General features: G+C 63.3%; 103 protein-coding genes, 1 tRNA gene and 2 pseudogenes (2 of these 106 cut by a window edge). 45 read left to right on the top strand and 61 right to left on the bottom strand.

Going from position 1 to position 114,542, the window contains the following annotated elements:
- Together P5703_RS19235 and P5703_RS19230 are read left to right on the top strand one after the other, a co-directional pair.
- Positions 1-6, top strand: partial view of a thermonuclease family protein gene (locus P5703_RS19235; protein ID WP_279641945.1) — the 3' portion only. The gene continues 789 nt to the left of window position 1, outside the view; only the last 6 of its 795 coding nucleotides appear in the window; its start codon lies beyond the left edge, outside the window; it ends in the stop codon at positions 4-6.
- A 141-nt stretch (positions 7-147) separates the two neighbouring features.
- Complete coding sequence (locus P5703_RS19230) at positions 148-1,416, top strand: malic enzyme-like NAD(P)-binding protein (protein WP_011911783.1); 1,269 nt, start codon at positions 148-150, stop codon at positions 1,414-1,416.
- Between the two features lie 65 nt (positions 1,417-1,481).
- On the opposite strand, the gene P5703_RS19225 is transcribed toward P5703_RS19230, so the two are convergent.
- Positions 1,482-3,905: a penicillin-binding protein 1A gene (locus tag P5703_RS19225; RefSeq protein WP_285589097.1), complete on the bottom strand. Its 2,424-nt coding sequence runs from the start codon at positions 3,903-3,905 to the stop codon at positions 1,482-1,484.
- 179 nt (positions 3,906-4,084) lie between these two features.
- On the opposite strand from P5703_RS19225, the gene P5703_RS19220 reads away from it, so the two are divergent.
- From P5703_RS19220 to hemE, 11 genes are all read left to right on the top strand, one after another.
- Positions 4,085-5,149: a pilus assembly protein PilM gene (locus P5703_RS19220; protein ID WP_013981650.1), complete on the top strand. Its 1,065-nt coding sequence runs from the start codon at positions 4,085-4,087 to the stop codon at positions 5,147-5,149.
- Positions 5,149-5,721 carry a type 4a pilus biogenesis protein PilN gene (gene pilN / locus P5703_RS19215; RefSeq protein WP_014595705.1) on the top strand — a complete coding sequence of 191 codons (573 nt, stop codon included), beginning with the start codon at positions 5,149-5,151 and terminating at the stop codon, positions 5,719-5,721. The genes P5703_RS19220 and pilN overlap by 1 nt, the downstream gene beginning before the upstream one ends.
- The gene (gene pilO / locus P5703_RS19210; RefSeq protein ID WP_017244292.1) at positions 5,718-6,344 is read left to right on the top strand and encodes a type 4a pilus biogenesis protein PilO; all 627 of its coding nucleotides are present in this window, start codon (positions 5,718-5,720) and stop codon (positions 6,342-6,344) included. Before pilN ends, pilO begins: the two co-directional genes overlap by 4 nt.
- Entirely contained in the window at positions 6,341-6,868 is a 528-nt protein-coding gene (gene pilP, locus P5703_RS19205) for a type 4a pilus biogenesis lipoprotein PilP (protein ID WP_013981653.1), read from the top strand. Before pilO ends, pilP begins: the two co-directional genes overlap by 4 nt.
- 53 nt (positions 6,869-6,921) lie before the next feature.
- On the top strand, positions 6,922-9,021 hold the full coding sequence (locus tag P5703_RS19200; protein WP_285589092.1) for a type IV pilus secretin PilQ: 2,100 nt from the start codon (positions 6,922-6,924) through the stop codon (positions 9,019-9,021).
- Between the two features lie 6 nt (positions 9,022-9,027).
- Entirely contained in the window at positions 9,028-9,573 is a 546-nt protein-coding gene (gene aroK / locus P5703_RS19195) for a shikimate kinase AroK (protein ID WP_041755271.1), read from the top strand.
- A gap of 23 nt (positions 9,574-9,596) precedes the next feature.
- Positions 9,597-10,700 carry a 3-dehydroquinate synthase gene (gene aroB / locus P5703_RS19190; protein WP_011911792.1) on the top strand — a complete coding sequence of 368 codons (1,104 nt, stop codon included), beginning with the start codon at positions 9,597-9,599 and terminating at the stop codon, positions 10,698-10,700.
- Positions 10,701-10,710: 10 nt separating this feature from the next.
- Positions 10,711-12,288, top strand: a complete 1,578-nt coding sequence (locus tag P5703_RS19185; protein ID WP_125884011.1) for an AAA family ATPase — start codon at positions 10,711-10,713, stop codon at positions 12,286-12,288.
- Between the two features lie 173 nt (positions 12,289-12,461).
- Positions 12,462-16,910, top strand: coding sequence for a glutamate synthase large subunit (gene gltB, locus P5703_RS19180; protein ID WP_049340785.1), 4,449 nt, complete (start codon positions 12,462-12,464; stop codon positions 16,908-16,910).
- Positions 16,911-17,017: 107 nt separating this feature from the next.
- The gene (locus P5703_RS19175; protein ID WP_020307768.1) at positions 17,018-18,436 is read left to right on the top strand and encodes a glutamate synthase small subunit GltD family protein; all 1,419 of its coding nucleotides are present in this window, start codon (positions 17,018-17,020) and stop codon (positions 18,434-18,436) included.
- 139 nt (positions 18,437-18,575) lie between these two features.
- On the top strand, positions 18,576-19,640 hold the full coding sequence (gene hemE, locus P5703_RS19170) for a uroporphyrinogen decarboxylase (protein WP_013981660.1): 1,065 nt from the start codon (positions 18,576-18,578) through the stop codon (positions 19,638-19,640).
- Between the two features lie 58 nt (positions 19,641-19,698).
- Here the strand turns inward: hemE and P5703_RS19165 are convergent, their stop codons facing one another.
- On the bottom strand, positions 19,699-20,925 hold the full coding sequence (locus P5703_RS19165; protein ID WP_049326262.1) for an MFS transporter: 1,227 nt from the start codon (positions 20,923-20,925) through the stop codon (positions 19,699-19,701).
- 229 nt (positions 20,926-21,154) lie between these two features.
- On the opposite strand from P5703_RS19165, the gene P5703_RS19160 reads away from it, so the two are divergent.
- Positions 21,155-22,054, top strand: a complete 900-nt coding sequence (locus P5703_RS19160) for a LysR family transcriptional regulator (protein ID WP_011911798.1) — start codon at positions 21,155-21,157, stop codon at positions 22,052-22,054.
- An 8-nt stretch (positions 22,055-22,062) separates the two neighbouring features.
- Here P5703_RS19160 and P5703_RS19155 read toward each other — a convergent pair whose 3' ends face one another.
- The 7 genes from P5703_RS19155 to P5703_RS23975 form a co-directional block, all read right to left on the bottom strand.
- On the bottom strand, positions 22,063-22,353 hold the full coding sequence (locus P5703_RS19155) for a hypothetical protein (protein ID WP_011911799.1): 291 nt from the start codon (positions 22,351-22,353) through the stop codon (positions 22,063-22,065).
- A gap of 77 nt (positions 22,354-22,430) precedes the next feature.
- A complete protein-coding gene (gene trxC / locus P5703_RS19150) occupies positions 22,431-22,868 on the bottom strand; it encodes a thioredoxin TrxC (RefSeq protein ID WP_011911800.1) in 438 nt (145 codons plus the stop codon).
- Positions 22,869-22,936: 68 nt separating this feature from the next.
- Positions 22,937-24,214, bottom strand: a complete 1,278-nt coding sequence (locus tag P5703_RS19145; RefSeq protein WP_011911801.1) for a bifunctional O-acetylhomoserine aminocarboxypropyltransferase/cysteine synthase — start codon at positions 24,212-24,214, stop codon at positions 22,937-22,939.
- A 92-nt stretch (positions 24,215-24,306) separates the two neighbouring features.
- Complete coding sequence (locus P5703_RS19140; protein WP_285589085.1) at positions 24,307-26,097, bottom strand: SLC13 family permease; 1,791 nt, start codon at positions 26,095-26,097, stop codon at positions 24,307-24,309.
- 465 nt (positions 26,098-26,562) lie between these two features.
- Positions 26,563-27,717: an acyl-CoA dehydrogenase family protein gene (locus P5703_RS19135; protein WP_003295597.1), complete on the bottom strand. Its 1,155-nt coding sequence runs from the start codon at positions 27,715-27,717 to the stop codon at positions 26,563-26,565.
- Positions 27,718-27,781: 64 nt separating this feature from the next.
- A complete protein-coding gene (locus tag P5703_RS19130) occupies positions 27,782-28,630 on the bottom strand; it encodes an IclR family transcriptional regulator (RefSeq protein WP_003295599.1) in 849 nt (282 codons plus the stop codon).
- Positions 28,631-28,697: 67 nt separating this feature from the next.
- A complete protein-coding gene (locus P5703_RS23975; RefSeq protein WP_352230424.1) occupies positions 28,698-28,892 on the bottom strand; it encodes a hypothetical protein in 195 nt (64 codons plus the stop codon).
- Between P5703_RS23975 and P5703_RS19125 the strand changes: the two genes are divergently transcribed.
- The 9 genes from P5703_RS19125 (at position 28,880) to P5703_RS19085 (ending at position 38,609) form a co-directional block, all read left to right on the top strand.
- Entirely contained in the window at positions 28,880-29,665 is a 786-nt protein-coding gene (locus P5703_RS19125; RefSeq protein ID WP_200588824.1) for an enoyl-CoA hydratase, read from the top strand. The two genes, P5703_RS23975 and P5703_RS19125, sit on opposite strands and share 13 nt — an antisense overlap.
- A gap of 2 nt (positions 29,666-29,667) precedes the next feature.
- Entirely contained in the window at positions 29,668-31,197 is a 1,530-nt protein-coding gene (locus P5703_RS19120; RefSeq protein ID WP_200588823.1) for a 3-hydroxyacyl-CoA dehydrogenase, read from the top strand.
- Between the two features lie 23 nt (positions 31,198-31,220).
- A complete protein-coding gene (locus tag P5703_RS19115) occupies positions 31,221-32,423 on the top strand; it encodes a 3-oxoadipyl-CoA thiolase (protein WP_200588822.1) in 1,203 nt (400 codons plus the stop codon).
- 71 nt (positions 32,424-32,494) lie between these two features.
- On the top strand, positions 32,495-33,727 hold the full coding sequence (locus P5703_RS19110) for a CaiB/BaiF CoA transferase family protein (protein ID WP_200588821.1): 1,233 nt from the start codon (positions 32,495-32,497) through the stop codon (positions 33,725-33,727).
- A 105-nt stretch (positions 33,728-33,832) separates the two neighbouring features.
- On the top strand, positions 33,833-34,819 hold the full coding sequence (locus P5703_RS19105; protein ID WP_108241426.1) for a Bug family tripartite tricarboxylate transporter substrate binding protein: 987 nt from the start codon (positions 33,833-33,835) through the stop codon (positions 34,817-34,819).
- Between the two features lie 59 nt (positions 34,820-34,878).
- A complete protein-coding gene (locus P5703_RS19100) occupies positions 34,879-35,391 on the top strand; it encodes a tripartite tricarboxylate transporter TctB family protein (protein ID WP_200588820.1) in 513 nt (170 codons plus the stop codon).
- Between the two features lie 23 nt (positions 35,392-35,414).
- Positions 35,415-36,890 (top strand): tripartite tricarboxylate transporter permease, encoded by a 1,476-nt coding sequence (locus tag P5703_RS19095; protein ID WP_003295612.1) that lies wholly within the window; start codon positions 35,415-35,417, stop codon positions 36,888-36,890.
- A gap of 39 nt (positions 36,891-36,929) precedes the next feature.
- A complete protein-coding gene (locus P5703_RS19090) occupies positions 36,930-37,679 on the top strand; it encodes an electron transfer flavoprotein subunit beta/FixA family protein (RefSeq protein ID WP_200588819.1) in 750 nt (249 codons plus the stop codon).
- On the top strand, positions 37,680-38,609 hold the full coding sequence (locus tag P5703_RS19085; RefSeq protein WP_200588818.1) for an electron transfer flavoprotein subunit alpha/FixB family protein: 930 nt from the start codon (positions 37,680-37,682) through the stop codon (positions 38,607-38,609).
- Positions 38,610-39,030: 421 nt separating this feature from the next.
- Here P5703_RS19085 and P5703_RS19080 read toward each other — a convergent pair whose 3' ends face one another.
- The 13 genes and pseudogenes from P5703_RS19080 to rpsU form a co-directional block, all read right to left on the bottom strand.
- Complete coding sequence (locus tag P5703_RS19080; protein ID WP_200588817.1) at positions 39,031-39,306, bottom strand: hypothetical protein; 276 nt, start codon at positions 39,304-39,306, stop codon at positions 39,031-39,033.
- A 234-nt stretch (positions 39,307-39,540) separates the two neighbouring features.
- On the bottom strand, positions 39,541-39,885 hold the full coding sequence (locus P5703_RS19075; RefSeq protein ID WP_200588816.1) for a hypothetical protein: 345 nt from the start codon (positions 39,883-39,885) through the stop codon (positions 39,541-39,543).
- A 35-nt stretch (positions 39,886-39,920) separates the two neighbouring features.
- Positions 39,921-41,315 carry a restriction endonuclease subunit S gene (locus P5703_RS19070; RefSeq protein ID WP_200588815.1) on the bottom strand — a complete coding sequence of 465 codons (1,395 nt, stop codon included), beginning with the start codon at positions 41,313-41,315 and terminating at the stop codon, positions 39,921-39,923.
- Complete coding sequence (locus P5703_RS19065; protein ID WP_200588814.1) at positions 41,308-42,855, bottom strand: class I SAM-dependent DNA methyltransferase; 1,548 nt, start codon at positions 42,853-42,855, stop codon at positions 41,308-41,310. The genes P5703_RS19070 and P5703_RS19065 overlap by 8 nt, the downstream gene beginning before the upstream one ends.
- 73 nt (positions 42,856-42,928) lie before the next feature.
- Positions 42,929-43,927, bottom strand: a complete 999-nt coding sequence (locus tag P5703_RS19060) for an Abi family protein (protein ID WP_108241434.1) — start codon at positions 43,925-43,927, stop codon at positions 42,929-42,931.
- A 241-nt stretch (positions 43,928-44,168) separates the two neighbouring features.
- On the bottom strand, positions 44,169-47,645 hold the full coding sequence (hsdR, locus tag P5703_RS19055) for a type I restriction-modification system endonuclease (protein ID WP_200588813.1): 3,477 nt from the start codon (positions 47,643-47,645) through the stop codon (positions 44,169-44,171).
- A gap of 201 nt (positions 47,646-47,846) precedes the next feature.
- A pseudogene (locus P5703_RS19050) lies at positions 47,847-48,123 on the bottom strand (site-specific integrase); the annotation flags it as partial.
- A gap of 127 nt (positions 48,124-48,250) precedes the next feature.
- Positions 48,251-48,327, bottom strand: a tRNA-Ile gene (locus P5703_RS19045).
- Positions 48,328-48,386: 59 nt separating this feature from the next.
- Positions 48,387-48,683 carry a N(2)-fixation sustaining protein CowN gene (gene cowN, locus P5703_RS19040; protein ID WP_108241436.1) on the bottom strand — a complete coding sequence of 99 codons (297 nt, stop codon included), beginning with the start codon at positions 48,681-48,683 and terminating at the stop codon, positions 48,387-48,389.
- Positions 48,684-48,760: 77 nt separating this feature from the next.
- Positions 48,761-49,414, bottom strand: a complete 654-nt coding sequence (locus P5703_RS19035; protein WP_200588796.1) for a Crp/Fnr family transcriptional regulator — start codon at positions 49,412-49,414, stop codon at positions 48,761-48,763.
- 102 nt (positions 49,415-49,516) lie between these two features.
- Entirely contained in the window at positions 49,517-51,370 is a 1,854-nt protein-coding gene (gene rpoD / locus P5703_RS19030; RefSeq protein ID WP_014595737.1) for an RNA polymerase sigma factor RpoD, read from the bottom strand.
- A 67-nt stretch (positions 51,371-51,437) separates the two neighbouring features.
- Complete coding sequence (gene dnaG, locus P5703_RS19025) at positions 51,438-53,390, bottom strand: DNA primase (protein ID WP_014595738.1); 1,953 nt, start codon at positions 53,388-53,390, stop codon at positions 51,438-51,440.
- 133 nt (positions 53,391-53,523) lie between these two features.
- Positions 53,524-53,739, bottom strand: a complete 216-nt coding sequence (rpsU, locus tag P5703_RS19020; RefSeq protein ID WP_003290642.1) for a 30S ribosomal protein S21 — start codon at positions 53,737-53,739, stop codon at positions 53,524-53,526.
- Between the two features lie 195 nt (positions 53,740-53,934).
- Here rpsU and tsaD point away from each other — a divergent pair, with 195 nt between their 5' ends.
- On the top strand, positions 53,935-54,960 hold the full coding sequence (gene tsaD, locus P5703_RS19015; RefSeq protein ID WP_014595739.1) for a tRNA (adenosine(37)-N6)-threonylcarbamoyltransferase complex transferase subunit TsaD: 1,026 nt from the start codon (positions 53,935-53,937) through the stop codon (positions 54,958-54,960).
- 11 nt (positions 54,961-54,971) lie between these two features.
- Here tsaD and plsY read toward each other — a convergent pair whose 3' ends face one another.
- A complete protein-coding gene (gene plsY / locus P5703_RS19010; protein WP_285588994.1) occupies positions 54,972-55,541 on the bottom strand; it encodes a glycerol-3-phosphate 1-O-acyltransferase PlsY in 570 nt (189 codons plus the stop codon).
- Positions 55,542-55,616: 75 nt separating this feature from the next.
- Here plsY and folB point away from each other — a divergent pair, with 75 nt between their 5' ends.
- Positions 55,617-55,970, top strand: a complete 354-nt coding sequence (folB, locus tag P5703_RS19005) for a dihydroneopterin aldolase (protein WP_013981670.1) — start codon at positions 55,617-55,619, stop codon at positions 55,968-55,970.
- Positions 55,961-56,503, top strand: coding sequence for a 2-amino-4-hydroxy-6-hydroxymethyldihydropteridine diphosphokinase (gene folK, locus P5703_RS19000; protein ID WP_125881820.1), 543 nt, complete (start codon positions 55,961-55,963; stop codon positions 56,501-56,503). The genes folB and folK overlap by 10 nt, the downstream gene beginning before the upstream one ends.
- Here the strand turns inward: folK and P5703_RS18995 are convergent, their stop codons facing one another.
- From P5703_RS18995 to P5703_RS18945, 11 genes are all read right to left on the bottom strand, one after another.
- Entirely contained in the window at positions 56,504-57,679 is a 1,176-nt protein-coding gene (locus P5703_RS18995; protein WP_279645645.1) for a multifunctional CCA addition/repair protein, read from the bottom strand.
- 95 nt (positions 57,680-57,774) lie between these two features.
- Complete coding sequence (locus P5703_RS18990) at positions 57,775-59,322, bottom strand: SpoVR family protein (RefSeq protein ID WP_017244307.1); 1,548 nt, start codon at positions 59,320-59,322, stop codon at positions 57,775-57,777.
- A gap of 10 nt (positions 59,323-59,332) precedes the next feature.
- Positions 59,333-60,604 carry a YeaH/YhbH family protein gene (locus tag P5703_RS18985; RefSeq protein WP_011911933.1) on the bottom strand — a complete coding sequence of 424 codons (1,272 nt, stop codon included), beginning with the start codon at positions 60,602-60,604 and terminating at the stop codon, positions 59,333-59,335.
- An 82-nt stretch (positions 60,605-60,686) separates the two neighbouring features.
- On the bottom strand, positions 60,687-62,609 hold the full coding sequence (locus P5703_RS18980) for a PrkA family serine protein kinase (protein WP_013981674.1): 1,923 nt from the start codon (positions 62,607-62,609) through the stop codon (positions 60,687-60,689).
- 271 nt (positions 62,610-62,880) lie between these two features.
- On the bottom strand, positions 62,881-63,210 hold the full coding sequence (gene glpE / locus P5703_RS18975) for a thiosulfate sulfurtransferase GlpE (RefSeq protein WP_011911935.1): 330 nt from the start codon (positions 63,208-63,210) through the stop codon (positions 62,881-62,883).
- Positions 63,207-64,034, bottom strand: coding sequence for a symmetrical bis(5'-nucleosyl)-tetraphosphatase (locus tag P5703_RS18970; protein WP_011911936.1), 828 nt, complete (start codon positions 64,032-64,034; stop codon positions 63,207-63,209). The genes glpE and P5703_RS18970 overlap by 4 nt, the downstream gene beginning before the upstream one ends.
- A complete protein-coding gene (gene apaG / locus P5703_RS18965; RefSeq protein ID WP_285588974.1) occupies positions 64,031-64,414 on the bottom strand; it encodes a Co2+/Mg2+ efflux facilitator ApaG/CorD in 384 nt (127 codons plus the stop codon). Before apaG ends, P5703_RS18970 begins: the two co-directional genes overlap by 4 nt.
- A 27-nt stretch (positions 64,415-64,441) precedes the next feature.
- Positions 64,442-65,236 carry a 16S rRNA (adenine(1518)-N(6)/adenine(1519)-N(6))-dimethyltransferase RsmA gene (gene rsmA, locus P5703_RS18960; protein WP_279645073.1) on the bottom strand — a complete coding sequence of 265 codons (795 nt, stop codon included), beginning with the start codon at positions 65,234-65,236 and terminating at the stop codon, positions 64,442-64,444.
- Positions 65,237-65,369: 133 nt separating this feature from the next.
- Entirely contained in the window at positions 65,370-66,359 is a 990-nt protein-coding gene (gene pdxA / locus P5703_RS18955) for a 4-hydroxythreonine-4-phosphate dehydrogenase PdxA (RefSeq protein WP_049325896.1), read from the bottom strand.
- Positions 66,360-66,468: 109 nt separating this feature from the next.
- Positions 66,469-67,776, bottom strand: coding sequence for a peptidylprolyl isomerase (locus P5703_RS18950; RefSeq protein ID WP_026012444.1), 1,308 nt, complete (start codon positions 67,774-67,776; stop codon positions 66,469-66,471).
- Positions 67,757-70,528 carry an LPS-assembly protein LptD gene (locus P5703_RS18945; protein ID WP_279641808.1) on the bottom strand — a complete coding sequence of 924 codons (2,772 nt, stop codon included), beginning with the start codon at positions 70,526-70,528 and terminating at the stop codon, positions 67,757-67,759. Before P5703_RS18945 ends, P5703_RS18950 begins: the two co-directional genes overlap by 20 nt.
- Before the next feature lie 129 nt (positions 70,529-70,657).
- On the opposite strand from P5703_RS18945, the gene P5703_RS18940 reads away from it, so the two are divergent.
- Genes P5703_RS18940 through P5703_RS18930 form a run of 3 tightly spaced genes read left to right on the top strand, consistent with a single transcriptional unit; the run spans position 70,658 to position 73,114 of the window.
- Positions 70,658-71,677, top strand: coding sequence for an aminoglycoside phosphotransferase family protein (locus P5703_RS18940; protein ID WP_285590233.1), 1,020 nt, complete (start codon positions 70,658-70,660; stop codon positions 71,675-71,677).
- Complete coding sequence (gene murU, locus P5703_RS18935) at positions 71,674-72,345, top strand: N-acetylmuramate alpha-1-phosphate uridylyltransferase MurU (RefSeq protein WP_181119259.1); 672 nt, start codon at positions 71,674-71,676, stop codon at positions 72,343-72,345. Before P5703_RS18940 ends, murU begins: the two co-directional genes overlap by 4 nt.
- A 1-nt stretch (position 72,346) precedes the next feature.
- The gene (locus P5703_RS18930) at positions 72,347-73,114 is read left to right on the top strand and encodes a TerB family tellurite resistance protein (RefSeq protein WP_011911944.1); all 768 of its coding nucleotides are present in this window, start codon (positions 72,347-72,349) and stop codon (positions 73,112-73,114) included.
- 5 nt (positions 73,115-73,119) lie between these two features.
- On the opposite strand, the gene P5703_RS18925 is transcribed toward P5703_RS18930, so the two are convergent.
- A complete protein-coding gene (locus P5703_RS18925; protein ID WP_014595752.1) occupies positions 73,120-74,127 on the bottom strand; it encodes an alpha/beta hydrolase family protein in 1,008 nt (335 codons plus the stop codon).
- A 95-nt stretch (positions 74,128-74,222) separates the two neighbouring features.
- On the opposite strand from P5703_RS18925, the pseudogene P5703_RS23970 reads away from it, so the two are divergent.
- The 12 genes and pseudogenes from P5703_RS23970 (at position 74,223) to P5703_RS18860 (ending at position 89,325) form a co-directional block, all read left to right on the top strand.
- A pseudogene (locus P5703_RS23970) lies at positions 74,223-76,641 on the top strand (PAS domain-containing sensor histidine kinase).
- Positions 76,638-77,267, top strand: a complete 630-nt coding sequence (locus P5703_RS18910; protein ID WP_011911947.1) for a response regulator — start codon at positions 76,638-76,640, stop codon at positions 77,265-77,267. Before P5703_RS23970 ends, P5703_RS18910 begins: the two are co-directional and overlap by 4 nt.
- 148 nt (positions 77,268-77,415) lie before the next feature.
- The gene (locus P5703_RS18905) at positions 77,416-78,525 is read left to right on the top strand and encodes an ABC transporter ATP-binding protein (protein ID WP_011911948.1); all 1,110 of its coding nucleotides are present in this window, start codon (positions 77,416-77,418) and stop codon (positions 78,523-78,525) included.
- Between the two features lie 47 nt (positions 78,526-78,572).
- Entirely contained in the window at positions 78,573-79,604 is a 1,032-nt protein-coding gene (locus P5703_RS18900) for an ABC transporter substrate-binding protein (RefSeq protein WP_011911949.1), read from the top strand.
- 63 nt (positions 79,605-79,667) lie between these two features.
- Entirely contained in the window at positions 79,668-80,921 is a 1,254-nt protein-coding gene (locus tag P5703_RS18895) for an ABC transporter permease (protein WP_011911950.1), read from the top strand.
- 63 nt (positions 80,922-80,984) lie between these two features.
- Entirely contained in the window at positions 80,985-81,812 is an 828-nt protein-coding gene (locus P5703_RS18890) for an ABC transporter permease (protein WP_011911951.1), read from the top strand.
- A gap of 12 nt (positions 81,813-81,824) precedes the next feature.
- Positions 81,825-83,291, top strand: coding sequence for an NADP-dependent succinate-semialdehyde dehydrogenase (gene gabD, locus P5703_RS18885; protein ID WP_011911952.1), 1,467 nt, complete (start codon positions 81,825-81,827; stop codon positions 83,289-83,291).
- Between the two features lie 157 nt (positions 83,292-83,448).
- Positions 83,449-84,729 carry a 4-aminobutyrate--2-oxoglutarate transaminase gene (gene gabT / locus P5703_RS18880; RefSeq protein ID WP_279641806.1) on the top strand — a complete coding sequence of 427 codons (1,281 nt, stop codon included), beginning with the start codon at positions 83,449-83,451 and terminating at the stop codon, positions 84,727-84,729.
- A 102-nt stretch (positions 84,730-84,831) separates the two neighbouring features.
- On the top strand, positions 84,832-85,506 hold the full coding sequence (rpe, locus tag P5703_RS18875) for a ribulose-phosphate 3-epimerase (protein WP_045159403.1): 675 nt from the start codon (positions 84,832-84,834) through the stop codon (positions 85,504-85,506).
- Entirely contained in the window at positions 85,503-86,204 is a 702-nt protein-coding gene (locus P5703_RS18870) for a phosphoglycolate phosphatase (RefSeq protein WP_279641805.1), read from the top strand. Before rpe ends, P5703_RS18870 begins: the two co-directional genes overlap by 4 nt.
- A gap of 180 nt (positions 86,205-86,384) precedes the next feature.
- Positions 86,385-87,869 carry an anthranilate synthase component I gene (gene trpE, locus P5703_RS18865; RefSeq protein ID WP_279641804.1) on the top strand — a complete coding sequence of 495 codons (1,485 nt, stop codon included), beginning with the start codon at positions 86,385-86,387 and terminating at the stop codon, positions 87,867-87,869.
- Between the two features lie 187 nt (positions 87,870-88,056).
- Complete coding sequence (locus P5703_RS18860; RefSeq protein ID WP_279641803.1) at positions 88,057-89,325, top strand: tyrosine-type recombinase/integrase; 1,269 nt, start codon at positions 88,057-88,059, stop codon at positions 89,323-89,325.
- Between the two features lie 23 nt (positions 89,326-89,348).
- Here P5703_RS18860 and P5703_RS18855 read toward each other — a convergent pair whose 3' ends face one another.
- A complete protein-coding gene (locus P5703_RS18855) occupies positions 89,349-89,975 on the bottom strand; it encodes a substrate-binding domain-containing protein (protein WP_084341955.1) in 627 nt (208 codons plus the stop codon).
- Between the two features lie 93 nt (positions 89,976-90,068).
- Here P5703_RS18855 and P5703_RS18850 point away from each other — a divergent pair, with 93 nt between their 5' ends.
- Positions 90,069-90,374, top strand: coding sequence for a helix-turn-helix domain-containing protein (locus tag P5703_RS18850; protein WP_279641802.1), 306 nt, complete (start codon positions 90,069-90,071; stop codon positions 90,372-90,374).
- Positions 90,375-90,392: 18 nt separating this feature from the next.
- Here P5703_RS18850 and mobH read toward each other — a convergent pair whose 3' ends face one another.
- The 3 genes from mobH to P5703_RS18835 form a co-directional block, all read right to left on the bottom strand.
- Positions 90,393-92,243 carry a MobH family relaxase gene (mobH, locus tag P5703_RS18845; RefSeq protein WP_279641801.1) on the bottom strand — a complete coding sequence of 617 codons (1,851 nt, stop codon included), beginning with the start codon at positions 92,241-92,243 and terminating at the stop codon, positions 90,393-90,395.
- Positions 92,244-92,446: 203 nt separating this feature from the next.
- The gene (locus P5703_RS18840) at positions 92,447-93,367 is read right to left on the bottom strand and encodes a nucleotidyl transferase AbiEii/AbiGii toxin family protein (RefSeq protein WP_121721590.1); all 921 of its coding nucleotides are present in this window, start codon (positions 93,365-93,367) and stop codon (positions 92,447-92,449) included.
- Positions 93,360-94,118 carry a type IV toxin-antitoxin system AbiEi family antitoxin domain-containing protein gene (locus P5703_RS18835; RefSeq protein WP_121721591.1) on the bottom strand — a complete coding sequence of 253 codons (759 nt, stop codon included), beginning with the start codon at positions 94,116-94,118 and terminating at the stop codon, positions 93,360-93,362. The genes P5703_RS18840 and P5703_RS18835 overlap by 8 nt, the downstream gene beginning before the upstream one ends.
- A gap of 352 nt (positions 94,119-94,470) precedes the next feature.
- Between P5703_RS18835 and P5703_RS18830 the strand changes: the two genes are divergently transcribed.
- From P5703_RS18830 to P5703_RS18820, 3 genes are read left to right on the top strand one after another with little or no spacing between them, the layout of a single operon-like run.
- The gene (locus P5703_RS18830) at positions 94,471-94,788 is read left to right on the top strand and encodes a type II toxin-antitoxin system PrlF family antitoxin (protein ID WP_121721592.1); all 318 of its coding nucleotides are present in this window, start codon (positions 94,471-94,473) and stop codon (positions 94,786-94,788) included.
- Positions 94,788-95,252 carry a type II toxin-antitoxin system YhaV family toxin gene (locus P5703_RS18825; protein ID WP_121721593.1) on the top strand — a complete coding sequence of 155 codons (465 nt, stop codon included), beginning with the start codon at positions 94,788-94,790 and terminating at the stop codon, positions 95,250-95,252. Before P5703_RS18830 ends, P5703_RS18825 begins: the two co-directional genes overlap by 1 nt.
- 23 nt (positions 95,253-95,275) lie before the next feature.
- Positions 95,276-95,635 carry a DUF3742 family protein gene (locus P5703_RS18820; protein WP_121721594.1) on the top strand — a complete coding sequence of 120 codons (360 nt, stop codon included), beginning with the start codon at positions 95,276-95,278 and terminating at the stop codon, positions 95,633-95,635.
- A gap of 27 nt (positions 95,636-95,662) precedes the next feature.
- Here P5703_RS18820 and P5703_RS18815 read toward each other — a convergent pair whose 3' ends face one another.
- From P5703_RS18815 to traD, 22 genes are all read right to left on the bottom strand, one after another.
- Positions 95,663-97,183 carry a conjugal transfer protein TraG N-terminal domain-containing protein gene (locus tag P5703_RS18815; RefSeq protein ID WP_121721595.1) on the bottom strand — a complete coding sequence of 507 codons (1,521 nt, stop codon included), beginning with the start codon at positions 97,181-97,183 and terminating at the stop codon, positions 95,663-95,665.
- 18 nt (positions 97,184-97,201) lie between these two features.
- Positions 97,202-97,546 carry a hypothetical protein gene (locus P5703_RS18810; protein ID WP_121721596.1) on the bottom strand — a complete coding sequence of 115 codons (345 nt, stop codon included), beginning with the start codon at positions 97,544-97,546 and terminating at the stop codon, positions 97,202-97,204.
- Entirely contained in the window at positions 97,543-98,955 is a 1,413-nt protein-coding gene (locus P5703_RS18805; protein ID WP_121721597.1) for an integrating conjugative element protein, read from the bottom strand. The genes P5703_RS18810 and P5703_RS18805 overlap by 4 nt, the downstream gene beginning before the upstream one ends.
- Before the next feature lie 10 nt (positions 98,956-98,965).
- Complete coding sequence (locus P5703_RS18800; protein ID WP_121721598.1) at positions 98,966-99,904, bottom strand: TIGR03756 family integrating conjugative element protein; 939 nt, start codon at positions 99,902-99,904, stop codon at positions 98,966-98,968.
- A complete protein-coding gene (locus P5703_RS18795) occupies positions 99,901-100,332 on the bottom strand; it encodes a TIGR03757 family integrating conjugative element protein (RefSeq protein WP_121721645.1) in 432 nt (143 codons plus the stop codon). The genes P5703_RS18800 and P5703_RS18795 overlap by 4 nt, the downstream gene beginning before the upstream one ends.
- A gap of 277 nt (positions 100,333-100,609) precedes the next feature.
- Positions 100,610-101,062 (bottom strand): chromate resistance protein ChrB domain-containing protein, encoded by a 453-nt coding sequence (locus P5703_RS18790; RefSeq protein ID WP_502989183.1) that lies wholly within the window; start codon positions 101,060-101,062, stop codon positions 100,610-100,612.
- 61 nt (positions 101,063-101,123) lie between these two features.
- Positions 101,124-101,723 carry a superoxide dismutase gene (locus P5703_RS18785; RefSeq protein WP_234493399.1) on the bottom strand — a complete coding sequence of 200 codons (600 nt, stop codon included), beginning with the start codon at positions 101,721-101,723 and terminating at the stop codon, positions 101,124-101,126.
- Positions 101,724-101,734: 11 nt separating this feature from the next.
- Positions 101,735-103,063, bottom strand: a complete 1,329-nt coding sequence (gene chrA / locus P5703_RS18780; RefSeq protein WP_234493402.1) for a chromate efflux transporter — start codon at positions 103,061-103,063, stop codon at positions 101,735-101,737.
- Positions 103,064-103,092: 29 nt separating this feature from the next.
- Complete coding sequence (locus P5703_RS18775; protein WP_407072501.1) at positions 103,093-104,025, bottom strand: chromate resistance protein ChrB domain-containing protein; 933 nt, start codon at positions 104,023-104,025, stop codon at positions 103,093-103,095.
- A 205-nt stretch (positions 104,026-104,230) separates the two neighbouring features.
- Complete coding sequence (radC, locus tag P5703_RS18770; protein WP_121721602.1) at positions 104,231-104,731, bottom strand: RadC family protein; 501 nt, start codon at positions 104,729-104,731, stop codon at positions 104,231-104,233.
- Between the two features lie 207 nt (positions 104,732-104,938).
- On the bottom strand, positions 104,939-105,637 hold the full coding sequence (locus P5703_RS18765; RefSeq protein ID WP_404936715.1) for a DsbA family protein: 699 nt from the start codon (positions 105,635-105,637) through the stop codon (positions 104,939-104,941).
- A gap of 64 nt (positions 105,638-105,701) precedes the next feature.
- Positions 105,702-108,584 carry a conjugative transfer ATPase gene (locus tag P5703_RS18760; RefSeq protein ID WP_285588866.1) on the bottom strand — a complete coding sequence of 961 codons (2,883 nt, stop codon included), beginning with the start codon at positions 108,582-108,584 and terminating at the stop codon, positions 105,702-105,704.
- The gene (locus P5703_RS18755) at positions 108,585-109,019 is read right to left on the bottom strand and encodes a TIGR03751 family conjugal transfer lipoprotein (protein WP_285588862.1); all 435 of its coding nucleotides are present in this window, start codon (positions 109,017-109,019) and stop codon (positions 108,585-108,587) included.
- Positions 109,000-110,418, bottom strand: a complete 1,419-nt coding sequence (locus P5703_RS18750) for a TIGR03752 family integrating conjugative element protein (RefSeq protein ID WP_084341941.1) — start codon at positions 110,416-110,418, stop codon at positions 109,000-109,002. Before P5703_RS18750 ends, P5703_RS18755 begins: the two co-directional genes overlap by 20 nt.
- Positions 110,408-111,295, bottom strand: coding sequence for a TIGR03749 family integrating conjugative element protein (locus tag P5703_RS18745; protein WP_042921493.1), 888 nt, complete (start codon positions 111,293-111,295; stop codon positions 110,408-110,410). The genes P5703_RS18750 and P5703_RS18745 overlap by 11 nt, the downstream gene beginning before the upstream one ends.
- Positions 111,296-111,306: 11 nt before the next feature.
- Positions 111,307-111,975, bottom strand: coding sequence for a PFL_4703 family integrating conjugative element protein (locus P5703_RS18740; RefSeq protein WP_042921494.1), 669 nt, complete (start codon positions 111,973-111,975; stop codon positions 111,307-111,309).
- Positions 111,972-112,370: a TIGR03750 family conjugal transfer protein gene (locus tag P5703_RS18735; protein ID WP_042921497.1), complete on the bottom strand. Its 399-nt coding sequence runs from the start codon at positions 112,368-112,370 to the stop codon at positions 111,972-111,974. The genes P5703_RS18740 and P5703_RS18735 overlap by 4 nt, the downstream gene beginning before the upstream one ends.
- A gap of 13 nt (positions 112,371-112,383) precedes the next feature.
- Complete coding sequence (locus P5703_RS18730; protein WP_042921499.1) at positions 112,384-112,752, bottom strand: TIGR03745 family integrating conjugative element membrane protein; 369 nt, start codon at positions 112,750-112,752, stop codon at positions 112,384-112,386.
- 18 nt (positions 112,753-112,770) lie between these two features.
- The gene (locus P5703_RS18725) at positions 112,771-113,004 is read right to left on the bottom strand and encodes a TIGR03758 family integrating conjugative element protein (protein ID WP_042921501.1); all 234 of its coding nucleotides are present in this window, start codon (positions 113,002-113,004) and stop codon (positions 112,771-112,773) included.
- Positions 113,001-113,351, bottom strand: a complete 351-nt coding sequence (locus tag P5703_RS18720; RefSeq protein ID WP_042921502.1) for an integrative conjugative element protein, RAQPRD family — start codon at positions 113,349-113,351, stop codon at positions 113,001-113,003. Before P5703_RS18720 ends, P5703_RS18725 begins: the two co-directional genes overlap by 4 nt.
- A 104-nt stretch (positions 113,352-113,455) precedes the next feature.
- Positions 113,456-114,205 carry a TIGR03747 family integrating conjugative element membrane protein gene (locus P5703_RS18715; protein WP_042921504.1) on the bottom strand — a complete coding sequence of 250 codons (750 nt, stop codon included), beginning with the start codon at positions 114,203-114,205 and terminating at the stop codon, positions 113,456-113,458.
- Positions 114,202-114,542: the 3' portion of a type IV conjugative transfer system coupling protein TraD gene (gene traD / locus P5703_RS18710; RefSeq protein ID WP_279641798.1), read on the bottom strand. 1,825 nt of this gene lie beyond the right edge of the window; only the last 341 of its 2,166 coding nucleotides appear in the window; its start codon lies off the right edge, out of view — the gene reads right to left on this strand; the stop codon is at positions 114,202-114,204. Before traD ends, P5703_RS18715 begins: the two co-directional genes overlap by 4 nt.

Below are 114,542 nucleotides of genomic sequence, written 5' to 3'. Positions count from 1 at the left end.
CGCTGACCGGGCAGTCAGTGCTCTACCCGAAAAGTCGTATGGGCCTGGGCTTGACAGCCTGCTCCGCACGTTGGCTTGTGAGCGCGCTCGTTCTTGGCGTATGCTCGACCGCCTGTCTGTCCCAGTAAAAATAAGCGGAAATGCCACATGACTGACCTGAAAACTGCCGCGCTCGAATACCATGCCCAGCCCCGTCCGGGAAAGTTGAGCGTCGAGCTCACCAAGCCGACCGCCACCGCTCGTGACCTTTCTCTGGCCTATAGCCCGGGTGTCGCCGAGCCGGTTCGCGAAATCGCTCGCGATGCGGAGCTGGCTTACCGCTACACCGGCAAGGGCAACCTGGTGGCGGTTATCTCCGATGGCACCGCTATTCTCGGTCTGGGTAATCTCGGTCCGCTGGCTTCCAAGCCGGTAATGGAAGGCAAGGGCGTTCTGTTCAAGCGCTTCGCGGGTGTCGACGTGTTCGACATCGAAGTCGACGCCGAGAGCCCGCAGGCCTTCATCGATACCGTCAAGCGCATCTCGATCACCTTCGGTGGCATCAACCTTGAAGACATCAAGGCGCCGGAGTGTTTCGAGATCGAGCGCGCGCTGATCGAGCAGTGCGACATCCCCGTCTTCCACGACGACCAGCACGGCACCGCCATCGTAACGGCGGCAGGCATGCTCAACGCACTGGAGATCGCCGGCAAGACGCTGGAACAGGCGAAGATCGTCTGCCTTGGTGCCGGCGCTGCCGCTACCTCATGCATGAAGCTGTTGGTCAGCATGGGCGCGAAGATCGAAAACATCTTCATGATCGACCGCAAGGGCGTGATCCATGCCGGCCGCGACGACCTCAACCAGTACAAGGCCGTGTTCGCCCACGAAACCGACAAGCGCACCCTGGATGACGCGCTCGATGGTGCTGATGTCTTCGTCGGCCTGTCGGGTGCCAACCTGCTGAGCCCGGAAGGCCTCAAGCGCATGGCGGCCAATCCGGTCGTGTTCGCTTGCTCCAACCCGGATCCGGAGATTAGTCCTGAGCTGGCGCATGCGACCCGTTCGGACGTGATCATGGCGACCGGTCGTTCCGATTACCCGAACCAGGTCAACAACGTCCTCGGCTTCCCGTTCATCTTCCGCGGTGCGCTGGACGTTCGTGCCAAGCGCATCAACGAAGAGATGAAGATCGCCGCCGCGCTGGCTCTTCGTGATCTGGCCAAGCTGCCGGTACCGGCCGAAGTTGCCGCTGCCTATGGTGTGGACAGCCTGGAGTTCGGTCGCGAGTACATCATTCCGAAGCCCATGGATCCGCGTCTGATCACGTTGGTATCGGATGCCGTGGCCAAGGCGGCGATCGAGAGTGGTGTGGCCACGCTGCCATACCCATCGCACTATCCGCTGCAGTCGGTCGGCGATGTGTTCAACGGCTGATTCGCTCTGAAAAGAAAAACCCCGCCGAGGCGGGGTTTTTTTTGGCTGCGAAGTCCGCCTCTGGATCAGAACAGATCGAGTGGCGCGGCTTCGTCAGCGGGCAGCGGGCTGCCCGGCGCCTGGTAGCCAGGATCGAACTCGCCCATCGGCGGTGGTGAGTCTTCGCTCTTGAACACTTCGAAGTACGCATCGGGTGTGCTAGGCGTGGCAGCCCGGCCGCTGACAGGATCGATCCGCAGCTTGAGCAGTCCGTCGGGCTCAGCCGGAGGATGCTCAGGCATGTCCTTGAGCACGGCGCCCATGTAATTCATCCAGATCGGCAGCGCGACCGTTCCGCCATACTCGTTGCGTCCGAGGCTTTGCGGTTGATCGAAGCCGGCCCAAACGGTAGTGACCAGATCGGCGTTGTAGCCGGAGAACCAGCTGTCGATGGAGTCGTTGGTCGTGCCCGTCTTGCCGGCGATGTCGTCACGGCCCAAGGCTAGCGCGCGACGCCCGGTGCCTCGTTTGATCACATCCTGGAGCATGCTGGTCATGATGTAGGCGGTGCGTTCGTCGAGTACCTGTTCGGCAAAGCGCGGCGCGGCTGGCATTTGTTCACCGTCCGCAATGACCGGGTTGCTCTGCACCGGATGGACCTCGACATCTGCAGTCTGCGTTTCTCGCGGCGGGACGCGTGCCGGATTGGCTTCGAACAGCAGGTTGCCCTCGCGATCCTCGATGCGCTGGATCAGGTAGGGCTCGATCTTGTAGCCGCCGTTGGCGAAGGTGGTCCAGCCGGTGGCGATCTCCATTGGCGTGAGCGTTGCCGTGCCTAGCGCCAGGGAAAGATTTCGCGGCAGGTCCTGCGCGTTGAAGCCGAAGCGGGTGATGTAGTTGATCGTGTAGTCGACCCCCATGGTTTGCAGCAGCCGAATCGACACCAGATTCCTGGACTTGTACAGCGCTTCGCGCATGCGGATCGGCCCCAGGAATGTGTTGTTGTCGTTCTTCGGCCGCCAGATGCGGTCCATGCCCTGCTCGACGAAGACGATGGGCGAGTCGTTGACCAGGCTCGCCGCGGTATAACCGGCGTCCAGTGCGGCGCTATAAATGAACGGCTTGAAGCTGGAGCCAGGTTGGCGCTTGGCCTGGATGGCACGGTTGTAATTGCTCTGGCCGAAGGAGAAGCCGCCCGCCAGCGCTTCGATCGAACCATCCTCAGGGTCGAGCGAAACCAGTGCCGCTTGTGCCTGCGGAACCTGGCTGAACACGGCGGCTTCGTCCTGCCAGCGAATGCGCACCACGTCTCCCACCTTCACCACGTCCGCCGGACGCTGCGGGCGAGGCCCCATGCTATTGATGCCGAGGTACGGCCGGGCCCACTTCATACTATCCCAGCTCACCGTGTGTTCCTGACCATCGCGGGTGATGACGAGAATTCCACTGGTCTCTACCTGGGTGACAGCGGCAGGCTGCAGGCCGGAAAGGCTTCGGTACTTGGCAAGTTCCTGAAGCCAGGTATCGCGGGACGCGTTGGCCAGATTGGCTTCCGGCCCGCGATAGCCATGGCGCTGGTCGTACTCGATCAGTCCGCTGTTCAGCGCATTATTGGCCGCGATCTGGCGCTCGCTGGAAACCGTCGTGTAGACCCTGAAGCCATCCGTATAGGCGGCGCTGCCGAAGCGGCCGACCATTTCTGCGCGTGCCATCTCGGCGATATAGGAGGCGTCGAGCTCCGGCGTTGCTCCGTGGTACCGAGCGGTCTCAGGTTCGGCCAGGGCCTGCCGATAGCTTGATTCATCCAGGGAGCCAAGGCGATACATGCGACCGAGGATCCAATCCCGTCGCTCCTTGCTGCGCGCCGGATTGACCAATGGGTTGAATGCGGATGGGGCCTTCGGCAGGCCGGCGATCATCGCCAGCTGGGCAACGCTCAGCTCGGAGATGGGCTTGCCGTAATAGACCTGAGCGGCGGCCTCGATTCCATAGGCGCGATTGCCGAGGTAGATCTTGTTGACGTACAGCTCGAGGATCTCGTTTTTGCTCAGCTCTCGCTCGATCTGCAGGGCCAGCAAAATTTCGTTGATTTTGCGTGAAAAGCTCCGCTCACTGGTCAGGAAGTAATTCTTTGCAACCTGCATGGTGATGGTGCTGCCACCGGTCTGAATCTGCCCGCTTTTCAATAATTGCGTGGCAGCGCGCATCAGGCCGGTTATGTCGACGCCATAATGATTGGCGAAATTGTCATCCTCTGCGGCAAGCAGCGCGTGGATGAAGGCTTGCGGTATGTCGTCGAAGCGAATGGGCGAGCGCCGCATCTCGCCAAACTCTGCGATCAGCTTGTCATCGGCGCTGTAGACTCGCAGCGGGATCTGGAGCTGGATGCTGCGAAGGGAATCGACCGAGGGCAGGTTAGGGCTGAGGTAGAGAAATGCACCGCTGATGCTGAGCAACAGGGCGCAAAAAACTGCGAAGCACGACCAGATAAGAAATTTCAAAAAACGCATCGGGGTTCTTGGAATCCAGGATTTGGGAGGGGGAGCGGCGACGATGCTGAAAGGGAAAACCGTTCACATTATATGCGCTTTTTTTGCCGGGTAGCCATTTGCGCTTCTGTCAAGGCTGTTATCTAATGTGGATAAACATAATTAATCCGTAAGTTGCGGATAAAGATAGGAAATCGGTCGTGCTAGGGCTCTTCACTAAGAAAGCGAACACGCTGCTTGGGATCGATATCAGTTCGACCTCAGTCAAGCTCCTCGAATTAAGTCGATCGGGTAATCGGTACCGCGTCGAGGCTTATGCCGTCGAGCCGCTACCGCCGAATGCCGTCGTCGAAAAGAACATCGCCGAACTTGAGGGTGTCGGTCAGGCCCTGCAGCGAGTCGTTGCCAAGGCCAAGACCGGCTGCAAGTCCGCTGTTGTCGCTGTCTCCGGGTCTGCCGTCATCACAAAGATGATTGAAATGGATGCCGGGCTTTCTGATGAAGAGCTCGAGAACCAGCTCAAGATCGAGGCGGATCAGTACATCCCCTACCCACTGGAGGAAGTCGCGATCGACTTCGAGGTGCAAGGTCCTGCGCCTCGCGCGCCTGGCAGGGTAGAGGTTCTCCTCGCCGCTTGCCGTAAAGAGAATGTCGAGATCCGTGAAGCCGCGCTGGCCTTGGCCGGGCTTACCGCCAAAGTGGTGGATGTCGAGGCCTATGCGCTTGAACGCTCCTATGGGTTGCTCGCTTCACAGCTGGGTACAGCGCACGGCGAGCTGACCGTTGCCGTCGTCGACATCGGCGCGACCATGACAACCCTGAGCGTGCTGCATAACGGGCGTACCATCTACACGCGCGAGCAGCTGTTCGGTGGTCGCCAACTGACCGAAGAGATCCAGCGCCGCTACGGTCTGTCTCAGGAAGAAGCCGGCCTTGCCAAGAAGCAAGGCGGTCTCCCAGATGACTACGACAGTGAAGTCCTGCTTCCGTTCAAGGAGGCGGTGGTGCAGCAGGTATCCCGCTCGTTGCAGTTCTTCTTCGCTGCAGGGCAGTTTCACGACGTCGACTGCATCCTGCTCGCGGGCGGGACGGCCTCCATTCCGGGTCTCGATCACATGATTCAGCAAAAGATCGGAACGCAAACTCTAGTGGCTAATCCCTTCGCCGATATGGCTTTGAGCGGCAAGGTGAACGCCGGGGCGCTGGCCAGTGATGCGCCTGCGTTAATGATTGCATGCGGTTTGGCGCTGAGGAGCTTTGACTGATGGCTCAGATCAACCTACTTCCGTGGCGTGAACAGCTGCGGGAAGAGCGTAAGCAGCGCTTTCTGGCTTCCCTCGTGGGCGTACTTGTCGTCGCCGCCGGCCTGGTATTCCTAGGCGATCGCTATTTGCAGGGTGCGATCGAACAGCAGAATGCGAGGAACGAGTTCATCAAAAAAGAAATTGCAGTTCTGGATGCTCGGATCGCGGAAATCAAAGAGTTGAGGGAGCGTCGCCAACAACTTCTGGAGCGAATGAAGATTATCCAGGATCTTCAGGGGAATCGCCCCATCATTGGCCGGGTATTCGATCAGCTCGTTAGAACGCTGCCGGACGGTGTTTATTTCACGTCGCTCAAAATGACCGGAAAGAACATCGCGATCGTTGGTGCTGCCGAGTCGAACAATCGGGTTTCAAACCTCATGCGTAATCTCGACGGCTCCGATTGGCTTGAAGCGCCGAATCTGAACGAGGTGAAGGCGGTTACTGCGGGGGCCGTCGATCAGGAAAATGTCTTCCAGTTGACAGTGCAGCAGACCCAGCCGGGCGCATCTACGGAAGGAGCTAAGCCATGAGTCTGGCTGAGTCGTTGGAAAGTCTTCGCAAGGTTGATCTTGCCGATCTGGATTTGAATAACCTGGGATCGTGGCCAGCGCCGGTTAAATTTATTACTGGTGTGATAGTGCTCGCGGCAGTGCTCGGCCTGGGGTATTACTTTCACTTGCAGGATCTGCAGTTGCAACTCGAGCAGCACCGTGCTCAAGAGGTAACTCTAAAACAACAGTTTTCAACCAAGGCGTTTCAGGCCGCTAACCTGGAAGCTTACAAAGAGCAGATGGCCGAAATGGAAACATCATTCGGTGCGCTGCTTCGACAGCTGCCAAGCGATACCGAGGTCCCGGGGCTGCTGGAAGACATCACTCGTACTGGTTTAGGTAGCGGGTTGGAGTTCGAGGAGATCAAGTTGCAGCCCGAAGTGGCTCAGCAGTTCTATATCGAACTGCCGATCAATATCAAGGTCATTGGCGGCTATCACGACCTGGCGACATTCGTAAGCGGCGTATCAAGTCTTCCGCGAATAGTTACGCTGCATGATTTCGAGATACTTCCCGAAAAGGGTGAAGCTGCTACATCGAAATTGCGCATGAGCATCGTTGCCAAGACTTATCGCTATAACGACAAGGGGCTGCAGAAATGAAGGGGGGGCGACTGACTGCGCTGGGTCTGACCCTGGCGGTGCTTTCGGGCTGCAGTGGCAGTTCTGACTTCAACGACCTACAGCAGTATATGGATGAGGTGAGAACCAAGCCGAAGGGCACGATCGAACCTCTGCCGGCCTTCATCCCTTATGAGGCGTTCACCTATAGCGCAGCAGCGTTGCGTCATCCATTCCAGCCGCCCGTGAAGCTTGACTTGGCGCAGCGGCAGCGAGGGTCGAAGGACATCCAGCCCGACGAGTCACGAGTCAAGCAGTTTCTCGAGGGGTTCAATATCGAGAACTTTTCCATGGTCGGCACGCTGGCCAATGGAGGTGGCCGGTATGCGCTGATCAAGGGGGGCGATGGTGTTCACCGGGTCAAGATTGGCGATTACCTGGGGCGTAACCACGGGCGCATCGTCGAAATCAGCGAGGCCGCAGTGGATGTGGTTGAAATCGTCCCTGATGGAGAGGGTGGGTGGCTTGAGCGCCCGCGCAGTCTGACCTTGAAAGAGCGCACCTAGCGCGGGGCAAAAGAATGGAAAACCTTTACCGGTCTGCACAACGGAAGCAATTTATGAACACTACCCTTTCTCGCCTGGGCGTATCTCTGCTGGCGGCATTTATTTCGCCAGCACTGCTGGCGGCCAATCTCAACGCCTTGGATGTGGCTGCTTTGCCGGGCGATCGGGTTGAGTTGAAACTGGCATTTGACGAGCCTGTCGCGTCACCTCGTGGCTACACGCTGGATCAGCCTGCACGCATTGCCCTGGATCTTCCAGGCGTATCCAACAACCTAGGGGCCAAAAATCGGGAGTTGGGCGTTGGTAATGCGCGCAGCGTAACGGTCGTCGAGGCTCAAGGGCGCACCCGGCTCATCGTCAATCTGACCGCGCTTGTTCCGTATTCCACTCGAGTGGATGGGAACAATCTGTTTGTCGTGCTGGGAGAGAGCTCGGGGGCGACCAGCTCTGCGGCTGCATCCGCCGCGGTCACTGCCCCGATTGCCAAGCCTGCTCCGGTTAAGCCGATGGCGGCCGGCAAGGCGATCGACAATATCGATTTTCGCCGCGGTGAAGATGGTGCCGGAAACGTGGTAATCACACTGTCCGATCCGTCGGTAGGTTCGACTATCGAAGAGCAGGGAGGAAAGATCCGCGTTGTGTTCGCCAAGGCGGAGCTGCCTGAAGCACTGCGTGTTCGGCTCGACGTCCAAGATTTCGCTACGCCGGTGAAGTTTGTCGACTCGACCGCTCAGGCAGGCGGTGCCAGTATCGCCATCGAGCCTACTGGGCGATACGATTATCTCGCCTACCAGACAGACAATAAGCTGACCATCAGCGTAAAACCTCTTACAGAAGAAGAGGCCGATAAGCGCAAGGCAGACCGTTTTGCCTATTCCGGAGAAAAGCTGTCGCTGAACTTCCAGGATATTGATGTCCGTTCCGTACTGCAGTTGATCGCTGATTTTACCGACCTGAACTTGGTTGCCAGCGATACCGTCAGTGGCAATATCACTCTTCGTTTGCAGAACGTGCCATGGGATCAAGCGCTCGACCTGGTTTTGAAAACCAAGGGGCTGGATAAACGGCAAGTCGGGAACGTGCTGCTCGTTGCGCCAGCTGACGAAATCGCTGCGCGTGAACGCCAAGAGCTCGAGTCGCAGCGCCAGATTGCCGAGCTTGCACCGTTGCGTCGTGAGGTCGTGCAAGTCAACTATGCGAAGGCTGCAGACATTGCTCGCCTGTTCCAGTCAGTGACGAGCAACGGCGCCGTCGCAGAAGATCGTGGCTCTATAGCGGTGGATGATCGCACCAATAACATCATCGCTTATCAAACGCAGGAGCGACTTGACGAGCTGCGTCGCATAGTCGCTCAGCTCGACATTCCTGTGCGACAAGTGATGATCGAGGCGCGGATCGTCGAGGCGAACGTTGACTACGACAAGAGTCTCGGCGTTCGCTGGGGGGGAAATCTTGGAGCTGGCAACAAATGGAGCGCTTGGGGAAAGAACGGCAATCTGGATATTGAGGATGGTGAAGACGGCGGCCAACAGATTACATGGCCTATGAATACGCCGTTTGTAGATATGGGGGCTGTCGGTTCTACTTCTGGCATTGGACTCGGATTTGTAACGGATAACGCGATCCTTGACCTCCAGCTTTCGGCGATGGAGAAGACGGGAAATGGCGAGGTGGTTTCTCAGCCTAAAGTGGTTACTGCCGATAAGGAAACTGCAAAAATTCTCAAAGGCTCGGAAGTTCCCTATCAGGAAGCTAGTTCCAGTGGGGCAACTAGCACATCCTTTAAAGAGGCTGCGCTTTCGCTAGAGGTGACGCCGCAGATTACGCCGGATAACCGAATCATCATGGAAGTAAAGGTCACAAAGGATGAGCCGGATTTTTCACAGGCAGCGACAACCGGCGTGCCGGCTATCCGCAAGAATGAAGTGAACGCGAAAGTGCTTGTCACTGATGGCGAGACGATTGTTATCGGCGGAGTCTTCTCTAATACGCAAAGCAAATCGGTCGATAAGGTGCCATTCCTTGGGGATTTGCCATATCTTGGACGCCTTTTCCGTCGCGACCTAGTGCAAGATCGAAAATCTGAGCTGCTTGTGTTCATTACTCCTAGGATCATGAATAATCAGTCAATCCAAGCTAGCCGCTCATATTGACCGTTAATGCACAACTTCATCCTCATAGGCCCGATGGGAGCTGGTAAAAGCACCATCGGGCGCTTGCTTGCCAAAGAGCTGCGTTTGCCGTTCAAGGATTCCGACAAGGAAATCGAGCAGCGGACCGGCGCCAGCATTCCTCTGATCTTCGATGTAGAGGGTGAGGCCGGTTTTCGCGAGCGTGAACGTGCAGTGATTGCCGATCTTTGTCAGCAGGACGGGGTGGTGCTCGCTACGGGTGGGGGCGCGGTGTTGCGCGAGGACAATCGCAAGGCACTTCGCTCCGGTGGTCGCGTCGTCTATCTCTGCACTTCTGTCGATCAGCAGCTCGAGCGCACGTCGCGCGACCGCAATCGTCCGTTGCTTCAGGCAAGCGATCCCCGTAGCGTTCTTGCTGCGCTCATGGCTATTCGCGACCCGCTGTACCGCTCCATTGCGGATATCATCATCGAGACAGACGAGCGTCCGCCGCGGCTGGTGGTCATGGAAATTCTCGATAGGCTCGCTTCATTGCCTCCCCGTGAAAGCCAGGATGAATCTGCGCTATCCTAGCCCTCTTTATTGTTGGGGGCCCCATGCAGACTCTTCAGGTCGATCTCGGCGAGCGTAGCTATCCCATTCATATCGGCGAGCGATTGATCGATCGCAGCGATCTTTTTGCAAGCAAGATTCGCGGCCGCCAAGTCGCCATCGTGACCAATGAAACGGTTGCGCCACTGTACCTCGATCGTCTGACGAGCACGCTTTCCGGCTATTCCGTTACCCCCATAATCCTGCCTGATGGCGAAAGCCACAAGAATTGGGAGACGCTTCAGCTTATTTTCGACGCACTGCTCGGTGCTCGGCACGATCGCAATACAACGGTCGTGGCGTTGGGCGGCGGCGTCATCGGCGACATGGCGGGATTCGCGGCCGCCAGCTACCAGCGTGGTGTGGACTTCATCCAGGTGCCGACCACGCTTCTCTCGCAAGTGGACTCCTCGGTTGGTGGCAAAACCGGCATCAACCACCCGCTGGGCAAGAACATGATCGGCGCGTTCTACCAGCCTCGTGCGGTGGTCATCGATACCGCCACGTTGGCGACGTTGCCGTCTCGCGAGCTGTCTGCAGGGCTGGCCGAAGTTATCAAGTACGGGCTGATCTGCGACGAGCCCTTCCTGACCTGGCTTGAAGCCAATATCGATCGGATTCGCTCGCTGGATTCACTGGCGCTGACCGAGGCGATCCACCGTTCCTGTGCAGCCAAGGCCAAGGTGGTCAATGCGGACGAGCGAGAATCGGGTGTGCGCGCCACCCTCAACCTGGGCCATACCTTTGGCCATGCTATAGAGACTCATATGGGTTATGGGGTCTGGCTGCATGGTGAGGCGGTATCGGCGGGAACCGTGATGGCGCTTGAGATGTCCTCTCAGCTCGGCTGGATCGGCCAGGCGGATCGTGATCGCGCCATCCGGCTTTTGCAGCGAGCCGGGCTGCCGGTGGTGCCTCCTGCCGAGATGCAGCCGCAAGATTTCCTTGAGCACATGGCGGTGGACAAGAAGGTCCTGGATGGTCGCCTCCGTCTGGTGCTGCTTCGGCAGATGGGGGAGGCGGTTGTCACAGGCGACTTCCCTCGCGGCGTGCTCGAAACCACCTTGAGCGCCGATTACGGTGCTATGACGGAACACTTGGGAGCGTAAGAAAATTTCCATGAACAGTTTGTCCGCGGACGACGCGTTTCTGACTCACTATGGCTTCAGCCATGACCCTTTCGCGGCCCGTGTTCCGGGGTTCAAGTTCTTTCCCGCTCAGCGCAAGCCGGTGCTTGGGCAACTGCACCACTTGGCCCGTTACAGCCAGTTGCTATTGTTGGTGACCGGGCCGGAAGGCAGCGGCAAGACGCTGCTACGCCAGGCGCTTGTCGCCAGCAGCAACAAGCAGGCTGTGCAGAGCGTAGTCGTCACACCGCAGAGCACCATGGACGCCAGTGCGCTGCTGGCGCAGATCGCTCAGGCGCTCAACAGTCAGGACGCCGATTTCGATGGCATCATGGCGCAGGTGGTCCAGCTGGCTCTGACGGGGCAGGAAGTCTATCTGTTGGTGGATGATGCCGAGCGCCTGACTGGCGCTGCGGTGGAGACCCTGCTGCGTCTGGCTGCGGGGACACCTGAAGCGCGCCCGCACGTCTTTCTGTTTGGCGAGCCTGCGCTGGCCGGGCGACTTGAAGCCCTGAGCGAAGGCGAAGAACGCCATCACGCCATCGCCTTGCAACCTTATGAAGAAGATGAGACGCGCGAGTATCTGGCGCTGCGGCTCGAAGGTGCGGGTAGCGGCATCGAGTGCCTGAACGAGGAGCAGATTGCGCGTATCCATGATCAGTCGGGCGGCTGGCCTGGAGCGATCAACCAGGTGGCGCGTGACGAACTTCTCGCGGCGATGCAGAGCAGTCGCGGACGGCGGAAGTCCACCGGCATGGCATTGCCGCTGCCGAAGAAACATCTGTTGGCGGCGCTGGCCGTGATTGTGGTGGTCGCGATTGGCTTTCTGGTTCTGCGTGGTGGCGAGGGTGAGCGGTCGGTTGCGCCGCAAGCCACTCAGTTGCCGCTCGATGCTCCGGCGGGCTCATCAGCGGCTTCGTCTGAGCAGGGCGGGCAAACCGCGATCGAGTTCGATGCTGAGGAGCGGCCGTTGTCGCTGCCGCTGGGCGGTGATGCGCAGCCGGTGATTCGAGAGCCGCTCGCTGCCGCTGCAGGTGGCGAAGACGATGCTGAGGTTGCGCTTCCCGGTGCGCGCGAATCGACAATTCCTGCACCTGCACCTGCACCTGCACCTGCACCTGCACCTGCACCTGCACCGGTGGAGCGTGCCCAGCCTGCTCCGCCTGTTGCAACGGTGCCGACGCCGGCGCCGACACAGGCGCCTGCTCCGGCATCGCCGCAGGTGCGGCAGAATGTCGCCGAGCGTACGCCAGCGCCTACTGCTGCGCCCAGCGCTTCAGGCAATCGGTCTTGGTATGCCAGTCAGCCGGGCAGCAACTATCTGGTCCAGATCCTCGGGACACGTGTCGAAAAGAATGCCCAAGCGATCGTTCAGCAGCACGGCGCCAGCTATCGCTACTTCACCAAGACGCACGAAGGCAAGCCGCTCTACGTCGTCACCTACGGCAATTTTGCCAACCGAGCGGCAGCGGTTGCAGCGGTGAAGTCGCTGCCCGCTTCGCTCCAGGCCGGCAAGCCGTGGGTACGAAGTTTCGCCAGCGTCCAGCAGGAATTGGCGCCAGCTCGATAAAAAATGCCCCAAAAAAGTGCGCAATGCACTGTTTTGGGGCTTGCAAAAATAAATTGTGCCGATCTAGCGGGCTTTGTAAACTGCTCCCCCTTTTGCCCACGTGAATGACGGGGTGAGTCGCTGCGCCGTCAATAAGGGGTTGATTTACAACGCATTTAGCTGGTGGAGTGCCTATGAGAGCAGGTCTGTTTCGTCCTGAAGAGTTCAAGGATAACTGCGGCTTCGGTCTGATTGCCCACATGCAGGGCGAGGCAAGCCATCACCTGCTAAAGACTGCCATTCAGTCCCTGACATGCATGACTCACCGCGGCGGCATCAACGCCGATGGCAAGACCGGCGACGGCTGCGGTCTGTTGATGCAGAAGCCTGACGCCTTTCTGCGCGCGAAGGCCCTGGAGCATTTCAACGCCGAGCTGCCGGCCCAATATGCGGTTGGCATGGTCTTCCTCGATCAGGACGCCAGCAAGGCGGATCGCGCTCGCACTCAGCTGAGCGAGGAAATCCAGGCGCAGGGGCTTACCCTGGTTGGCTGGCGTGAGGTTCCGGTGGATACCAGCGTTCTCGGGCAGCTGGCGCTCGAGCGTCTGCCGCGCATTGAACAGGTATTCGTTTCCGGCGAGGGCCTCGATGAGCGTCAGTTCGGCATCAAGCTGTTCTTCGCCCGCCGCCGCGCCGAAGTCACACTGGCCGACGACAGCGCCTTCTATGTCTGCAGCCTCTCGGACAAGGACATCATCTACAAAGGCCTGATGATGCCGGCCGACCTGGCCCAGTTCTACCCGGACCTGGGTGACGAGCGCCTCGCGACCGCGATCTGCGTGTTCCACCAGCGTTTCTCCACCAACACCATGCCGCAGTGGCGGCTGGCTCAGCCGTTCCGCTTTCTTGCGCACAACGGCGAAATCAACACCATCACCGGTAACCGCAACTGGGCCCAGGCGCGCCGCCTGAAGTTCGCCAACGAATTGCTGCCGGATCTCGAAAGCCTGTCGCCGCTGATCAACCGCACCGGTTCTGACTCCTCGAGCATGGACAACATGCTCGAACTCTTGGTCACCGGAGGAATGGATCTGTTCCGTGGCCTGCGCATGATCATTCCGCCGGCCTGGCAGAACGTCGAGACCATGGACCCCGACCTGCGTGCCTTCTACGAATTCAACTCCATGCACATGGAGCCCTGGGATGGCCCGGCCGGCGTGGTGCTGACCGATGGCCGCCACGCGGTTTGTCTGCTCGACCGCAACGGGCTGCGTCCGGCGCGCTGGGTAACCACCAAGAACGGCTATATCACCCTCGCGTCCGAAGTCGGCGTCTGGGATTACAAGCCGGAAGATGTGCTTGCCAAGGGTCGTGTCGGCCCGGGGCAGATCCTCGCGGTGGACACCTACACCGGCAAGGTGCTGCACACCGATGACATCGACAACCACCTGAAGGCGCAGCAGCCTTACAAGAAGTGGCTGCGGCAGAACGCGCTGCGCATCCAGTCGACGCTGGATGACAACGATCACGGTTCGGCTTTCTACGATGCCGACCAGCTCAAGCAGTACATGAAGATGTACCAGGTCACCTTCGAGGAGCGTGACCAGGTGCTGCGCCCGCTGGCCGAACAGGGCCAGGAAGCGGTCGGATCGATGGGCGACGACACGCCCATGGCCGTGCTGTCGCGCCGCGTGCGTTCGCCCTACGACTACTTCCGCCAGCAGTTCGCCCAGGTGACCAACCCGCCGATCGACCCGCTGCGCGAAGCCATCGTGATGTCGCTGGAAACCTGTCTGGGTGCCGAGCGCAACGTCTTCGAGGAAACCGCCGAACACGCCAATCGGGCGATCCTGACCACGCCGGTGATCTCGCCCGCCAAATGGCGCACGATCATGAACCTCGAGCGGCCCGGCTTCGAGCGTCTGGTCATCGACCTCAACTACGAGGAAGGTACCGGCCTCGAGGCGGCGATCCGCAACATCGCCGATCAGGCCGAAGAGGCCGTGCGCGGGGGCAAGGTGCTGCTGGTGCTGAGCGATCGCCGCATCGCTCCGGGCAAACTGCCGGTGCATGCTTCGCTGGCGGTCGGTGCGGTACACCACCGCCTGGTCGAGACCGGGCTGCGCTGCAGCTGCAACATCCTGGTGGAAACCGCCACCGCTCGCGATCCGCATCATTTCGCAGTGCTCATCGGTTTCGGTGCGACAGCTGTCTACCCGTTCCTCGCCTACGAAGTGCTGGGTGACCTGATCCGTACCGGCGAGGTGCTGGGCGATCTCTACGAAGTGTTCAAGCACTATCGCAAGGGCATCTCCAAGGGGCTGATGAAGATCATCTCCAAGATGGGCATCTCGACCATCGCGTCCTACCGCGGCGCGCAACTGTTCGAAGCCGTCGGCCTGTCCGACGAGGTCGTGGAGCTCAGCTTCCGCGGCGTCGCCAGTCGCATCAAGGGTGCCCGCTTCGAGGACCTCGAGGCCGAGCAGAAGGCGCTGGCGGTCGAAGCCTGGAGCAGCCGCAAGCCGATCCAGCAGGGTGGCCTGCTGAAGTTCGTCTACGGCGGCGAGTACCACGCCTACAACCCCGACGTGGTCAGCGCGCTGCAGCTCGCCGTGCAGAGCGGTGACTACAGCCGCTTCAAGGAGTACACGGCGCTGGTCGATCAGCGCCCGGTGGCGATGCTGCGTGACCTGCTCAAGGTCAAGCTGGCCGATCAGCCGCTGGCGCTGGAGGAGGTCGAGCCGCTGGATGCCATCCTCAAGCGCTTCGACTCCGCTGGTATTTCCCTGGGCGCACTGTCGCCGGAAGCCCACGAAGCCATCGCCGCGGCGATGAACTGCATCGGGGCGCGTTCGAACTCCGGTGAGGGCGGTGAAGACCCGGCCCGCTACGGCACCGAGCGCAGCTCGAAGATCAAGCAGGTCGCAACCGGCCGCTTCGGTGTGACCCCGGAATACCTGGTCAACGCCGAAGTGCTGCAGATCAAGGTCGCCCAGGGCGCCAAGCCGGGTGAAGGCGGCCAGCTGCCCGGTGGCAAGGTCAATGGCCTGATCGCGCGTCTGCGTTACGCCGTGCCCGGCGTGACCCTGATCTCCCCGCCGCCGCACCATGACATCTATTCCATCGAGGACCTCGCGCAGCTGATCTTCGACCTCAAGCAGGTCAATCCGCAGGCGCTGGTGTCCGTCAAGCTGGTGGCCGAGCCGGGCGTGGGCACCATCGCCGCCGGCGTGGCCAAGGCCTACGCCGACCTGATCACCATCTCCGGTTACGACGGCGGCACCGGTGCCTCGCCGCTGACCTCGATCCGCTATGCCGGTTCGCCGTGGGAGCTGGGCCTGGCGGAAACCCACCAGACCCTGCGCGGCAATGACCTGCGGGGCAAGGTCCGGGTGCAGACCGATGGTGGCCTGAAGACTGGCCTGGACGTGATCAAGGCCGCGATCCTCGGCGCCGAAAGCTTCGGCTTCGGGACCGCGCCGATGATCGCCCTGGGCTGCAAGTACCTGCGTATCTGCCACCTGAACAACTGCGCCACCGGTGTCGCAACCCAGAACGAACAGCTGCGCAAGGATCACTTCATCGGCACGGTCGACATGGTGGTCAACTTCTTCCAGTTCGTCGCCGAGGAAACCCGCGAGTGGCTGGCCAAGCTGGGCGTGCGCAGCCTCGGCGAGCTGATCGGCCGTACCGATCTGCTCGAAGTGCTGCCGGGCGACACCGCCAAGCAGAACAACCTCGACCTGACGCCGCTGCTCGGCGGCAGCAACATCCCGGCCGACAAGCCGCAGTTCTGCGAAGTGGAGAAGAACCCGCCGTTCGACCAAGGGTTGCTGGCAGAAGAAATGGTCAAGCTGGCCAAGAGTGCCATCGACGCCAAGAGCGGCGGCGAGTTCGAACTGGAGATCTGCAACTGCGACCGTTCCATCGGTGCGCGCGTCTCCGGCGAGATCGCCCGTCAGCATGGCAACCAGGGCATGAAGGATGCACCGATTACCTTCCGCTTCAAGGGCACGGCGGGGCAGAGCTTCGGCGTCTGGAACGCCGGCGGCCTGAACCTGTACCTGGAAGGCGACGCCAACGACTACGTCGGCAAGGGCATGACCGGCGGCAAGCTGGTGGTCACCCCGCCGCAGGGCGCTGCCTATCGTTCGCAGGATTCGGCCATCATCGGCAATACCTGTCTGTACGGCGCCACCGGTGGCAAGCTGTTCGCCGCCGGTACTGCCGGTGAGCGTTTCGCCGTGCGCAACTCCGGCGCCCATGCGGTCGTCGAGGGTACCGGTGACCACTGTTGCGAGTACATGACCGGCGGTTTCGTCTGCGTGCTGGGCAAGACCGGGCACAACTTCGGCTCCGGCATGACCGGTGGTTTCGCCTATGTACTGGACATGGACAATAGCTTCGTCGACCGCGTGAACAACGAACTGGTCAACCTGCAGCGCATCACCGGCGAGGCGATGGAAGCCCATCGCAGCCATCTGCAGGATGTGCTGCGCGAGTACGTTGCCGAAACCGCGAGCGAGTGGGGGGCAGAACTGCTGGATAATCTTGACGACTATCTGCGTCGTTTCTGGCTGGTCAAGCCCAAGGCGGCCAACCTGGCCTCGCTGCTGTCGAGCACCCGGGCCAACCCGCAATAACAAGAAGCCGCTTCAGGCAGCGGCCCCGCCTTGGCTGGGGCCGCTGCTTACCCTGATTGTCTTGCAGCCGTATGTATCGTCTACGGCCGCTGTTGAGAGGTTATGAAATGACTGAACGTCTGAATAACGACTTCCAGTTCATCGAGGTCGGGCGCAAGGATCCGAAGAAGAAGCTGCTGCGCCAGCGCAAGAAGGAGTTCGTCGAAATCTACGAACCCTTCAAGCCGCAGCAGGCTTGCGAGCAGGCCCATCGCTGCCTGGGCTGCGGCAACCCTTATTGCGAGTGGAAATGCCCGGTCCACAACTACATCCCCAACTGGCTCAAGCTGGTTTCCGAGGGCAACATCCTCGCCGCTGCCGAGCTGGCTCATCAGACCAACACCCTGCCGGAAGTCTGTGGCCGCGTATGCCCACAGGATCGCCTCTGCGAAGGTGCCTGCACGCTGAATGACGGTTTTGGTGCGGTGACCATCGGCTCGGTAGAGAAGTACATCGCCGACACCGCCTTCGCCATGGGCTGGCGGCCGGACATGTCCAAGGTCAAGCCGACCGGCAAGAAGGTCGCCATCATCGGTGCCGGCCCGGCGGGCCTCGGTTGCGCGGATATCCTCGTGCGCAACGGCGTGACCCCGGTGGTGTTCGACAAGAACCCCGAGATTGGTGGCCTGCTGACCTTCGGCATCCCTGAGTTCAAGCTGGAAAAGACCGTGCTCAGCCGCCGCCGCGAGATCTTCAGCGGCATGGGCATCGAGTTCCGCCTGAACACCGAAGTGGGCAAGGACATCAGCATCGATCAGCTGCTGGCTGACTACGATGCCGTGTTCATGGGCATGGGCACCTACACCTACATGAAGGGCGGCTTCCCTGGCGAGGATCTGCCGGGCGTGTACGATGCGCTGGATTTCCTCATCGCCAACGTCAACCGCAACCTCGGCTTCGAAAAGTCCGCCGAGGACTTCATCGACATGAAGGGCAAGAAGGTCGTGGTTCTGGGTGGCGGTGATACCGCGATGGACTGCAACCGGACTTCCATCCGCCAGGGCGCCAAGAGCGTGACCTGTGCCTATCGTCGTGATGCGGCAAACATGCCGGGTTCGCGCCGTGAAGTGAAGAACGCCAAGGAAGAGGGCGTGAAGTTCCTCTTCAATCGCCAGCCCATCGCCATCGTCGGCGAAGGCAAGGTCGAAGGTGTGAAGGTAGTCGAGACCCGTCTCGGCGCGCCGGATGCCCGTGGCCGCCGCAGCCCCGAGCCGATCCCGGGCTCCGAGCAGGTGTTGCCTGCCGATGCGGTGGTCATCGCCTTCGGTTTCCGGCCGAGCCCGGCACCGTGGTTCGAGGGCCAGGGTATCCAACTGGATAACCAGGGCCGCGTCGTCGCCCCGGAGCGGGGTCAGTTCAAGCACCAGACCAGCAACCCGAAGATCTTCGCCGGCGGCGATATGGTTCGCGGCTCCGATCTGGTGGTGACCGCGATCTACGAAGGGCGCCAGGCTGCCGAAGGCATCATGGACTACCTCGGCGTCTGATCGGTGTTGATCGAGCGCCGACAGGGGCTCGGAACGGCCTGATTTGAATCAAGCCCAAAGGTAAAAGGCACGGCACTCGCCGTGCCTTTTTTTTTCCGCTTTGCGACAATGCACGGCACTTTTTCGCTGGAACCCTGCCATGACTGCCTTGAAGAACGACCGCTTCCTTCGTGCCCTGCTCAAGCAGCCTGTCGACGTCACCCCTGTGTGGATGATGCGCCAGGCCGGCCGCTATCTGCCCGAATACCGGGCCAGCCGCGCCAAGGCCGGTGACTTCATGAGCCTGTGCATGAATCCGGAGCTCGCCTGCGAGGTAACCCTGCAGCCGCTGGATCGCTATCCGCTGGATGCCGCTATCCTGTTCTCCGATATCCTCACCGTGCCGGACGCCATGGGGCTCGGCTTGTACTTCGAGACCGGTGAAGGTCCGCGCTTCAAGAAGGTGGTGAGCAGTGCGGCGGACATCGAGGCGCTACCGATTCCCGATCCGGAGAAGGATCTGGGCTACGTGATGGACGCGGTGCGTACCATTCGCCGCGAACTCAACGGCCGCGTACCGCTGATCGGTTTCTCCGGAAGCCCTTGGACCCTGGCGACCTACATGGTCGAAGGCGGCTCCTCGAAGGACTTCCGCAAATCCAAGGCGATGCTCTACGAAAACCCGCAGGCAATGCACGCCTTGCTGGACAAGCTGGCCCAGTCGGTTACCAGCTACCTCAACGGCCAGATCCTGGCCGGCGCCCAGGCGGTGCAGATCTTCGATTCCTGGGGTGGCAGCCTGTCGGCCGCGGCCTATCAGGAGTTCTCCCTGGCCTATATGCGCAAAATCGTAGACGGTCTGATCCGCGAACATGACGGCCGCCGCGTGCCGGTGATCCTGTTCACCAAGGGTGGCGGGCTGTGGCTGGAGTCCATGGCCGACGCCGGTGCCGAAGCGCTGGGGCTGGACTGGACCTGCGACATCGGCGAGGCGCGCCGCCGCGTCGGCGACAAGGTGGCGCTGCAGGGCAACATGGACCCGAGCGTGCTCTATGCCAAGCCCGACGCCATCCGCGCCGAGGTCGCGCGTATCCTGGCGAGCTTCGGTCATGGCAATGGCCACGTGTTCAACCTGGGCCACGGCATCACGCCGGAAGTCGATCCAGCCCATGCCGGCGCCTTCATCGAGTCGGTGCACGAACTGTCCGCGCAATACCACGCCTGATTTTTCAACGGCTCGAAACGAAACGCCCCGCATCAGCGGGGCGTTTTGCATTGCGGGTTCAGTGTGCCGTCTGCGGCTCCGGCAGCGGACGCAGGCGCGCCAGGTGCAGCGCCACGGCGAAGGCGATCAGCAGCAGCGAGGCGATGAACAGGCCGACGCCATCCCAGCCGGCGGCGTGCCAGAAGACCCCACCCAGCGTGCCGGCGATGCTCGAGCCCAGGTAGTAACTGAACAGATAGAGCGAGGAGGCCTGGCCGCGCGCCTGCCGGGCGCGGCGGCCAATCCAGCTGCTGGCGACCGAGTGGGCGCCGAAGAAACCGAAGGTGAACAGCAGCATGCCCAGCAGCACCAGCGGCAGCCGGTCGAACAGGGTCAGGCCCACGCCCGCCAGCATCAGGGCGATCACCAGCCAGAACACCCGGCGCCGGCCGAAGCGATCGGCCAGTGCGCCGACTTGAGCCGAGCTGTAGATGCCCGACAGGTAGAGCACCGCCAGCAGACCGATCATGGTCTGGCTGAGGTGGAACGGCTCGGCAATCAGCCGATAGCCGATGTAGTTGTACAGCGTGACGAAGCTGCCCATCAGCAGAAAGCCCTGCAGGAACAGCCAGGGCAGGCCGGCATCGCGGAAGTGCAGGCGGTAGCCCTGCAGCAATCCCTGCGGGCGCAGCGGTCGCGGACGGAAGTGCCGCGATTCCGGTAGAAAGCGCCAGAGCAGCAGGGCCGCCAGCAGCGCCAGCCCGCCCATCAGTCCCAGCACGCTATGCCAGGACAGGTAGTCCACCAGCACGCCGCTCAGCAAGCGTCCGCTCATGCCGCCGATGGCGTTGCCGCCGATGTACAGCCCCATTGCCAGGCCCAGATGGTGGGGATGGATCTCCTCGCTCAGGTAGGTCATGGCCACTGCAGCCACGCCGCTGAGCGCCAGGCCGACCAGTGCGCGCATCAGCAGAACGCCATGCCAGCTGGGCGCCAGCGCACTACCGACGGTGAACACCGCGGCAGCGAGCAGGGAGGCGACCAGCACCTGCTTGCGGCCGATGGCATCGGAGATCGGCCCGGTGATCAGCAGGCCGACGGCCAGGGTCAGCGTCGAGAGCGAAAGGATCAAGCTGCTCTGCGCTGCGTTGATGCCGAATGCCTGCGACAGCATGGGCATCATCGGCTGCACGCAGTAGAGCAGGGCGAAGGTGGCGAAGCCGCCGGCGAACAGCGCCAGGGCGGTGCGCGTGAAGCGCGGGGTGCCTTTCTCTGTATGGCTGATGGGCGCGCCAGGCGCCGGTATCTCTGCTGACGCGTCGCTGGCGTCGTGCGTACTGCTCACGATGAAGACCTCTGTCCGATTCGCTTTTTCCGGCCAAAAGCGGCCCGTTACGCCTGTGATCGCTTTTTCGATCGACGGGCGCGATTGCTGTTGTTTGGGTTTATGGACGAAATGATAGGAAGCTTTGTTTAAGCTATCCAATATATTATTCGACCTGAATGATATGTTTTGCGACTCATAAGGAATCCTCATGGAGCTGCGTCATCTCCGCTACTTCGTGGCGGTCGCCGAGGAACTGCACTTCGGTCGCGCCGCCGAACAGCTGCGCATTTCACAGCCGCCGTTGAGCCAGCAGATCCAGGCGCTGGAACAGGAACTCGGCGTAAGGCTGTTCGATCGGACCAACCGGCGCGTGGCGCTGACCGACGCGGGCCGGTTGTTTCTCGAGGAAACGCGGCGCACGCTCGCGCAGGTCGACAAGTCGGTAGACGTGGCCCGGCGCGCCGAACAGGGCGAAATCGGTGAGCTCAAGGTGGGGTTCACCTCATCGGCGCCGTTCACCTCGATCCTGCCGCGGGCGATTCTGGCCTTTCGCCGCACCTTTCCTGCGGTGCATCTGGATTTGCAGGAGATGACCAGCAAGCAGGTGGTCGATGCCGTCCAGGACGAGACGCTGCAAGTGGGCATGATTCGCCCGTTCGCGTTGCCTGCGGGCCTGCAGACCGTCGAGCTGTTCAGTGAGCCGCTGGTGGCGCTGATGCATGCGGGACACCGGCTGGCGGATGCCGGGGACGAGGGGCTGACGTTGGCTGATCTGGCCGAGGAGCCCTTCGTGTTCTTCCCGCGCAGCTACGGTACGGGGCTGTACGACCAGTTGCTCAGCCTGGCGCGCCGTGCGGGCTTCAATCCACGCATTGCCCAAGAGGCGAACGAGGCGCTGACCATCATCGGCCTGGTCGCCGCCGGGCTGGGAGTGTCGGTGTTGCCGGCGTCGTTCCAGCGCATCCGCATCGACGGCGTGCGCTTTCTCACCCTGCAGGACAAGGATGCGACCACCGCCGTCTGGCTGGTCAAACGCCGGCAGGAGCAGTCGCCGTTGGCGCAGGCCTTCATGGAGCTGGTAACGCGCGAGGCCTCCGCGCAGCGCTAGGCGTTCGCTCAGGGCTGCTTGTAGTGGCCGGGTGTATCGCCTTTCTCGTGCTTGTGCACACGGGTCACGCGGATGTCGGTGATGCCCAGGACTTCGGCCTGCTCCAGCAGCTGCGCCTCGTCGGCATCGGCCTTCGGCATCACCAGGCTGTTCTCGGCGTCGGCATTGTGCAGCTGGATGAGGTGCCGCGCCGCCTCGCCCTGGGACAGGCTGTCGACGTCGGCGTCATAGGTCTCGGCGCGCGGGTCGTTCTGGTAGATGTAGTTGATTTCGAAGGTGTGCGAAGACTTGCCGAACATGAGGCGCTCCCGTGGAGGTCACTGATGTTCAGTGGACTCGACGGCAACGGCAAACGTTCCAGCAGACGGTCGGCCCCTCACCGCACGCCCTGCTGTGCCAGCCAGGCGAGCAGTTGCGGCAGTGGCATGGCACCGCTCTGTCGTGCCACTTCGCGACCGTCACGGAACAGGATCAGGCTGGGAATGGAGCGGATTCCGAGCTGTGTCGACAGCTGGGCATTGGCTTCGCTGTCGAGCTTGGCCAGGCGGCAGCGGCCCTGCAGCTGGCGGGCGGCCTGGGCGAAGGTCGGGGCGAAGCTGCGGCAGGGGCCACACCAGCTCGCCCAGACATCCACCAGTAGCGGCAGGTCGCCCTTGATCTGGTTGGCGAACTGGCTCTGTTGCAGCTCGAACGGTTGGTCCGGTAGCGCCTCGGACTTGCAGCGCCCGCAGCGTGGCGCGTCATGTACGCGCGCGGCAGGGATGCGGTTGAGGCTGGCGCACTGTGCGCAGGGAACGATCAACGAATCGGTCATGGCGAGGCTCCACGGCGGTATGCCGATAATGTGGAGCCTCGCCGGCGGATATCAAGCCGCGGGCGCTCTCAGCCCCTGGATGCGCTCAGCGCCTGGGCCAGGTCGGCAAGGATGTCGTCGATATGCTCGATGCCGATGGACAGCCGGATCAGATCCTGCGACACCCCGGCGCGGGCCAGCTCCTCGGCATTCAGCTGGCGGTGCGTGGTACTCGCCGGATGGCAGGCCAGGGACTTGGCATCGCCGATGTTGACCAGGCGCACCACCAGCTTGAGTGCATCGATGAACCGTGCGCCGGCCTCCATGCCGCCTTCGATGCCGAAGCAGAGGATCGAGGCCGGCGTGCCGCCCATGTAGCGGCGTGCCAGTTCGTGTTCGGGATGATCCGGCAGGCCGGCGTACTTGACCCAGGCTACCTGCGGGTGGGCCTGGAGGAACTCGGCGACCTTCAGCGCATTCTCGCAATGACGCTCCATGCGCAGCGCCAGGGTTTCCAGCCCCTGCAGGATCAGAAACGAGTTGAACGGGGAAATCGCTGCGCCCATGTTGCGCAGCGGCACCACGCGGCAGCGACCGATGAAGGCGGCCGGGCCGAAGGCCTCGGTGTAGGTGACGCCGTGGTAGGACACGTCCGGCGTGTTCAGCAGGGCGAAGCGCTCCTTGTGCTGTGCCCAGGGGAATTTGCCGGAGTCGACGACGATGCCGCCAATGCTGGTGCCGTGGCCGCCCATGTACTTGGTCAGCGAATGCACGACGATGTCGGCGCCATGCTCGAACGGCCGGCAGAGCATCGGCGTGGCGACTGTGTTGTCGACGATCAGCGGCACACCGTGGCGGTGCGCGGCCTCGGCCAGGGCGGCGAGATCGATGACATTGCCCGCCGGGTTGCCGATGGATTCGCAGAACACCGCCTTGGTGCGATCGTCGATCAGCGCTTCCAGCGCTGCGATGTCATCGTGGGCGGCGAAACGCACCTCGATGCCCTGGCGCGGCAGGGTGTGGGCAAACAGGTTGTAGGTGCCGCCATAGAGTTTGGCCACCGAGACGATGTTGTCGCCTACTTCGGCGATGGTCTGGATGGCGTAGGTGATCGCTGCCATGCCCGAAGCTACGGCCAGTGCCGCCACGCCGCCTTCAAGCGCTGCGACGCGCTGTTCGAGCACGTCGGTGGTGGGATTCATGATGCGCGTATAGATGTTGCCCGGCACCTTCAGGTCGAACAGGTCGGCGCCGTGCTGGGTGTCATCGAAGGCGTAGGAGGTGGTCTGGTAGATCGGTACCGCCACCGCCCGGGTGGTCGGATCTGGGCTGTAGCCAGCGTGGATGGCGAGGGTTTCCAGTTTCATGGCGCGCTCCTTTTTCTTGTTCGTCGTGGCAAAGGCCCGAGAGCATGAAACTGAACACCTGGCCGGTCAATGATCCAGCGCAAGCCTTGCCGTCAAATCGGCGTGAGCGGCCAGAACAGCGGGATCACCAGGGTTCCGACCAGCCAGAGCAGCAGGTTCAGCGGAATGCCAATCTTGAGGAAGTCGGCGAAGCGATAGCCCCCGGCGTTGTAGACGAAGGTGTTGGTCTGGTAGCCGATAGGTGTGGCGAAGCTGGCGCTGGCAGCGAACATCACCGCGACCACGAAGGCGCGTGGGTCGACGCCCAGGTGCTGCGCCAGGCCGATGGCGATGGGGGTGATCAGCACCGCCACGGCATTGTTCGACAGCATTTCGGTGAGCAGCGAGGTCAGCAGATAGATGAACGACAGCATGAACAACGGCCCGGCCCAGGGCGTCAGCGTCGTCACGTTCTGCACGATCAGCTGCACCAGCCCCACCTTGTCCATCGCGATGCTGATCGCCAGCATGCCGAAGATCAGGCTGAGGATCTTCCAGTCCACGGCCTTGTAGGCGTCCTCGACATCGAGGCAGCGCGTGGCCAGTACCGTGGCGGCGCCGATGATCGCCAGGCCTTCGATCGGCATCACGCCGAAGGCGGCGAGCCCCATCACTGCCAGCGTGGCGATGATGGCGATCGGCGCCTTGTCACGGCGGAATGCGCGTTCCTGTACGGCGTTGAGGCTGATCAGCTCGCCGTTGTCGGCGAAACGCTTGATCTGCGCCGGGGTGCCTTCGACCAGCATGACGTCGCCGAACTGCAGCTGGAAATCATCGAAGTTGCCTTGAATGTTCTCGTCCTGGCGGTGCACCGCGAGCACGCTGATGCCATAGCGGGCGGACAGGTCGAGGTCGCGCATCGGCCGGTGGCTGTAGCGCGAACCGCGGCCGACGATGGCTTCGGCGAGAATCACGTCTTCGCTGCTGATGGTCTCGAAGGCATCGCCGCGGTTGAAGGTCAGGTGGCCGCTCTCGCGCAGCTCCACCACATCCTTGACCTGCCCGTGGATCATCAGCAGGTCGCCGGCGCTGAGGACGAAGTCGTGCTCCGGGCGGCTGAACAGCTGGCTGTCGCGGTTCACCTGCAGCACCTGCAGGCCGCTGCCGCCGTTCAGGTTGGCCTCGGCGATGGTCTTGCCGATCACCGGGGAGTTGAGCGGCACGCGCAGTTCGGTCATGAAGTTGCGATCCAGGCGCGGGCCGAGCAGCTTGGACAGGGTGTCGCGCTCCGGTAGCAGATGCCTGCCGACCGTCAGCAGGTAGATCATGCCGGCAGCTGCCATGATCAGGCCGGCCGCAGTAATCTCGAACATGCCGAACGGCGCCAGGCCGGCCTTGCGCGCCACGCCATCGACGAGGATGTTGGTGGACGTGCCGATCATCGTCAGCGTGCCGCCGAGAATCGTGGCGTAGGACAGGGGAATCAGCAGCTTCGACGGGGTGGTCCCGGCACGCTTCGCCAGGGAAATGGCGACCGGCGTAAGGATCGCCACCACCGGCGTGTTGTTCAGGCAGGCGGAGATCACCAGCGCGGTGATGGTCAGGCCCGCCAGCACCCGCGTAGGGCTGGTGCCGACCAGATTGCCGAGCCAGTTGCCCAGTGCATCGATACAGCCGGTGCGCTCCAGTGCCGCCGAAATGATGAACATGCAGGCGATAGTGACCGGGGCGGAATTGGACAGCACGCCCAGCACTTCACCAGGCGTCAGCAACTGCGTCGCCAGCAACACCGCCACGGCAATCGCCACGACGATATCGGGGCTCCAGCTTTCCCTCACGAATGCCACCAGCACCCAGATCAGCAAGGCGCAGACGAACAACAGCGGCAGCGATTCTGGAAGCATGGACGTCCTTAAGGGTGGCGGCTATGGCGAGTCGAAACAGCGGCTCCGCGGCGCACGATAGAGAGGTCGGCTTAGAGAGTCCAGAAACCTTTCCTGATGTTTATATTCCTTATAGTTATTAACGGCGAGGGCCCTGGCCTGCTTCTGCAGCGCGGCGGCTTGAGGCTGCTGGCCGTTGTTTGGCGGTGACAAAGAGGTGAGCCTGGACTGGCCGCGGATTGCCGTCAGCACGGCGCTCGATCCGCTACCTAAGGCGGCGAGGCGCGGCAGGACGTTGCGTGCCTGGCGGACTTCATGTGGCGGAACCAGCGAACGGCGACGTCTTGTCCCGTTGCGGGATGGCTATTCAGGGCCTGCTGAGGTTCGGCGTTCCGTGGTCCGCCAGCCGCTGCCGAAAATCGAAGCCGTCGTTGGCTTAATTGCGGCGCGGCTGGCCACCAGCCCAGGCTGAGACAGGCTCGTCTGTCAGCGCTGTGCTTCGCGGATCATGTTGCGGGCGATGATGACCTGCTGGATCTGGGTCGTGCCCTCGTACAGGCGGAACAGCCGCACGTCGCGGTAGAAGCGCTCGATGGCATATTCGCTGACATAGCCGGCGCCGCCGTGGATCTGCACGCCTCGGTCGGCCACGCGACCGCACATCTCGGTGGCAAACATCTTGGCGCAGGAGGCTTCGGTGCTCACGTTCAGGCCTTCGTCGCGCTTGCGCGCGGCGTCCAGCACCATGCAGCGGGCGGCATAGATCTCGGCCTTGCTGTCGGCCAGCATGCCCTGGATCAGCTGGAACTCGGCGATGGGCTGGCCGAACTGCTTGCGTTCGATGGCGTACTGCAGCGAGTCGGCGAGCATGCGTTCGGCGGCGCCGACGGAGAGCGCGGCGATATGCAGGCGGCCTTTGTCGAGCACCTTCATGGCGGTCTTGAAGCCGACGCCTTCCTTGCCGCCGATCAGGTTCCCGGCCGGTACGCGGACGTTCTCGAAAATCACGTCGGCGGTGTGGGCACCTTTCTGGCCCATCTTGTGGTCGCGCTTGCCGACGGTGACACCAGGCGTGTCGGCCTCGACGATGAACGAGCTGATGCCACCGGCGCCCTTGATTTCACGGCTGGTTCGAGCCATCACGGTGAAGATGCCGGCTTGCGGTGCGTTGGTGATGAAACGCTTGGTGCCGTTGATGACGTAGAACTCACCGTCGCGCACGGCAGTGGTCTTCAGGGAGGCGGCATCGGAGCCGGAGTCCGGCTCGGTCAGGCAGAAAGAGCTGAGGAACTCGCCGGCTGCCAGTTTGGGCAGGTACCTGGCCTTCTGCTCCTCGGTGCCGTCGAGCAGGATGCCGATGGAGCCAATGCCGTTGTTGGTGCCGATATAGGAGCGGAACGCCGGGGACGTGCGACCCAGTTCGAAAGCGATGTTCACTTCCTCTTCCATGGTCACGCCCAGACCGCCGAATTCCTCCGGAATGGTCAGGCCGAACAGGCCCATTTCCTTCATCTGCTCGACGATGTCCGCCGGCATCGAGTCGGTTTCGGCGACCTCGTTTTCGCGCGGGATCAGCGCTTCGTTGACGAACTGGCGGATGGAATCCAGCAGGATTTGCAGCGTTTCCGGATCGCGGATCATGTGTGCTCCTCGGGGGTCCGATGGTCGGACGCGTCATGTCGTCGAGGCACGACCCGCATCTCCATCAGCGGGTGCTGGCCTCGATGTTGCTAACCATGTGGACCAGTCGCGGTCCGATGTCCTCTTCCAGCTTTTCGCGCGAGAGCTGGAAACTCGGGCCGCCGCAGTTGAAAACCAGCAGCCCGTGCTGCGCATGCACCATGGGCACGGCAACCGCATTCACATCCCGGTGCCATTCGCCGATCGACAGGCAATAGCCATAGTCGGCGTAGTCCCGGAAGGCCTTTTCCAGGCTCTTGCGGATCTTTGGCCAGTCCTCCGCATGCCGGGTCCGGATGTGGTCCAGCAGAAAATCGCATTCGCTTTCCGGCAGGCCGGCCAGGCATGCACGTCCCGCCGAGCTCAGATGCAGGGGCAGATGGGTACCCACCTGGCGCCGCATCGTGAGGTTGCCCTGACCGTGCACGACGTCTAGGTAAACCATCTGTAGCCGGTCCCGAGCCGCCATCGCCACCGCCGCATTGGCGTGGTTGGCCAACTGTTCCATCAGCGGATGCGCCACAGCCCGAATCGACAGGTTGGAGAGCATCCCGTAGCCGAACGACATCACACCGACGTCCAGCTGGTATTTGCCCTGGGGCAACTGCTTCAGATAGCCCAGGCGCGTCAGCGTGTAAGTCAGCCGGCTGACGGTCGGCCGCGGCAGGTTGGCCTTGCGGGCCAGCTCCTGATTGCTCAGCACGCTTTCACGCGGGCTGAAGCAGCGCAGCAACTCCAGGCCCCGGGCTAGAGCGGTGACGAACTGGCGGTCCTTTTCCTCCTCATCGAGGGTCGACATCGGATCGATCAGTACCCGTTCGATCTCCGAAGCTGCGTCCTTGTCCGGGGACCGATCCTTGATCTTGCGTTGCATGGTAGAGCCTCCATTTTCATAAAATCAAGTTTTCGAAATTGTATTCCGCATAGCGGACATTCAGCAACTACGACATACGGAAAGTTTTTTGTCTCTCAAAAGCCCGTGCAATGGGCCTTTGCTGAGGATAACGACGTATCGACAAGAAGTGACATTTACAAAAAACGAAGTTGGAACCTATTATTTGGTCAAAGTGTGGAATGGCATTTCGCATAGCGGACATTGCTGCATGATCAAACCGGAGCCGAAATGAATCAACCAATCGATCCAGTCGTGCTGCTGGAGTACCCGGCCGACGGTGTCGCCCTCGTGCGTATCAACCGCCCCGACGCCAAGAACGCGCTCAATGCGGCCGTTCGCCATCAGCTGGCCGAGCACTTCCGCGCGCTGGCCCGGCGCGACGACATCCGCGCCGTCGTGCTTAGCGGGGATGAGCAGTTCTTCGTGGCGGGGGCGGACATCAGGGAATTCGCCAGCGCCTCGCCGATCGAGATGTATGGCCGTCACACCGAGCTGCTATGGGAGCCGATTGCCCGCTGCCCGAAGCCGGTCATCGCCGCCGTCAACGGCTTCGCCCTGGGCGGCGGCTGCGAACTGGCGATGCACTGCGACATCATCGTGGCCGGCGAGTCGGCCCGCTTCGCCCAGCCGGAAGTCAAGCTCGGCCTGATGCCGGGCGCCGGTGGTACCCAGCGCCTGATTCGCGCGGTCGGCAAGTTCCAGGCCATGCGCATCGCCTTGACCGGCTGCATGGTCAAGGCGCCCGAGGCGTTGGCCATTGGCATGGTCAGCGAAGTGGTGCCGGACGACCAGACCCTCGGGCGCGCCCTGGCCCTGGCCGGCGAAATCGCCGCGCTGCCGCCGCTGGCGGTGCAACAGATCAAGGAAGTGATGCTGGCCGGCGCCGATCTGCCGCTGGACAGCGCACTGACCCTGGAGCGCAAGGCGTTCCAGCTGCTGTTCGATTCCGCCGATCAGAAGGAAGGCGCCGCCGCCTTCTTCGAGAAGCGCAAACCCACCTACCGCGGAGAATAGGCATGGCTCGCTCGATCAACATCATGGGGCTGGTCGGCACCGGCGTAATGGGCGCCGGTATCGCCCAGATCGCGGCACAGGCTGGCGTGCAGGTGCGTCTGTACGATGCCCGCGAAGGCGCGGCCGGCGACGCTCGCGACAACCTCGGCGCAACCCTCGGCAAGCTGGTTGCCAAGGGCAAGATCGGCCAGGACGCCGCCGACGCCGCCCTGGCACTGCTCAAGCCGGTCGCCACCATCGAGGAGCTCTCGGGATGCGACATGGTGGTGGAAGCCATCGTCGAGAATCTGGATGCCAAGCGTGGCCTGCTGACCCAGCTGGAAGGCATCGTCGACGCCGAGTGCATCCTGGCGACCAACACCTCGTCGCTGTCGGTGAGCGCCATCGCCACCGCCTGCCGGTATCCGCAGCGGGTCGCCGGCTTTCACTTCTTCAACCCCGTTCCGTTGATGAGGGTGGTGGAAGTCATCGACGGCATCGCCACCGATCCGGCCGTCAGCGATGCCCTGCTGGAGCTGGCCGGGCGCATGGGGCACACCGGTGTGCGCGCCAAGGACACTCCCGGTTTCATCGTCAACCACGCCGGCCGTGCCTACGGCACCGAAGCCCTGAAGATCCTCGGCGAGGGTGTCGCCCAGCAAGGCGAGGTGGACCGCATCCTGCGTGAGGGCGCCGGTTTCCGCATGGGCCCGCTGGAGCTGTTCGACCTCACCGCGCTGGACGTTTCCCATCCGGTGATGGAATCCATCTACAACCAGTTCTACCACGACCCGCGCTACACGCCGTCGCCGCTGACCCGCCAGATGCTGGTGGCCGGTCGCGTCGGCCGCAAGGTGGGGCAGGGCTTCTACCGCTATCAGAACGGCCAGATGGTCGATGCGCCGCAACCGCAACCGGTGCCGAGCGTCGAGCAGTTGCCGCCGGTGTGGGTCGCCACCGAAAACGCGAACGACCGGCAGAAGCTGGTCGAGCTGCTCGACCAGCTGGGTGCGCAGGTGGAGACGGGGGAGCGTCCCTCCGAGCAGGCGCTGTGCCTGATCGCCCCCTACGGCTATGACGCCACCACCGCCGCCGGGCGCTTCGGCGTGGATGCAGCGCGCACCCTGTGCATCGACCTGCTGACCGACCTGTCTCGCCATCGCACGCTGATGATGACCCCGGCCACCCATCCGGACATGCGCGCTGCCGCCCATGCCCTGTTCGCCCGCGATGGTGTGGGCGTCAGCGTAATCCGCGACAGTGTCGGCTTCGTGGCCCAGCGCGTGCTGGCCATGGTGGTCAACCTGGCCTGCGACATCGCTCAGCAGCGGATCGCCAGCCCCGAGGACATCGACCAGGCCGTGCGCCTGGGCCTGGGTTACCCGCAGGGTCCGCTGGCCTGGGGCGACAGCCTCGATCCACGTCGCCTGCTGACCATACTCGAGCGCATGGTGAGCGTGACCAACGATCCGCGTTACCGCCCGAGCCCCTGGCTGCGTCGTCGTGCCCAACTGGGGCTGTCGTTGCGCCTGGATGAGCCGTCCGCCGTTTAACCGCTTTCTATACAGGTATCGTCATGTTGAACGCCTACATCTACGCAGGTCTGCGTACACCCTTCGGACGCCACGGCGGTGGTCTGGCGCCGGTGCGCCCGGATGACCTGATTGCCGACGTGATCCGCGAGCTGATCGCCCGCAGCGGAATCGACGGCGCCGCCGTCGATGACGTGATTCTCGGCAATACCAACCAGGCCGGCGAGGACAGCCGCAACATCGCGCGTCACGCCGTGCTGCTCTCCGGCCTGCCGGTCAGCGTGCCCGGCCAGACCGTCAATCGCCTGTGCGCCAGCGGCCTGGCCGCGGTGGTCGATGCCGCCCGCGCCGTCACCTGCGACGAGGGCGAGCTGTTCGTGGCCGGCGGCGTGGAAAGCATGTCCCGTGCCCCGTTCGTCATGGCCAAGGCGGAAAGGGCCTACAGCCGCGACTTCACGATGTATGACAGCACCATCGGCGCGCGCTTCCCGAACCCGAAGCTCATCGAGCAGTTCGGCAACGACAGCATGCCGCAGACCGGCGACAACGTGGCCCGCGAGTTCGGCATCAGCCGTGAAGCGGCCGACACCTTCGCCGCCGCGTCGCAAGCCAGGTTCGAGGCCGCCCGCCAGGCGGGTTTCTTCGCCGAGGAAATCCTGCCGGTGAGCGTGCCGACCGGGCGCAAGACCCCGCCGAACGTGATCGCCGAGGACGAGCATCCGCGTCCGCAATCCGACATGGCCGCACTGGCCAAACTGCGCCCGCTGTTCGAGAACGGCGTGGTCACTGCCGGTAACGCCTCGGGCGTGAACGACGGCGCCGCCGCGCTGCTGATCGGCAGCCAGGCCGCGGGCGAGAAGCATGGCCTCAAGCCCATGGCGCGCATCCTGTCGGCCGCGGTCGCCGGCGTCGAGCCACGCATCATGGGTGTCGGCCCGGTGGACGCCATCAACAAGGCGCTGGCCCGCGCCGGCCTGAGCCTGGCCGACATGGACATCATCGAAATCAACGAAGCCTTCGCTTCCCAGGTGCTGAGCTGCCTGAAGGGCCTGGACGTGGCGTTCGACGACCCGCGCGTCAATCCCAACGGTGGCGCCATCGCCGTAGGCCACCCGCTTGGGGCTTCTGGCGCGCGGCTGGCACTGTCCACCGCGCGTGAGCTGCAGCGCAGCGGCAAGCGCTATGCGGTCATCAGCCTGTGCATCGGTGTCGGCCAGGGCCTGGCCATGGTCATCGAGCGCGTCTGAGCAAAAGGCCTTTGGCCCTGTGAACCAGGCCGGCGGAGTTCTGCGCCGGCCGCGTTAGAAAGGTAAGAGACATGGGTGCATTGAGTGGGATTCGGGTGCTGGACCTGAGTCGTGTATTGGCGGGTCCCTGGTGCGGTCAGGTTCTGGCCGACCTGGGCGCCGAAGTGATCAAGGTCGAGCGCCCGCGCGTGGGCGACGATACCCGTGGCTGGGGCCCGCCCTACATGAAAACCCCGGACGGCGAGAACAGCATCGAGGCGTCCTATTACCAGTCCGCCAACCGCAACAAGCTGTCGGTGGCCGTCAACATCGCCACGCCGGAAGGCCAGGAGCTGGTGCGCGCACTGGCTGCTACCTCCGACGTGCTGATCGAGAACTACAAGGCAGGCTCGCTGGCCAAGTACGGTCTGGATTACGCCAGCCTGTCCCAGGTCAATCCGCGCCTGGTGTACTGCTCGATCACCGGCTTTGGCCAGACCGGCCCGCGCGCCGAGGAGCCCGGCTACGACTTCATCATCCAGGGCATGGGTGGCCTGATGAGCGTCACCGGCGAGAAGGACGGTGTGCCGGGTGCCGGCCCGCAGAAGGTAGGCGTGGCCGTGGCCGACGTGATGACCGGCCTGTACTCGACCGTCGCCATCCAGGCCGCGCTGCTGGCTCGTGAGAAGACCGGCCGCGGCCAGCACTGCGACATGGCGCTGCTGGACGTACAGGTGGCGGCCCTGGGCAACCAGAGCCAGAACTACCTGAGCACCGGCCGCTCGCCGGGGCGCCAGGGCAATGCCCACGTGAACATCGTGCCGTATCAGGTGTTCACTGCCAGCGACATGGATTTCATCATCGCCTGCGGCAACGACACCCAGTTCGTCGCCTTGTGCGATGCCATCGGCCTGCCGGAACTGCCGCTGGACCCGCGCTTCACCAGGAACGCCGATCGCGTGCGCAACCGCGAGGCCATCGTCGGGTTGCTCGCCGAACGCTTCCTGAAGGATACCGCCGACAACTGGGTCAGCCGGATCCACGCGGCAAAGGTGCCGGTCGGCGTGATCAACGACATCGGCCGTGCCCTGGCCGAGCCGCAGGTGCTGGCCCGCGACATGCTGGTCAACATCCCGCACGCCATGAACCCGGACTTCAGGATGGTCGGCAGCCCGGTGAAGCTTTCCGAGACCCCGGTCGAGTACCAGCGGCCGGCACCGATGCTCGGCGAACACACGGAGCAGGTGCTGAAGTCCCGGCTTGGGCTTTCGGCCGATGCGCTGGAGGTTCTGAAAAGCAAGGGGGTCATCGAGCAACTCGAATAGCCCATCTCGTCCACCGGTACGGGCTCACTGCCCGAGCCGGACGTCCAACCGGTCATGTCGCGGCATGCACCGGATCAGCAAATACCCAACCATAAGAGAGACAATATGAACAAGCTGATGAAAATGCTGGTGGCGGCAAGCACCGCCGTATTCCTTCCGCTGATGGCCTCGACTGCCCAGGCTGCCGACTGGCCGGCCAAAAACATCACGCTGGTCGTTCCGTATGCCGCTGGCGGCTCCACGGATATCCTGTCCCGTCGGGTGGCCGACCTGCTGGGCACCGAACTGGGTGTAACGGTGATCGTCGAGAACCGTCCAGGTGCCGGTACCACGGTTGCCACCGCGCAGCTGGCCCGGGTTTCCAAGCGCGATGCCGATTACCGCGTGCTGATGGCCTCGCCGGGGCACACCGTTGGCGCGAGCCTGTATCCGCTGTCCTATGACCCGGTAAAGGACTTCCGCTTCATTCAGAACGTCATCGACATCCCCAACGTCCTGGTCGTACCGGCCAAGAGCAAGTTCCAGACCTTCCAGGAGTTTGTGCAGGCGGCGAAAACCGAGCAGCTCTCCTTCAGCTCGCCCGGCATCGGCAGCTCCATCCATATGTCGGGTGAACTGTTCAAGGCCAAGATCGGCGCGCAGAACATGACCCACGTTCCGTTCCGTGGGAGCGGCGAGGCACTTCCGGCGCTGCTGGCCGGCGACGTGGATTTCTCGTTCGAGAACCTGCCGACCGTGTACCCGATGATCAAGTCCGGGCAACTGCGAGTTCTGGCTGTGACCACCAGCGAGCCGTCGCCCTTCCTGCCTGACGCGCCGACCGTGCAGTCCGTTGGCGCCGAGCAGGGGCTGTCTGACTTCGCGACCTCAGCCTGGTTCGGTCTCATCAGTAGCGAATCGATGTCCGACGAGGCCTACGGCAAGCTCCAGGCCGCGGTGGGCAGCGTCATGCAAAGCCAGGCGTTCAAGGACTTCCTGCCTCAGCTGGGCGCTGTCGCCGGCAAGGAGTCGGGTGACGCGTTCAAGGCCATGGTCGAGCGGGATATCAAGCAGTGGGCTGATCTGGTTGAAGCCGCCGGCCTCGGCGAATAAACCACTGCAGCTTCGCAGGGCGTCGCCGCAGGCGACGCCCCTGTCTGACTGGGTAGATTATGAAAAACACGACTATTCGCCAGAGAGCGTCCAGGCTTGCCAGCGCCGATGCGGCTGTCAGCCTGATTCTGATCGCGACATCCCTTGCGTTTCTGTTTTATCTGGTTCCGGAGTACATCGTGGAGCCTCGCCGGCTGCAGTCTCCTCTGCTGTCGCCGCTGATCCTTCCGCAGATCATGGGTTGGCTGATCCTGTTGCTCGGCATCGGCCTGGTGCTGGGCATGCTGTTCGGCCCGGAGCGCGCCCGGGTTGAACGCAACTCTCGCCTGCGTGATCTGCCGGTCCGCCAGTGGCTGCTGCCGATACTGGCCTTCGCCGTTTACTACTTCGGTTTCGAGCCGATCGGCGCGGCGGTATGCGGTGTGCTGGCCACCCTGTTGCTGTTCATCGCCATGGGCGTCAGGCGCATCGGCATCTATCTGCTGGGTGTCGCGATGCCGGTCGGCATCTGCCTGGCCTTCGACTATGGCCTGAATGTTCCCCTGCCTTACGGCTCTCTCTGGGGATATTGAGTCCCGCCTGATGAGACTATGAAATGGACCAGATCCTCGAGGTGCTCAGCCTTTTCCTGAGCGTGGAAAACATCCTGATGATCGCGCTCGGCGTGGTCATCGGCGTCGTGATCGGCGCCATTCCCGGGCTGACCGCAACCATGGCGGTAGCCCTGGCCCTGCCGTTCACCTTCGGCATGGAGCCGGTCACCGCGATTCTGCTGCTGGTCGGGATCTACAAGGGCGGCATGTATGGTGGATCGATCACCGCCATCCTGATCCGCACCCCCGGTTCCCCGGCATCGGCCAGCACCCTGCTGGACGGTTACCCGATGGCGCAGAAGGGTGAGGCCAAGAAGGCACTGTCCATGGCGCTGTACGCGTCCTGCATCGCCGACTTCATCTCCAACCTGTCGCTGATCTTCCTGGCCGGCTACCTGGCCAAGCTGGCGCTGAGCTTCGGGCCGCCGGAATACTTCTGGCTGATCTGCTTCTCGCTGACCATCATCATCTCCGTTTCCGGCGACTCGGTGATGAAAGGGCTGATCGCCGCGGCGTTGGGCGTGATCCTCGCGCTGGTGGGCATGGACCCGGTCTACGGCACCGAGCGCCTGACCTTCGACAACTACAACCTGATGGATCGCATCAACTTCATCCCGCTGTTGATTGGTCTGTTCGCCATTCCCGAAATCCTCGAGTTCTATCTGTCGCGCGCTCGTGAGCACATCCAGACCGCCGTGTCCGGTGCCGACGTGACCTGGCAGGAACTCAAGGGCAGCATGCGCAGCATCATTCGCGGCAGCTTCATCGGCGTGATCATCGGTGCGATTCCGGGTACCGGCGCGACTGCCGCCTCGTTCATCTCCTATTCGGAAGCACGCCGCAACTCGCCCAACCGGGACAATTTCGGCAAAGGTGAAATCGAAGGTGTGGCCGCGGCCGAGGCGGGCAACAACGCAGTCGCCGGTGCGACCATGATTCCGTTGCTGTCGCTGGGCATCCCCGGCGACGTGATCACCGCGATCATCCTCGGCGCCTTCATGATCCATGGACTGACTCCCGGACCGATCCTGTTCCAGGAAAACATGAACCTGATCTACGCCCTGTTCTGCGGCATCATGCTCAGCTCCGTGGTGCTGTTCGGTACCGGCAAGCTGGCGATCCGGTATTTCTCCCGCATTGCCGATGTGCCCAAGCAGATCCTGTTCCCCATCGTATTGATGTTCTGCATCTACGGCGCCTACGCCGTGAACAACAGCACCTTCGATATCGCGGTCATGCTGGTGTTCGGCCTGGTCGGCTTCATCTTCAATCGCACCGGATTCGCCTCGGCGCCATTCCTGATCGGCTTCATCCTGGGGCCGATGCTGGAGGATAACTTCCGCCGCTCGCTGCTGATCAGCAACAACAATTTCGATGTGTTCGTTCGTGGCCCCATCGACTGGTTCTTCATCGCCCTGACGGTGCTCTCCCTGGGCTTTGCCTTGCATCGCTACATTCAATCGCTACGCACCCATTGATCGCCACCACCCCTGTGGTGCCTGCAATCGGAGACATTCATGAAAATACTGGTAACAGTCAAACGAGTGGTCGATTACAACGTCAAGGTTCGCGTCAAGGCGGACAATTCTGGCGTTGATCTCGCCAACGTCAAGATGTCGATGAACCCCTTCTGCGAAATCGCCGTGGAAGAAGCCGTACGCCTGAAAGAGAAGGGCGTGGCGAGCGAAATCGTCGTCGTCTCCATCGGTCCGAGCGCTGCCCAGGAGCAGCTGCGCACCGCGCTGGCACTGGGCGCCGATCGCGCCGTGCTGGTCGAGTCCAATGACGAGCTGAACTCGCTGGCGGTCGCCAAGCTGCTCAAGGCCGTGGTCGACAAGGAGCAGCCGCAACTGGTCATCCTCGGCAAGCAGGCCATCGACAGCGACAACAACCAGACCGGCCAGATGCTCGGCGCACTGACCGGCTATGCGCAGGGCACCTTCGCCTCCAAGGTGGAAGTGGCGGGCGACAAGGTCAACGTGATCCGTGAAATCGACGGCGGCCTGCAGACCGTCGCGCTCAGCCTGCCAGCGATCGTGACCACCGACCTGCGCCTGAACGAGCCGCGCTACGCGTCGCTGCCGAACATCATGAAGGCCAAGAAGAAGCCGCTGGAAGTGCTGACCCCGGATGCACTGGGCGTCGCCACCGCTTCCACCGTGAAGACCCTGAAAGTCGAAGCACCGGCTGCCCGCAGCGCCGGCATCAAGGTCAAGTCCGTGGCTGAACTGGTCGAGAAACTGAAGAACGAGGCGAAGGTAATCTAAATGACGATCCTGGTTATCGCTGAACACAACAACGCCGTCCTCGCGGCCGCGACCCTGAACACCGTTGCTGCCGCTGCCAAGATCGGTGGCGACATCCACGTACTGGTCGCCGGCAGCGGTTGCGCTGCCATCGGCGAGGCCGCCGCGCAGATCGAAGGCGTGGCCAAGGTACTGGTTGCCGATGACGCAGCCTATGCCAACCAACTGCCGGAAAACGTCGCGCCGCTGATCGCTGGCCTGGCGAAGGATTACAGCCATGTGCTGGCGGCTGCCACCACCAACGGCAAGAACTTCCTGCCGCGCGTCGCCGCCCAGCTGGACGTCGACCAGATTTCCGAGATCATTGCGGTTGAAAGCGCCGATACCTTCAAGCGCCCGATCTATGCCGGTAACGCCATCGCGACCGTGCAGTCCAGCGCCGCGATCAAGGTCATCACCGTGCGTGCGACCGGCTTCGATGCCGTGAATGCCACCGGCGGTTCGGCTGCGGTCGAGCAGATCTCCGGCACCGGCGACGCCGGCAAGTCCGCCTTCGTCGGCGAAGAGCTGGCCAAGTCGGATCGTCCGGAGCTGACCGCCGCCAAGATCGTCGTTTCCGGTGGTCGCGGCATGCAGAACGGCGACAACTTCAAGCACCTGTACTCGCTGGCCGACAAGCTCGGCGCGGCAGTCGGCGCCTCGCGTGCCGCGGTCGACGCCGGTTTCGTGCCGAACGACATGCAGGTCGGCCAGACCGGCAAGATCGTCGCACCGCAGCTGTACATCGCGGTCGGTATCTCCGGTGCCATCCAGCACCTGGCCGGCATGAAGGACTCCAAGGTAATCGTCGCGATTAACAAGGACGAGGAAGCGCCGATCTTCCAGGTAGCCGACTACGGCCTGGTGGGCGACCTGTTCGAGCTCGTGCCGGAGCTGGAAAAAGCCATCTAAAGTTGGAAACCAATCCGCCCTGCGCTAGCGGAGCCTCGTTCCTCGTGTTGGCTTCTCAGACGAGAACGATGTATCCACGCAGGGCTTGCCATTCGCGACAGCCCCTGCTTGAAAATCCATCGACGCACTTGTCGGGCGCGTATGGCGAGCGCGCCAGGCCTGGCGGTTCGCCAGCACGCTCTGCTTCCTCTCTTCATAAATCTTCCTCCGTCCACTTGGCCGCTGTAGAGCGAACCGTGGACCAAGGGATTATGAGTTGCCTCGAAACGCCGCAAGCCCAGTAAAACCGAGAGCAGCTCAGCGCAAGTAAAATAAGCTGAAGGCAGCGTGGTTACTGGGCTTTAGCGAAATTTTGCGAAACCTGAAAAAGCTAGGGACTGTACCGCTAGCGTACTGTTTTTGTACCTCAGAAACGCTATTTTCACTTGTCACAGTGTCGCGTGCCGGGCTGACGCGAGAAACGTTGAGTATCCGTACGAATCTTCTCAACGACATCAATCAGCTGGGCACCACAGAGCCCCTGCTCGGTATCTGCACGCAACTCCTCGAGCCAGGTGGGACGCCCAGAAAAATGCGGCCATAGCTCATGGTCAGCTTCCAGCAGATGAGGGCGGCACCTGTCCAGCCAGTTGGGAATAAGCCCTTTATGGTGGCTCAGCTGATACAGGGCAGCCGCATCCAGCTGCGAGCGGCGCATGAGGGCACCGTGGTGATGGGCAATCGCCAACACCTGCAGAAGATGAATCAGGCTCGGCCAATGCTTGAGATCTCCACCTTCAGTGAGGTGGTAAAAGCGCCTGCACGCCGAGTGGTCCTCATCTATTTGCTCCAGAACCAGGGCGTAATAGCCTTCCGAGCCCGGCCCGATTTCGTGAGTATCGGGTGTTACCAGATGCAGTTTGAACTCGAAGCAGGCCCCGGGTGTGCGCTGCTACTGAAACCATTGATGTAGCCGTTCCGGCGCTTTGTAGCTGAAAAGGTGCTGGTGGGCTGAGTCGCTTTTCCCGGTTAGCCAGCCTTCTTCGAGCGCGAAATGCTGATCGAGCCAATCCAGATGTGCCTGACGCAAGGCCAGCTTGAGCTGGTCGGCGTGCGACCACTGGTAGGCTGAAAGTTGAAGGGACTCCGGCAGCAAGGCGTTGATCTCAGTGCGAGCGACGCCATGGGCTTCAAAAGTCGCCAGCACGCGTGCTGCCTGCTGGCGTACAGGGTTGCGCCGTTCACTAAGCCAGGCAAACAGGCGCTGTAGCAAATCAATCCAGTCCTTGGGGTTCATGCCGGTGCTCCTGCGTTAATGAGTGATTGGCATGTTTACGCCGAGGCTTTCCTGCCGCGCTTGGCCTTGGGGGCGGCGGTGCGTTGGGCTTTGATGCGTTCCAGCAGCACGCTGGCCGGTTCGTCGTTCGGGTCTTGCGGAACCAGTTCGCCACGGAAGGCCTTGGCCAAGATGCTTTGGGTCAGGTGGTCGATACGGCTTTTGGCGCTTTGCACTTTGCTTTCAAGCTGGTCGGCGAAGGCGAAGAGCTGTTCGACGCGGCGGACGATTTCGGTTTGTTCTTCCTCCGGCGGAACCGGAAGTGGAAGCTCTCTGCAAATCTCTAGGGTCAGATTGAATTGACCAGCTGTGGCTTTTGCTCGCGAAACCGCATGGCTTAGGACTTCTTCAGTGCGCAGACAGAGAGCCAGATATGCTGCGGAAATTTCGTCGCCTGCTCTGAACCGTGCAATAGCTTGGTTTATGTTCCATTCGGGATATGTTGCAGGGACGATTGAAACCTTGCCTAGCGGAGGGCCGACAATATTCATTAGGACATCGCCGGGTTTTACGATTGACCTTTTCAAGTCAGTCGAGTGGGTGCTTGAGTCGACAAACGTTGGATCAATGGAAAAATCTAGCGCTCCTGTAAATGTCAGGTTGTAGACCTTGATATATGGAACCTCACCATGGCCCGCAGTCATCTTTTCTTTTGAGGGGGTCGTTCCTTTGGTGATGAATCCGCAAATATCACCTGCGGTTTTTGACGACCAGCCAACTGGAAGCGAGCTACTCGCTGGCGCCGTTGTTGGGCTTCCTTCGTCAACCCAACCTACATTTTGTGCGCGCCGCTCCTCCGTCAATCGCCCGGAAACGGCGGCGGCGAGGACGGATTGGCGGAAGCGTTTGAGCAGGGCGGGGATGGCGTTGATGCGGGCTTTGAGGGTACCGACCTGAGCCAGCAGTTCATCGAGTTTTTGGGCGATGCGGGTTTGCTCGGCGAGTGGCGGAAAGGAAATCTCTGTTTTCTCGAAAGTCCCCTTGGTTACATGACGTAGGCCCACCCCACCTTGAGCTGAGCTGATTAGCTCATCCAACTTCTGATTAATCGCGTAACGAAGAAATCCACGGTTAGTCTCTCGTTCCGAAAACTCAATCTTGAAAATGTGCTGATTCAGAATGGCATCGCCGCCATGCCAAATATGCGCGCCAAAAGAAGTGCCTGGCGTGCCGGACCAAGCAAACAATAAGTCGCCATTTTTAACATGGTGCTTTGCGTCAAACTCTCCCGAGAAATGATTGAACTTTGAAGCCGGATTGTTCAGGTTTTGAATCCTGATGATCGGTAAACCGGACTCTGACCACTCTTGAGGCTTGAATGCGCGGCCATTGATCAGGTTGCATAGATCGCCAATTTCGGCGCGTCCCCACCCACTCGGCAACTCACTCATCCCCAGCCTCCTGAACCACCGAAAGCCCCATCACCTCCGCCATCAACTGCTTCTGCGCCGCCACTTCATCACCAGCCCCCAGCGCCTTCATCAGCTCTTCCAGCTCATGCAGCGCTTCGGTTAGTTCGGCCATGGCCTCGCCGGCCAGCACTTCCGGGGCAGGCAGGTCGGCGGCATCCAGGCTATCGGCATCCTTTAGCCAGCTGATATCCAGGGAGTCGCCGCGTTCGCGAATCTGTTCACGGGTAAACACTCGGAAGCGGCTCAGTTCGCCGATGCCTTCGACGTTCTCGGCACGGGGGCTGTTGCCGTTGGGGTCATCCCCATAGGCCTCTTCAAAGGGTTTGAGGTGCTGGGCACCAAAGGGGGTGCGTTTGCCGAAGCTGGGCATATTGCTGCGTAGGTCATAGACCCAGACGCGCTGGGTGCAGCCCTTTTCCTGGCGTGGGTTCTCTGCTGTGCCCTTTTGGAAGAACAGCACATTGGTCTTTACGCCCTGGGCGTAGAAGATGCCGGTGGGCAGGCGCAGGATGGTGTGCAGGTTGCATTTGTCCATCAGGTCGCGGCGTACCTCGGTGCCGACGCCGGCCTCGAACAATACGTTGTCCGGCAGTACCACGGCGGCGCGGCCGCCGGGTTTAAGGCCACGGTAGATATGCTGGAGAAAGGCCAGCTGCTTGTTGCTGGTCTTGTAGGTGAGGTCGTCACGGGTTGGGCCACCGCCACCTTTGGCCGTGCCAAAGGGCGGGTTGGAGAGAATCACGTCCACTTTGGGTAGGTTGGCCCCGCTCTGGCCCAGGGCGTTGCCCAGGTGCACCACGCCTTCTTCATCACCTTCCATGCCGTGCAGCAAGGTGTTCATCAGCGCCAAGCGGCGAGTGCCGGGCACCAGTTCGATGCCGACAAAGGCCTTGTTGCGCTGAAAGCTCCGGGCTTTCTCATCGAGGTCGTAGAGGTCGTCGGTGTGGCGCTTGATATACGCGTCGGCGGCAATCAGGAAGCCTGCGGTGCCAGCGGCTGGGTCCTGGATGGTTTCACCGGGCTGCGGCTTAAGGCAGTTGATGATGCTGTCGATCAGCGGGCGCGGGGTGAAGTACTGGCCAGCGCCAGATTTGGTTTCGTTGGCGTTCTTTTCCAGCAGGCCTTCGTAGAGGTCGCCGAGGCCATCCTGGCGGGCGCTGAACCAGTCGATGCCGTCCAGGCTTTTGATCAACTGTTCCAGGTGGCGCGGCTCTTTCAGGCGCGTTTGCGCGTCGGCATAGATGGCGGCGATCAGCGGGTCGCTGTTCTTGCCCAGATCCAGCAGCATCTGCCGGTAGTGGTCGAGCAGGTTAAGACCGGATTTGTCGGTGAGATCCGGCCAGCGCGCGCCTGCGGGCAGCTTGTGCTCGAACTGGTTGCCGCTCTGGGCCTGTTCGTATTCCATCTTGATAAACAGCAGGAGCACCAGTTCGGTGACGTAGTCGCTGTAGTTGATGCCGTCGTCGCGCAGCACGTCGCAGAGGTTCCAGAGCTTCTGGACGATATCGGAGTTGGTCATTGGGTGGTCTCTAATTGGCTCATGACGTGAGCCGAATACATCGGCTATTCGGCTCACGGGGAAATAGGGAGGCTTAGTCGGGTGTTTGCCAGAAAGGATCGTTCTGCCAGTCGGGCGGAAAGCCCATGGCCCGTAGGTTGGTCTCTGGAAAATCTGCCAGTAGGTCATGCAGACGTCTGTCCCAACTGGTATGCGGGCTAACCTGGCGCATCAGCAGGTTGAGGATGCACAGCACGGTGAACAGGCGGGCATGTTGTCCGGGTTGTTGCAGGTGTTGCGGCCATGGGAAATTGACCGCCCTGGGTAGTTCAGGGCGGATGCCCAGCTCGCGGTTCCACAGGCGTGCGTGGTGCGCACAGATATTACGAATGGTGGTCAGGGTGTGCAGCCAGGATTGCAGCAGAGGGGCCGGTAGCTTCAGGCGTTTGGCGATGGCCTTTTTGTCGGCGTCGCGGGCCAGACCCTTGAACAGGTGCGAGAGATCGCCCAGGGTAATTTCTTCCATGGCCGCCCAGGCGGGCATGAGGTCGGGGGTGTTGTAGGTCAGGGCGTAATGGCGTGCGTAGCTTTCCTTGGCGCGCATGCTCTTGAGTTGCTCTTTGCGGGCGTCAGACGCGTGGGAGGCATCGATGCGCTGGCATTCGCGCAGATGATCCTGGAACGCCTTGTCCTGCTTGCTACGGATGCTGTCGAGCAGCGCCTGGTGCCGATAACTGCGCTGGAAGAGCTTTGGCTCCAGATACCAGTGCGAGCCATATTGCGGCCCCATGTGGTTGCTAATAACGGCTCTGGCCGCGACTTCTATGCGCTCGATGGCATCCATGACCAGCAGGCGCAGGCGACGGTCGAAGTCATACAGACGGGTGAGTGCCTGCAGACGGGTGCCGGGCTTGAAACCGTGGTCGGCATCTTCCGAAAGCTGGAATGGGCGCATGTAGGGCGTGAGGCGGAAGAAGCTGACCGCTTCCAGAAAGCAGTGCGCCTTGGCTTCGTCCTGGATGGTAAGTCCGCGCTGTTTGAGCAGGGTCAGCTGCGCAGGAATATCAATGGCGGGCTTGCTGAAGGGCTTCATGCGGAAAAACAATCGGGCATAAAAAACCCGCTCAATTTGTGCGTAGCTGCCGAAGCAACCATAGGCATGGCGGGTGTGTTGCGTGAGAGGTTATGCACCAGTGCATCATTTTGCAAGAGATTTGGCATTGTTCTGCAGGGTATTTGGCACTGCTCGGATGGACGGAAGGACAGTACAGCAAAGCCTGCCGCACGTTGTGCGGCGGTTTCTCTTTGGTTGAAATGGAGGGATTGCGGACCTTTCATCCAGCAGCCGACCACAGGTTGTCATTCAACGCTTCCAATACCCGTTCCAGGTTGCCGCCCAGGTTGCGATCCAGCGCTTTGAGGCCGCCATCGTTCCGGAAGGCGTCATTGACCTGCTGCGGATCAATGACCACTTCATGCACCAGTTGCTTGGCTAGGCGATCCAGCCATTTGCGTTGCACTGGCGTCCAGGGTTGCTGGGCGTAGATGGTCTGCATGGCCTTGGCCACGCGTTGGTCGAAGGGCAGCAAGGCTTCACCGATGGCCGCCTGGCGGATATAGCCGATGATGCTGGCGGCGATTTCCTGGTTGGTCTGATTGCGCCAGGCGCTTTGCAGGCTGGCTTCGCTGAAGCCGTGCTGGTCGAGCAGCAGGCGAACTTCGCGGAGTTGCTCGCGGGTCAGATCCTTGGGGCGGTTGACCACCACGCCAAGGGCAGCGGACTGATTGAGCTGGGTGCGAATAAAGTCGTTGAAGCTTTCCAGGTAGTCCGCCGGCTTCTGGTTTTGCCCGTAGTTCTGCTCGCGCACCAGCAGTTCGTCGCTGTGGGTGGAAATAACCGGGTAGTTCTCCGAGCCGAGCAGGGCGCTGACGGCGGCGAGCTGGTTGAGCAACTGGCTGTGCTGGCGGACGAAGTTGGCCGCTTGCTGCGGGCCAAGGTCGTGCAGGTGTTTATGTAATTGGGCCGGCTCAACGCCCCACACTTCTTGCAGCTCATCGAGCTTTTTCTTGAGCGTGGGTTTGTCCTCGGCCTTGTGCTGGGCCTTGCGCAGGATACGCATGACGCGCTGGCTCAGATGATCGAGCACGTCATGGGCGTGGCTGCTGTCGTCCTGGCTGCCGGGGGCTTCATGGCTGGCTCCGCTGGTGAGCTCGCTGACCAGTTGCTCCAGGCTGATGTTGGGGTTCTTCACCAGAGGCTTCATGGTGTCGACCGCTTCCAGGCTGGCGTAAAGATCGACGGGGTCGTAGATGCGGAATACGGTTTTGCCGATGTCGTCGCAACGGCGGGTGGCGCGGCCTTTCATCTGCTCGTAGAGGATGCGCGAGCGCACCCGGCGCATGAATACCAGGTTGCAGATTCTCGGTACGTCGATACCGGTGGTGAGCAGGTCGACGGTGATGGCGATATTGGGGTTGGGCTCGTTCTTGTAGCGGCGAATAAGCTGCTCAACCTTGTCGCTTTGCCCGGTGATGATGCGCACGGCCGCTTCGTTGTATTGCTCGCCGTAGGCGGCCTTGAACGCTTCGTCGAGGAGGTTCTTCACCCGCTCGGCATGGGCCTGGTTGACGCAGAAGATCATGGTCTTTTCTTCGCCAAAGGGGTCCAACTCCTTAGCCAGCTCGTCACAGATGACTTTATCGAAGGCCGGGGTAATCACGCGGCGGTTGAACGACTCGATGTTGAAGTTGAGTTCATCTTCCAGCTCGGCTACGTCGACTTCGCCGGTCAGGGTGTTGATGACGCTGACCGACTCGCCTTTCTCGAAGCGGATACCGTGCTTGCTGAGCTGGGTTTCGTAGCGGATTGGTGGTTCGTGATCCACCAGCCAGTCGTCGGCCACAGCCTCACGGTAGCTGTAGGTGAAGACCGGTTTGCCGAAAATTTCGCTGGTGTGTTTGGCCGGGGTGGCAGTGAGGCCGATGCGGCAGGCGTCGAAGTGGTCGAGCACGCGGCGGTATTGCGAGAGGTACTGGCTGTGATCACGCACGGCCAACTCGCCTTCGGTCATTTCCTGGTCGAGGGTATAACCCCGGTGGGCTTCGTCAACGATGATGCAGTCGAATTCGCCCACGGGCGGCGGGTTATCCGAGCGGAAGATGCGGCTGACCATGGCTTGCACGGTAGCGACCTGGATGCGGGTCTCCGCCTCGGCGGCCATGTCGCCCAACTCTTTGATGTCGTAGATCTGCGCCAGGGTGTGGTTCTGCTCAAGCGTGGTGTCGTTGAACGAGTCAATGGCCTGTTGGCCGAGGGCGCTGCGGTCGACCAGAAAGAGGATGCGTTTGAAGCGTTCGGCCTTCAGGAATCGGTACATCAGGCCAATTATGGTGCGGGTTTTACCGGTGCCGGTGGCCATGGCCAGTAGGCAGTCACGCTGATTGTTGGCCAGGGCCTGCTCCACGGCCTGGATGGCTTTCTCCTGGTAGTCGCGCAGCTTGAGGTAGGAGAAGCCTTCGGCCTTGAGCTTGGCCTCGGCGTCTGCCTGGCTGCGTTTGAGCAGGTCGAGCAGGTCATTCGGGGTGTGGAAGTCAGGCAGCGGCCTGCGTGTATTAGCCTGGCTGCGCAGGTCACGGAACCAGGTGCCGGACTGTTCGGCGAGTTGCTTAATAAAGGGGCGGCCGTTGCAGGCGAAGGCAAAGGGCACGCGGAAGTGACCACCCTGGCCATCGTTCCAAGGCTGAGTTTGGCCGGCCAGTAGCCAGGGCTGCTGATGCTCTGTCGCCAAGTTGAACTCACGGGCATAGCGCTCGGCCTGGGGGATGCGGTCGGCGATATTGATGCGCTTACGCTTGGCTTCAACGATGGCGATGGGCGTGAGACCGGCGAACAGTACATAGTCGGCGCATGCTTTGGGGCTGCTGGTGGGCCACTCCGCGATGGCCTTGTTCTTGCCCTTATCCGGGCGCGCTCCCTTGCCGTAGGTGAGGTCGAGGGAGTCGGCCTCCCAGCCAGCGTCGATCAGTTGCTGGTCGATCAGAATGCGGGTCAGGTCTTCGGAAAGATTAAACGTGCTGGTGGCATGCAGCGTCTTGTGCATGACCTGCTGCGCCGCCTGGGGCTGGGTTAACAGTTGCAGTTGTAGGGCTTTGATGCGTTGCTCATGCTCACTGCGTAGCCTGTGCAGAGCGGCTTCGTGCTCGGCGGCGAACTGCTTATGACTGCGCGATTCGGTATCCATCTGCTCAGCGAGTACGGCAAACTCCTCGGCTTCACGCTTGTGCAGCTCTGCTAGCTGTTGGTTGCTCTCCAGCTGCTGGCTGGATTCGCTCAACTGCGCCTTGAGCTGTTCGATCTGGCTTTGCAGATCGCGCAGCGGGGAGCTGGGATCTGCTGGCGTAACGAAGGGGCCGGGCTTGAAGGCGTGAGTGTTCTTGCTGAACGTCTGGTGGTACCAGATGGCAAGGGCGCGAGCGACCTTCAGCCCATCCATGGCCTCACGGTGCTGGGTGCGGAATTCGAGGATGGCTCGGTTACCCTCCACGCGCAGGGTATGGAACAGGCTACGGATGTTCTGATCCAGCTGGATCTCGCGGCTGAGCTTGTAGAGCAGGTCAGACTGAGTGGTGGTGGCATCAAACTCGATGCCGGCGCGGCTCGCCAAGTCCTGGGCTAGGGCTTCACCGAATTGCCGCAACTTGACCAGCGTGGTGTTGGGATCGCTGGCGAAGACCTGCTCGGCCGTGCTCGCAAGTTGCAGAAATACAGGATCGTGCTCTTGGAGAAAGGCGAAATTACTGCTGGCTGCCATGGTCGATCCTTCGGTTGCGTTCCACTCATTACGCCACACGGACTCTATTGCGCGTAAGTGTCAGCAGCTTAACGAAGGTGAGCCGAGTTTGGCCATGGCATTGGGCCACTCACCCTTTTGCATAGCGCAACCTCAGGCTGACGCTGGCTCGTCTACCCAATTCAGTTCTTCGACTGCTTACCGCTGTGGCGCCGGTGTAATGATCAGCTGTTGGGCTTTGGTGGCTTCTGCGCGCTGGGTGGTTGGCTTCTTGGTAGGGCTGATTTCGCTGAGGTAGCGTTTCAGCACCATTGCCAAGGTCATACGTTCAGAGCCGCTGCGCTGGATGTACACGCCCCTGACCATTTCGTCTTCGGTGCGACGTGCCCAGTCTTCGGCATCGCGCTTGGTGCGGAAGGTTTTGGCGTTGGTCGGCCAGCCCGCTTTTTCGGACTACGGCTTTCCACGTGCCGGCAGGGGTTTTGACGATTGTTGCCATCAGATAAGGACTCCAAAGGCAGACTGGCTAACCAGTACTGTACCGATTTTGTACTTTTGGACCATAGGCTGATCCAGATGCCACAACCCTAAAAAGCTTAAAGCCGCGCAGTGCGCGGCTTTGAAGGTGGTGGGCCCACACGGACTCGAACCGTGGACCAAAGGATTATGAGTCCTCTGCTCTAACCAACTGAGCTATAGGCCCCCAGAAGGCCGGCGGATTATACCGGTCGGGTCCCTGGGGCGCCAACTGATTGCAGGGGTTCAGCAGCAGTCGTCTTCCACGCGTTGCAGCAGGAGAGCGATTTCGTGGTCGTCGTTGCGTTCGAAAAGTTCGTGGATGACGTTTATTTGCGCGTGGAGGATGAGCCGGGCATCGGGCTCGAAGCCGTTGCGGCTGCCGATCTTGTCGCGCAGGTAGCGGCACAGGGGGCAGTTGCCGTCGTCCTGGCTGATGTAGTGCCGAATGCGCGAGTAGAGGGTGCGGATGCCGCGGTCGCACTCGATGTAGGGTAACGGCTGGTCGCCGGCGACGCTGCGATAGGTCACGACGCTGGGCATTCGCTTCTCCTTGGCCGGTTGGGCGGTGGTCGGTTTGGGGAAGCGCTGATCCTAGGGCGAGACTGGGCCGGCGTCTGTCAGCCAGCCGACAGCTTGCCGGGTTGCCGGCTGCGTGTTTTCAGCAGGTCGGGGCGGTGGATGTCGAAGGTGCCGGGGGCGACTCGGCTGAGGATGCCCCGGCGGGCCAGGCGGTTGATCAGCGAGGAGACGGTCTGCCGCGTGGTGCCTAGCAGGTGGGCGATGTCTTCGGTGTTCAGGTCCAGCTCGAGGCGCTGGGCGTCTCCGTGGGGGCGTCCCTTGCGTGCGAGCATGCCGTCGAAGAAACGCGCCAGGCGTCCTTCGACGTCACGAAAGGCAAGGTCTTCGATCAGTTGCATGGAGTTCGCCAGGGTCTGGCCCAGGGCCCGGATGATGGAGGGTGCGGCGCCGGGTAGCGCATCGAGTGTGCGAAGCATCAGGGCGGTTTCGCCAATCAGCACCTCGCTCGCTTTGGCCGCCTGGATGTAGGCGCCGCTGTGGGTGCTGTAGATATCGCCGGCTTCGAGAAAGCTGAGGGTGTATTCCTTGTCTTCCGAGGCGAGGTACACACGGATTCGCCCGTTGCGCACGATGAACACGCTGTCGCGTGAGGCGCCGGGGCTGCCAATGAGTTCTCCTTCGATCAGGTTGCGCTGACGGAAGCCCTGCAGCAGGGCGGCCTGGAACAGGGGCGAGCTGTCGGATCCGTGCATGGCGGTTCGGTCGGTCGTGGGTGAGAGCCGAGGATAGCGCGCTTGGCGGGGTGGTGCAGGTCGCGGATAGCAAAAGCCCCGGCAGGACCGGGGCTCTTGTCATTACTCGTCGAGGAATGAGCGCAGATGCTCGCTTCTCGTCGGGTGGCGCAGCTTGCGCAGCGCCTTGGCTTCGATCTGACGGATCCGCTCGCGGGTAACATCGAACTGCTTGCCGACTTCCTCGAGGGTGTGGTCGGTATTCATGTCGATGCCGAAGCGCATACGCAGTACCTTGGCTTCACGGGCGGTGAGGCCGGACAGTACTTCGCGGGTGGCTTCCTTGAGGCTTTCCACGGTGGCCACGTCGATCGGCGACTGCATGGCCGAATCTTCGATGAAATCGCCCAGGTGCGAGTCTTCGTCGTCACCGATCGGCGTTTCCATGGAGATTGGCTCCTTGGCGATCTTCAGTACCTTGCGGATCTTGTCCTCGGGCATTTCCATGCGCTCGCCAAGCTCTTCGGGCGTGGGCTCGCGGCCCATTTCCTGCAGCATCTGACGGGAGATGCGGTTGAGCTTGTTGATCGTCTCGATCATGTGTACCGGGATGCGGATGGTCCGCGCCTGGTCGGCAATGGAGCGAGTGATTGCCTGGCGAATCCACCAGGTGGCGTAAGTCGAGAACTTGTAGCCGCGGCGGTATTCGAACTTGTCCACCGCCTTCATCAGGCCGATGTTGCCTTCCTGAATCAGATCGAGGAACTGCAGGCCGCGGTTGGTGTACTTCTTGGCGATGGAGATCACCAGGCGCAGGTTGGCCTCGACCATCTCCTTCTTCGCCCGGCGGGCCTTGGCCTCACCAATGGACATGCGGCGATTGATGTCCTTGATGTCGGCGATGGCGAGTTCGCACTGCTGTTCCAGTTCGATGAGCTTCTGCTGGCAGCGCTGAATCTCTTCCTTACGGTTGCCGATGGCTTCGGCGTACTTGCTCTTGCCTGCAGCCAGTTGCTCGGCCCAGTCGAGATTGGTCTCGTTGCTCGGGAACTGACGCAGGAAGTCGGCGCGCGGCATGCGGGCATCACGCACGCACAACTGCATGATGGCGCGTTCCTGAGCACGGATCTGGTTCAGAGCATCACGCACGCGCTCGACCAGGGCATCGTACTGCTTGGGCACGAGCTTGATCGGCATGAACAGGATGGCGAGGGCTTCGAGCTCCTCGGTGGCCTGCTGGCTGGCGCGGCCGTGCTTCTTCAGGGCCTTGTTGGCTTTCTCAAGCTGTTCGGCGACCGCGCCGAAGCGCACGCGCGCAACTTCCGGATCGGGCCCGCCGTCGCCTTCTTCTTCCTCGGTATCCGACTCTTCTTCTTCGTCGTCGTCCTTGTCGTCGACTACCGGCTTGGCCGTGGTCTGTGGCGTTTCCGGCTCGACTTCCTGCGGTGCGGCAGCACCGTCGTCGTCGGGGTCGATGTAGCCGCTGAGGATGTCGGACAGGCGACCGCCTTCGTTCGTCACGCGCTCGTAGTCGGCGAGGATGCTGTCGACGGTGCCAGGGAAGTGGGCGATCGCGCTCATGACTTCGCGAATGCCTTCCTCGATGCGTTTGGCGATTTCGATCTCGCCTTCGCGGGTCAGCAGTTCGACGGTGCCCATCTCGCGCATGTACATGCGCACTGGGTCGGTGGTGCGGCCGATATCGGTCTCGACCGCGGCGAGTGCGGCTGCGGCCTCTTCGGCTGCGGCTTCATCGGTATCGGCTTCGGCCAACAACAGGGCATCGGCATCCGGAGCGGTCTCGAATACGTTGATGCCCATGTCGTTGATCATGCGAATGATGTCTTCCACCTGTTCCGGATCGGAAATATCCTCCGGCAGGTGGTCGTTGACCTCGGCGTAAGTCAGGTAACCCTGCTCACGGCCACGCTGGATCAACTCTTTGAGGCGGGACTGCTGTTGCGCTTTTCCGGACATATAACCCTATCCACTGAAGGTTCTGGCGGGCTGAAAACAAGCTGAGCATTATAGCCGAGCTAGGACCTCACGCGCCAGTTGAGGTCGGTGTAGCGGGTATTGCGTTGCGGCTCAATAGGTTACGCAGTTGGTCTTTTTCCTCTGCGCTGAGTTCACCCTGGCGAGCCTTGCGCAGCAGGCTTTCGAGGCGCCGTTCCCGCTGTCTGGCGGCAAGGCTATTAATGGTGTCGAAAAACTGCTGTTCAAGGTTATCGGCAGAGATCAGCCATTCTTTCTCTGCAAGTGCGCGTAAAAGTCGTCCCTGATCGGTGCCGTGCCACCTGGCGATCAGCTGCAGGCTGCGCAGCTTGGGGTTTTTCTGCAGGGTGCCGAGCAGCGCTACCAGCAGTTGGGCATAGGTATCGTCTTCTGCGGCGAAATGGCTGACGTCTTCGACCTTCTGCGCCAGCTCCGGGTGGTGCAGCAGGGTGCGCAGGGTGGTCAGTGCCGGAGGCTCGACCGTGGCGGGTGTGCGCGGCCCGCGTGGCATTAAGTCTGGACCCTGGCCGTTTTTTTTCCAGTCCTTTTTCCACTCTTTCTTGCCTGGCTTGCCGTTGCGCGGTTGCGGCTGCACGGGTTCCGGTGGCTCGAAATGGTCGGGCTCGCCGTAGGCCGGGCTGGCGTCGTAGTAGGTGTAGTCGTCGTAGGTCGGCGTGCTGCTGGGCGCGGATACGGGCGCGGCGGCCATGTGCTGCAGCGCCTCGCCGTTGAGCCCGGTGATCTCGGTCAGGCGCTGACGCATCAGTGCGCGCAGGTTGTTGCCCGGTATCTTTTCGATGAGCGGTGCGGCCAGTGTCGCCAGATGCGCCTTGCCTTCCAGGGAGCGCGGATCGGCCTCTTCACTCAGCTGCTGGAAGAAATAGTCGGCAAGTGGTTGCGAGTGCTGCTGTATGCGGGCGCGAAAGGCGTCGGTGCCCTCGGCGCGGACCAGGGTGTCCGGATCTTCGCCGTCCGGCAGGAACAGAAAGCGGGCGCGGCGCCCGTCCTGAAGGTTCGGCAATGTAGCCTCCAGTGCGCGCCAGGCAGCCTTGCGTCCGGCGGCGTCTCCGTCGAAGCAGAACAGCACGCTAGGAACGATGCGGAACAGGCGTTTGAGGTGTTCCTCGCTGGTGGCGGTGCCCAGGGTGGCGACGGCATTGCGCAGACCTTGCTGGGCCAGGGCAATGACGTCCATGTAGCCCTCGACCACCATGATCTCGTCGAGATCGCGGTTGGCCTGGCGCGCTTCGTAGAGGCCGTAGAGCTCCTGACCCTTGTGGAATACCGGGGTCTCCGGCGAGTTGAGGTACTTGGGCTTGTCGTCGCCCAGCACTCGACCGCCGAAGGCGATCACCCGACCACGGCTGTCGCGGATGGGAAACATCACGCGGTCGCGAAAGCGGTCGTAGCGCTTGCCGTTCTCGGCGTTCTCGATCAGCAGGCCGGCATCGATCAGCGCCTTCTGCTGAAGGGCGTCGCCGCCGAGGTGCTTCATCAGGTTGTCCCAGCCGGGCGGTGCGAAGCCCAGGCCGAAGTCGCGGGCGATGACGCCGGACAGCCCGCGTCCCTTGAGGTATTCCACCGCGGCCTTGCGCGTCGGATGGCTTTTCAGCGCCTGGCGGTAATAGTCGGCGGCGGCGGCGAGCAGTGGGTAGAGCGGTGAATCGACCAGCTGGCGGGGCTTGTGCTTGCGCCCGCTGTCCTCGCGTGGGACTTCCATGCCGGCGCGCTTTGCCAGCTCTTCGACCGCCTGGGGGAAGTCCAGCTGGTCGTGGTCCATGACGAAGCCGAGGGCGTTGCCGCCGGCACCGCAGCCAAAGCAGTAGTAGAACTGTTTGTCCGGGCTGACGCTGAAGGACGGTGTCTTTTCTTTGTGGAACGGGCAGAGGGCGCTGTAGTTCTTGCCGGTCTTCTTCAGCTGGATGCGCGAACCGACCACTTCGACGATGTCGGAGCGGTTGAGCAGGTCATCGATGAAGGATTGGGGGATCAGTCCGGCCATAGGGGTATCAGATTACGCTCGCATGCGCCGGAAATGAAAAAACTCCGGCCTTTCGCCGGCTGGCGAAGCGGAGTCTGCATGCAATGCAAAACCCGGCCGAAGCCGGGTTTGATGCGACGTCAGCTGTACTGGATCAGTACAGGCGGACGCTACGGCGCTGCTCGCGCTGCACTTTCTTGGCGTGACGCTTGACTGCGGCAGCAGCCTTGCGCTTGCGCTCGGCAGTCGGCTTCTCGTAGAACTCGCGCGAACGGACTTCGGCCAGAACGCCGGCTTTTTCGCAGGAGCGCTTGAAGCGACGCAGTGCTACGTCGAAGGGTTCATTCTCTTTAACTTTGACAGCGGGCATCCAGGACTTACCTTCACTTGATTACCGGTGGCAACGCGCTTCGGCAATGACTCGCAAGCACGCTGGTTTTAAGGGTTGCGGATGTTACCCGCTCCAATGGCGGAATGCAAAGCCCCTGATCGAAAAGCGCTGGTCGGTCGGACGGCCCGACGATTAATATGCACGGCTTCATTCGCCTTCCGGAAGGTTGAACCCATGCTGGTGCTGGGGTTGGAAACGTCCTGCGACGAAACGGGTGTCGCGCTTTATGACAGCGAGCGGGGCCTGCTGGCCGACGCGCTATTCAGCCAGATCGACCTGCATCGCGTCTATGGCGGCGTGGTGCCGGAGCTGGCTTCCCGTGATCACGTGAAACGCATGCTGCCGCTGATCCGTCAGGTGCTGGCCGAGGCCGGCCGCGAGCCGGGGCAGGTCGACGCGGTGGCCTATACGGCCGGCCCGGGCCTGGTCGGTGCCCTGCTGGTCGGTGCGTCCTGTGCTCAGGCGCTGGCGCTGGCCTGGGGCGTGCCGGCGGTCGGCGTGCATCACATGGAAGGTCATCTGCTGGCGCCGATGCTCGAAGCGCAGCCTCCGGCGTTTCCGTTCGTCGCCTTGCTGGTGTCTGGCGGGCATACGCAGCTGGTGCGTGTGGATGGCATCGGCCGCTACGAGCTGCTCGGCGAATCGGTGGACGATGCCGCTGGCGAGGCGTTCGACAAGACCGCCAAGCTCATGGGCCTGCGCTACCCGGGCGGACCGGAGATCGCACGGCTGGCCGAGCAGGGCACGCCGGGCCGCTTCGTCTTCCCGCGCCCGATGACCGACCGGCCGGGACTGGACTTCAGCTTCAGTGGGTTGAAGACCTTCACGCTCAATACCTGGCAGCAGTGCCGCGATGCCGGCGACGACAGCGAGCAGACTCGCTGCGACATCGCGCTGGCCTTCCAGCAGGCGGTGGTGGAGACGCTGACCATCAAGTGCCGACGGGCGCTGAAGCAGACCGGGCTGAAATCGCTGGTCATCGCTGGAGGGGTCAGTGCCAACCAGTCGCTGCGTCAGTCGCTGGAAACGATGCTTGCCGAACTCAAGGGGCAGGTGTTCTATGCGCGGCCACGTTTCTGCACCGACAACGGCGCAATGATCGCCTACGCTGGCTGTCAACGCCTGCTGGCGGGCCAGCATGATGGGCCGGCGATCGCCGTGCAGCCACGCTGGTCAATGGAGACGCTGCCGGCGATCTGAACCGAATCGACCTAGAAGTGCCTTTCCCGGCCAGCGAACAGATCGCGCACATTGCTGCGGTGACGCCAGACTATCAGCGTTGCCAACAGGCTCATCGGCAGCAGCGCACCGGGCTGCTGCCAGGCCAGCAGCGGCAGGCAGAGCGGCAGGGCGATCAGGGCTGCCAGCGAACTGGTGCGGGTCATGCGGAATACCAGGAGCCAGGCGGTGATGGCCAACAGCGCGGCCGGCGGGTAGAGCGCGAGCAGGGCGCCGGCGGCGGTCGCCACGCCCTTGCCGCCGCGAAAACGGAAGTACAACGGATAGAGATGGCCGCATACCGCCGCCAGACCGATCCAGGCCTGCTGCTGGACGCTCATGTCCAGCGAGGCGGCCAGCAGGACGGGCAGCAAGCCCTTGAGCAGATCGCCGAACAGCGTGCAGATCGCCAGGCGCTTGCCGGCCAGACGAAGCATATTGGTGGCGCCGGGGTTGCCGGAGCCACCGGCGCGCGGGTCGGGTATTCCGGCCAGGCGGCTGAGCAGTATGGCGAATGACAGCGAGCCGATCAGGTACGCGAGCAAGGTCAGCAGCCAGAACATGGAATCCATCCGGGGCAGGGAGTCCCTGAGTCTAACGGCGCGTTTCGAGCTTGTCGTGCCGCAGGAGAACGTTGCGTGGATACAGTCTTCATCGAAGGCCTGGAAGTGGATACGGTGATCGGCGCCTATGATTGGGAGCGCGGCATCCGGCAGTGCCTGCAGTTGGACCTGACGCTGGGCTGGGACATCCGTCCGGCGGCGCGGAACGACGAGCTGGACAAGGCGCTGGACTATGCCAAGGTCGCCGCAGCCATCGATCAGTTCGCTGCCGAGGCGCGCTTCGAGCTGGTCGAGACCTTCGCCGAACGCCTGGCGCAGCGCCTGATGAGCGAGTTCGGCATTCTCTGGCTGCGCCTGCGGGTCACCAAGCCCGGCGTCAATGCGCGCGCCCGTGCGCTGGGCGTGGAGATCGAACGCGGATGTCGCTAACTCCGGTGCTGCTCGGCCTGGGCAGCAATGTCCAGCGTGAGCCCCATCTGCATGCCGGCCTCGATGCGCTGGCCGAGCTGCTGGTGAACATGCGTTGTTCGCCGGTGTTCGAGAGTCTGGCGGTGGGCTACAAGGGCGACAACTTCTACAACCTCGTGGTCGCCGGCGATACCGAGCTGCCGCTGACCGAACTGGACCGGCGGCTCAAGTTCATCGAGGCGGACAACGGGCGTTACGCGCCGGATCGCAAGGGATTGCCACTGGATATCGACGTGCTGCTCTATGGCGAGCTGGTCGGCAATTTCCACGGTTTGCTGCTGCCGCGTGCGGAGATTCTCAAGAACGCCTTCGTGCTCTGGCCGCTGGCGCTGCTGGCCCCGACCGTACGGCACCCGGCCGCGGACGCCAGCTTTGCCGAGCTGTGGGCGCTATCGACCATCGACCAACAGCTCTGGCCGGTGCCCTTCCAGTGGCGCGGCGCGGAGCTCACGCCCCCGGAGCTGGTCCGCGCCCATCCGCCGCGTTGTGCCTGACTAGCCGTTATTCGCATTCTGCTGGCAATGCCGCCGCAGCGCCTCGAGTCGGGCAGCGGCGAGTGCCTTGCCCAGCTCGGCGCCCTGGTGACCTTGTTCCAGCAGCGGTTTGATCGCGACGTCACGAGCTGTTTTCGCCGCCGCCCGCAAGTAGTCGACCTGGGGTAAGGGTTGCGCGGCGCCGTCTGCCGGGGCGGTCATTTCGCAGGCCGCGATGAAGTGCTCGAAGCGTTCCGGGCGGCGATAGATATCGAAGTGCTGCAGCATGTCTAGCAATGCCTCTGCGGGCAGCGTGCGTGCATCGAGTGCGTCCTGATGGTAGCGGCCGAACAGCATCGCCAGTTCCTGGCAATCCCGCGGCGCCTTGCAGCGCTGGTTCAGGGCGGCGATGGCTTGCAGACGTGCCTCCTGGCTGGCGGCTGGCCCGGCGCTGCCGAGCAACAGGCAGGCCCAGCGTACCGGCAGTGGCTGGGCGTGCTTCGCACAGCGCCGCAGTGCGCCGAGCAATGCTTCGCCATGTGCGCTTTGCTGCTCGAAACTGGCAGCCAGTTCGGGGAACAGCTCTGGTAGGGCGTGACAGGCTTGCAGTACCTGAATGAAGACATCCGGACGCGGCTCCATCAAGGCGCGGGAAATCTCCTTCCAGCTGCGTTCGGCGGTGAGTGCCGACAGCTCGCCGGAGCGCGCCAGCTGACGCATCAGCTCAAGGGTTTCGTCGGCGATGCGGAAGCCGAGCTCGGCGTAACGCGCGGCGAAGCGCGCCACGCGCAGCACGCGCAGCGGGTCTTCGGCGAAGGCCGGCGACACGTGGCGCAGCAGTCGGGCCTGCAGATCACGCTGGCCACCGTAGGGGTCGATCAGTTGCCCCTGCTCGTCTTCGGCAATGGCATTGATGGTGAGGTCGCGTCGCTGCAGATCCTCCTCGAGGGTGACCTCGGGGCTGGCATGGAAGGTGAAGCCGCCATAACCGCGGCCGCTCTTGCGCTCGGTACGCGCCAGGGCGTACTCCTCGCCGCTCTGCGGATGCAGGAACACCGGAAAGTCTGCGCCCACCGGGCGAAAGCCCCGGGCCTGCATTACCTCCGGGGTGGCGCCGACCACCACCCAGTCCACTTCACTGACCGCGCGCCCCAACAGACGATCACGCACCGCGCCGCCGACTTTGTAGATCTGCATAACCACCTCCGTAGGCGCGGAGGATAAAGGATATCGGCCGTATGGCCACAGATTGGTGCTGAGGAAGGGGCCGCGGGCATTGCCCGCGACGTCGGTCAGGCGAAGTTCATGCCGGGGAAGCGGCTGTCGGTCTCCGCCTCGTTGCTGGCGCGCGGGGGCATGTGATGGGTGTTGACCAGCTTGTCGTCCTGCATCGATTGCAGGTGCACGTCGAACCCCCACAGGCGGTGCAGATGCTTGAGTACCTCGTCGGTGGATGCGCCCAGCGGCTTGCGATCATGCTGCATGTGACGCAGGGTCAGCGAGCGATCACCACGGCGGTCGACGTTCCACACCTGCACGTTGGGCTCGCGATTACCGAGGTTGTACTGCGCCGCGAGCAGTTCGCGAATGGTGTGGTAGCCACTTTCGTCGTGGATCGCCGGCACCAGCAGTTCGTCCTTGCGGTCGTCGTCGAGAATGCTGAACAGCTTCAGGTCGCGGATCACCTTGGGCGAGAGGAATTGCAGGATGAAGCTCTCGTCCTTGAAGTTGTTCATGGCGAATTTCACCGTGGTCAGCCAGTCGCTGCCGGCGATGTCCGGGAACCAGCGCTTGTCCTCTTCGGTCGGGTTCTCGCAGATCCGGCGGATGTCCTGGTACATGGCGAAGCCCAGGGTGTAAGGGTTGATGCCGCTGTAGTAGGGGCTGTCGAAGCCGGGTTGGTAGATCACGCTGGTGTGCGACTGCAGGAACTCCATCATGAAGCCGTCGGTGACCAGGCCTTCGTCGTACAGATCGTTGAGCAGGGTGTAGTGCCAGAAGGTAGCCCAGCCCTCGTTCATCACCTGGGTCTGGCGCTGCGGGTAGAAGTACTGCGCGATCTTGCGCACGATGCGCACGATCTCCCGCTGCCAGGGTTCCAGCAGCGGCGCATGCTTCTCGATGAAGTAGAGGATGTTCTCCTGCGGCTCGGCCGGGAAACGCTGGTTCCCGGCCTGCCCGTCGCCCTTGTCGGCGCCCTTGGGAATGGTTCGCCAGAGATCGTTGATCTGCCGCTGCAGATGCTCCTCGCGGTCCTTCTGCCGGCGCCGTTCTTCCTCGGCAGAGATAGGGTAGGGGCGCTTGTAGCGGTCGACGCCGTAGTTCATCAGCGCGTGGCACGAGTCGAGCAGGTCTTCCACCGCATCGATGCCATGGCGTTCCTCGCACTGCATGATGTACTGCTTGGCGAACACCAGGTAGTCGATGATCGAGCTGGCGTCGGTCCAGGTGCGGAACAGGTAGTTGCCCTTGAAGAAACTGTTGTGGCCGTAGCTCGCATGGGCAATCACCAGTGCCTGCATGCACATGGTGTTCTCTTCCATGAGGTAAGCAATGCAGGGGTCGGAGTTGATCACGATCTCGTACGCCAGCCCCATCTGGCCACGCTTGTAGTGCTTTTCGGTATGCAGGAACTGCTTGCCGTAGGACCAGTGGTGATAGCCCAGCGGCATGCCCACCGACGCATAGGCGTCCATCATCTGCTCGGCGGTAATCACCTCGATCTGGTTCGGATAGGTATCCAGCGCGTAGCGTTCGGCGATGCGGCCGATCTCGCGGTCGTACTGCCGGATCAGGTCGAAGGTCCATTCCGAGCCGGTGGAAATGGGCTGTCGTTTCATGCTGCACACCTCAGCTGGTCATGCGCCGCTGGAAGAGTTCGCGGAACACCGGATAGATGTCCGCGGCGCTCACCAGTTGCTGTTGGGCGAACGCATCGGAAAAGGCTTCGGCGACCTGGTTGTACTCGTACCAGAGCGCCTGGTGTTCGCGCGGGGTGATTTCGACGTAGGTGAAGTACTGCACGAACGGCATGATCTGGTTGATCAGGATATCGCGGCACAGCGGCGAATCGTCGTTCCAGTTGTCGCCGTCGGAAGCTTGCGCGGCGTAGATGTTCCACTCGTTGGCCGGATAACGCTCGGCCATGATCTCCTGCATCATCTTCAGCGCGCTGGAAACGATGGTGCCGCCGGTTTCGCGTGAGTAGAAGAACTCTTCCTCGTCCACTTCCTTGGCGCTGGTGTGGTGGCGAATGAATACCACGTCGATCTTGTCGTAGTTCCGCTTGAGGAACAGGTACAACAGGATGAAGAAGCGCTTGGCGATGTCCTTGGTGGACTGGGTCATCGAACCGGAAACGTCCATCAGGCAGAACATCACCGCCTTCGAGCTGGGGTTGGGATGCTTGACCAGCAGGTTGTACTTGAGATCGAAGGTGTCCAGAAATGGCACGCGGTTGATGCGCGCCTTGAGCCGTTCGATCTCTTCTTCGGCAGCCTTGATGTCGCCGAAATTGTGCGGCTCCTCCAGGCGCAGCCGTTCCAGCTCGGCCTTCAGCGCCCTGAGCTGGGCACGGCTGCTGCCCGATAGCGCAATGCGGCGGGCATGGGCCGAACGCAGGGTGCGGACGATGTTGATGCGCGACGGGTTGCCTTCGTTGGCGATGCCGGCGCGTACCGTCTTGAAGGTGTCCGTGCCGGTAAGGTGACGCTTGACCAGGTTGGGCAGCTCCAGGTCCTCGAACATGAAGTCGAGAAACTCCTCCTGGGTGATCTGAAAGACGAAGTCGTCCATGCCTTCGCCGCTGTTGCTGGCCTGGCCTGCGCCTTGCCCACCGCCGCCACCCTGCGGCCTTGGAATGCGCTCGCCGGCGACAAACTCCTTGTTGCCGGGGTGGACGATGGTCTGGCGTCCGCCGCGGCCGTGGTGAAGTACCGGCTCATCGATGTCGCGTCCGGGGATGCTGATCTGTTCGCCATGTTCCATGTCGGTGATGGAACGACGGCCAACGGCTTCCTCCACCGCTTTCTTGATGTGCCCACGGTACCGCTGCAGGAAGCGCTGGCGGTTCACCGTGCTTTTGTTCTTGCCATTCAGGCGACGGTCGATCACGTAGCTCATAGGCCCTCCGGGCTAGGCTGAAAAGCATAGACCTGAAGCCGGAAGCGGAGCGTTCCGTTCCCGGCTTCAGGCTTCCAGCCGCTTACTGCGATTTACGCACCCGCAGATACCACTCGGAGAGCAGGCGAACCTGCTTCTCGGTATAGCCGCGCTCAACCATGCGCACGACGAAATCGTTGTGCTTCTTCTGGTCTTCCTTGCTGGCCTTGGCGTTGAAGCTGATGACCGGCAGCAGGTCCTCGGTGTTGGAGAACATCTTCTTCTCGATCACCACGCGCAGCTTCTCGTAGGACAGCCACGACGGGTTCTTGCCGTTGTTGTTGGCGCGGGCGCGCAGCACGAAGTTGACGATCTCGTTGCGGAAATCCTTCGGGTTGCTGATGCCGGCTGGCTTCTCGATCTTTTCCAGCTCCTCGTTGAGCGCCACGCGGTTGAGGATTTCGCCGGTCTCCGGATCGCGGTATTCCTGATCCTGAATCCAGAAGTCGGCGTACAGCACGTAGCGATCGAAGATGTTCTGCCCGTACTCGCTGTACGACTCGAGATAAGCGGTCTGGATCTCTTTGCCGATGAACTCGATGTAGCGCGGCGCCAGGTACTCCTTGATGAAGCGCAGGTAGCGCTCGCGCACCTCGGCGGGGAACTGTTCCTGCTCGATCTGCTGCTCCAGCACGTAAAGCAGGTGCACCGGGTTGGCGGCGATCTCATGGGGGTCGAAGTTGAATACCTTGGAAAGAATCTTGAAGGCGAAACGGGTGGAAAGCCCGTTCATGCCCTCGTCGACGCCAGCGGCATCGCGGTATTCCTGGATCGACTTTGCCTTGGGATCGGTGTCCTTGAGGTTCTCGCCGTCATAGACGCGCATCTTCGAATAGATGTTGGAGTTCTCTGGCTCCTTCAGGCGCGACAGCACCGAGAACTGCGCCAGCATCTTCAGCGTGTCCGGCGCGCAATGAGCTCTGGACAGCGAGCTGTTGGCCAGCAGCTTGTCGTAGATCTTGATCTCATCCGAGACGCGCAGGCAGTACGGCACCTTGACGATGTAGATGCGGTCGATGAAGGCCTCGTTGTTCTTGTTGTTGCGGAAGCTGTGCCACTCCGACTCGTTGGAGTGGGCCAGCAGGATGCCGCTGTAGGGAATCGCGCCCAGGCCCTCGGTGCTGTTGTAGTTGCCCTCCTGAGTCGCGGTCAGCAGCGGGTGCAAGACCTTGATCGGCGCCTTGAACATCTCGACGAATTCCATAAGGCCCTGGTTGGCCCGGCACAGCGCGCCCGAGTAGCTGTAGGCGTCGGCATCGTTCTGCGGGAATTCCTCGAGCTTGCGGATATCCACCTTGCCCACCAGCGAAGAGATGTCCTGGTTGTTCTCGTCACCCGGCTCGGTCTTGGCCACGGCGATCTGGTTGAGGATCGACGGATAGAGCTTGACCACGCGGAACTTGGAAATGTCGCCGCCGAATTCCTGCAGGCGCTTGGTGGCCCAGGGCGACATGATCGAGTTCAGGTAGCGCGGCGGGATGCCGTAGTCCTCCTCGAGGATCTGCGCGTCCTCCACCGGGTTGAACAGCCCCAACGGCGATTCGAAGACCGGCGAGCCCTTGATGGCGTAGAAGGGCACGCGTTCCATCAGTTGCTTGAGCTTTTCGGCCAGCGACGACTTGCCGCCGCCCACCGGGCCGAGGAGATAGAGGATCTGCTTCTTCTCTTCCAGGCCCTGTGCGGCGTGGCGGAAGTAGGAGACGATCTGGTCGATGCATTCCTCCATGCCATGGAAATCCTCGAAGGCCGGATAACGGCGGATCACCTTGTTGGAGAAGATGCGCGACAGTCGTGGGTCGGTGGAAGTGTCCACCAGTTCGGGCTCGCCGATCGCCATCAGCAGGCGCTCGGCCGCGCTGGCGTAGGTTCGTGGGTCCGCCTTGCACAGATCGAGGTATTCCTGGAGTGAATATTCCTCCTGGCGGGTCGCTTCGAAACGTTGCTGGAAGTGGCTGAAAATGCTCATGACTTCACCTCGATCGATGCACGAATAGGCGCGTCATCAGGCACTCTGGAGCACGGCCGAAGTGGCGGCCAGTGGAGTTCCCCCGAACACCTAATGGTCGAAACCCTGAATTCCGTCAGCCGTTTCCCGGCTTCATTTATTTGGATGGCCTGAACTCAAGGATAGTTCGGATTCGGCAAGGTCAAGGTGCGCGAGGGGTTTTCGGCGCTGCCGTTCGGCTGACAACAGCGTCTGGGCCGCGGATGACGCGGCGTTGAGGCGAAATAATTTTTTACTGTTGTTCGTCGTGCTCGACGTCGCTGGGGTAGGTATGGCGCCAGAGCTCGAAGCCACCGTCGAGGCTGTAGACCTCGGAGAAGCCCTGGTTGACCAGATAGGCGGCGGCGCTCTGGCTGGAGTGGCCGTGATAGCAGGTAACGATCAGCGGATGGTCGAGGTCGGCCGCAGCGATGAAGTCCGGCAGCGAATGGTTGTCCAGGTGCCGCGAGCCGCTGATATGGCCGTTGGCGAAGCTGTGCGGGTCGCGGATATCGACGATGACCGCGCCTGCATTGCGCATGGCGTGGGCCTGTTCCGGCGGGATGCGTTTGAAGTCGGTCATGCAGGTTTCCCGTGTTCGCATTCGCAGCGATGCATTTCGCCGCTGTCGAGGTTCATCAGGGTCATGGCGTTGCCCCAGACGCAGCCGGTGTCCAGCGCGAAGACGTTCGGCTCGTCGCACTGGCCTTCCAGTGCGGCCCAGTGGCCGAAGATCAGCTTGACGTTGCGGGTCTTGCGGCTGGCGTGACTGAACCAGGGCGCGTAGCCGGCTGGCGCGCTGTCGGCACCTTCCTTGGCGTCCAGGTCGAGCGTGCCGTCGGCCTTGCAGAAGCGCATGCGGGTGAAGTAGTTCGTGATCAGGCGCAGGCGCGGCACTCCGTGCAGCTCCTTGTTCCACTTCGCCGGCTGGTTGCCATACATGCCGTCGAGGAAGGGCAGCAGCAATGCGTCGTCCTGCAGCGCCTGCTCAACCTCGGCGGCGCGGCGCAGGGCCTTTTCCAGCGACCACTGCGGCGGGATGCCGGCGTGCACCATGGCGGTATGCCGCTCGGCGTCATAGTGAATGAGTTTCTGCTGGCGCAACCAGTCGATCAGGTCGGCGCGATCCGGAGCGTCGAGGATCGCCTGCAGGGTGTCGGACTTGCGCATGCGCTCGATGTTATGGGCCACCGCCAGCAGGTGCAGGTCGTGGTTGCCCAGCACGGTGATCGCGGAGGATTCTAGGTCGCGCACGAAACGCAGGGCTTCCAGCGACTGCGGGCCGCGGTTGACCAGATCACCGGCCAGCCACAGGCAATCCCGCGAGGGGCTGAAGTCGACCCGCTCCAGAAGGCAGGTCAGGGGTTCGAGGCAACCCTGCAGGTCGCCGACGGCATAGGTGGTCAATGCAATGCTCCGGGTACGGCAAGGCGGAACGGTGCGATGACGGCATCGAAGCTGTGACCGTCCTCGGCCACCATCTGATAGCTGCCCTGCATGCTGCCGACACAGGTCGGCAGCAACGTTCCGCTGGTGTAGACGTGGTGCTCGCCCGGTGCGATCAACGGTTGTTCGCCGATGACGCCGGCGCCACGCACTTCCTGCACGTGGCCGTCGCCGTCGGTGATGATCCAGTGTCGCGACAGCAGCTGCGCCGCCACCTCGCCTTTATTCTCGATAGTTACGGTGTAGGCAAAGGCGTAGCGGTTTTGTTCCGGCTCGGACTGCGCGGATAGATAGCAGGGCGTGACGCTGACGTCGATGCGGTAGCGGCGGTCTTCGGTCATGGCGGACTCGACTCGGTAGGCGCGCCGCTAGCTGCGCAGCGCGAGTTGATCGGAGAGGCGGACGAATGCCGCGAGGTCGAGCTGTTCGGGGCGCAGGCCGCCGTCGACCTGTGCGGCCTCGATGGCCTCGGCGTCGAGCAGACCCTTGAGCGTATTGCGCAGCGTCTTGCGACGCTGGTTGAAGGCTTCGCGCACCACCCGCTCGAGCTGGCGGTGGTCGCGTGCCGGATGCGGCAGCGTCTCGTGCGGCACCAGACGGACGATGGCCGAATCGACCTTGGGCGCCGGGTTGAACGCCCCCGGGCCGACGTTGAACAGATGCTCCACCCGGCAGTGATACTGCACCATGATCGACAGCCGCCCCCAATCACCCCCGCCAGGTTGCGCGGCCAATCGCTCGACCACTTCCTTCTGCAGCATGAAGTGCATGTCACGGATCAGCTGGGCGTGTTCGAGCAGGTGGAAGATCAGCGGGGTCGAGATGTTGTAGGGCAGGTTGCCGACGATGCGCAGGCTGGCCGGCTCCTGGCTGAGCCGGCTGAAGTCGAACTTCAGGGCGTCGCCCTGGTTCAGGTTGAAGTTCTCGCGCCCGGCGAACTTGGCCTGCAGGATGGGGATCAGGTCCAGGTCGAGCTCGACGACATCCAGCTGGGCGCCGCTGTCGAGCAGCCCTTCGGTGAGGGCACCTTGCCCGGGACCGATCTCCACCAGTCGCTCACCCGGCTTGGCGTGGATCGCCCGCAGAATGCGGTGGATCACGCCGGCGTCGTGCAGGAAGTTCTGGCCGAAGCGTTTGCGCGCGCGGTGTTGGTAGTCGGACATGAAGGCAGCTCCAGGCTTCAAGCCGCAAGCGTCAAGCAAGAGCGTAAAGCGAAAAATGAAAGGTGCGAAGCTTACCAGCTGAGTCGCCGGGCCGGCACCCATTGCGAGACGGATGCCGGGGTGGACTGCCTTCCTAAGCGGCGCCTGACATCTGATAGGCCGTTTCCAGCGCGACCTGCAGGCTGCCGATGTCGACGCGGCCGGTCCCGGCCAGGTCCAGCGCGGTGCCGTGGTCCACCGAGGTGCGTACGATCGGCAGGCCGAGGGTGACGTTGACCGCTGCGCCGAAGCCCTTGTACTTGAGCACCGGCAGGCCCTGATCGTGATACATCGCCAGCACTGCATCGCAGTGTTCGAGGTGCTTGGGGGTGAACAACGTGTCGGCGGGCAGTGGGCCGATCAGCTCGATGCCCTCCTCGCGCAGACCCGCCAGCGTCGGCTCGATGACTTCGATTTCCTCGCGCCCCAGGTGGCCGCCTTCCCCGGCATGGGGATTCAGGCCACAGACCAGAATGCGTGGGCGGGCGATACCGAACTTGCTCACCAGGTCCGCGTGCAGGATGCGCGTGACCCGCTGCAGACGCTCGGCGGTGATCGCATCGGCGACATCCCTGAGCGGCAGGTGGGTGGTTACCAGCGCCACACGCAGGCCGCGCGTGGCGAGCATCATCACCACCTGTTCGGTGTGGGTCAGCTCGGCGAGAAATTCGGTGTGTCCCGAGAAGGGAATGCCGGCTTCGTTGATCACGCCCTTGTGCACCGGGGCGGTAATCATGCCGGCGAAACTGCCGTCCAGGCAGCCGCGCCCGGCGCGGGTCAACGTCTCCAGTACATAGTGAGCGTTGCGCGGGTCGAGCTGGCCTGCCGTCACCGCTGTGGCGAGCGGTGTGTCCCAGACGTACAGACAGTTGGCTGGCGCGGGCTCGCCGGGCCAGTCCTGCGGTCCGGCATCGCGCAGTTCGATGCTCAGCCCCAGCTGTTCGGCGCGCTGGGCCAGCAGCGCGCGGCTGGCGATGGCCACCAGTGGCCGCGGTTGCGCCTGGCGTGCCAGCAACAGGCACAGATCCGGGCCGATGCCGGCCGGTTCGCCGGGGGTCAGAACGAAGGGGCGGGACGTGGGCATCGAGATTCTCCGCTAGGCATCGGGCGGTGATCCGCCGGAAATGAAAACGGGGTGGCGACCCTTCGGCCATCACCCCGCATTGCTGTTGCGTGTAGTTACAGCGTGCAGCTTAGAGCTTGACCTCGACGTAGGCCTCGTCACGGATCTGGCGCAGCCAGGCCTGCAGCTCTTCATCGTACTTGCGGTTGCGCAGCAGGCTCAGCGCCTGTTGCTCGCGGAACTGCTCGCTGGCATCGGTGGCGCGGCGGCCGAGCACCTCGAGGATGTGCCAACCATAGGGCGACTTGAATACCTGGGACAGCTCGCCACTGGGGGTGTTGGCCATGACTTCACGGAACTCGGGCACCAGCGAGGCCGGATCGATCCAGTTCAGGTCGCCACCGTTGAGAGCCGAACCCGGGTCCTCGGAGAAGCTCCTGGCCAGCTGAGCGAAATCTTCGCCGGCATTGATGCGGTCACGCAGACGCTGCACCAGCAGACGGGCTTCTTCGTCGCTGCGGATCGCGCTGGGCTTGATCAGGATGTGACGCACATGTACTTCGTCGCGCACCTGCGTTTCGCCACCACGCTTGTCCAGCAGCTTGAGCATGATGAAGCCCGGCGGCGTACGCACCGGCTGGGTCACTTCGCCGACCGACAGCTCGCGTACTTCTGTGTCGAACGGTGGCGGCAGCTGGGCGGCCTTGCGCCAACCCATGTCGCCACCTTCCAGCGCGTTCTCGCTGCCCGAGCGGGACACGGCCAGGCGGGCGAAGTCCGCGCCCTGCTGTAGCTGTTGATAGGTGTCCATGGCCGTGCGCTCGGCAGCCTGGATGGTGGCCGAGTCGGCACCTTCCGGCACGGCGATGAGGATATTGGCCAGGTGGTATTCCTCGGACAGCTGCAGCTTGCCGAGATCCGACGCGAGGAAGTTCTGCACCTCCTGGTTGGACACCTGGATACGCTCGGCGACGCGGCGCTGACGCACACGGCTGATGACCATCTCGCGGCGGATCTGCTCGCGGGCGGTTTCCAGGCTCAGGCCGTCACGGGCCAGCGCCTCGCGGAACTGCTCCAGCGACATGTTGTTGCGCTGGGCGATGGTGCCCATGGCCTGGTTGAGTTCTTCGTCGGAGATGCGGATGCCGGAGCGCTCACCGATTTGCAGCTGCAAATTCTCGGTGATCAGGCGCTCGAGCACCTGTTGTTGCAGCACGTCGGTCGGCGGCGCATCGGCGCCGCGCTTCTCGATGGTCTGCTGGACCTCGCGCATGCGCTGATTCAACTGGCTCTGCATGATGACGTCGTTATCGACGATCGCCACCACGCGATCCAGTGGTTGAACCTGGGCTAGGGCCGCAGGCGCGAGGGTCGCACCGCTCAGCAGCAGTGCGCCGAGCGCGAGCGGGCGCAGTACTTCAGAAAGCTTGGTCTTCACGTTCACGGTAGCCTTGGATGCCTTTGTCGAGGAATGTTTCGGTCGCATTGCCGACCACGCCACCCAGTCCCTTGAGCACGATCTGCAGGAAGATACCGGTGTCCGGCTCGTCGTTGCGATCGGGGTTGAGGCTGGTTTCGTCGTAGTCGATCCAGTAGCGGTTGATCAGCCGCAGCTTCCAGCAGCAGCTGTCGTACTCGAAGCCGCCAAAGGCTTCCAGTGTGCGACTGCGGCTGTAGTCGTGCTGCCAGCGCCCGATGACGCTCCACTGCGGGACCACCGGCCAGATGAACGAGAAGTCATGCTGGTTGATCTTGTAGTAGTCCTTGATGTAGTTCGGCTGGCCGGGGGTTCCAAAGTCGCCGCCGTAAGTCCAGGTACCACTGGCCTGGTCGTAACGCATGGTGTCGTTGCGGTAGCGATAGCCGATGTTGACGATCTTGTTCGGGTTGTCGGCCGGCTGGTAGTGCCACATGGCGCTGCCGGAGCGTGTACGACTGGCGTCTGGGTCCCAGTTGAACGTCGAGGTGAAGTTCCAGTCGCGGTTGTAGCGATACATGTACTCGAGGGCGTATGGCGATACCGACGATTGTTCGGTTTTCCGGGTGCGGTAGTCGATGCCCGGCATCTGAACCTTGCGGTCTGCGAAGTAGAACGCCTGGCCGATACTTAAGCGCTGGCGCTCGAAACCGCTCGACTCGATCCAACGATTGGTCACGCCAAGAGATAACTGGTTGGCGTCACCGATGCGGTCATTGCCGGAGAAACGATTCTCGCGCCACAGCGAGGAGTAACTGAAGCTGGTCTCGCTGGTGTCGAAGATGGGTATATCGGTCTGATCCTCTTTCGGAACATAGAGATAGAACAGGCGCGGTTCGAGGGTCTGGCGGTAATCCTTGCCGAACCACTGGGTGTCGCGGTCGAAATACAGCCCGGAATCGACGCTGAGAATCGGCACGCCGCGGTCGGGTGAGTCTTCGAACTGCATATTCTGACGATTCAGGTCACGCAAGCCTTTGCCGTCCAGATCCAGATCGTATTGCGTATAGGCGTACTTGATTGATGGCTTGACGAAGCCCCAGCTCCAGTCCAGCGGCAAGCTGACGCCCGGTTCCAGATGGATGCGCTCACCCTCGGCGCGGTTCAGGCCGCTTACGTAGTTGTCATACCAAGGGGTCGGGGCGCCATCTTTCTTGATGAAGTTCCCGCTGCGCAGATCGCGCTGGAAGCTGACGAACTCGGTCTTGTAGGCGAAGTTCAAGCCGCCCGGCTGGAACGGCAGTTTGCCATCCAACGTCAGTTGCGGCAGGCGCTCGTACGGCGTGGTGTCGACAACGCGGGTGGCCTCATAGGCATGCACGTTGAGGCGGGCGGTAAAGGTATCGCCGCGCCAGCTCAAGGTGCCGCGCTGATCGAGGAAGTCCGGCTGGCTGATGCCCAGATTCGTATGCAAGTCCTGGAAATAGTACGGATCGCTGAGGTCGGTGTAGTCCACCTCGGCGAGCAGGCGTGAATCCAGGCCGCTGCGGTTCTGCCAGCTGTACATCCAGCGCTGGTCTTCGTACTCCGACTGCAGTTTGCGGTCGTCGTTGCTGTCGTCCAGGTAGGCGGCGCCGATCTGGCCCTCACTGCTGCGGGTCAGGTAGCGGAATTCACCTCCCATCAGCAGGCCGCGATCGGTCATCAGATGCGGGTAGAGCGTGGCGTCGAAATTCGGCGCCAGGTTGAAGTAGTAGGGCGTTTGCAGCGACAGGCCGGTATCGCTGGAGGAGCCGATGCTCGGCGCGAGGAAGCCGGACTGGCGACGATCATCGATGGGGAAGTGGATATAAGGGGTGTAGAACACCGGAATATCCTTGACCCGCAGCGTCACGTTGGTCGCCGAACCGAAGCCGGTGGCCGGGTTCAAGGTGACGTTGTTGCCCTTCAGGTGCCAGCTGTTCTCGCCCGGCTCGCAGCTGGTGTAGGTGCCGTCCTTCAGGCGGATGATTGCGGTTTCCTCGCGCTTGGCGTACTGCGCGCTGCCGCGGACCTTGCCGGAATGCACGACGTACTCAGCGTTCTCCACCTTGGCTTCGCCGCTGTCGAGGAAGATCTCGGCGCGGTCGCCGACCAGCAGTGCATCGCGGTCGCGAAAGCGCACGTTGCCGGTCAGCTCGCCGCGGTTCTCCAACTGGTGCAGGCTGGCTTCGTCCGCCTCGACCTGAATGCTGCCCTGGCGCAGGACCACATCGCCAGCTAGGGTGGCGATCTCCTGCTCCTGCTCGTAGCGGGTGGCCTTGGCCGACACGTAGGTGGGCGCTTCGCTCATCGGCGTGGTGTCGAACTTGCCTGGGCGGTCCGGCTCGACATAGGTGCCTGCGCAGTACGGGCCGGTTTCGGCGAGCTGAGCAGGCGTCAGCTGATCGCGTGGCACCCAGTCCAGATGGCTGTAGTCGGCGCTGCGCGAGGCCAGCGCGCGGCCCTTGCTCTCGGTGACCAGTTTGGTCGTGGCTGTCGGCTGCTGCGCCTGGACGGTGCCTGGCTTGGCAGCGGGTGCAGTGCTCACAGCGCTGCCGCTATGGGCCGGGCGTGGCGGCAGAGCGGGGCTGGCCGCGTTGGAGGCGCAGTTCCAGCCCCCGGATGCGTCCGGCTGGCAGGCGAACTGTTCGGCGGCGAAAACAAAAGGAACAGCTACCGGTTGCAATGCGAGCAGACCGCCAGTAACCAATAGAGGGAATTTTTTACGAAACGCGGGGTATTTGACTGCCATCTTGTTTTTTGGTCCGTGCTTGCGGCGAGCCATCGGCCGGCTGGGCCGCACGCCTCTCGATGGGCTGAGAAAGATGCAGGATAATAAAGCATGACCCGCCTATCGGCTAGCGCCGTGGAGACCCCCTGGATGCCGCATCAAGATCAACGTCTGCTGGACCTCAGCGCCTGGCTGGACCAGCAACTACCGGAACTCTTCGCCCGTTGCGGCTGGGGCGAAGTACCGACCGCGGAGCTCACCGCGGCGAGCAGCGATGCCAGTTTTCGTCGTTACTTCCGCTGGCAAGGCGGCGAGCGCAGCCTGATCGTGATGGACGCGCCGCCACCCCAGGAAGACTGCCGTCCCTTCGTCAAGGTGGCGCAGATGCTGGACGAAGCCGGTGTGCATGTACCGCAGGTGCTGGCTGCTGACCTGCAGCGCGGCTTTTTGCTGCTGACCGACCTCGGACGTCAGACCTATCTGGACGTGATCGACGCGGGTAACGCCGATCAGCTGTTCGATGATGCCATCGAGGCGCTGCTCAAGTTTCAGCTGCAGCCGGTCGCGCAGGCGATGCCGGCCTATGACGAGGCCTTGCTGCGGCGCGAACTGCAGCTGTTTCCCGAATGGTACGTGCAGCGCCACCTGGGCCATGCGCTCAGCGAAGCGCAGCAGGGTGCGTGGGAGCGCATCTGCCGGCTGCTGATCGACTCGGCCCTGGCGCAACCACGGGTTCTGGTGCATCGCGACTACATGCCGCGCAACCTGATGATCAGTGAGCCCAACCCTGGCGTCCTGGACTTTCAGGACGCGGTGCGCGGCCCGGTCAGCTACGACATCACCTCGCTGTTCAAGGACGCCTTCCTCAGCTGGCCCGAGCCGCAGGTACGGGCGTGGCTGGAGGTCTATTGGGGCCGTGCCCGTGCGGCGGGCGTGGCGCTGCCCGAGTCGTTCGAGGAGTTCCTGCGCGCCAGCGATCTGATGGGGGTGCAACGTCACCTCAAGGTGATCGGCATCTTCGCGCGAATCTGCCATCGCGACGGCAAGCCCCGTTATCTCGCCGATGTGCCGCGTTTCTTCGCCTATATCGAGGCCGTGCTGGCGCGGCGGCCGGAGCTGGGCGAGTTGCGGCAGCTGATCGCCGAGCTGCCAAAGGCGCCGCAGGCATGAAGGCCATGATCCTCGCCGCGGGCAAGGGCGAGCGCCTGCGCCCCTTGACCCTGCATACGCCCAAGCCGCTGGTGCGCGCCGCCGGCGTGCCGCTGATCGAGTATCACGTTCGTGCCCTGGCGACCGCCGGCTTCGACGAGCTGGTGATCAACCATGCCTGGCTCGGCCAGCAGATCGAGGACTATCTCGGCGATGGCAGCCGCTTCGGCGTGGCGATCCGCTATTCGGCCGAAGGCGAGCCGCTGGAGACCGGCGGCGGAATCCACCGGGCCCTGGGCCTGCTTGGCGATGAGCCATTCCTGGTGGTCAACGGCGATATCTGGACCGACTACGATTTCGCCCGGCTACGCAAACCGCTCGATGGGCTGGCCCACCTGGTGCTGGTCGACAATCCGCCTCACAACCCCGGCGGCGATTTCCACCTGACCGCCGAGCGTGTCGTGACAGCCGAAGGAGAGGGCGGCGCGCTGACCTACAGCGGCATCTCGGTGCTGCATCCTGCCTTGTTCGAAGGCTGTCAGCCCGGTGCCTTCAAGCTCGCCCCCCTGTTGCGGCGTGCCATGGCCGACCAGCAGGTGAGCGGCGAGCGTTTCGCAGGCATCTGGATCGACGTCGGCACCCACGAACGGCTGGCGGAAGTCGAACGGATACTCGAGGCGCGGCGCTGAGATGTTCTGGCCCATTACCCTGCTGGGGCTGTTGATCGGCTGGTTGCTCGCCAGCATTCCCGGTGCCCTGCTCGGCGGTCTGCTGGGCCAGGTGCTGGATCGCCGTCTGGGGCTCGACTCATGGGCCAGCCTGCGCGAGCGGCTGGCCGGCAAACCGGCGCTGAAGGGCAACGAGCTGCTGTTCTTCCTGCTCGGTCGCCTGGCCAAGAGCGGCGGGCGTGTCAGTCCTGCTCATATCCAGGCAGCACGCGAGGAGATGCGCCGCCAGGGCCTCGATGCAGCGGCGCAGCAGCTGGCCATCGCCGCGTTCAATCGCGGCAAGGCCAGCGGCGACGGCTTGCGTGTGACCCTGCAGCGGCTCCGCGGCCAGCGTGAGGAAGGCCGCCGCCTGATCCAGGCCTGCTGGCGCATGGCGCGGGCACAGGGAAGCATGGGCGCCCGGGAGCATGAGCTGGTGTTGCTCTGGGGCAAGTGGCTGGGTTGGGATGCTGCGGAGGTGGCCGCGCTCGATCAGGGCGCAGCGCGGCGCAACGAGGCGCCGGCCGGGCGAGGAGGAGCCTACGAGCAGGCCCTGCAGCTACTGGGCGTGCGTCAGGACAGCGACCCGCAGCTGATCAAACGGGCGTATCGCCGGCTGCTGAGCAAGCATCACCCGGACAAGCAGGCCGGCGCGGGAGCGAGCCCGGCGCAGGTTCGCGAAGCGACCGAGCGCACCCGCGAGCTGCACAGCGCTTATGCACTGATCCGTGAGCGCCGCGGCTTTCGCTGAGGCGCTCAGCGCACCGGCTTGCGCTCGAGCCAGCCGCGCACCCGGCGCACCAGCTGCTCCTGATCGCCGTAGCGATCACCTTCCAGGTTCGGCAGGGCAACCTGTCGATAATCCGGATGTCCGGCGCGGCGCATGGCGTTGCGTCGCTGCATGGCCTGCCGCTGGGCAACCGGGCGGTCGCCAGTGTGGAAGTCGCCGATGCCGACCGTCAGCTTCGCCAGATCATCATCCAAGGCTTTCTCGGCGTCTGCCGGCGCGCGCGGATCGATCAGGACCAGCTGGGCGATCTCCTTCGACGGTGTCTGCGCGAGGTAGCGGGCAGCCCAGTAAGCCCCCGTACCATGGCCGAGCAGGGTGATCGTCGGTGCCTGCAAGGTCCGGGCATGTTCGATGGCGGCCGCCAGTCGCGCCTGCATGCGCTCGGCGTGGCTGGGCCGCGGCGCCTGCTCGGCTGCAGTCGCGTCAGGCTCGTCACTGTCCGCCGGGGCTGTCTGTTCGGGTAGATAGCCAGCCGAATCGGGCGGCGCAGCAGGCTGTTCGGTCTCGCTGTCGCTGTCCCCGGCGGGCTTATCGGCCGCAGCCGATGGCTCGGGTGACGGCAGGCGCGGGCCGGGACTCAGCTCCGGATCGTCGGGTGTCAGGCTGAGGGTATGCCAGCCATGTGCCGCCAGGCCCCGTCTAAGCGGGCCGACCGCCCGCGGCCAGTCGGCCGTCTCGCCTTCGCCCGGCACGATGACCACCACGCCGCGGGGCTTGGCGGTATTGGCTGGCTGCCAGAGGGCAAGAAACCTGTCGTCGCCGCCCAGCTCGATCTGCGCCGCCGTCTCGAGCTGCCGCTGCAGCCCGGCAGCCAATGCCTCGCCGCGGGTCTGCGGGGCCGGACGCGGGCGGGAGGCTGGCTCATCCGCCGGCGTCTGCTCGGCGGCTTCCGGCTCCTGGGCCTGAGCAACAGACGGCAGGCTGCCACCGAGCGCAACGCTGAGCAGGAGCACGATAGCGGGCAGGCGGCACATGGGCTCTCTCCGGATGGCGGCCGGCGCCACGCTGGCGCCGGCAGGGGTTATGCATTACAACAGCGTGTCGGCACGCCCATCAATCGCGTGAATATATGTTCGCTCTATCCCTGCGCCTCTTTCTTCTGCTCAGCCTGGCCACGCCGTTTGCCGCTGGCGCCGTGTCGCTGGATGCCGCCAGTCGTGCCTGGCTCGAACAGCATGCCGAATGGCGGGTGGGCGTGGTGATGGGCGCGCCGTATGCCGAATATGACCAGCGTCAGCGGCGCCTGTCCGGATTCCATGTGCAGCTGATGGAACAGCTTGCCGCCGAACTCGGGGTGCGGCTGCAATGGCGCCGCTTCAACGACGAGGCGGCACTGCAGGAGGCGGCGCTGGAAGGCAGGATCGACGTGGCACCCGGGCTGCGCCAGACGCCGGCCGGGTTGCGCCTGTGGCGCTACAGTGATCCTTTCCTGCGCATCCCGCGGCTGATCGTCGGTGATCGCGCTGGTCCACGCGCCGTCGACCTGGAATACCTGCATCCCAGCGAGCTGGTTGCCGCGGCGGGGCCTGGGCCGGTCAGCGAGTTCCTTGCCAGCAACTACCCCAATATCACCGTGCTCACCGCGGCGAGCCAGGCCGATGCCTTGCGCCAGGTACTGGAGGGCAAGGCCAGCTACGCGGTCGTCGACGAGCCGCTGTTCGCTCGTCTGTCGCAACAGCTCGAATACGACGCCCTGGCAGTGGTCGGCGACCTGGGCAACCCGCAGCTGCTGCGGATCGCTTCGCGGCGCGACAGCCCCGAGCTCGCCGCGGTGCTCGACGCCGCGCTGCGGCAGTTCCCGGCTCGGGAGTTCGGCCAGCTGCAGGAACAGTGGCTCAAGCCTCGCAGCATCGACCTCGGACGCGAGGTCGGGTACTGGCGAAGCCTGGCCTTGCTGCTGGGCGTACTGCTGCTGGCCTGTCTGCTGATGCTGGCCTGGCAGCGACGTCAGCATGGCCTGCTGGAAAGTCGGCTGAAGACCGCACGCCGCGACATCGAGCTGCGCGAGGCGGCCGAGGAAGCGCAGCGGCTGACGCAGTTCTGTCTCGATCACAGCACCTGTCGGCATCCTCTGGCTCAACTGGGACAGCCGAGTGCGCTACGCCAATCAGGCCGCCGAACTGCTGCTCGGGCATTCGTCCGGTGGCTTGCTCGACCTGCCGCTGGAAACCTTCGACCCGGCGCTGGGCATGGATGCCTGGCTGGCACGTTGGCGGGCCGCGCGCACGGGTGAAGATGACCGCCAGGTGCATGAATGCGAGTGGCAGCGCGCCGACGGCCAGCGCTTTCCGGCGGCGGTAACCTACAGCTTCCTGCGCTTCGGCAGCCGCGAATACCTGGTGGTCTTTCTCGCCGACATCACCGAGCGCCGCCGCGCCAGCGCCCAGCTGCAGGAGAGCGAGGCGCGCCTGAAGGCTATGGCGGGCAACGTGCCGGGCTTGGTGTTTCGCCTGGAGCGCGACGGGCCGCAGGCGCCGGTACGGGTCGCCTATATCAGCGAAGCCAGCCAGCGCCTGGTGGGCTACTCCGCCGAGCGCCTGTTGCAGCCGGGGCAGGGCATCCGCAGCCTGGTGCATGCTGATGACGAGGCCGGCTACTGGGCCAGCCAGCAGCTGGCGCTGGAGAAAAGCCAGGACTGGCGATGGCAGGGGCGCATTCTCAATCGCGATGGTGACGTGCGCTGGGCCGATATCCGCGCTTCCGTGCGCGGCCAGCCGGATGGCCGCCAGGTGTGGGACGGTATCGTCTGGGACATCACCGAGAACAAGCGCATCGAGCTGGAGCTGGATGCCTCGCGCGCGCAATTGCGCCAGCTGGCCGCGCACCTGGAGACGGTGCGCGAGGAGGAGAAGGCGCACATCGCGCGCGAGGTGCATGACGAGCTGGGCCAGGTGCTGACCGTGCTGAAGCTCGAGACCTCGATGTGCGAGCTGGGCTTCGCCGAGCTCGATCCAGCGCTGGCGCAGCGGCTGGACAGCATGAAGCGGCTGATCGCCCAGCTGTTCCAGCGGGTGCGCGACGTGGCCACGGCGCTACGCCCGCCGATCCTCGACGCCGGCATCGCTTCGGCGGTGGAGTGGCAGGCGCGGCGCTTCGAGGAACGCAGCGGCGTGGCCTGCCTGGTCGAGGTGCCCGAGTGCCCGCCCGCGCTGGGCAATGCCAAGGCCATCGGCCTGTTCCGCATCCTTCAGGAGTCGTTGACCAACGTGATGCGCCATGCCCGCGCACAAACGGTCAGCGTGCAGCTGCAGCTCGAGGGCGACATGCTCTGCCTGCGCGTCAGCGATGACGGCTGTGGCTTCGCCGACGCGGCGCGCAGCGCGGGCAGCTCGTTCGGTCTGGTGGGCATGCGCGAGCGCATCCAGATGCTCGGCGGCCAGCTCTGCATCGACAGTCAGCCCGGCGAGGGCACTACCATCACGGCACGGGTCCCGCTGGACCCGCTGCCACTTCCTTCACCTGCAAGCACTGGAGCACTGCCGTCATGATCAGGGTCATGGTCGCCGAGGATCACACCATCGTCCGTGAGGGCATCAAACAGTTGATCGGTATGGCGCGCGACATGCAGGTGGTCGGCGAGGCCGCCAACGGCCAGCAGTTGCTCGACCAGCTGCGCCAGGTCAGCTGCGACGTGGTGCTGCTGGACCTTTCCATGCCCGGCGTCAACGGCCTTGAGGCGATCCCACGGATTCGCGCGCTGAGCCAGCCTCCGGCGGTGCTGGTGCTGTCGATGCACGACGAAGCGCAGATGGCGGCGCGGGCACTGAAGATAGGTGCCGCTGGCTACGCGACCAAGGACAGCGAGCCGGCGCTGCTGTTGACTGCCTTGCGCAAGGTGGCCGGTGGCGGGCGCTACATCGATCCGGCACTGGCCGACCGCATGGTCTTCGAGGTCGGTCTGACCGATTCGCGGCCGCCCCATGCATTGCTTTCCGAGCGCGAGTACTCGGTGTTCGAACGCCTGGTGCAGGGCGATTCGGTAAACGACATCGCCGGCAAGCTGGCCCTGAGCAGCAAGACCATCAGCACCCACAAGGCCCGCCTGATGCAGAAGCTGGCCGCGCATTCCGTGGCCGACCTGGTGCGCTACGCCATGGAGCACAAGCTGGTCTGAGCTCCCGCCCGCCGACCCGTCTGTAGGGCGTTCCCTACACGCGACTCTCCTGCACGCCTAGGGCAATCGCTCCGCTGCACCGATTTTTCCGCCGCCGCTGCGCTTCTACGCTGTGGCCACGGTTCAACGGTTAGGCAGGTGCAGCAGCATGGTCGAGTCAACGACGAACGATATCCTGGTGAGCTTTCGCGGCGTCCAGAAGAGTTATGACGGCGAGTCGCTGATCGTCAGGGATCTGAACCTGGATATCCGCCGCGGCGAATTCCTCACCCTGCTCGGGCCGTCCGGCTCGGGCAAGACCACCAGCCTGATGATGCTGGCCGGTTTCGAGACGCCCACCGCGGGGGAGATTCTCCTCAATGGCCGGGCGATCAACAACGTGCCGCCGCACAAGCGCGACATGGGCATGGTGTTTCAGAACTACGCGCTGTTCCCGCACATGACCGTGTCGGAAAACCTGGCGTTCCCGCTCAGCGTGCGCGGCATGGCCAAGCCGGACATCAAGGAGCGGGTCAAGCGCGCGCTGGCGATGGTCCAGCTGGAGGGCTTTCGCAACCGCTATCCGGCGCAGCTTTCCGGTGGCCAGCAGCAGCGCGTGGCGCTCGCCCGCGCGCTGGTGTTCGAGCCGCAGCTGGTGCTGATGGACGAACCGCTGGGCGCACTGGACAAGCAGCTGCGCGAGCAGATGCAGATGGAGATCAAGCACCTGCACGAGCGCCTCGGCGTCACCGTGGTGTACGTCACCCACGACCAGGGTGAGGCTCTGACCATGTCCGATCGGGTGGCGGTGTTCCATCAGGGCCAGATCCAGCAGATCGAAGACCCGCGCACCCTGTACGAAAAGCCGTTGAACACCTTCGTCGCCAACTTTCTCGGCGAAAACAACCGCCTGCCTGCGCACCTGCTGGAGCGGCGTGGCGAGAGCTGCACGGTCAAGCTCGGTCGCGGCGAAACCGTCGAGGCGCTGGCGGTCAATGTCGGTGCGACGGGGTCGCCGGTCAGCCTGTCGATCCGTCCGGAGCGGGTGCTGCTCAACGGTGCCAGTGCCAGCTGCCCGAACCGCTTCACCGGGCGCGTTGCCGAGTTCATCTACCTGGGCGACCACATCCGCATCCGTCTCGAGGTCTGCGGCGTCAGTGATTTCTTCGTCAAGCAGCCGATCGCCGAGTTCGACCAAGCCCTGCGCGTGGGCGACGTGGTGCCGATCGGCTGGCACGTCGAGCACGTCCGCGCGCTCGACCCGCTGCAGGCGGCCTGAGCCACTCCCGCAGCACCCCAAACAACTGCATCAAGGAGCGAACTGTCATGAGCAACTACCTGAAACTGTCCGCGCTGGCGCTCGGGCTCGTCTGTGCCGGGCACGCGGTTGCCGAGAACCTCACTGCGGTGAGCTTCGGCGGCGCCAACAAGCAGGCCCAGGTGAAGGCCTTCTATCAGCCGTGGGAAGCCGCCGGTCACGGCCGCATCGTCGCCGGCGAATACAACGGCGAAATGGCCAAGGTCAAGGCGATGGTCGACACCAACAGTGTGTCGTGGAACCTGGTGGAGGTGGAGTCGCCTGAGCTGGCGCGCGGTTGTGACGAGGGGCTGTTCGAGGAGCTCGATCCGGGCGTCGTCGGCAATCCGGACGATTTCGTCGAGGGTGCGATACAGCCCTGCGGCGTTGGCTTCTTCGTCTGGTCGACGGTACTCGCCTATAACGCCGACAAGCTCAAGAGCGCGCCGTCCGGCTGGGCGGACTTCTGGGATACCGAGAAATTCCCCGGCAAGCGCGGCCTGCGCAAGGGTGCCAAGTACACCCTGGAATTTGCGCTGATGGCCGATGGTGTGCCGGCCAAGGAGGTCTATCAGGTGCTGGCCACCAAGGACGGCCAGAACCGCGCCTTCAGGAAGCTCGATCAGCTCAAGCCGCATATCCAGTGGTGGGAAGCCGGCGCGCAGCCGCCGCAGTTCCTCGCCTCCGGCGACGTGGTAATGAGCAGCGCCTACAACGGCCGCATCGCTGCCGTGCAGAACGAGAGCAACCTGCAGATCGTCTGGAGCGGCGGCATCTACGACTTCGATTCCTGGGCCATCCCCAAGGGCGCGAAGAGCCAGGAGCAGGCACGCAAGTTCATCGCCTTCACCGTCGAGCCGCAGCAGCAGAAGGCCTATGCCGAGAACATCGCCTATGGCCCGGCGAACACCCAGGCCGTGTCGCTGCTGGATGAAAAGCGCCTGGCGCAGATGCCCACCGCGCCGGAGAACATTGCCGACCAGGTGGCGATGGACGTGACCTTCTGGGCCGACTACGGCGAACAGCTCGAACAGCGTTTCAACGCCTGGGCAGCACGCTGACCCTGGAGCCCCGCCGCACTGGCGGGGCCGGTCCCAGCCATCGGAACGAATCGCGGAGTCTTCATGGCCACAGCAATATCCCTGCCGGCGAACCAGATCGCCGAGCCCAATCTGAAACAGCGACTGGCACGGGCCGAACGGGTGAACAAGCTCAAGTCGCAGGCGCTGATCCTGCCGCTGCTGCTGTTCGTGCTGCTGACCTTCCTGGTTCCCATCGCCTCGCTGCTCTGGCGCAGTGTCGAGAATCCGGAGGTGGTGAACACGTTGCCACGCACGCTGGAGGCGCTGGCCGCATGGGATGGCCGCGGACTGCCGGCGGAACCCGCCTACCAGGCATTGGCCGAGGACCTCTATCAGGCGCGCCGTGAACAGAGCCTGGGCGATCTGTCCAAGCGGCTGAACATGGAGCTGGCCGGCTACCGCAGCCTGCTGACCAAGACCGCGCGAGCGCTGCCGTTCCGCGAGACGCCCGCGTCGTATCAGGAGGCGCTGGAGTCGCTCGACGAGCGCTGGGGCGATCCGGCGTTCTGGCAGATCATCCAGCGTAACGACAGTGCGGTGACCGGTTATTACCTGCTGGCGGCGCTGGATCACCGCATCGACGAGCTGGGTGAACTGGCCAAGGTCTCGCCGGATCAGGCGGTGTATCTGGACATCTTTGCCCGCACGTTCTGGATGGGCCTGGTGATCACGGTGATCTGCCTGCTGCTGGCCTATCCGCTGGCCTATCTGTTGGCCAACCTGCCGGCGCGGCAGAGCAACCTGCTGATGATCCTGGTGCTGCTGCCGTTCTGGACCTCGATTCTGGTGCGCGTCGCCGCGTGGATCGTGCTGCTGCAGTCGGGCGGGCTGATCAACGGCGCGCTGCTCAAGATGGGCCTGATCGACGAGCCGCTGCAGCTGGTGTTCAACCGCACCGGTGTGTACATCGCCATGGTGCACATCCTGCTGCCGTTCATGATCCTGCCGATCTACAGCGTGATGAAGAACATCTCGCCAAGCTACATGCGTGCGGCGGTCTCGCTGGGCTGTCACCCGTTCGCCAGCTTCTGGCGGGTGTACTTCCCGCAGACGCTGGCCGGTGTCGGTGCCGGCAGCCTGCTGGTGTTCATCATCGCCATCGGCTACTACATCACCCCGGCGCTGCTCGGCAGCCCGAACGACCAGATGGTCAGCTACTTCGTCGCTTTCTACACCAACACCACCATCAACTGGGGCATGGCCACGGCGCTGGGCGGTCTGCTGCTGCTCGCCACCATGCTGCTGTACGTCATCTACAGCTGGCTGGTCGGTGCCAGTCGCCTGCGGCTGGGTTGAGATGGGCCACGTCGCGGCGCGGCCGCCTTTTCAGAGTCTTCATGCCGGGCAGGAGAACCGTTCATGCTGAGCCCCTACATGTCGCCCGTCGAGCGGGCCTGGTACTACGCTCTGCGCATCCTCTGCGCGCTGGTGCTGCTGTTTCTGATCGTGCCGGTGCTGGTCATCGTGCCGCTGTCGTTCAACTCCGGTTCGTTCCTGGTCTATCCGCTGCAGGGGTTCTCGTTGCGCTGGTACGAGGCGCTGTTCACCTCGGCGGACTGGATGCGCTCGCTGAAGAACAGTCTGCTCATCGCCCCGGCTGCGACCTTGCTCGCCGTGGTCCTTGGCACCCTGGCGGCGGTCGGCCTGACCCGCGCGGAGTTCCGCGGCAAGGCGCTGCTGATGACGGTGCTGATCTCGCCGATGGTGGTGCCGGTGGTGATCATCGGTGTCGCCAGCTACCTGTTCTTCGCCCCGCTGGGCATGGGCAACAGCTACCTGTCGCTGATCCTCGTGCACGCGGTGCTCGGCGTGCCCTTCGTGATCATCACGGTCTCCGCGACGCTGCAGGGCTTCAACTACAACCTGGTGCGCGCTGCGGCCAGTCTCGGCGCCTCGCCGCTGACGGCGTTCTTCCGGGTGACCCTGCCGCTGATCGCACCGGGGGTTATTTCCGGCGCGCTGTTCGCCTTCGCCACCTCGTTCGACGAAGTGGTGGTGACGCTGTTCCTCGCCGGCCCCGAGCAGATCACCCTGCCACGGCAGATGTTCAGCGGCATCCGCGAGAACCTCAGCCCGACCATAGCCGCCGCGGCGACCTTGCTGATCGGCTTCTCCATCGCTCTGTTGCTGACCCTGGAGTGGCTGCGAGGCCGCGCCGAGAAGCTGCGCACCCAACAACCTGCCTGACGGAATACGCACATGACTCTGCAACTTGGGCAACCCGATCTGTTGCGCCAAACGGCCTATCTCAACGGTGAATGGTGCGAGGCCGACAGTGGCGCGCGCACCGAGATCTTCAACCCGGCCACCGGCGAGCTGATCGGCGTCGTGCCGAACATGGGCCGTGGTGAAACCCGCCGCGCCATCGAAGCCGCGCAGGCAGCCCAGCCGGCCTGGCGCGCGCTGACCGCGAAGGAGCGCGCTGCGCGCCTGCGGCGCTGGTACGAACTGATGCTGGAGAATCAGGAAGACCTGGCGCGGATCATGACCGCCGAACAGGGCAAGCCGCTGGCCGAGGCACGCGGCGAAGTTGCCTACGCCGCATCCTTCCTCGAATGGTTCGCCGAGGAAGGCAAGCGCCTGTACGGCGACGTGATCCCGGCTCACGCGGGCGACAAGCGCATCCTGGTGCAGAAGGAGCCGGTCGGCGTCACCGCGGCAATCACGCCGTGGAATTTCCCCAGCGCGATGATCACCCGCAAGGCCGGCCCGGCCCTCGCCGCGGGCTGTGCCATGGTGCTCAAGCCGGCACCGCAGACACCGTTCTCGGCGCTGGCACTGGCCGCACTGGCCGAGCGCGCGGGCATCCCGGCGGGGCTGTTCAGCGTGATCACCGCCGATGCCGCCACGTCCCGCGAAGTGGGCGCCGAGCTCTGTGAACACCCGGTGGTGCGCAAGCTCTCGTTCACCGGCTCGACGGCGGTGGGCATCAAGCTGATGCAGCAGTGCGCGCCGACGCTCAAGAAGCTCTCGCTGGAGCTGGGCGGCAACGCCCCCTTTATCGTCTTCGACGACGCCGATCTGGACGCGACGGTCGAGGGCGCGATGATCTCCAAGTACCGCAACGCCGGGCAGACCTGCGTATGTGCCAATCGCATCTACGTGCAGGACGGCATCTACGACGCCTTCGTCGACAAATTCTCCGCGGCGGTTGCGCGGCTGAAGGTCGGCAACGGAGCGGAGGAGGGCGTGACCACCGGTCCGCTGATCGACGCCGCAGCCGTGGCCAAGGTGCAGCGCCATCTGCAGGACGCGCTGGACAAGGGCGCCACCCTGCTGGCCGGCGGCAAGCCCCATGCCTTGGGTGGCAACTTCTTCGAGCCGACGCTGGTGGGCGGCGTCACTGCCGAGATGGACGTGGCGCGCGAGGAAACCTTCGGCCCGCTGGCGCCGCTGTTCCGCTTCCGCGATGAGGCCGAGGTGATCCGCCAGGCCAACGACACCGAGTTCGGCCTCGCCGCCTACTTCTATGCACGCGACCTGAGTCGGGTGTTCCGTGTCGCCGAGGCGCTGGAGTACGGCATGGTGGGCATCAACACCGGGGTGATCTCCACCGAGGTGGCGCCGTTCGGTGGCATGAAGGCATCGGGCCTCGGACGTGAAGGCTCGAAGTACGGCCTGGATGAATACGTGGAAATCAAATACCTGTGCCTGGGCGGCATCTGACCAAGCGGCTCAAATCAGGCGTGCAAAATAATGCACGGAGTTTTACTGTAATCCGAACGCTCCGGAGGGTGCGGCAGTCGATCATCGTATGCTGCCGCGCCCGCTTCCTGGCGTTCTTTCCGACCCGTGCCGACGATGAGCGGCTACCGAGGAGCTTATGAGCAAGACCAACGAATCCCTGATGCAACGCCGTGTCGCCGCCGTTCCCCGTGGCGTCGGCCAGATCCACCCGATCTTTGCCGACCACGCGAAGAACAGCAGCGTGGTGGATGTGGAGGGCCGCGAGTTCATCGATTTCGCCGGCGGCATCGCCGTGCTGAATACCGGCCACCTGCATCCGAAGATCGTCAAGGCGGTGGAAGACCAGCTGCACAAGCTCACCCACACCTGCTTCCAGGTGCTGGCCTACGAGCCGTACGTCGAGCTGTGCGAGAAGATCAACGCGCGGGTGCCGGGTGATTTCGCCAAAAAGACCCTGCTGGTCACCACCGGCTCCGAGGCCGTGGAGAACGCGGTGAAGATCGCCCGCGCCGCCACCGGCCGTGCCGGTGTGATTGCCTTTACCGGCGCCTATCACGGTCGCACCATGATGACCCTCGGCCTGACCGGCAAGGTCGTGCCGTACTCCGCTGGAATGGGCCTGATGCCGGGCGGGATCTTCCGTGCGCAGTATCCCTGCGCAATCCATGGTGTCAGCATCGATGACTCGATCGCGAGCATCGAGCGCATCTTCAAGAACGATGCCGAGCCGCGCGACATCGCCGCGATCATCGTCGAACCGGTGCAGGGCGAGGGCGGCTTCAATGTCGCGCCGAAGGATTTCATGGCCTGCCTGCGCGCGCTCTGCGACGAGCACGGCATCCTGCTGATCGCCGACGAGGTGCAGACCGGCGCCGGGCGCACCGGCACCTTCTTCGCCATGGAGCAGATGGGCGTGGTCGCCGACCTGACCACCTTTGCCAAGTCGGTCGGCGGCGGCTTCCCGATCGCCGGCGTGTGCGGCAAGGCCGAGATCATGGATGCCATCGCGCCCGGCGGGCTGGGCGGCACCTATGCCGGCAACCCGCTGTCCTGCGCGGCGGCACTGGCGGTCATGGAAATCTTCGAGGAGGAGCATCTGCTCGACCGCTGCAAGGCGGTGGCGGAGAAGCTCACCGCCGGCCTCAAGGCGATCCAGGCCAAGCACAAGGAGATCGGCGAGGTGCGCGGCCTCGGCGCGATGATCGCCATCGAGCTGTTCGAGGAAGGCGACTTGGCGCGACCGGCCGCGGCGCTCACGTCGCAGATCGTCGCCCGGGCGCGGGAAAAGGGGCTGATCCTGCTGTCCTGCGGTACCTACTACAACGTGCTGCGCGTGCTGGTGCCGCTGACCGTTGAGGACGAGCTGCTCGAACGCGGCCTGGCCATCATCGGCGAGTGTTTCGACGAGCTGACCTGATCCGACCTGGCGCGCCGGCATTCGTGGCGGATGTCAGGCGCGCCGCAACCCTGACCCCTCGGGTACAATGCGCGGCATCTTGCCGTGCTACCCGAGGTCGTCATGCAGCCGTTCGCCATCGCCCCTTCGATTCTTTCCGCCAATTTCGCCCGCCTGGGCGAGGAAGTGGACAACGTGCTGGCCGCCGGCGCCGACATCGTCCATTTCGACGTGATGGATAACCACTACGTGCCCAACCTGACCATCGGCCCGATGGTCTGCTCGGCGCTGCGCAAGCATGGCGTCACCGCGCCCATCGACGTGCACCTGATGGTCAAGCCGGTGGATCGCATGATCGGCGACTTCCTCGAGGCCGGTGCCACTTACATCACTTTCCACCCGGAAGCCTCCGAGCACATCGACCGTTCGCTGCAGCTGATCAAGGACGGCGGCGCCAAGGCCGGCCTGGTGTTCAATCCGGCAACGCCGTTGGACGTGCTCAAGTACGTCATGGACAAGATCGACATGGTCCTGCTGATGAGCGTCAACCCCGGCTTCGGCGGGCAGAAGTTCATTCCCGGCACGCTGGACAAGCTGCGCGAGGCGCGCGCCCTGATCGACGCCAGCGGCCGCGAGATTCGCCTGGAGATCGATGGCGGCGTCAATCCGAAGAACATCCGCGAGATCGCCGCAGCAGGCGCCGACACCTTCGTCGCCGGCTCGGCCATCTTCAACCAGCCGGACTACAAAGCGGTGATCGACCAGATGCGCGCCGAGCTGGCGCTGGCGCGCCCATGACCCGCCTGGAGCAACTGTTCGACGGCAAATTGCCACGGCTGGTGATGTTCGACCTGGACGGCACCCTGATGGATTCGGTGCCGGACCTGGCCGCGGCGGTGGACAAGATGCTGATGCTGCTCGGCCGAGAGCCTGCCGGCATTGCCCGGGTGCGCGACTGGGTCGGCAACGGCTCGCGCGTGCTGGTACGCCGCGCATTGGCCGGTGGGCTGGAGCATGAAGGTGTAAGCGACGAGTTTGCCGACGAGGCGCTGGCGCTGTTCATGCAGGCATACTCCGGCGGCCACGAGCTGACCACTGTCTATCCGGGCGTTCGTGAATGCCTGGACTGGCTGCGCGAGCGCGAGGTGAAGCTGGCGATCATCACCAACAAACCGGCGCAGTTCATCGAACCGCTGCTGGAGGAGAAGGGGCTGACCGGTTACTTCGATTGGCTGGTCGGCGGCGATACCTTGCCGCAGCAGAAGCCCGATCCGGCGGCGTTGTTCTGGGTGATGGACAAGGCGGGCGTTGCGCCCAGCGAATCGCTGTTCGTTGGGGACTCACGCAACGACGTACGGGCTGCCAAGGCCGCGACAGTACGCTGTGTCGCGCTTACCTACGGCTACAACCACGGCGAGCCCATTGCGGATGAGCAGCCGGCGCTGGTGCTCGACGACCTGCGCGAGCTGGTTGCTTCGGTTCCGGGCCTGCGCTAGTGTGGCCGGACTCTTTTTGACCCACCGAAGAGATCAGCTCGTGGTGCTCACCCGCAGACAATGGATGAAAGTCATCAAGGCCCTGGCCCGTTGGCGCTGGCGCGCCTGACTTTTTCCTGCCGGCCAGGCCGGCGCGTTTGCCGTTGTTCGTTCGAACCCTCCTCAGACCACGAGGCTGACATGACCCGCGAAGAATTCCTGCGTTTGGCCGCCGAAGGCCATAACCGCATCCCCCTGTCGTTCGAAACCCTTGCCGACTTCGACACGCCGCTGTCGCTGTACCTGAAACTGGCCGATGCGCCGAACTCCTATCTGCTCGAATCCGTTCAGGGCGGCGAGAAGTGGGGGCGCTATTCGATCATCGGCCTGCCATGCCGCACCGTGCTGCGCGTGCAGGACCACCGCATCAGCGTGACTACCGATGGCGTCGAGACCGAGGCCTGCGAGGTCGAGGACCCGCTGGCCTTCGTCGAGTCCTTCCAGCAGCGCTACCGCGTCGCGCCGGTCGAAGGCCTGCCGCGCTTCAATGGCGGGCTGGTCGGCTACTTCGGCTACGACAGCGTGCGCTATGTCGAGCGCAAACTGGGCAGTTGCCCCAACCCGGATCCGCTGGGCACACCGGATATCCTGCTGATGGTTTCCGACGCCGTGGTGGTGTTCGACAACCTCGCCGGCAAGCTGCACTGCATCGTGCTGGTCGACCCGTCGCAGCCGGAAGCCTATGAGGCAGGTCAGGCCCGCCTGCAGGCGCTTCGGGCGAAGCTGCGCCAGTCGATCACCCCGCGCCTGGGCCTGGATTTCGAAAGGAGCAACGGTGCCGAACCGACCTTCCGCTCCAGCTTCAGCCGCGAGGATTACGAGCAGGCGGTCAACCGCATCAAGGACTACATCCTCGCCGGCGACTGCATGCAGGTGGTGATTTCCCAGCGCATGTCGATCCCGTTCAAGGCTGCGCCGATCGATCTCTACCGCGCGCTGCGCTGCTTCAACCCGACGCCCTACATGTACTTCTTCAACTTCGGCGACTTCCACGTGGTGGGATCGTCGCCGGAAGTGCTGGTGCGCGTCGAGGAAGGTCTGGTCACGGTCCGCCCCATCGCCGGCACCCGTCCACGCGGCGCCAACGAAGAAGCTGATCTGGCGCTGGAGCAGGACCTGCTCAGCGATGCCAAGGAGCTCGCCGAACACCTGATGCTGATCGACCTGGGGCGCAACGACGTCGGTCGTGTCGCCCAGACAGGCACGGTGCGGCTGACCGAGAAGATGGTCATCGAGCGCTATTCGAATGTCATGCACATCGTTTCCAACGTCACCGGCCAGCTCAAGGCGCCCCTGACGGCGATGGACGCGCTGCGCGCGATCCTTCCGGCCGGCACGCTCTCGGGTGCGCCGAAGATTCGCGCCATGGAAATCATCGACGAGCTCGAGCCGGTCAAGCGTGGTGTGTACGGCGGCGCCGTCGGCTATCTCGCCTGGAACGGCAACATGGATACCGCCATCGCCATCCGTACCGCGGTAATCAAGAATGGCGAGCTGCATGTGCAGGCCGGTGCCGGCATCGTTGCCGATTCGCAGCCGGCCCTTGAATGGGAAGAGACGCTGAACAAGCGCCGCGCCATGTTCCGCGCGGTAGCCCTCGCCGAGCGCGACGAGCAGGAGAACTGATCATGCTGCTGATGTTGGACAACTACGATTAGCATCCATCAAGCTCCACCGTGTTCCATGGGTAAAGTGTAAGTTGTTGATTTGTATTGATGTTACTTCCTTGATGGTCTGGTGAACGCTAGACCAATCTGCTGCAAGTGTGTATATTTCTGTGTATATAGGGCCTCAAGAGAGGTGATATACACACATGGCCATGAACCTGCTCTCGGCCAGGAAGGTCGAGACCATTCCTTCCCAAAAAGAACCGTACTGGCTCAAGGACGGGGGCAGTCTGTTTCTGTACGTCACGCCCAGCGGAAGCAAGTTGTGGCGCTACCGCTATCGGCTTGGCGGAAAGCCTGCCATCTACGCGATCGGCAAGTACCCCCAGGTCTCACTGGAGGCGGCGCGGACCGAGCGGGATCGCGCGCGGGAACTCGTCAAGAAGGGCGTACACCCCGTGGTGGAGAAGAGAGTCAACATCTCCACTCAGCTTGAAAAGAACGAGAACACCTTTGAGCCAGTGGCTCGCAGATGGATGGCGAGCAACGTGCAGTGGAGCGAGGGCTACGCCGATCAAGTCAAGCGCACTTTGGAGAACGATGTTTTTCCCAAAGTGGGCAAGCTGCCGGTCAGCTCAATCCGGACTGCTCACCTGCGCCCCGTCATTAAGGATGTTGCGGAGCGCGGCGCTCCCACCGTTGCGATCCTGATCAGGCAATTGTGCAGCCAACTCTTCGCATACGCGGCGGGTGAAGAGCTTTGCGACAGTGATCCGACGGCGCTGCTGAAACGGTCGGTCAAGCGCCCCCGAGTTCGACACCATCCACCGCTACCGTGGCAAGAGATCCCGAAGTTCTTGAGCCGTGTGGATGATGCAGGTTACCGGGTCACTGTCATTGCACTGCGCTTGATGGCCCTCACTTATGTCCGCACGGCCGAACTGCGCAAGGCGCACTGGTCCGAGTTCGATCTGGACAGTGCGATGTGGACGGTTCCTGCGGGGCGCATGAAGATGCGCGACCCTCACATCGTTCCGCTCTCGAAGCAGGCCATCGTGCTGTTGAAAGAACTCCACACGCTGACAGGCGGAAGTAAGGTGCTGTTTCCCGGCTTCAGGAAGCCGGGAACGGTGATGTCGGCTACGACGCTCAACAAGGTGTTGGAGCGCATGGGCTACGGTGGACAGTTTTCTTCGCATGGCTTCCGCTCAACAGCGACCACGCTGCTCGGCTTGTTGAGCTACCCCGAGAACCGGGTTGATCTGCAACTCGCCCACTCGAAGCGGAAGAAAGATTCGTCGCGCGCGCCCTACGACCACACCAAGTACATCGCATCGCGGAAGATCATCATGCAGGATTGGGCGGACATCCTCGATGCGATGGCTCGTGGCGATTCGATGAGCGAGGTCATGGAAACCTTCGGGCCGCTGTCGAAACGGCGCAGGGCCTTGCTGCGGGTCATCGAGCGGGAGTGAGGCGCGTGCCGGGCCGAGGCGGCTCAGGACATTGAGCGGGCGCGTCGAAGAAAGTCCTCTTGAGGCTCCGTCAGGGCAACGTCGGGTCTAATCAGGTAGGCGGTCACGATCATCGGTGCGCTCGCCAGCGGCCGCAGGGCGATGCCTTGGCATCTATACCCGGCAAGTCTCGTGGATGGGGCCACGGTGATTCCGTACCCCGCTGCGACCAGCGTCATGGCGACCTCGAACGTACTGACGGCTGCTTCGCGGTCCCACAATTCGTTCTCGAATGCGCTCTGTGCGAGCGTGCGCCACGACTCTTCGGCCGTTGATCGCGCGTAGATCAGCGGCTGTTTGAGCGCTTCCTGGCAGGGTACTTCCCGGTAGGCCAGCAAGTGGGATCGCTTTGCCACAGCGACGGCCAAGGTGTCGTGCCACAGCGGTTCGCAGACCCAGCCCGGCCACTCCCGGTGGGCGGCGGACAACGCGAAGTCGAAACCGTCACCAGGTCGTTCCTGTTGTTGTCCGGTGGCCGCTGTGTCGATCAGAACGGCCAGGGTGTCCGGGTCTTCGGCGCGCTGTATGGCGAGCACGTCGGCGAGTTGGGGAGGAACCCAATCGCCGAGGACTGCCAGACGGATTTCAGTGGAGACGTCGATCGATCTCACGTGCAACTTCCGAAGGCCTAAAGCATGGAAACTTAATCGAATGAGTTAAGTTTAACGTGGTTTATATCGTGGCCCTGATCGACGCTTTTGGCAATGCAAAAGCGATCGATCCAACGCGGCCGACCAGCCGGGACAACAACATACGAAGCGGAACCAGCGATCGCGTTTGGGGCAGTGGTGCGGGAGGAAAGAACGGACCAGGGGGTCGCACAGGAAACGCTGGCCCATCTGGCCGGAATCGAGCGGTCGCACATGGGCAAGATCGAGCGGGGCGAGCACATTCCCACGCTTCCTCTGATCCTCAAGATCGCCCGTGCTCTGAAATGCAGCTCTGCCCACCTGATGGCTGCGATGGAGGCCAAGCTGGCCGAACCGGACACGCCCAAGCGGGGCAACTGAGGGCGCCGGCGTCGCATCCTATTCCTGCTCGTCATCGTTCTTGGCATGAAACGCCGAGTCGTCGCGCTTCGCCTCAGTGTTGGCGAGGCGCAGGTAGGGATTGTTCGGGGGTATCTCATGGAACAGCGTCTCGGCGCTGGTCAGCAGGTATCCGTGCAGCCGCCTGGACTTGCGAGGCCCCGTCACTTCGCAAGTCCAGATGTTCAGCCCACTGGCCTGCTTGCGGTGCAGGCCCAGCTTCTCGAACCGCTTCTGTATCCACTGCCATTCCGGCAGCTTGTCCTGTTTGGCCAGGGCGGTGACCTGCGGGTGCTCCTGCGCATAGCGCTGGAACACGCCGGGACTGACGAGATACGCCGTGTCGGCCACCGTATGTACCAGCGCCTTGGCGTCGTTGATGATGAGCCTGCGCATCTGGATGCTCTGACGCAGCCACGCGAGAAAATGAGCACCGGATGGATCGGCGTCGTCTTGGTGTACTGCCTGGACCGGCGTGGTGTCGGCGGGCTTGTGGTCCGGCAACGGCGCGGGCTCCGGTTCAGCGAGGGGCTGATGCGGCATGGCCGTAGCAGTGGACGCGGGAGACGAATCGAGCAGTTCCAGCAGTTCCTCGACGCTGCTGTCGGCAGTCGTTGGTGTGGCGGACTCGGTAGTCGCCGGGGCGGATTCCCCTGTTCCCACGTCGATGGCCTCGGGTGCGGGTTTCTGTGCCGCCGACCCTTCCGGCTCCACCTGTACGGTGCCCGCGAAGGCTGCCGGCCGGTCGGACGCTTCCCAAATCATCGCCGGGGACAGTTTCAGAAAGGTGAAGCTGTGCGACCAGCCGGCATCGCTCGCGACCGTGGCTTTCCAGATCGCCTTGCCGTCCGGCGTGGCCAGGGCGATGCCATGGTCCTGAAGCACATTGAACACCGCCGTGTTGCTGGCCGGGATGCCATCAATGCCCTGCGATAGCAGATGCGCCCGCAGCTTGTCGGAGACGGTCTTGCTCACCAGCCAGAGCGCGTCCTGGGTCAGCCAGCCGTCCGAAGCCTGGGGCTGGTTCAGCTTGAATTCCTCCTTGAGCAGATAGCGCAGGCCGTCGAGCAGCTTGCGTTGCAGTGCGTGCTTGGGTGCGGCCAGCGCCTTGTTCGGGTCGCCGCCGAGTTCCTGGGCGACGGAGGCCTGGTCGGCCTGCACGACCAACTCGCCAAGCGTGCCGGCGTGCTCGTACTGGCCGGCCAGGACGTACAGCAGGGAAGCCCACAGATCGGAGAAGCCGTTGAGCCAGTCGAGAATCTCGCGGTCCAGCAGCCGGGTGTACAGCAGTCCGGTGGCTGCACCGTGCAGCCGATACTCGCGGTCCTTGCGGTAGCGGAAGCGATATGGCCGCTGCAACGGACCGTGCCAGGGATGCCAGAGAGTGCCATCGGCATATTCGACATGCAGATCGACAGCGATCTTGCCGATGTCGTGCAGCAGCGCCGCATAGGCGGTGCCAGCGGTCCAGGCTTCGGCCTGGGCCGTCTGCGCTTCCGGCGTGACACCGGCGGGCAGCAGATGCGACTGTCGCAGCTTCAATGCGTAGGCCACGATCTCCAGGCCGTGATCCAGCATGCCGCCCGGATAGGCGTGATGGTGACTCTCGGAGGCGGGGAACTGCTGCACCAGCTCGGCGTAGCGCTCCAGGGGCGTCAGGTACAGCGTGGCGAATTGCTTGCGCGACAGCGAGGTCCGTTGCCAGATGTGTTCCAGCAGCTTCCGCCGGCGCGGCGTCGCCAGCAGCGAGGCGGCCGACTCCGGCTTGGTTAGCCCTTGGGACATCGCTATGGAGGCGGTGGACGGTGCGCCGGCGGTTGGCACCCTTTTGCGTTGGAACAGCGAGAACATGACGACACCCGAGTGACGGACTGGCGGGAGAGCCTTTTGGCCTTTTCCGGGTAGGGCCTTTCCCCTTGACCCCGTTCCCTTGCCCCTTCCCAGCCCTTTGGCCTTTATGGAAGCCTTTGGGTATATGGCCGTTACCTCGTGGGCGCCACGATCAATGCGGTATGGGGCAATCCCGGCAAGCGGGGAACGTTGCTGAAGCGTTGTCAGGCTTGGCCCAGGCCGGCGTCGAGTGCATCGGCTTGGGCTGTGAAGTCTTCCGGGCGACGCTTGCGGAAAGTTTCGAGATTGCTGAGTTTCCAGCGCAGCGCCGGCAGTTGCGCGGCGTGCTGGCATTGCAGCAGGGACCAATCGGGCTGCGCGCGCGTCAATCCGCTCAGGAATTGCTTGTGCTGCGCGCTCAACCGCCCAGGCAATTCGTGCCGCAACCGGACGCGGGCTTCCAGCAGCGTCTCCAGGGAGCAGTCCACTTCGGTCATGCCGACAAAGGCCCGCTCGTACTCGCCAGCGATGTTCTTGTCGTTGCCGAACAGCACCTCATGGGTCGGCCGGTTGTGCCCCGCCAGGTAGACCACGAAGCATTCGACCATGCCGTCGCTGATGCCGCCCGATTCGTAGAGCTGCCACACGTCGAACAGGTCACGCGGATGCTGCCGGTCCAGCGCGGCCACCAGCTTGCCGGCGTACAACTCGTTCGGCGCCAGGATCGGCACCTCCAGTTCGACGCCGAACAGGTCGCTGGTCTTGGCGCTCAGCGAGCGTCGTTCGGCGGGCAGCACGGTGCCGCGAAACACCACGTTGACCTCTATCTTCACCTGGCTGCTCTCGTTCTCGACGATCAGCTTCGTATCCCCCAGATCCTTGCTGCGAACCAGGCGTGTCTGTACGCCGAGCGAGGCAACGCGCGTGGCGATGGCGGCCAACTCCTGGTTGATGGCTTGCAGCGCTTCGTCGCGCGGTGTTTGCCACGGGAGGTACACCACGTCGATGTCCACCGACAGACGCGGCATGTCCTGCACGACGAGATTGATCGCCGTGCCGCCTTTCATCGCAAAGATGTCGTTGGCGAACACGTCGGGCACGATGGCCAGCAGCAGGCGAACGGTGTCCGCGTAGGTCTTATCCATGAGGTCTCAGACTCAACAGGCTGCCGTCATCGAGTCGGCCCATCCAGCGCGCGGCGCTGCCGGTGCGAACCGGGTACTGTTCCAGCAGGGCATCGACCTCCACCAGCCCCGTCGCGCGCGCCCAGGTGAGAAACAGGCGCACGGCCTTCACACTGGTGCAGCAGGACAGCAGTTGCCCGAGCAACTCCTTGCGGGGTGAGCGCAGCCCATCGAAGAGATTCCGTGCTTCTTCGAGGCTTTGCTTGACGCCGACCTCGTACAGCAGTTCCAGCACGGCGCGCTCGGGAACCGCCACCCGCAGGGGGTCGGGCAGGCCCGGTGGCGTGATCAGGGTCTTGTTGGCCAGTGGCGTGTCCGGCCAATCGAACAGGCGAGCATGGACATAGCGGGCCGGAAATCGTGAGGTGAACCATCGCGGCAACGTGAAGCGGCTATCGCCCCACAGCACCAGGGTGTCCCGGCTGCCCAGGTTGTGCTGCACCCCTTGCAGGGCCAGGGCGCTCTTGCCGCCGACATGCAGGCCGGGCACGCGCTGTTGCAGAAACTTCAGGGCACCGTAGACCCCGAAGTCATCGTTCGGAAAGGCATAGACGCCCTGAGCCAGGCGCACGAGCCAACCCCCATCGGCGTAGTGGGCGGCGAGTTGGGGCGACACCCCGAACTGGTTCAGGGTGGCAAGGTCGAACGGCGCTCCACGGGGTAGCTCCGCCTGCAGACGCTTGATTACCTGATGTCTAGGATTTCCATTCATGTACGAAAAATAGCACAGAATCCAATCAATCAGAAGCGCTCCGCATGAAAAACGCATTGAAAATACCATCATGTTTTATTTTTGTCTCAATATCTAATCAAGGCGACGAGCTGCTGTCTGCCCTTCCCAGCCGTGTATAGGGCAACCATGGGTATCCAGCCACAGACAAACGGGTTCTGGCCCATGCCGCTTTGAAAGCGGAAGGCAGCCTGTGTCCTGCTTACGATGGGCCTTTCCGCAGTGGGATGGAGCACAGCTTATGCAGCACGACGCACCAAAGGATTCCTGGATTGACAAGGTAAGGAAAGTTCCTTACCATCGAGGCATGAGGATCAAAGACAGGAGCCCAACCATGCCCGGCATCCACGAACTCGCCACACTCACGTCCAAGGGGCAGATCACGTTGCCCAAGTCCATCCGGCAGGCGCTGGGTGTGACCACCGGCGGCAAGGTGGCCTTCGAGCTGCGCGGTGGCGAAGTCGTCGTCACTCGCGCCGAGGCCGAGCACGAAGACCCGGCGATCGGCGCTTTCCTGGGCCTGCTGGAAGCGGACATCCGCAGCGGCAGGAACGTCGGAGCGCTGCCGGTGGAACTCGCTCAGGCCATGCTCGCCAACGTGGGCCACGCCTCGGACCTCGATGAATACATCGAGGGAGAAGTGGCACTTTGATGCAGCGCCACGGATGGGTGCTGCTGTTCCATGAGTGCATCGTGGAGCAGCTTCAGAAGCTGCACGCAGCGGCCGGACGCGCCGAGCGCAACGACCCGAAGAGCTTCGAGCGCAACGCCAACGTCAAGCTGTTTCGTGCGTTGAGCCAGTTGATCCTGGAGACGGTGCCGAGCGATCCGGCACGGGACGAATACCGCCAGGGCAATACCCTTGGGCCAGCCCATCGGCACTGGCGGCGCGCGAAGGTCGGACGGCGGTTTCGCCTGTTCTTTCGCTATGACTCCAAGGCGAAGACCATCGTGTTCGCCTGGGTCAACGATGAGCAGACGCTGCGCTCGGCGGGCAGTAAGTCCGATCCCTACGCCATGTTCGAGAAGATGCTCGAACGAGGGAATCCGCCGGACGATTGGAACAGCCTGGTTGCCGCGAGCCGGTCTGATTGGTCCACACAGGAGAAGCGATAAACCCTCTGCATGAGGTAACAGTGATGAACGCGACGCCCCATACCACAAAAGCAGAATGCGCCGGCAGATGGCTCGGCCGTGCGTGGCGCGGCCTTGCACGGCAAGAGGCCCGCGCCATCCAATGGCTGGCGGGCAAGGGACTGCCGGCCGGCGTAGCACGGCTGCTGCTCTGGATCGTGAAGCTCGTCGTGTTCGGCGTGCTGCTGTACGCAGCGTTCTGGCTGGCCTTGCTGCTCGCGTTCGCGCTGCTCGCCGCCTGGCTTGTGCGCAACGCCGACCTGGATGAAGAGAAGCAGCCTGAACTCAGGGACGGTCATTCGGGTGCCGGCGTCTACGACAAGGACGACTGGCGCATCGACCTGGGCGATCCCGACGACCCGTAGCTGTTCCAGCAGACCGGGAACGACTCCTTACTTCGCAGCGCCTTTCGTCGCCGCCGCCATGGCGAGGCGCGAGCCGCTACTGCCCGCCGACTTCGCATCCGTCGTGCCGGTGATGAACCCGCCGAGAATGTTCCCCGTCCTGACCCCGGCCCACGTCAATGCAACGACCCAGAAGCCCGGCAGGATGATGAACATCGTCGCCATCACGAAGTTCAACAACATATCGCCGAAGGCGTTGTTCAACCCCATCAGCGGATTGAAGTTGCTGTGCGGCGAGTGCCAGCCGTAGAGCGCGTTCAAGATCGTGGAATCGATCCAGCGTGCGAGCTGGAACCAGAAATCGACGAAGAACAGCGAGAACTGCACGGCAGTCACCGTGACCACCGTTCGCAAGTCGTAGGTGCCGAAGATCAGCACCAGCGGAATGCAGATGACCATCGCCATCTTCAGGAACGACAGGATCATGGGCAACGCCTGACGCACCACATCCATGGCCGGAAACATTCCGAGTGATCCTACCGTCAGCCCCACATCCGATACGACGCGGGTGGCAACATTGGGGAGCGTCATACCGATCTGACCACCGTAGTCGGTGTAGACGTGCCCCTGGTTCATGACCTGTTGCCGTGGTGAAGCGATGGCACGGATCACGGCATCGTCGGCCTGGGTCTGGCTCCGGAAGCCGGCCCATTGGCTGAGCCGGGACAGCAGGCCCGGATCAACCTGGGCCAGCAGGCGATCGCGCAGCCCATCGCCGCTGTCCGCCCACCACTGCCGACAGGTCGGATAGCCGCCGCCAGTGGAGACTTCGGCGAGGCCGGCGTCGCGCGTGTCGTCATAGGGCCAGGCGTCGCGTGGTCCGCGCGAGCGATACGTATCGTAGAAGCCGGCCGTGTCCAGGAAGAAGCGCGAACCGATCCAGGTCACGTCGTTCATCTGCTCCTCGCCGAGTGTCGGCCGGCTCATGAACAGCCTGGCGCGGGCCGGCCCGTAGCAGTCGTGCGTGAAGTCGGCGACTTCCTGGGCCAACACCGGGTCGGCGATGCGCGTGTTGTCGATCTCCATGCGCATCTGCCGCAGGTCCGTGCCGCAGGGGATCGCCGCCACGGCGGCGCCGGTGACGGCCTTCGACAGTGAGTGCATGAAGAACCACCAGACCGGCACATGGGCACTCTGGTTGTTGATCGTCGTGAACGAAGCGGACCAGTTCGTCTCCGACGGCAGCGGCACGTTGACCTGGCATTGGGTCGAGCGCGTGCGATCGAACTGGATGGTGCTCAGGTCAACGGGAATGAAGGGAATACCGGCGAACATGATGACCACGATCGCCACCCACACGCGGTTCTCGATGCGCATGGACGAGAGCACGCCCTTGTTGCCTTCGTCCGCGCCTTCCGCACGGGCCTTGAGCCATTCCTGCACGACGATGGCGAGGAACGGCAGCGCGAAGATGCCGCTGGCCACCAGCACATTCCAGATGCCGTTGTTGATGATCCAGGCAACCAGTGTCAGGTAATACTCAAGATAGTCCGTGGTGTAGAGGGTCATGGTCGTCGTCCCGCATCGCTACGGTTGTCGCAGCAACACACTGATTTCGAGCAGCACGATGGCGGCGACGGCGCCGACCTCCGCGCGCAGCAGGCGCTGATGCGCTGCGCGGGATGTGTCGCGCTCCCGGAGTTGGCGACGCATCCATATCCACCCGTAGGCCGTGGCGCCATACAGGCACAACCGCCAGACGAGGAAGTAACCGGCATGCTCGTCCAGCCACCGGCTCCAGGTGTGCGCGTCACCGACGAGGCGAATGCCGAGGAGGTTGACGGCCACGGCGACGAACACGATCAGCGCAATCCATCCCAGCGTGCGTCCGAGTTGCCGGTTGAGCAGCCACTTCGGCAGTCTGATCCTCATGGCGGATTGCCGGGGTTCTGCGGCCGCTGGATGGCGTCGAGACGATCGCGCTCGGTGTCGCCCTGGTAGATGCCGCGCGAACCGGCACTGCGCGTGCCGTGCCGCTGGATGATCGCCATCGGCGAATTCGCCGCCAGTTCGCGCCGCAGGTCCAGTTCGGTCTTGAGGTTGTTGATCTCCTGTTCCAGCAGACCGCTTTCGTGGGCGATGGCGTCCTGCGCGAGCTGGTTGGCCGCGACGTTGGGTTCCTTGCGGCCGGCGAGCAGCGTCCGCTGCAACAGCAGGGCCTTCTCCAGCACGCTGGCCAACGCGACTTCGGAAGCCAGGCGCCGCGCGAGCACATCCTGGTCCGGTTCGTCGCGCAGCGCCTCGATGACGCCGCGCGTAATTGGCAGTGAAGCGCTGCCGGCCGCTTCCAGGTTCTCGAACGTGGTCGCGCTGGCACCCATCACCAGATCCCGCAGCGCCTCCAGCCTGGTCTCGTACTCTTCCTGAATCAGCGGCGTCAGGCCGACGCCGGCGGTCGCCTGGGTCTTGAGGCAGCCATCGCAGGTCCGGTGCTCTTGCTCGCCCAGCACGCGGGTTGCCCAATCGGTGGCGGCTTGGGGAGAAGGCCAGGTCTGGCAGCTCAGGCGATTGCCGCAGGTGATGCTGTCGATCGGCGCGGTATCGGTCGCGCCGCGGCCGTTGAGCAGGTTGTAGCCGGCACGGGTCACGTCGCTGACCACGCGGATGGGATTCTGTCCGGCGCCGCCGGCATTGCTGCCGCCGACCCAGGGCACACCGTCGTTGCCGCGACTGGTTTCGGCCTGTTCGATGGCCGATACGGCATCGGTGCTGGCCACGGCCTGTTTGAGCGCCATGCCTTCGGCCAACTGATCCCAACCGAGCTGACCGCCCGCCGCGTCGGCCATGCGGTTGGCGATCGCGCGGCAGGTGAGCTTGCTGCGGTCGAAATCGAGCCGTGCCTGCAAGATGCCGTTGGTCAGCAGGTTGTACAAACCGGGATCGGCGCGCTGGATGATGAGTGCCGGCAGTGATGCCACGGCCGCCGTGGCGTTCTGGATCACCTGGCTCATGATGGTCTGGAAGCCGTTGGTGATGCCGTTGAGCTGGTTCTGCAGCGTGGTGGTGATGCTCATGTCGCCGCAGATCAGGTTGCTGTTCCAGCCGATGCCGACACCGAGGTGCTGCATCTGGCCGACCGGCCCCATCGACACCGCCCGGCCGCCTCCGATGCTGTACAGCACGTCATCGCCGATGACGCTGCCGCGATGATGCACGCCATAGTCGTTGACACTGGTCTGCGCCCACAGCGCGTGGCTCATCGCGGCCAGCACGCCAGCGAACAGAATGCTGCGCGCCGGCAGCGTCATGGCGAAGCGTCGTGGGCGTGGGAATATTTTCATCGGCCGGCCCTCAGTTGAAATCCGTGCTGCCGAGGAACACCTGGCCGCGTCGCTGACAGCAGGAGTACGGACGCCACAGCGCCCAGGCGTAGTCGCCTTGCTGCGCCTGGATGCGGACATTGTTGTGCGGGAAGACCGCGCAGGAGGATGACAGCCGAGGCGTCAGCTCCTGCCACTTTCCGGTGGAAGCATCACTTTCCACCAAGGCACCTGCGGGCCAGTAGCCCGCGCTCGCGTTGGCAAGCAGCGGCTGATAGACATGAACCTGGCCGCGCCGGGTCACGATGTCGCCGGCACGCTGGGCGACGACGGCCGCCGCCTTGTAGTCGTCCACGTGATGCAGGAAGCCGCCGCGCGGATAGACATTGCCCCAGAGGTTCAAGCCGGTGCGGGTGCCGATTTCACGCATCCCAGGGATCAGCGCTTCGGGGTACAGGGACTCGGGGATGTTGTAGCGCCACGCCACGGTATCGAGCGTGCTCAACAGATACGGCATGAAGGCCGTTCCTGCGCCCTCGCAGGAGTAGCCCAACTGGCTGACGAACTCGCTGAAGATGGTGGCGCCCGGATGCCCGATCACGTCGGCGTTCTTGAACTTGGCGAGGTTGTTCTCGTGTTCTTCGTTCGTCGTGCCGTCACCGCCGCCTTGAGCGGTGGGGTTCGGCATGCTCATCGCACGCACTTCAACCCAGGGATTCTCCCCGGTGTTCGAGTAGCTCGACACGACGGCATCGGGCACGTAGTGCTGTACCTTGATCGAGGTACGAACGGTGCAGCCGGTGATCGTGCAATACAGCCAATAGCAGATGCCCTGGACGCGATAGGACAGGCAATCGGGCGACAGCACCGAGCCGGTAATCGTGGCGGTGTTGATGGCGAAGGCGGAAACAGCGGTGCCCAGCAGAACGGTTGCCGCTCCTGCCCGCCATGCGCGACGCGATAGCATCATGGTTGCTCCCTCCGGTATTGCTCGACGCGCGCAAGCGCGCGCGACACATCGGCTTCGCCGTAGACGACATAGCGCTGATCGACGACCACCGCGGGAACTTTGGTGATGCCGAGACTCCAGGCGTCAGTGACGCCTTGGTATGCGGCGGCGAGGCGCTGTTGCAGCGCTTTCCCGCCTTCATGCAGACGACGCTGGACCAATGCAGCGGCCTGCTCCGGTTCGTTGGGAAGCTGAGCAGAAAGCTCAGCCTCAATGCGTGTCGGGGCATCCAGTTCGATAAGGCGATCAGGCTTGCCCCGCACGGGATGCTGCTGATCCGTGATGACCCAAACCTCAGCCGCTGTTACGGCGGTAGCAGCAAGCGCGGCTGCCAGCGTCAACGCGAGCTGTAGGAATCCGATCGGCGAGCGGGAATAGTGAGCAAGCATGTCGCACCCCCTGAAGTTGATGACCAGGGGAGTGCAACGCAAAAGGATCGACGAAGCGAGAGAGAATCGGGACTCCAAACCACCCGGTTTCCCTGCGTCAGTTTCCCCTGAGCGCAGACACCTGAACCTGAGAATGCGGCCTGGATACGTCTTATGCAGGCGGTTCGTATTGCGGTCTGAGGTGGAGTGCTCGCTCGATCAAGAAGGCGTCTCTGAACTCGATGTGCGTCAGGACGGCTGGATGGTTCATTGATGCCAGGGGTTTGCGTCCATGAAATCAGGTGGGTGGCCAGTTATGCGTCTCGTGCTGGCCCTCGCGGCTCCAAGCATAGAGCGCGTCATACATTACCAGTCCGTGGCGCAGCATCTCGTGGTCGTCCGCAAACACGCGCGATAGACCGAGTGAGATTGCGTAGAGACCCGCCGACTGCGGCGTGAGATCCAAGCGCGAAGTGTCGGCGCCGCGCACGATATCGGCCAACTGCACCAGGGCCGGATCGGTTATCCGGTACTTTGCCAGGAAGGCATCGAAGCTGCATTGCTCGCCGACGTGACTCAACTCCACCCCCGGAATGTCATAGGGCGTAGCACCAGTTTTTGCAGCAACGGCCAGAACCTCTGATGCTGGCACGTAAAGGAACTCGGCATCCTGGTCGATGAAGCGCAGAATCAGCCAGGGACAAGCGATGCGGTCGATCTTGGGGCGCTCACGTGTAATCCACTTCATCATTGCCTCCTTCGTGACTCGGCTGACTTGATCCAACCCTTCGTCAATAAAGCACAGATACTGATCAGGCTGTTCGGGCGCACTGGATATATCGGTTGGCCACTTCATCCCACAGGATGTTTTTCATAAAAGCATCCACATAAGCTGCTGCCTTCGCGCCGTAGTCGATGTGGTAAGCGTGCTCATACATATCCAGGGCCAGAATGGGCGTTCCTCCCGCCATGACGTGACAGTGATCAGCGCCCCATTGATTGCTGAGCCGACCATCACGCGATGACCAGACCAACAGCACCCAGCCGGAACCACCCGCCAATGCTTTGCCCATTGCGGAGAACTCGGTTTGCCAGCGAGCCAGGCTTCCGAAGTCACGCTCGATGGCATCCCGTAAATTGCCGGGTGGCAATTGGCCGTCCCCGCCCAGCACCGCAAAGTACAATTCATGCAGAACCATCGAGTTGTAGGCCACCAGTTCTTCTCGCTTGAGGCCATTGATCAGAAAGCCAGTCTCATTCGAGTAATCAAGCTCCGCGAGTTTCCCGCGAATGGCATTTAGTCTTTTGACGGCGCCTGAATAGTTGTTTTCATGGTGGCTGATGATCAGTCGTTCCGATAGACCACTGAGACTGGCCGGGTCAATCGGTAAGGCACGTATTTCGAGAGACATGGCTTCATTCCTCACAGAATCAGGACTTTTAGAATCAGACCCACACCAGCGCAGGCAGCAATGACCTGAATGACGCTGCGCTTGTAGCGGAACAGTGCCAAGGCCGCTCCCAGCGCGATCAGCGCTGATATCCAGTCGAAGCGCCCGGCCAGTCCCTCCGGCCACAGCACGTGGTAGGCGAAGAACACCGCCAGGTTGAGGATCACACCGACGACCGCCGCTGTGATCGCGGTCAAAGGCGCGGTGAAACGGAGATTGCCGTGGGTCGATTCGACGAGCGGGCCACCGGCGAGAATGAAAATAAAGGAAGGCAGGAAGGTGAACCAGGTCACCAGCACCGCCGCTAACGCACCGGCGACGAACAGCATGTCCGGGCCGAACAGCGCCTGCACATAGGCCCCGACAAAGGCGACAAAGGCGACCACCATGATGAGGGGGCCGGGGTTGGCTTCACCCAGCGCCAGGCCATCGATCATCTGTGTGGGGGTGAGCCAGGCGTAATTGCCGATCGCGCCCTGGTAGATATAGGGCAATACCGCATAGGCGCCGCCGAAGGTCAGCAGTGCAGCCTTGGTGAAGAACCAGCCCATCTGTGTCAGGGTGTGATCCCAGCCGTAGCCTGCCGTGAGCAGCGCCATCGGAATCAACCACAGCAGAGCGCCTGCGATGGCCACGCGCAGCAGGCCGGACCAGCGGAACCGGGCGTGATCGGGCGTTGGCGTATCGTCATCGATCAGCGCTGGTCCATAGGACTTGTCCGCCGAGGAATGGCCGCCGCCGGTCTTGAACTTGTGCGGAGCAATGCGTCCACCGATATAGCCGATCAAGGCAGCGGCGGCGACAATGTACGGAAATGGCACATTCATCGCGAAAATAGCCACGAAGGCCGCTGCGGCAATAGCCCACATGGCACCACCCTTGAGTGCCCGCGAGCCAATGCGATGCACGGCCTGCACGACGACCGCTGTGATGGCGGGCTTGATGCCGTAAAACAGTCCGGCCACCAGCGCCGTGTCGCCGTAGGCGATGTAGAGCCACGACAGCAGGATCAGGAAGCACAGTCCGGGCAACAGGAACAAGGTGCCGGCCACTATGCCTCCCCAGGTTCGGTGCATGAGCCAGCCCATGTAGGTGGCCAGTTGCTGTGCCTCCGGGCCGGGCAGCAACATGCAGTAGTTGAGCGCATGCAGGAAGCGCCGCTCGCTGATCCAACGGCGTTGCTCGACCAGTTCACGGTGCATGAGGGCAATCTGTCCGGCGGGTCCGCCGAAACCGATGAAACCGAGTTTCAGCCAGAGGCGAAAGGCTTCCCAAAAACCAACCGGGGGTGGGGCCGCCAGTACGACGTCCTCCGTCAGGCTTTTTGTTGTCACGTTGTGGATGCTCCTTTGTCGAAGCTGGCGAGCAATCCGTCGAATACAGCGGATGCGGCAGTCAGCAGTGAATCGTCTTGGGTAAGGGTTTCGCGCAGGCCGGCGAGCACACTCTCGATGCCAACCGCTTCGGGCGGCTGGATACCACCCACATCAAGGCAATGCACCAGCAGGCCGAGCCGCGCGATGGCGGCCTGCTCCAGCCCGAAGCTGGCTGCCAGCACCTCGAAGGTGACGCGGCTACCGACATGGCTGAAGGTGGCGCCATCGAAATCGAAGCCCAGCGCGTCGGGCGGGCAGTCATCGGGACTGTCCAGCCATAGAATCCGCGCCTGCGGGTCGATGAAGCGGCGGATCAGCCAGGCGCTGGCCAGGCGATCCACCCAGGGCCGGCGCCGCGTTGCCCAGGTACGGCCCTGATAGTCGGACAGTTCCAGACGCTCGATCACGCCATCCACCGCCTGCGGCTCGTCCGGGGACAAAGCCCGCGCACAGGCCAGTTCCAGTTCACGCAGGGCGGTGTCCGTCTGCCGTTGCGCTTCGCCGGGGAAGAAGTCGATTTCGACCAGATTGGCGAAGGCCTTGCGCAGCTTGCGTACTTGCTTGAGCACATCCTGAACGGTCTCGGCGGTCAGCATCTCCCGCACCTGTGCCACCTCGGCCAGCAGGGCGGTGAAGTCATCGCCGCGATCGAACAGGGCGACAAAGTTCGTACCCTCCGGCTCTTCGATGTGCAGTACGTGGGCGCTCCCTCCACCCTCGCGCACCTCGGCCGCCAGTCCGTCCAGGGTGGCGCGGCAATCCTCGCGTTCCGGCATCAGGTAGACGCCATCGCGCAGAACGGCGGCGCCGGACGCCTTGAGGGCACGCCAGACCCGTTGCCGGGCTGTGGCGTTTTCGGTGGGCAAGGACAGAATCAAGGTAATCATCTTCATGGTGTAGAGATTAAATCAATATTGAAGATTACGCTACATATTTTTAGAGGCCCTAACGGGGGCGCTGGCAGCCCAAGACTGGGCCGCCATCCCTGCCCATCCCTGTAGGGAAGAAAACTTGGACGGTCTGGGCTTTTCTGAGGGGGCTACTTGCCCAGCGGCATTGAAAGAAGGCGCCCTGGTAGGGGCGCCTCTGGGACTACAGCAAGCCGGTTTCCGCGAAGGAGAAGGGTGTTCCTTTACCGACGATGAAATGGTCCAGAACGCGAACGTCCACCAGTTCGAGAACCGATTTCAGACGGCTTGTGATCTCCTTGTCGGCATGGCTCGGCTTGGTCGTACCCGAGGGGTGGTTGTGGGCGAAGATGACCGCCGAGCAGTTGTGCTCGATCGCTCGTTTGAGAACCGCTCGGGGATACACGCTGGCGCCGTCGATGGTGCCGTGGAACATCGGCTCGTAGGCAATGACGTGATGCTTCGTGTCGAGAAACAGGACGGCGAACACTTCGAGCGCTTCGCCCGCGAGTTTCAGGCGCAGGTAGTCTCGCGCGCCGTCGGGGCCAGACAGCTTGGTGCCGCGTTTGAAGATGCGTTTCTCCAGCAGGCGGATGGCCTCGCGGATCAACGGGTCGTCCTGAATGCTCGCGTACTGCGCGAGCGCTGAGGGTGTGGTGTCGGCAACCTTGTTGGATGCACTCATGGGATAGCCTCCTTGATGAATGAAACGGAGGCTCCCGTCCCGGCCGGGGGGTGAGACCCCCGTAGGACGTGATGACGAAAGCCCGAAAATCGGGCCTGGATTGATGGGCATCCTCCATCGAAGACGATGGACGTTCGCGCGAGGGATGCGGTGCGAACTGGAACGATCAGCGCGGTCGGAACCGCGCCGTAGCCTTGAAGATCGCGGCTACCTGGGCATGTCGCTGAGGTCGTCAGCAGGCATCTCGGGTATCTCGGGCAGGGTTTCGGCCATCGTCGATTCTTCGCTCGATGACGCCAGCAGATCGATGGCCGACAGCAAGGCATCGCCTTCGACGGCGCCCGGCAGCAGCAGTGTCCGGCCGGTGCGGTTGTCGATCACGCGCAGCATCGGGGTCGCGGTGATGCCGGCCAGCGCGGCTTCCTCGGCCCGTGCCCGGATCACGGCGTCGGGCCGTGCGCTGGTCAGGCACTCGCGCAGCTCGGGCGTCGCGCCGGGCGGCTGGATGCCGGGCGGAAGGCCCTGGCCGCCGCCGTGGGTATGCTGGTAAATCCAGGCGACGGTGTTCCAGAACGCTTCCCGCCCGCCGGTTTCCCCCGCGCATTCCGCCAGGCGTGCCGATTGCGTGGCGGCTGGTTCGTGCATCGGCAGTGGCAGATGGTGCCATTGCCAGTTCACATCGGGATTGGCGTCGATCCAGCGCTTCAGCACAGGGAAGTAGGCCTGGCAGTACGGGCATTCCAGATCGGCGTACTCGATCAGCGTGAACCGCGCGTCGATGCGTCCGTAGCGCCACGGCGGACCCGCTGACGCGACAGCCTCGGCGGATGCCGGATCGCCAGTGTGCGGGCTGCGTCCCAGCGACCAGTCCAGCAGCACGAGCAGCACCGCGATCCCGGCCAGCATCGGCCCCAGGTAGCGTCGTAGCGTGTGCGTAGGCAGGCCTGGCGTGCGCATGATCTTTCCCGCCTCAACCGAGGGCGTCGAGCGGCAGTGGCTCGATGCCGCGAGCCCGGTCGATTTTCTCGGCGACCTTGAAAGCGGCCTCCAACTCGCCGATGCCGTATTGCCGCATCAACTGATAGCGCTCGGCCTTCTCCTCGGGCTCGGTCATCGCCATGGCCAGGTAGAGGCTCGGCGGCACGGCGCGGAACAGGACTTCCATCGACTTCGACAGGATCACGCCTTCGCTGAACTTGCCGGACTCCTTGCGCGCCGACAGCATCAGCGCCTTCTGCGCCGGATTGAGTTCGCGGAAGCGCGCGACCTTCTCCACTTCGTCGGGTGGCATCGACAGGCAGATCCACCACTCGATCATCGACAGCATCGGTTCGGCGGCCTTGGGCAGATCGTCCAGGTTCTGCGTCGCCAGCCAGAACCAGGCGCCGAGCTTGCGCCACATCTTGGTGATCTTGACGACGTAAGGGGCGAGCAATGGATTGCGCGTGATGATGTGACCCTCGTCGGTGACGTTGACGATGGGGCGCCCCAGGAATTGATCCCGCTCGGCGATGTTGTTGACGGTGTTGATGAGCGAGATGTAGGCGATGGAAAGCTGCGCGTTGTAGCCCTCGCGCGCGAAGGTCGCCAGATCGACGATGGTGATGTCCGCTTCCGGCCATGGCGTGCCGGGTCGGTTGAACATTTCGCCATCCAGTCCTTGGCAGAACATATCCATCGCGTCCGCCATTTCCAGCAGGCGAGCGCGCCGGGCTTCCGGCAGCGCGGAATCGCTGGCGCGTTCGCGCAGGGCGTCGCGCACGTCCTCGGTCAGCACCGTGCGCTTCTCCGGCGCACAGCGATGCGCCGCGTCGAGAATGCACTGGCGGATCAGGCTGCGGTCGGCGCGGGTCATGCGCGCCTCTTCCTTGTCCTCGCCGCCGGTAATCATCAGGCGGGCGGTGATCTCCAGCTCGCCGAGCACGTCGCGCTGTTCGTCGCTTTCGCTCGATGCGTCTTCGGGTTCCTGTTCCTCGTCCAGGGCATCGGCGTCCAGCGTCCGCACCTGGCTGGGCGTATCGACCAGACGCCACGCATCGGCGAAGGGCGCGAGGCTCACCCCGGCGCCGGGCGCGAGCTTCACCCGATGCACCGTCAGGCCAAGGCGCTGGGCGAATTCGCCAAACAGACCGAAACTGTTCCCCGCCTCGACGATGAACAGCCGGGGCCGGTAGATCGCGACGAGCTGGTTGAGGATGTTGTTGAGCGTGGCCGATTTGCCCGAGCCGGTCGGACCGAACAGGAACAGGTGCGCGTTCATCTGCCGGTCGCGCCGGTTGAGCGGGTCGAAGGCGACGGTGCCGCCACCGCGATTGAAGAAGGTGATGCCGGGGTTCCCGGTGCCCTGATTGCGCCCCCACACGGGCGCGAGATTCGCCGCGTGCTGCGCGAACATGAGCTGGGTGTACCACTGGCGTCGATCCCTGGCCGGGTCATAGAGGCAGGGAAGCCAGCGCAGGTAACTGTTGAGCGGTGCGACCTCATCCTCCTCGCGCACGGGCAGGAGGCCGGCGTTGACCATGACATTGGCGAGTTGCAGGCCGCGCGCATCGAGTTCGGCCATGTCGCGCCCGCGCAGGTAGAAGGCCAGCGCGCCGCGATAGAGCTTGTGCGAACTGCCGATCAGCGAACGTGCCTGCTGCACGTCCTGGCGGGCCTGCTCGGACGCCAGCGTTTCGCCGACCGCTTTCTTGCCCAGGTAGTTCAGGTGCGCTTCCAGTGCGTCCTGCGGCGTGGCGACGAGGGTGAGACACATCACAGTGTCCTCGGGCATCTGGTCGAACAGCGCGTTGCAGGCATCGCCGCCTTTGCGCGTTTCCCCGGTCAAATGTCCGGTTGCCGGCGGCGTGCGCAGCCGGTCGAGCACCATGACCCGATGCGGCATATCGTCGAAAAACCAGATGCCGTTCGTCACGTCGGAGCGTGGCTGGCCGAAGAACAGCCGTTGCGAGAAGTCCGTGCCGCTGGCGAGTTCGACGTCGCCTTCGTTCGCTTCTTCGGGGTAGGCGGCCAACTGGTAGAAGCGCTCACGATCGGCAGCCGTCGCGCCCAGCAAGGTCGGGTTCGGGTTGAACCAGCGCAGCAACCAGGCGTGGATGTCCGCCGCGCCCAGGCGACGCGCCTTGACGCCGGCATTGGCGAGACCGCCGGCCAGCCGGTCGCATACCGTTGCCAGGGCCTGTTCGGGCGATTGGCCGCGACGGTGTGAAGCGCCCGGCGCGCGACGATAGACCACCATGCGCACGCGCCGCGTCTGGCCGCGCCACGGCAGGCGGGTCACGGTGGTGTCGTCGAACAGGCCGCCCGGCTTGGTGATGGCCCGTAGGTGATGCTCGAAGAACCGCAGGTAGAAGTCGCTGAACGCGCTGCCCTGCGCGCGCGGCTGGATGTAGTCCCGTAAGACGTTCAGATAGCCCGTCCAGTCGGCTTCGTCCTGGGCATAGAGCTGTACCACCCAGGGTTGCTCGTCGAGTTCGTCGAAGCTGTCCTGCAGGGCATTCTCCAGCGCGTCTCGGGCCTGCCACAGCCAATCGCTTTCGCGTCCTTCGGTGCCGATCGGTGTCAGCTCGAAGAACGCCGCCACCGATTCACCGTCCTCCAGCAACAGGCTCTTGGTATCGGCCAGATATTCCACCCACGGCAACAGGTCCACGAAGGACGGCGCCACGTCGTAGAGAGCCTGTTCGTCCGCCTGAGTGGCGGGCCGGTGTTTCGGATCGAGGCGGGTGCCGGGCTCGGGAATGCCATGCGCTTTCAGGTCGGCCACATGGCGTTCCCAGGCGTCGGCCTGCTGTGCTTCGGATTCCTCGGATGCCGGCACAGGTTTGCGCGGCCACGGCAGCGACCACGCCATTCAATAGTCCTCCACGCGCTCGCCCGGCAGGGCGTACTGCACGCGCTGATAAAACGGGAACACCGTGCTGTAGCCGGGCACCGGCACCGGATCGGTGCCGGCCAGGTGCGGGAACACGTACATCACCAGGTCCGGGTTGGGGAGGCGGTGGAACTGCCGGTAAATCTCGTTCTGCGCCGTGCGGGTGTAACGGGTCTGCACGCCGGGCGCGGCCTGCATGTCCGTGTCGGTGAGCGGCCGCCGCAGGGTTTGCCGGGCGTCCAGCAGCTCGCGCGATGCGCGGCCGCCGCCCGCCGGTCCGCCCGTTTCCTGATTCCAGATGTCGAGCATGGTCTGGTCGCCGTGGGTCAGCAGCTTCTCCTTGCTGGTCGCGCAGCCGGCCAGTGCGATGACCATGAGCACGACGGCGAGCCGTTCAATCCAGATCCGGGACATGGGAACCTCCGAGACGGTGATCGACCCGGCGCCCCTTGGCGTCGTAGTCGATGGTGAGTGGCTGCTCGATATGCACGGCGACCTTGGCGCCCGGCTCGACGTAGACGGCGGCGAAGGCCTGGCCGTAGAGCTTGTTCACCCACTGCGACATCTCCTGCACCCCGCCGGCCAGGATGCGGCCCATCGCCTCGTTGGCGGTGATCCCGACCGTCCCGATCGAGCCGTCGCTGCCGACGTAGGACACCCGGCCGCTGTCCGAGTCGATCAGCGAGGCTGCGCCCGCGCCGGCGGCCGTGATCAGGGCCTGGGTGCCGAGATACTGCTGGGCGTTGCTGCGCCGTTCACCGCTGACACAAGGGATGCCGTGGGGATCGCTGATCCAGCCGAGGCCTCCCTGGGTGCCGGTGTCGCTCCGGTTGCTGCTGTTGCGACCGGACTCTTCCGGCAGCGTGCGGATGGTGCCGTCCTCGAACACAAAGGTGATGGAGCGGATTTGCCCGCGCACGCAGGAAAGCGTCCAGTCCCCCGAGGCCGTGCCGCTGACAACCGCGCCGGCCACATCCGGGATGTCGATGCCGTTGGCCGTCAGGTTGTCGGGGCCGATCACGACCTTGAACGGATAGGGATCGTTCACCGTGCCGTCGATGGGTACGCGCCCGATAAGCGCCGTCATCGCGATCGATCCCATCAGGGTCGAGTTCGAGGGCACGGTGTAGACCGCCTCAAGCGACGACGTGCCGACGGCGCCGCCGGTGGCGCGGCCGAGGGTCTCGGATGCGGCGTCCAGGGTTTCCCCGACCGGGCTGAAATCGTTGGGGAAGCTGAAGCCGCCGCGACTGCCGCTCCTGCCTTCGGCGGGCCTGGCGTCGTCCGGCTCGATCCAGCGCACGCCGTCACGGCCGAAGTGCTGGCCGTCGCCGTCCTCCAGCCCGAGACCGATCGGCAGGTCGGTGTGGCCGGCCCTGCCCCCCAGGCCTTCAAACTGGCGTTGCAAGTCCTGCAACAACCCCTGGGCCTGTTGCCGTTCGCTGACCGCCTGTTCGCGATCCTGACGCAGTTGGGCGCGTTCGGTGTCCAGGACATTCTGGATACGTTGCTCGATCGACCGCTCGCGCTGACGCAGGCGGTCGTTCTCCGCCCGCTGGTTGCGGTTGTCGGACAGCGCGGTCTGCAATTCGGTGCGCAACTGCCGCACCTGGGCCACCAGCGTGGCGACCGTATCGTGCGGCGTGTCGCCTTCGATGCCGAGCGCCCGCATCTCGTCTGCCGTCAGTTGGCCGCCGGCATCGCCGGGGAGCGGCGATGCGCCACGGTCGCCGGAAAACAGCTTGATGCCGATGAACACCAGCAACACCGCCATCGGCAGCATCAACCACTTGAGCAGACCGTTACTGCGCATCGCCGGCTCCTTCCGCGCTGCCGGCCGCTGCGGAGGCCGGCAAGTTGTGCGCAGCGTCGATGGGACTGATGGCCGGCAGCAGCGATTGCGCCAGGCCGCGGCCGCGCGTCACCAGGTACACCACGCTGGTGTCGCGCGAATCGCCCGCCGGTCCCAGGTCGGGGTGCTGGAACGTCGCGGTGACGAAATCGCCCTGCAAGGCGCGCGGGTCCAGGTCGATCCACCGGGCGGACGTGTTGGTCAGCCGGATCGCCGTCACCCATTGATCTTCCAGCCGCCACGCGGCCAGCGCCCTGGCGCGCACCGGCAGCGTCGGCAGCAGTGTGTCGAGCGCCAGGTCGCGGCGCAGGTTCACGCGCACCACGCCGTTCACCGGCTCCACCGTGCGCAGGGGCGCGTACAGGCTCTGCGCGGCGTAGCGCGTCAGCACCACGGGAACCGGCGTCTCCCGCGCGGGGAGCCGCGCCGTGTCGGCGGCTGGTGGCTTGCCGGTGTCGCCGTAGCGCTTGGCGTGCGATTCGCCTTCGACGATGCGCACGGGTTCCAGCGGCGCCTCGCCAGGTTCGGCGGCAATGTCGAGCAGGATCAGGATGCCCGTGTCGGCATCCTGCAATTGCAGGCGGGTCGGCTCAATCGGTTCGCTGGCAAGCAGGTAGAGGGCGCCGCCGGCGCTTTGCACGCGCAGGCGGTCGCCCAGCGAGGCGGGCACGCCGACACGCACATTGCGGTCGATGAAGATCACACGCTCGTGGCCGACCACGAGAGGCACGGCCAGCGGCAACCGCTCCCAGCGCAGAATTTCCAGCGCCAGAGCGCTCGGGATCAGGCCCAAGGTCAAGGTGGCGGTTGCCAGGATGTTAAGAACAAGACGTTTCATCGCGGGACTCCCTACGGACCTCCGGGACCATCGACGGCGGAGGCGGCTGCCCCCTGCGGCGCGATGCGTTGCGGGGTGCTGCTGTAACAGTCCAGCGCCAGGCCGAAGGGATTGCGCTCCGGGTCGATATCCAGACGCACCACCTTCAGCGGGTAGCGCACCAGCGCGCGCTTGACCTGTTCGGCGCCGTGGTACTCGTCGGCCGTCACGTCCAGCGTGACGATCCAGTCGCGGTCGGACACCACGCGGACGCGCGCCGTCGGGTCGTCGCCGAAGCCGCGACCCGGAATCTCGTAGATGCCCCGCACGCGCTGACGCAGTTCGCCCGTGCTGCGGCGCTGCTCGTAGTCGCGCCGCAGGAAGATCTGACAGCCGGGTGTCAGGTAGGCCGACAGTGCGTGGATGTTGCGCGCGTAGTCGTCCTCGCCGTTCGTCGGCCAGCGGTTGAGTTGCTGGAAGACATAGAAGGTAAAGGCGTAGACCGACTCCGGCGGCACTTCCCACCACTTGCGCACGCTGCCCGAACGCAGGTCCGGCGGCACGTGGATGGTCAGATCGCGGGGCGCACTCCACCAGCCGAAGCCCAGCACCAGAGCGACGACGAACAGCGCGGCGGCTCCCATGCGCAAGGTCTTGATGTGCGCCTGGAGGTGCGTGATCTCGTTCTTGAAGCGGCTCATGGCGCACTCCTGCGCGCCGTCCAGCAGCCCGACCGCGTGACCAGCGACCTGCCGCCCGTGTAGGGCGCGAAGGCGGGATGGCGCAGCGCGATCCACCACTGAAGGTGCCGGTACAGCCAGGTGTCGGGACGCCCCCGCTTGTGGCGTCGCAACGCGCCGCCGCCAACGAACACGCCCATGCCGATGGCCGCCACGATCAGGGTCGGCACCATCGCGAGCGTGGACGCCAGCCACGCCAGCGGAATGCCCAGCATCAGGCCGACCGTGGCGGAGAGCCCCACGCAGACCCACAGTTCGTCGGCCGTCAGCCCGCGCACCACCACGGGCTGACGGTTCAGACGGTGCGGCAGGAACGTCACCGTGCCGTCGTGCAGGCTGTCCTGGCTCCCCGACATCGCCCCGACCTCCTTACAGGACGCCGGTGGCTTCGGTGAGCAGCCAGATGCCCACGACCAGCAGGATCGCGCCGATCGCGACCGTCAAACCGAACTGACCCCAGGTCTTGCGCCCGGTGTGAATCTCCGAATAGGTGCTGTAGGCGTGGTAGCAGACGCCGACGAACATCGAGGCGACCACGAGCAGCGCGACCAGCATCACGATGTCGTAACCGTAATTGCGCAGCGTCTCCATGATGCCGCTACCGGTACCCCGCGACGGGTCTTCGATGGTCGGCAGGCCCTGGGCCTGCACGATCGGCGACAGGCTCGCGGAGATCACGGCGACGGCGGGCAGGCCGGCCAGGTGGGCGAAGCGAGTGGAGATGGAACGGAAAGTCATGGCGGAATCCTCTTTGCGTCAAGAGAGAAGGAAAAACGTCAGCACGACGTACATCGCGACGAATCGCAGCGCGACGCCGAGGAACTGGCGCTGGGAGATGCTGTGTTCGGCCCAGCCGACATAGGCCGTGCGCAGTGCCCACACGCCCCACAGCAACAGCACCACGAACACGCTGCCGACCAGGACGACGGAAACATCCGCAGGGCCGAAGCCGCTGTTGGCCTGAAAGGCGGCGACCTGATCGCTCGTCATGGCGCGTCCTCCTCCTCTTGGCGGTAATCGCCGATCAGCGTTGTGGGGTCGCGCGGCTGTGCGCGCTGCGGCGTCAGGTAGTCACGGATGCCGCTACGGACACGCTCGATGTCCTCGCGCAGCCGCGCGTAGTCAAAGTGGTAGCGGGAGGCGTCCTGCTTCGGCAGGCGCTCGCTGTGCTCGGCCAGCCGGTCGAGCATGTCGAGCTGACGCACGAGCGCGGCGAGCTGCGCATGCTCGGAAGCGGTATCAGCGGCGAACGCGCTTGGCGTGACCAGCAGCAGGCAGGCTAGGGCTGGAGCCAGTGCGCGCCACCGGACGAATGCTGTGTTGGCCGTCGTGCCCATCGCGCGATCCGAAAGTTGTATGGATGGCGTGATGCTGCGGCGAGAAGGGATGCGTTTCCGCAATCAATAAGAACGGCCGATCCACCGCATTCCTTGGGCGAACGCTAGAGGTACTTCTTGAAGCTCCCGGCGGCCACGTCCACGGCCACGCCCAGCAGGACGGCGCTGGGCAGCAGGATCAGGATTGGACTCACGCTGATCGGCAACGCGAGGTAGACCGCCCACGGCAGTACCACCAGAGGCATCAAGGCCGCCTTGGCGCGGTGATAGACGAAGCCGGATTCGCGCCCAGCGCCGAAGCGGCGGATGTCACGGCGTACCAGGCCGTCCACGAGGCCAGTGAAAGCCGCCATGAGGAACAGCGGGAGCATCAGGCACAGCACCAGCAGGCGCACGAGGAACACCAGCACCGTGTACGCCGCCGCGATCAGATAGCTTTCCAGGTGGACGTAAACTTGGCTCAGGTAGTGCCGGAAATCCCTGGTCTGACCGTGGCTGCCGGCGCTGGCCTGCGCGGAGGCGTTCTGCACCCACTCCAGCAGCCCGGTCTTGAGGAAGACCCATTCATACGCCCACTCGACAATCCGATGGGCGGTGCGCCCCGGTTCCTGCACCACCACGCTGCGCGTGAAGTAGGTCGATAGCTGGTCCAGCTCGTAGGCCACCATGTCTTGCGCGTGGCGCCATCCCTGTTCCGGCCAGAACAGGTGCATGCCGATCCACTCGACCAGGATGCACAGCAGCAGCGACCCGCACAGCACGCCGAAGAAGCGAAACGGCAAGGTGACAAGGCTGGCGAGAAAACCTCTCTGGCGTACCTGTTGGCGTTGCGCCGCGACGGCCGGATCGCTCATGCCCTTCCATCCTCGGCAGGATCGGCGAAGGCCATTTGCTTGAAGTCGTCGAGCAGGTCTGCCGGCAGCGCCTCGTGCTGCAACGCCGGCAGGCCCTGGCTTTCCCACCAGTCGCCGGCATCGACGTAGTGCTGCCGCATGTAGCCGGCCAGCTCCTGCAAGTCCTTGGGCATGGCCTCGTCGGCGTCGGGCGCGGGCAGCGGCATGCGGATCTTCCACAGGTTGCCGCCTTCGAGCAGCGCGAAGGCCTGCCCCTTCGGCAGATTGACCACGTGCGCCGGTTCGATCAGCGGCACGCTGGTGGAGGTGATGCGGTCCTGCGTGTTGGACGTGAACG

Origin of the sequence: Stutzerimonas sp. FeSN7 (genome assembly GCF_030263795.1) — a bacterium.
Lineage (GTDB): Bacteria > Pseudomonadota > Gammaproteobacteria > Pseudomonadales > Pseudomonadaceae > Stutzerimonas > Stutzerimonas stutzeri.
Note: the sequence above shows the minus strand (reverse complement) of the source record. Positions and strands in the feature narration are given on the sequence as shown.

Bases quoted from the DNA above. Each gene is read 5' to 3' on its own strand.
- P5703_RS18740 (WP_042921494.1), bottom strand. From the start codon at position 111,975: ATGAGCCGCTTCAAGAACGAGATCACGCACCTCCAGGCGCACATCAAG.
- radC (WP_121721602.1), bottom strand. From the start codon at position 104,731: ATGAGTGCATCCAACAAGGTTGCCGACACCACACCCTCAGCGCTCGCG.
- P5703_RS19120 (WP_200588823.1), top strand. From the start codon at position 29,668: ATGGCTCGCTCGATCAACATCATGGGGCTGGTCGGCACCGGCGTAATG.
- hsdR (WP_200588813.1), bottom strand. From the start codon at position 47,645: ATGGCAGCCAGCAGTAATTTCGCCTTTCTCCAAGAGCACGATCCTGTA.
- pdxA (WP_049325896.1), bottom strand. From the start codon at position 66,359: ATGCCCACGTCCCGCCCCTTCGTTCTGACCCCCGGCGAACCGGCCGGC.
- P5703_RS18810 (WP_121721596.1), bottom strand. From the start codon at position 97,546: ATGAGGATCAGACTGCCGAAGTGGCTGCTCAACCGGCAACTCGGACGC.
- P5703_RS18925 (WP_014595752.1), bottom strand. From the start codon at position 74,127: ATGTGCCGCCTGCCCGCTATCGTGCTCCTGCTCAGCGTTGCGCTCGGT.
- P5703_RS18750 (WP_084341941.1), bottom strand. From the start codon at position 110,418: ATGCGCAGTAACGGTCTGCTCAAGTGGTTGATGCTGCCGATGGCGGTG.
- mobH (WP_279641801.1), bottom strand. From the start codon at position 92,243: ATGTTCTCGCTGTTCCAACGCAAAAGGGTGCCAACCGCCGGCGCACCG.
- P5703_RS19110 (WP_200588821.1), top strand. From the start codon at position 32,495: ATGGGTGCATTGAGTGGGATTCGGGTGCTGGACCTGAGTCGTGTATTG.
- P5703_RS18995 (WP_279645645.1), bottom strand. From the start codon at position 57,679: ATGCAGATCTACAAAGTCGGCGGCGCGGTGCGTGATCGTCTGTTGGGG.
- tsaD (WP_014595739.1), top strand. From the start codon at position 53,935: ATGCTGGTGCTGGGGTTGGAAACGTCCTGCGACGAAACGGGTGTCGCG.
- P5703_RS19085 (WP_200588818.1), top strand. From the start codon at position 37,680: ATGACGATCCTGGTTATCGCTGAACACAACAACGCCGTCCTCGCGGCC.
- P5703_RS18725 (WP_042921501.1), bottom strand. From the start codon at position 113,004: ATGACGAGCGATCAGGTCGCCGCCTTTCAGGCCAACAGCGGCTTCGGC.
- P5703_RS18905 (WP_011911948.1), top strand. From the start codon at position 77,416: ATGGTCGAGTCAACGACGAACGATATCCTGGTGAGCTTTCGCGGCGTC.
- rsmA (WP_279645073.1), bottom strand. From the start codon at position 65,236: ATGTCCGACTACCAACACCGCGCGCGCAAACGCTTCGGCCAGAACTTC.
- P5703_RS18730 (WP_042921499.1), bottom strand. From the start codon at position 112,752: ATGACTTTCCGTTCCATCTCCACTCGCTTCGCCCACCTGGCCGGCCTG.
- trxC (WP_011911800.1), bottom strand. From the start codon at position 22,868: ATGACCGATTCGTTGATCGTTCCCTGCGCACAGTGCGCCAGCCTCAAC.
- P5703_RS18815 (WP_121721595.1), bottom strand. From the start codon at position 97,183: ATGACCCTCTACACCACGGACTATCTTGAGTATTACCTGACACTGGTT.
- pilP (WP_013981653.1), top strand. From the start codon at position 6,341: ATGAAGGGGGGGCGACTGACTGCGCTGGGTCTGACCCTGGCGGTGCTT.
- P5703_RS19130 (WP_003295599.1), bottom strand. From the start codon at position 28,630: ATGCAACGCAAGATCAAGGATCGGTCCCCGGACAAGGACGCAGCTTCG.
- gabD (WP_011911952.1), top strand. From the start codon at position 81,825: ATGACTCTGCAACTTGGGCAACCCGATCTGTTGCGCCAAACGGCCTAT.
- P5703_RS18775 (WP_407072501.1), bottom strand. From the start codon at position 104,025: ATGATTACCTTGATTCTGTCCTTGCCCACCGAAAACGCCACAGCCCGG.
- P5703_RS19135 (WP_003295597.1), bottom strand. From the start codon at position 27,717: ATGATCCGCGATCCGGAAACGCTGCAAATCCTGCTGGATTCCATCCGC.
- P5703_RS19200 (WP_285589092.1), top strand. From the start codon at position 6,922: ATGAACACTACCCTTTCTCGCCTGGGCGTATCTCTGCTGGCGGCATTT.
- gltB (WP_049340785.1), top strand. From the start codon at position 12,462: ATGAGAGCAGGTCTGTTTCGTCCTGAAGAGTTCAAGGATAACTGCGGC.
- P5703_RS18715 (WP_042921504.1), bottom strand. From the start codon at position 114,205: ATGAGCGATCCGGCCGTCGCGGCGCAACGCCAACAGGTACGCCAGAGA.
- P5703_RS18870 (WP_279641805.1), top strand. From the start codon at position 85,503: ATGACCCGCCTGGAGCAACTGTTCGACGGCAAATTGCCACGGCTGGTG.
- P5703_RS19080 (WP_200588817.1), bottom strand. From the start codon at position 39,306: ATGCGCCGCTCGCAGCTGGATGCGGCTGCCCTGTATCAGCTGAGCCAC.
- dnaG (WP_014595738.1), bottom strand. From the start codon at position 53,390: ATGGCCGGACTGATCCCCCAATCCTTCATCGATGACCTGCTCAACCGC.
- P5703_RS19140 (WP_285589085.1), bottom strand. From the start codon at position 26,097: ATGCTTCCAGAATCGCTGCCGCTGTTGTTCGTCTGCGCCTTGCTGATC.
- P5703_RS19075 (WP_200588816.1), bottom strand. From the start codon at position 39,885: ATGAACCCCAAGGACTGGATTGATTTGCTACAGCGCCTGTTTGCCTGG.
- P5703_RS18930 (WP_011911944.1), top strand. From the start codon at position 72,347: ATGTTCTGGCCCATTACCCTGCTGGGGCTGTTGATCGGCTGGTTGCTC.
- P5703_RS19100 (WP_200588820.1), top strand. From the start codon at position 34,879: ATGAAAAACACGACTATTCGCCAGAGAGCGTCCAGGCTTGCCAGCGCC.
- P5703_RS19090 (WP_200588819.1), top strand. From the start codon at position 36,930: ATGAAAATACTGGTAACAGTCAAACGAGTGGTCGATTACAACGTCAAG.
- P5703_RS18785 (WP_234493399.1), bottom strand. From the start codon at position 101,723: ATGTCTCTCGAAATACGTGCCTTACCGATTGACCCGGCCAGTCTCAGT.
- P5703_RS19070 (WP_200588815.1), bottom strand. From the start codon at position 41,315: ATGAGTGAGTTGCCGAGTGGGTGGGGACGCGCCGAAATTGGCGATCTA.
- P5703_RS19155 (WP_011911799.1), bottom strand. From the start codon at position 22,353: ATGTTCGGCAAGTCTTCGCACACCTTCGAAATCAACTACATCTACCAG.
- rpe (WP_045159403.1), top strand. From the start codon at position 84,832: ATGCAGCCGTTCGCCATCGCCCCTTCGATTCTTTCCGCCAATTTCGCC.
- P5703_RS19125 (WP_200588824.1), top strand. From the start codon at position 28,880: ATGAATCAACCAATCGATCCAGTCGTGCTGCTGGAGTACCCGGCCGAC.
- murU (WP_181119259.1), top strand. From the start codon at position 71,674: ATGAAGGCCATGATCCTCGCCGCGGGCAAGGGCGAGCGCCTGCGCCCC.
- rpoD (WP_014595737.1), bottom strand. From the start codon at position 51,370: ATGTCCGGAAAAGCGCAACAGCAGTCCCGCCTCAAAGAGTTGATCCAG.
- folK (WP_125881820.1), top strand. From the start codon at position 55,961: ATGTCGCTAACTCCGGTGCTGCTCGGCCTGGGCAGCAATGTCCAGCGT.
- P5703_RS18895 (WP_011911950.1), top strand. From the start codon at position 79,668: ATGGCCACAGCAATATCCCTGCCGGCGAACCAGATCGCCGAGCCCAAT.
- P5703_RS18985 (WP_011911933.1), bottom strand. From the start codon at position 60,604: ATGAGCTACGTGATCGACCGTCGCCTGAATGGCAAGAACAAAAGCACG.
- P5703_RS18900 (WP_011911949.1), top strand. From the start codon at position 78,573: ATGAGCAACTACCTGAAACTGTCCGCGCTGGCGCTCGGGCTCGTCTGT.
- P5703_RS18805 (WP_121721597.1), bottom strand. From the start codon at position 98,955: ATGAAAATATTCCCACGCCCACGACGCTTCGCCATGACGCTGCCGGCG.
- aroK (WP_041755271.1), top strand. From the start codon at position 9,028: ATGCACAACTTCATCCTCATAGGCCCGATGGGAGCTGGTAAAAGCACC.
- P5703_RS18765 (WP_404936715.1), bottom strand. From the start codon at position 105,637: ATGCTGGCCGGGATCGCGGTGCTGCTCGTGCTGCTGGACTGGTCGCTG.
- P5703_RS19035 (WP_200588796.1), bottom strand. From the start codon at position 49,414: ATGCACGGATCCGACAGCTCGCCCCTGTTCCAGGCCGCCCTGCTGCAG.
- apaG (WP_285588974.1), bottom strand. From the start codon at position 64,414: ATGACCGAAGACCGCCGCTACCGCATCGACGTCAGCGTCACGCCCTGC.
- P5703_RS19065 (WP_200588814.1), bottom strand. From the start codon at position 42,855: ATGACCAACTCCGATATCGTCCAGAAGCTCTGGAACCTCTGCGACGTG.
- P5703_RS18755 (WP_285588862.1), bottom strand. From the start codon at position 109,019: ATGTCCCGGATCTGGATTGAACGGCTCGCCGTCGTGCTCATGGTCATC.
- rpsU (WP_003290642.1), bottom strand. From the start codon at position 53,739: ATGCCCGCTGTCAAAGTTAAAGAGAATGAACCCTTCGACGTAGCACTG.
- P5703_RS18890 (WP_011911951.1), top strand. From the start codon at position 80,985: ATGCTGAGCCCCTACATGTCGCCCGTCGAGCGGGCCTGGTACTACGCT.
- glpE (WP_011911935.1), bottom strand. From the start codon at position 63,210: ATGACCGACTTCAAACGCATCCCGCCGGAACAGGCCCACGCCATGCGC.
- P5703_RS18825 (WP_121721593.1), top strand. From the start codon at position 94,788: ATGCAGCGCCACGGATGGGTGCTGCTGTTCCATGAGTGCATCGTGGAG.
- P5703_RS19115 (WP_200588822.1), top strand. From the start codon at position 31,221: ATGTTGAACGCCTACATCTACGCAGGTCTGCGTACACCCTTCGGACGC.
- plsY (WP_285588994.1), bottom strand. From the start codon at position 55,541: ATGTTCTGGCTGCTGACCTTGCTCGCGTACCTGATCGGCTCGCTGTCA.
- P5703_RS19185 (WP_125884011.1), top strand. From the start codon at position 10,711: ATGAACAGTTTGTCCGCGGACGACGCGTTTCTGACTCACTATGGCTTC.
- P5703_RS18910 (WP_011911947.1), top strand. From the start codon at position 76,638: ATGATCAGGGTCATGGTCGCCGAGGATCACACCATCGTCCGTGAGGGC.
- P5703_RS18945 (WP_279641808.1), bottom strand. From the start codon at position 70,528: ATGGCAGTCAAATACCCCGCGTTTCGTAAAAAATTCCCTCTATTGGTT.
- P5703_RS19060 (WP_108241434.1), bottom strand. From the start codon at position 43,927: ATGAAGCCCTTCAGCAAGCCCGCCATTGATATTCCTGCGCAGCTGACC.
- pilN (WP_014595705.1), top strand. From the start codon at position 5,149: ATGGCTCAGATCAACCTACTTCCGTGGCGTGAACAGCTGCGGGAAGAG.
- gabT (WP_279641806.1), top strand. From the start codon at position 83,449: ATGAGCAAGACCAACGAATCCCTGATGCAACGCCGTGTCGCCGCCGTT.
- P5703_RS19095 (WP_003295612.1), top strand. From the start codon at position 35,415: ATGGACCAGATCCTCGAGGTGCTCAGCCTTTTCCTGAGCGTGGAAAAC.
- P5703_RS19225 (WP_285589097.1), bottom strand. From the start codon at position 3,905: ATGCGTTTTTTGAAATTTCTTATCTGGTCGTGCTTCGCAGTTTTTTGC.
- P5703_RS18980 (WP_013981674.1), bottom strand. From the start codon at position 62,609: ATGAGCATTTTCAGCCACTTCCAGCAACGTTTCGAAGCGACCCGCCAG.
- P5703_RS18840 (WP_121721590.1), bottom strand. From the start codon at position 93,367: ATGGATAAGACCTACGCGGACACCGTTCGCCTGCTGCTGGCCATCGTG.
- P5703_RS18835 (WP_121721591.1), bottom strand. From the start codon at position 94,118: ATGAATGGAAATCCTAGACATCAGGTAATCAAGCGTCTGCAGGCGGAG.
- P5703_RS18735 (WP_042921497.1), bottom strand. From the start codon at position 112,370: ATGTCGGGGAGCCAGGACAGCCTGCACGACGGCACGGTGACGTTCCTG.
- P5703_RS18800 (WP_121721598.1), bottom strand. From the start codon at position 99,904: ATGATGCTATCGCGTCGCGCATGGCGGGCAGGAGCGGCAACCGTTCTG.
- P5703_RS18830 (WP_121721592.1), top strand. From the start codon at position 94,471: ATGCCCGGCATCCACGAACTCGCCACACTCACGTCCAAGGGGCAGATC.
- P5703_RS18720 (WP_042921502.1), bottom strand. From the start codon at position 113,351: ATGGGCACGACGGCCAACACAGCATTCGTCCGGTGGCGCGCACTGGCT.
- cowN (WP_108241436.1), bottom strand. From the start codon at position 48,683: ATGCCCAGCGTCGTGACCTATCGCAGCGTCGCCGGCGACCAGCCGTTA.
- trpE (WP_279641804.1), top strand. From the start codon at position 86,385: ATGACCCGCGAAGAATTCCTGCGTTTGGCCGCCGAAGGCCATAACCGC.
- P5703_RS18850 (WP_279641802.1), top strand. From the start codon at position 90,069: ATGCAAAAGCGATCGATCCAACGCGGCCGACCAGCCGGGACAACAACA.
- P5703_RS18745 (WP_042921493.1), bottom strand. From the start codon at position 111,295: ATGAAACGTCTTGTTCTTAACATCCTGGCAACCGCCACCTTGACCTTG.
- pilO (WP_017244292.1), top strand. From the start codon at position 5,718: ATGAGTCTGGCTGAGTCGTTGGAAAGTCTTCGCAAGGTTGATCTTGCC.
- aroB (WP_011911792.1), top strand. From the start codon at position 9,597: ATGCAGACTCTTCAGGTCGATCTCGGCGAGCGTAGCTATCCCATTCAT.
- P5703_RS18760 (WP_285588866.1), bottom strand. From the start codon at position 108,584: ATGGCGTGGTCGCTGCCGTGGCCGCGCAAACCTGTGCCGGCATCCGAG.
- P5703_RS19175 (WP_020307768.1), top strand. From the start codon at position 17,018: ATGACTGAACGTCTGAATAACGACTTCCAGTTCATCGAGGTCGGGCGC.
- P5703_RS18795 (WP_121721645.1), bottom strand. From the start codon at position 100,332: ATGCTTGCTCACTATTCCCGCTCGCCGATCGGATTCCTACAGCTCGCG.
- hemE (WP_013981660.1), top strand. From the start codon at position 18,576: ATGACTGCCTTGAAGAACGACCGCTTCCTTCGTGCCCTGCTCAAGCAG.
- P5703_RS18990 (WP_017244307.1), bottom strand. From the start codon at position 59,322: ATGAAACGACAGCCCATTTCCACCGGCTCGGAATGGACCTTCGACCTG.
- P5703_RS18820 (WP_121721594.1), top strand. From the start codon at position 95,276: ATGAACGCGACGCCCCATACCACAAAAGCAGAATGCGCCGGCAGATGG.
- P5703_RS18860 (WP_279641803.1), top strand. From the start codon at position 88,057: ATGGCCATGAACCTGCTCTCGGCCAGGAAGGTCGAGACCATTCCTTCC.
- P5703_RS19160 (WP_011911798.1), top strand. From the start codon at position 21,155: ATGGAGCTGCGTCATCTCCGCTACTTCGTGGCGGTCGCCGAGGAACTG.
- P5703_RS18940 (WP_285590233.1), top strand. From the start codon at position 70,658: ATGCCGCATCAAGATCAACGTCTGCTGGACCTCAGCGCCTGGCTGGAC.
- P5703_RS18790 (WP_502989183.1), bottom strand. From the start codon at position 101,062: ATGATGAAGTGGATTACACGTGAGCGCCCCAAGATCGACCGCATCGCT.
- P5703_RS19105 (WP_108241426.1), top strand. From the start codon at position 33,833: ATGAACAAGCTGATGAAAATGCTGGTGGCGGCAAGCACCGCCGTATTC.
- P5703_RS19230 (WP_011911783.1), top strand. From the start codon at position 148: ATGACTGACCTGAAAACTGCCGCGCTCGAATACCATGCCCAGCCCCGT.
- P5703_RS19145 (WP_011911801.1), bottom strand. From the start codon at position 24,214: ATGAAACTGGAAACCCTCGCCATCCACGCTGGCTACAGCCCAGATCCG.